The sequence below is a fragment of the Pseudomonas simiae genome, from assembly GCF_000934565.1.
Taxonomy (GTDB): Bacteria; Pseudomonadota; Gammaproteobacteria; order Pseudomonadales; family Pseudomonadaceae; genus Aquipseudomonas; species Aquipseudomonas simiae.
Genome location: NZ_CP010896.1, coordinates 2,702,327 through 2,815,207, shown reverse-complemented (window position 1 = coordinate 2,815,207; position 112,881 = coordinate 2,702,327). Strand labels below are relative to the sequence as shown.

General features: G+C 59.1%; 107 protein-coding genes and 4 pseudogenes (2 of these 111 only partly in view). 62 read left to right on the top strand and 49 right to left on the bottom strand.

Annotation, left to right across the window (positions count from 1 at the left end):
• Positions 1-37: the 5' end (the start) of a hypothetical protein gene (locus PF1751_RS28385; RefSeq protein ID WP_080923203.1), read on the bottom strand. It extends 797 nt beyond the left edge of the window; 37 of the gene's 834 nt are visible here — the first part of the coding sequence; it begins with the start codon at positions 35-37; its stop codon lies beyond the left edge, outside the window.
• A gap of 325 nt (positions 38-362) precedes the next feature.
• Here PF1751_RS28385 and PF1751_RS12660 point away from each other — a divergent pair, with 325 nt between their 5' ends.
• Both PF1751_RS12660 and PF1751_RS29460 read left to right on the top strand, forming a co-directional pair.
• A complete protein-coding gene (locus PF1751_RS12660; protein ID WP_044287108.1) occupies positions 363-671 on the top strand; it encodes a hypothetical protein in 309 nt (102 codons plus the stop codon).
• Between the two features lie 133 nt (positions 672-804).
• Positions 805-1,140, top strand: a complete 336-nt coding sequence (locus PF1751_RS29460) for a 3'-5' exonuclease (protein ID WP_226994547.1) — start codon at positions 805-807, stop codon at positions 1,138-1,140.
• Between the two features lie 637 nt (positions 1,141-1,777).
• On the opposite strand, the gene PF1751_RS28380 is transcribed toward PF1751_RS29460, so the two are convergent.
• A complete protein-coding gene (locus PF1751_RS28380; protein WP_080923239.1) occupies positions 1,778-1,900 on the bottom strand; it encodes an antitoxin Xre/MbcA/ParS toxin-binding domain-containing protein in 123 nt (40 codons plus the stop codon).
• A gap of 410 nt (positions 1,901-2,310) precedes the next feature.
• Between PF1751_RS28380 and PF1751_RS12650 the strand changes: the two genes are divergently transcribed.
• Positions 2,311-3,129, top strand: a complete 819-nt coding sequence (locus PF1751_RS12650; protein WP_052806509.1) for a phosphodiester glycosidase family protein — start codon at positions 2,311-2,313, stop codon at positions 3,127-3,129.
• On the top strand, positions 3,126-4,040 hold the full coding sequence (locus PF1751_RS12645) for a hypothetical protein (protein ID WP_044287106.1): 915 nt from the start codon (positions 3,126-3,128) through the stop codon (positions 4,038-4,040). Before PF1751_RS12650 ends, PF1751_RS12645 begins: the two co-directional genes overlap by 4 nt.
• 211 nt (positions 4,041-4,251) lie before the next feature.
• On the opposite strand, the gene PF1751_RS12640 is transcribed toward PF1751_RS12645, so the two are convergent.
• On the bottom strand, positions 4,252-5,088 hold the full coding sequence (locus PF1751_RS12640; protein ID WP_044287105.1) for a hypothetical protein: 837 nt from the start codon (positions 5,086-5,088) through the stop codon (positions 4,252-4,254).
• A gap of 213 nt (positions 5,089-5,301) precedes the next feature.
• Between PF1751_RS12640 and PF1751_RS12635 the strand changes: the two are divergent.
• A pseudogene (locus PF1751_RS12635) lies at positions 5,302-5,872 on the top strand (IS66 family transposase); the annotation flags it as partial.
• Positions 5,873-5,881: 9 nt separating this feature from the next.
• Positions 5,882-6,097: an ASCH domain-containing protein gene (locus PF1751_RS29455; RefSeq protein ID WP_226994556.1), complete on the top strand. Its 216-nt coding sequence runs from the start codon at positions 5,882-5,884 to the stop codon at positions 6,095-6,097.
• 245 nt (positions 6,098-6,342) lie between these two features.
• Here PF1751_RS29455 and PF1751_RS29725 read toward each other — a convergent pair.
• A pseudogene (locus PF1751_RS29725) lies at positions 6,343-6,438 on the bottom strand (helix-turn-helix domain-containing protein); the annotation flags it as partial.
• Positions 6,439-6,507: 69 nt separating this feature from the next.
• A complete protein-coding gene (locus PF1751_RS28365; RefSeq protein WP_080923202.1) occupies positions 6,508-7,107 on the bottom strand; it encodes a histidine phosphatase family protein in 600 nt (199 codons plus the stop codon).
• Between the two features lie 139 nt (positions 7,108-7,246).
• Between PF1751_RS28365 and PF1751_RS12625 the strand changes: the two genes are divergently transcribed.
• Positions 7,247-7,789, top strand: a complete 543-nt coding sequence (locus tag PF1751_RS12625; protein ID WP_080923201.1) for a 3'-5' exonuclease — start codon at positions 7,247-7,249, stop codon at positions 7,787-7,789.
• 28 nt (positions 7,790-7,817) lie between these two features.
• Here the strand turns inward: PF1751_RS12625 and PF1751_RS12620 are convergent, their stop codons facing one another.
• The gene (locus tag PF1751_RS12620) at positions 7,818-8,006 is read right to left on the bottom strand and encodes a hypothetical protein (protein WP_044287103.1); all 189 of its coding nucleotides are present in this window, start codon (positions 8,004-8,006) and stop codon (positions 7,818-7,820) included.
• 662 nt (positions 8,007-8,668) lie between these two features.
• On the opposite strand from PF1751_RS12620, the gene PF1751_RS12615 reads away from it, so the two are divergent.
• The 4 genes from PF1751_RS12615 to PF1751_RS12600 all read left to right on the top strand — a co-directional run bounded on the left by PF1751_RS12615 (position 8,669) and on the right by PF1751_RS12600 (position 12,391).
• Entirely contained in the window at positions 8,669-8,878 is a 210-nt protein-coding gene (locus tag PF1751_RS12615; RefSeq protein WP_044287102.1) for a hypothetical protein, read from the top strand.
• A 533-nt stretch (positions 8,879-9,411) separates the two neighbouring features.
• Positions 9,412-9,939: an SH3 domain-containing protein gene (locus PF1751_RS28360; protein WP_080923200.1), complete on the top strand. Its 528-nt coding sequence runs from the start codon at positions 9,412-9,414 to the stop codon at positions 9,937-9,939.
• 873 nt (positions 9,940-10,812) lie between these two features.
• Positions 10,813-11,322: a ferritin-like domain-containing protein gene (locus PF1751_RS12605; protein ID WP_044287101.1), complete on the top strand. Its 510-nt coding sequence runs from the start codon at positions 10,813-10,815 to the stop codon at positions 11,320-11,322.
• Between the two features lie 187 nt (positions 11,323-11,509).
• Complete coding sequence (locus PF1751_RS12600) at positions 11,510-12,391, top strand: manganese catalase family protein (RefSeq protein WP_044287099.1); 882 nt, start codon at positions 11,510-11,512, stop codon at positions 12,389-12,391.
• A 574-nt stretch (positions 12,392-12,965) separates the two neighbouring features.
• Here the strand turns inward: PF1751_RS12600 and PF1751_RS12595 are convergent.
• The 4 genes from PF1751_RS12595 to PF1751_RS12580 all read right to left on the bottom strand — a co-directional run bounded on the left by PF1751_RS12595 (position 12,966) and on the right by PF1751_RS12580 (position 16,674).
• The gene (locus tag PF1751_RS12595; RefSeq protein ID WP_044287098.1) at positions 12,966-14,477 is read right to left on the bottom strand and encodes a sensor domain-containing diguanylate cyclase; all 1,512 of its coding nucleotides are present in this window, start codon (positions 14,475-14,477) and stop codon (positions 12,966-12,968) included.
• 296 nt (positions 14,478-14,773) lie between these two features.
• Entirely contained in the window at positions 14,774-15,304 is a 531-nt protein-coding gene (locus PF1751_RS12590; protein WP_044287097.1) for a hypothetical protein, read from the bottom strand.
• A gap of 116 nt (positions 15,305-15,420) precedes the next feature.
• Positions 15,421-15,645: a DUF2188 domain-containing protein gene (locus PF1751_RS12585; protein WP_041478933.1), complete on the bottom strand. Its 225-nt coding sequence runs from the start codon at positions 15,643-15,645 to the stop codon at positions 15,421-15,423.
• A gap of 189 nt (positions 15,646-15,834) precedes the next feature.
• On the bottom strand, positions 15,835-16,674 hold the full coding sequence (locus PF1751_RS12580) for an alpha/beta fold hydrolase (RefSeq protein WP_044287095.1): 840 nt from the start codon (positions 16,672-16,674) through the stop codon (positions 15,835-15,837).
• A 496-nt stretch (positions 16,675-17,170) separates the two neighbouring features.
• Here PF1751_RS12580 and PF1751_RS29445 point away from each other — a divergent pair.
• Positions 17,171-17,391, top strand: a pseudogene (locus PF1751_RS29445) (hypothetical protein).
• Here PF1751_RS29445 and PF1751_RS29440 read toward each other — a convergent pair.
• Positions 17,385-17,629, bottom strand: a pseudogene (locus tag PF1751_RS29440) (hypothetical protein). The pseudogenes PF1751_RS29445 and PF1751_RS29440 overlap by 7 nt on opposite strands.
• Before the next feature lie 597 nt (positions 17,630-18,226).
• Between PF1751_RS29440 and PF1751_RS12575 the strand changes: the two are divergent.
• The 3 genes from PF1751_RS12575 to PF1751_RS12570 all read left to right on the top strand — a co-directional run bounded on the left by PF1751_RS12575 (position 18,227) and on the right by PF1751_RS12570 (position 19,872).
• Positions 18,227-18,637, top strand: a complete 411-nt coding sequence (locus PF1751_RS12575; protein ID WP_044287094.1) for a response regulator — start codon at positions 18,227-18,229, stop codon at positions 18,635-18,637.
• 162 nt (positions 18,638-18,799) lie between these two features.
• Entirely contained in the window at positions 18,800-19,027 is a 228-nt protein-coding gene (locus PF1751_RS28345) for a DUF6555 family protein (RefSeq protein ID WP_080923199.1), read from the top strand.
• A 152-nt stretch (positions 19,028-19,179) separates the two neighbouring features.
• Positions 19,180-19,872 (top strand): DUF421 domain-containing protein, encoded by a 693-nt coding sequence (locus PF1751_RS12570; protein WP_044287093.1) that lies wholly within the window; start codon positions 19,180-19,182, stop codon positions 19,870-19,872.
• 102 nt (positions 19,873-19,974) lie between these two features.
• Here the strand turns inward: PF1751_RS12570 and PF1751_RS28340 are convergent, their stop codons facing one another.
• Positions 19,975-20,340, bottom strand: coding sequence for a histone-like nucleoid-structuring protein, MvaT/MvaU family (locus PF1751_RS28340; protein WP_080923198.1), 366 nt, complete (start codon positions 20,338-20,340; stop codon positions 19,975-19,977).
• A gap of 68 nt (positions 20,341-20,408) precedes the next feature.
• Positions 20,409-20,798 (bottom strand): low affinity iron permease family protein, encoded by a 390-nt coding sequence (locus tag PF1751_RS12560; RefSeq protein ID WP_044287091.1) that lies wholly within the window; start codon positions 20,796-20,798, stop codon positions 20,409-20,411.
• Between the two features lie 230 nt (positions 20,799-21,028).
• On the opposite strand from PF1751_RS12560, the gene PF1751_RS12555 reads away from it, so the two are divergent.
• Positions 21,029-21,529 (top strand): YciE/YciF ferroxidase family protein, encoded by a 501-nt coding sequence (locus PF1751_RS12555; protein ID WP_039768421.1) that lies wholly within the window; start codon positions 21,029-21,031, stop codon positions 21,527-21,529.
• Between the two features lie 242 nt (positions 21,530-21,771).
• Positions 21,772-22,032 carry a hypothetical protein gene (locus PF1751_RS28335; protein WP_144407257.1) on the top strand — a complete coding sequence of 87 codons (261 nt, stop codon included), beginning with the start codon at positions 21,772-21,774 and terminating at the stop codon, positions 22,030-22,032.
• Between the two features lie 1,324 nt (positions 22,033-23,356).
• Here the strand turns inward: PF1751_RS28335 and PF1751_RS28325 are convergent.
• The 4 genes from PF1751_RS28325 to PF1751_RS12535 form a co-directional block, all read right to left on the bottom strand.
• Positions 23,357-23,815 carry a hypothetical protein gene (locus PF1751_RS28325; RefSeq protein ID WP_080923237.1) on the bottom strand — a complete coding sequence of 153 codons (459 nt, stop codon included), beginning with the start codon at positions 23,813-23,815 and terminating at the stop codon, positions 23,357-23,359.
• A gap of 94 nt (positions 23,816-23,909) precedes the next feature.
• On the bottom strand, positions 23,910-24,296 hold the full coding sequence (locus PF1751_RS29115) for a hypothetical protein (protein ID WP_158497709.1): 387 nt from the start codon (positions 24,294-24,296) through the stop codon (positions 23,910-23,912).
• 202 nt (positions 24,297-24,498) lie between these two features.
• Positions 24,499-24,996 carry a hypothetical protein gene (locus PF1751_RS12540; RefSeq protein ID WP_044287088.1) on the bottom strand — a complete coding sequence of 166 codons (498 nt, stop codon included), beginning with the start codon at positions 24,994-24,996 and terminating at the stop codon, positions 24,499-24,501.
• Positions 24,997-25,163: 167 nt separating this feature from the next.
• Positions 25,164-25,445, bottom strand: a complete 282-nt coding sequence (locus tag PF1751_RS12535; RefSeq protein WP_052806522.1) for a hypothetical protein — start codon at positions 25,443-25,445, stop codon at positions 25,164-25,166.
• 353 nt (positions 25,446-25,798) lie between these two features.
• Here PF1751_RS12535 and PF1751_RS12530 point away from each other — a divergent pair, with 353 nt between their 5' ends.
• The 4 genes from PF1751_RS12530 to PF1751_RS12515 all read left to right on the top strand — a co-directional run bounded on the left by PF1751_RS12530 (position 25,799) and on the right by PF1751_RS12515 (position 29,177).
• Positions 25,799-26,281, top strand: coding sequence for a helix-turn-helix domain-containing protein (locus tag PF1751_RS12530; RefSeq protein ID WP_226994546.1), 483 nt, complete (start codon positions 25,799-25,801; stop codon positions 26,279-26,281).
• A gap of 519 nt (positions 26,282-26,800) precedes the next feature.
• Positions 26,801-27,724, top strand: a complete 924-nt coding sequence (locus PF1751_RS12525) for a LysR substrate-binding domain-containing protein (protein ID WP_080923196.1) — start codon at positions 26,801-26,803, stop codon at positions 27,722-27,724.
• A 179-nt stretch (positions 27,725-27,903) separates the two neighbouring features.
• Positions 27,904-28,824 (top strand): LysR substrate-binding domain-containing protein, encoded by a 921-nt coding sequence (locus PF1751_RS12520; RefSeq protein ID WP_044288120.1) that lies wholly within the window; start codon positions 27,904-27,906, stop codon positions 28,822-28,824.
• Positions 28,821-29,177: an MmcQ/YjbR family DNA-binding protein gene (locus PF1751_RS12515; RefSeq protein ID WP_044287086.1), complete on the top strand. Its 357-nt coding sequence runs from the start codon at positions 28,821-28,823 to the stop codon at positions 29,175-29,177. Before PF1751_RS12520 ends, PF1751_RS12515 begins: the two co-directional genes overlap by 4 nt.
• A gap of 385 nt (positions 29,178-29,562) precedes the next feature.
• On the opposite strand, the gene PF1751_RS12510 is transcribed toward PF1751_RS12515, so the two are convergent.
• Positions 29,563-29,946, bottom strand: coding sequence for a DUF1294 domain-containing protein (locus tag PF1751_RS12510; RefSeq protein WP_010210632.1), 384 nt, complete (start codon positions 29,944-29,946; stop codon positions 29,563-29,565).
• Positions 29,943-30,773 (bottom strand): undecaprenyl-diphosphate phosphatase, encoded by an 831-nt coding sequence (locus PF1751_RS12505; RefSeq protein WP_010210636.1) that lies wholly within the window; start codon positions 30,771-30,773, stop codon positions 29,943-29,945. The genes PF1751_RS12510 and PF1751_RS12505 overlap by 4 nt, the downstream gene beginning before the upstream one ends.
• A 218-nt stretch (positions 30,774-30,991) precedes the next feature.
• On the opposite strand from PF1751_RS12505, the gene PF1751_RS12500 reads away from it, so the two are divergent.
• The 3 genes from PF1751_RS12500 to PF1751_RS12490 all read left to right on the top strand — a co-directional run bounded on the left by PF1751_RS12500 (position 30,992) and on the right by PF1751_RS12490 (position 33,809).
• Positions 30,992-32,626 (top strand): methyl-accepting chemotaxis protein, encoded by a 1,635-nt coding sequence (locus tag PF1751_RS12500; RefSeq protein ID WP_044287084.1) that lies wholly within the window; start codon positions 30,992-30,994, stop codon positions 32,624-32,626.
• A gap of 104 nt (positions 32,627-32,730) precedes the next feature.
• The gene (gene pnuC / locus PF1751_RS12495) at positions 32,731-33,294 is read left to right on the top strand and encodes a nicotinamide riboside transporter PnuC (RefSeq protein WP_010210641.1); all 564 of its coding nucleotides are present in this window, start codon (positions 32,731-32,733) and stop codon (positions 33,292-33,294) included.
• Positions 33,291-33,809, top strand: coding sequence for an AAA family ATPase (locus tag PF1751_RS12490; protein ID WP_021491977.1), 519 nt, complete (start codon positions 33,291-33,293; stop codon positions 33,807-33,809). The genes pnuC and PF1751_RS12490 overlap by 4 nt, the downstream gene beginning before the upstream one ends.
• Before the next feature lie 51 nt (positions 33,810-33,860).
• Here the strand turns inward: PF1751_RS12490 and ggt are convergent, their stop codons facing one another.
• Positions 33,861-35,585, bottom strand: a complete 1,725-nt coding sequence (gene ggt, locus PF1751_RS12485) for a gamma-glutamyltransferase (RefSeq protein WP_010210643.1) — start codon at positions 35,583-35,585, stop codon at positions 33,861-33,863.
• A gap of 160 nt (positions 35,586-35,745) precedes the next feature.
• Between ggt and PF1751_RS12480 the strand changes: the two genes are divergently transcribed.
• Entirely contained in the window at positions 35,746-36,393 is a 648-nt protein-coding gene (locus PF1751_RS12480) for a TetR/AcrR family transcriptional regulator (protein WP_021491976.1), read from the top strand.
• Positions 36,394-36,434: 41 nt separating this feature from the next.
• Here PF1751_RS12480 and PF1751_RS12475 read toward each other — a convergent pair whose 3' ends face one another.
• The 4 genes from PF1751_RS12475 to PF1751_RS12460 all read right to left on the bottom strand — a co-directional run bounded on the left by PF1751_RS12475 (position 36,435) and on the right by PF1751_RS12460 (position 42,262).
• Positions 36,435-39,962, bottom strand: coding sequence for a molybdopterin cofactor-binding domain-containing protein (locus tag PF1751_RS12475; RefSeq protein WP_044288119.1), 3,528 nt, complete (start codon positions 39,960-39,962; stop codon positions 36,435-36,437).
• A gap of 5 nt (positions 39,963-39,967) precedes the next feature.
• Positions 39,968-40,450 carry a (2Fe-2S)-binding protein gene (locus PF1751_RS12470; RefSeq protein WP_010210646.1) on the bottom strand — a complete coding sequence of 161 codons (483 nt, stop codon included), beginning with the start codon at positions 40,448-40,450 and terminating at the stop codon, positions 39,968-39,970.
• A gap of 173 nt (positions 40,451-40,623) precedes the next feature.
• Positions 40,624-41,058 (bottom strand): MarR family winged helix-turn-helix transcriptional regulator, encoded by a 435-nt coding sequence (locus PF1751_RS12465; RefSeq protein ID WP_010210647.1) that lies wholly within the window; start codon positions 41,056-41,058, stop codon positions 40,624-40,626.
• Positions 41,059-41,209: 151 nt separating this feature from the next.
• Positions 41,210-42,262, bottom strand: a complete 1,053-nt coding sequence (locus PF1751_RS12460; RefSeq protein ID WP_042571190.1) for a 2,5-dihydroxypyridine 5,6-dioxygenase — start codon at positions 42,260-42,262, stop codon at positions 41,210-41,212.
• A 308-nt stretch (positions 42,263-42,570) separates the two neighbouring features.
• Between PF1751_RS12460 and PF1751_RS12455 the strand changes: the two genes are divergently transcribed.
• The 6 genes from PF1751_RS12455 to PF1751_RS12430 all read left to right on the top strand — a co-directional run bounded on the left by PF1751_RS12455 (position 42,571) and on the right by PF1751_RS12430 (position 48,649).
• On the top strand, positions 42,571-43,704 hold the full coding sequence (locus PF1751_RS12455) for an FAD-dependent monooxygenase (RefSeq protein ID WP_010210651.1): 1,134 nt from the start codon (positions 42,571-42,573) through the stop codon (positions 43,702-43,704).
• Positions 43,701-44,498, top strand: a complete 798-nt coding sequence (locus tag PF1751_RS12450; RefSeq protein WP_010210654.1) for an alpha/beta fold hydrolase — start codon at positions 43,701-43,703, stop codon at positions 44,496-44,498. The genes PF1751_RS12455 and PF1751_RS12450 overlap by 4 nt, the downstream gene beginning before the upstream one ends.
• 14 nt (positions 44,499-44,512) lie before the next feature.
• Positions 44,513-45,265 (top strand): maleate cis-trans isomerase family protein, encoded by a 753-nt coding sequence (locus PF1751_RS12445; RefSeq protein WP_010210656.1) that lies wholly within the window; start codon positions 44,513-44,515, stop codon positions 45,263-45,265.
• Positions 45,266-45,278: 13 nt separating this feature from the next.
• Positions 45,279-45,911 (top strand): N-carbamoylsarcosine amidohydrolase, encoded by a 633-nt coding sequence (locus PF1751_RS12440; protein WP_044287083.1) that lies wholly within the window; start codon positions 45,279-45,281, stop codon positions 45,909-45,911.
• Between the two features lie 322 nt (positions 45,912-46,233).
• A complete protein-coding gene (locus tag PF1751_RS12435; RefSeq protein ID WP_010210658.1) occupies positions 46,234-47,544 on the top strand; it encodes an MFS transporter in 1,311 nt (436 codons plus the stop codon).
• A 28-nt stretch (positions 47,545-47,572) separates the two neighbouring features.
• Positions 47,573-48,649, top strand: a complete 1,077-nt coding sequence (locus PF1751_RS12430) for a nucleoside hydrolase (protein WP_044287082.1) — start codon at positions 47,573-47,575, stop codon at positions 48,647-48,649.
• A 64-nt stretch (positions 48,650-48,713) separates the two neighbouring features.
• On the opposite strand, the gene pdxR is transcribed toward PF1751_RS12430, so the two are convergent.
• The gene (gene pdxR, locus PF1751_RS12425) at positions 48,714-50,141 is read right to left on the bottom strand and encodes a MocR-like pyridoxine biosynthesis transcription factor PdxR (protein ID WP_044287081.1); all 1,428 of its coding nucleotides are present in this window, start codon (positions 50,139-50,141) and stop codon (positions 48,714-48,716) included.
• Between the two features lie 131 nt (positions 50,142-50,272).
• Between pdxR and PF1751_RS12420 the strand changes: the two genes are divergently transcribed.
• From PF1751_RS12420 to PF1751_RS12405, 4 genes are read left to right on the top strand one after another with little or no spacing between them, the layout of a single operon-like run.
• A complete protein-coding gene (locus tag PF1751_RS12420; protein WP_044287080.1) occupies positions 50,273-50,746 on the top strand; it encodes a carboxymuconolactone decarboxylase family protein in 474 nt (157 codons plus the stop codon).
• A complete protein-coding gene (locus tag PF1751_RS12415; RefSeq protein WP_042571192.1) occupies positions 50,743-51,183 on the top strand; it encodes a GNAT family N-acetyltransferase in 441 nt (146 codons plus the stop codon). The genes PF1751_RS12420 and PF1751_RS12415 overlap by 4 nt, the downstream gene beginning before the upstream one ends.
• A complete protein-coding gene (locus PF1751_RS12410; protein ID WP_044287079.1) occupies positions 51,180-51,773 on the top strand; it encodes an FMN-dependent NADH-azoreductase in 594 nt (197 codons plus the stop codon). The genes PF1751_RS12415 and PF1751_RS12410 overlap by 4 nt, the downstream gene beginning before the upstream one ends.
• Positions 51,774-51,832: 59 nt before the next feature.
• Entirely contained in the window at positions 51,833-52,984 is a 1,152-nt protein-coding gene (locus tag PF1751_RS12405) for a MalY/PatB family protein (RefSeq protein ID WP_044287078.1), read from the top strand.
• A 189-nt stretch (positions 52,985-53,173) separates the two neighbouring features.
• On the opposite strand, the gene PF1751_RS12400 is transcribed toward PF1751_RS12405, so the two are convergent.
• Positions 53,174-53,389, bottom strand: a complete 216-nt coding sequence (locus tag PF1751_RS12400) for a TOBE domain-containing protein (RefSeq protein WP_003173733.1) — start codon at positions 53,387-53,389, stop codon at positions 53,174-53,176.
• A 317-nt stretch (positions 53,390-53,706) separates the two neighbouring features.
• On the opposite strand from PF1751_RS12400, the gene PF1751_RS12395 reads away from it, so the two are divergent.
• Genes PF1751_RS12395 through PF1751_RS12385 form a run of 3 tightly spaced genes read left to right on the top strand, consistent with a single transcriptional unit; the run spans position 53,707 to position 56,208 of the window.
• Entirely contained in the window at positions 53,707-54,663 is a 957-nt protein-coding gene (locus tag PF1751_RS12395) for an aliphatic sulfonate ABC transporter substrate-binding protein (RefSeq protein ID WP_044287077.1), read from the top strand.
• A gap of 10 nt (positions 54,664-54,673) precedes the next feature.
• Complete coding sequence (locus PF1751_RS12390) at positions 54,674-55,495, top strand: ABC transporter permease (protein WP_010210680.1); 822 nt, start codon at positions 54,674-54,676, stop codon at positions 55,493-55,495.
• Positions 55,492-56,208, top strand: a complete 717-nt coding sequence (locus PF1751_RS12385; protein WP_021491970.1) for an ABC transporter ATP-binding protein — start codon at positions 55,492-55,494, stop codon at positions 56,206-56,208. The genes PF1751_RS12390 and PF1751_RS12385 overlap by 4 nt, the downstream gene beginning before the upstream one ends.
• Before the next feature lie 37 nt (positions 56,209-56,245).
• Here PF1751_RS12385 and PF1751_RS12380 read toward each other — a convergent pair whose 3' ends face one another.
• From PF1751_RS12380 to PF1751_RS12365, 4 genes are all read right to left on the bottom strand, one after another.
• Entirely contained in the window at positions 56,246-57,172 is a 927-nt protein-coding gene (locus PF1751_RS12380; protein ID WP_021491969.1) for a FecR domain-containing protein, read from the bottom strand.
• Complete coding sequence (locus PF1751_RS12375) at positions 57,169-57,687, bottom strand: sigma-70 family RNA polymerase sigma factor (RefSeq protein ID WP_010210683.1); 519 nt, start codon at positions 57,685-57,687, stop codon at positions 57,169-57,171. Before PF1751_RS12375 ends, PF1751_RS12380 begins: the two co-directional genes overlap by 4 nt.
• 113 nt (positions 57,688-57,800) lie before the next feature.
• Positions 57,801-58,532: a DUF4365 domain-containing protein gene (locus tag PF1751_RS28040; protein ID WP_052806508.1), complete on the bottom strand. Its 732-nt coding sequence runs from the start codon at positions 58,530-58,532 to the stop codon at positions 57,801-57,803.
• 151 nt (positions 58,533-58,683) lie between these two features.
• Positions 58,684-59,313, bottom strand: a complete 630-nt coding sequence (locus tag PF1751_RS12365; protein WP_044287076.1) for an LbetaH domain-containing protein — start codon at positions 59,311-59,313, stop codon at positions 58,684-58,686.
• Between the two features lie 113 nt (positions 59,314-59,426).
• On the opposite strand from PF1751_RS12365, the gene PF1751_RS12360 reads away from it, so the two are divergent.
• Together PF1751_RS12360 and PF1751_RS12355 are read left to right on the top strand one after the other, a co-directional pair.
• Complete coding sequence (locus tag PF1751_RS12360) at positions 59,427-60,392, top strand: threo-3-hydroxy-L-aspartate ammonia-lyase (protein WP_044287075.1); 966 nt, start codon at positions 59,427-59,429, stop codon at positions 60,390-60,392.
• A complete protein-coding gene (locus tag PF1751_RS12355) occupies positions 60,389-60,769 on the top strand; it encodes a RidA family protein (protein WP_021491966.1) in 381 nt (126 codons plus the stop codon). The genes PF1751_RS12360 and PF1751_RS12355 overlap by 4 nt, the downstream gene beginning before the upstream one ends.
• Here the strand turns inward: PF1751_RS12355 and PF1751_RS12350 are convergent.
• Positions 60,757-61,383 (bottom strand): helix-turn-helix transcriptional regulator, encoded by a 627-nt coding sequence (locus PF1751_RS12350; protein ID WP_010210687.1) that lies wholly within the window; start codon positions 61,381-61,383, stop codon positions 60,757-60,759. The genes PF1751_RS12355 and PF1751_RS12350 overlap by 13 nt on opposite strands.
• A 70-nt stretch (positions 61,384-61,453) precedes the next feature.
• Between PF1751_RS12350 and PF1751_RS12345 the strand changes: the two genes are divergently transcribed.
• The 3 genes from PF1751_RS12345 to PF1751_RS12335 all read left to right on the top strand — a co-directional run bounded on the left by PF1751_RS12345 (position 61,454) and on the right by PF1751_RS12335 (position 64,677).
• Positions 61,454-62,551 carry a DSD1 family PLP-dependent enzyme gene (locus PF1751_RS12345; protein ID WP_021491965.1) on the top strand — a complete coding sequence of 366 codons (1,098 nt, stop codon included), beginning with the start codon at positions 61,454-61,456 and terminating at the stop codon, positions 62,549-62,551.
• A gap of 286 nt (positions 62,552-62,837) precedes the next feature.
• Positions 62,838-64,088 (top strand): ribonucleotide-diphosphate reductase subunit beta, encoded by a 1,251-nt coding sequence (locus tag PF1751_RS12340; protein ID WP_005788524.1) that lies wholly within the window; start codon positions 62,838-62,840, stop codon positions 64,086-64,088.
• Positions 64,089-64,188: 100 nt separating this feature from the next.
• The gene (locus tag PF1751_RS12335) at positions 64,189-64,677 is read left to right on the top strand and encodes a DUF1289 domain-containing protein (protein WP_044287074.1); all 489 of its coding nucleotides are present in this window, start codon (positions 64,189-64,191) and stop codon (positions 64,675-64,677) included.
• Between the two features lie 77 nt (positions 64,678-64,754).
• Here PF1751_RS12335 and mdeB read toward each other — a convergent pair whose 3' ends face one another.
• Positions 64,755-67,421, bottom strand: a complete 2,667-nt coding sequence (mdeB, locus tag PF1751_RS12330) for an alpha-ketoglutarate dehydrogenase (RefSeq protein WP_044287073.1) — start codon at positions 67,419-67,421, stop codon at positions 64,755-64,757.
• A gap of 191 nt (positions 67,422-67,612) precedes the next feature.
• Here mdeB and PF1751_RS12325 point away from each other — a divergent pair, with 191 nt between their 5' ends.
• From PF1751_RS12325 to PF1751_RS12315, 3 genes are all read left to right on the top strand, one after another.
• Positions 67,613-68,527 carry a class I SAM-dependent methyltransferase gene (locus PF1751_RS12325; protein WP_044287072.1) on the top strand — a complete coding sequence of 305 codons (915 nt, stop codon included), beginning with the start codon at positions 67,613-67,615 and terminating at the stop codon, positions 68,525-68,527.
• A 149-nt stretch (positions 68,528-68,676) separates the two neighbouring features.
• The gene (gene pcsA, locus PF1751_RS12320; RefSeq protein ID WP_010210698.1) at positions 68,677-69,396 is read left to right on the top strand and encodes a phosphatidylcholine synthase; all 720 of its coding nucleotides are present in this window, start codon (positions 68,677-68,679) and stop codon (positions 69,394-69,396) included.
• 176 nt (positions 69,397-69,572) lie between these two features.
• Positions 69,573-70,352 carry a TSUP family transporter gene (locus PF1751_RS12315; RefSeq protein WP_044287071.1) on the top strand — a complete coding sequence of 260 codons (780 nt, stop codon included), beginning with the start codon at positions 69,573-69,575 and terminating at the stop codon, positions 70,350-70,352.
• Here the strand turns inward: PF1751_RS12315 and nudC are convergent.
• The gene (gene nudC / locus PF1751_RS12310) at positions 70,320-71,153 is read right to left on the bottom strand and encodes an NAD(+) diphosphatase (RefSeq protein ID WP_010210702.1); all 834 of its coding nucleotides are present in this window, start codon (positions 71,151-71,153) and stop codon (positions 70,320-70,322) included. The two genes, PF1751_RS12315 and nudC, sit on opposite strands and share 33 nt — an antisense overlap.
• A 5-nt stretch (positions 71,154-71,158) precedes the next feature.
• Positions 71,159-71,971 carry a crotonase/enoyl-CoA hydratase family protein gene (locus PF1751_RS12305; RefSeq protein WP_010210704.1) on the bottom strand — a complete coding sequence of 271 codons (813 nt, stop codon included), beginning with the start codon at positions 71,969-71,971 and terminating at the stop codon, positions 71,159-71,161.
• Between the two features lie 192 nt (positions 71,972-72,163).
• Between PF1751_RS12305 and PF1751_RS12300 the strand changes: the two genes are divergently transcribed.
• The 4 genes from PF1751_RS12300 (at position 72,164) to PF1751_RS12285 (ending at position 75,928) form a co-directional block, all read left to right on the top strand.
• Positions 72,164-73,411: a chloride channel protein gene (locus PF1751_RS12300; RefSeq protein ID WP_044287070.1), complete on the top strand. Its 1,248-nt coding sequence runs from the start codon at positions 72,164-72,166 to the stop codon at positions 73,409-73,411.
• A 97-nt stretch (positions 73,412-73,508) separates the two neighbouring features.
• A complete protein-coding gene (locus tag PF1751_RS12295) occupies positions 73,509-74,063 on the top strand; it encodes a UPF0149 family protein (protein WP_044287069.1) in 555 nt (184 codons plus the stop codon).
• A gap of 186 nt (positions 74,064-74,249) precedes the next feature.
• Positions 74,250-75,506 (top strand): 3-phosphoshikimate 1-carboxyvinyltransferase, encoded by a 1,257-nt coding sequence (locus tag PF1751_RS12290; protein ID WP_010210707.1) that lies wholly within the window; start codon positions 74,250-74,252, stop codon positions 75,504-75,506.
• 32 nt (positions 75,507-75,538) lie between these two features.
• Positions 75,539-75,928: a hypothetical protein gene (locus PF1751_RS12285; RefSeq protein ID WP_044287068.1), complete on the top strand. Its 390-nt coding sequence runs from the start codon at positions 75,539-75,541 to the stop codon at positions 75,926-75,928.
• A 1-nt stretch (position 75,929) separates the two neighbouring features.
• On the opposite strand, the gene PF1751_RS12280 is transcribed toward PF1751_RS12285, so the two are convergent.
• Positions 75,930-76,529, bottom strand: coding sequence for an NAD(P)H-dependent oxidoreductase (locus PF1751_RS12280; protein WP_010210709.1), 600 nt, complete (start codon positions 76,527-76,529; stop codon positions 75,930-75,932).
• Positions 76,530-76,598: 69 nt separating this feature from the next.
• On the opposite strand from PF1751_RS12280, the gene PF1751_RS12275 reads away from it, so the two are divergent.
• Entirely contained in the window at positions 76,599-77,192 is a 594-nt protein-coding gene (locus PF1751_RS12275; protein ID WP_044287067.1) for a TetR/AcrR family transcriptional regulator, read from the top strand.
• 113 nt (positions 77,193-77,305) lie between these two features.
• Here PF1751_RS12275 and PF1751_RS12270 read toward each other — a convergent pair whose 3' ends face one another.
• Positions 77,306-77,974, bottom strand: a complete 669-nt coding sequence (locus tag PF1751_RS12270; protein WP_010210715.1) for a GNAT family N-acetyltransferase — start codon at positions 77,972-77,974, stop codon at positions 77,306-77,308.
• Positions 77,975-77,994: 20 nt separating this feature from the next.
• Complete coding sequence (locus PF1751_RS12265) at positions 77,995-78,903, bottom strand: LysR family transcriptional regulator (protein WP_044287066.1); 909 nt, start codon at positions 78,901-78,903, stop codon at positions 77,995-77,997.
• Positions 78,904-79,016: 113 nt separating this feature from the next.
• On the opposite strand from PF1751_RS12265, the gene PF1751_RS12260 reads away from it, so the two are divergent.
• The 3 genes from PF1751_RS12260 to PF1751_RS12250 all read left to right on the top strand — a co-directional run bounded on the left by PF1751_RS12260 (position 79,017) and on the right by PF1751_RS12250 (position 83,491).
• Complete coding sequence (locus PF1751_RS12260) at positions 79,017-80,231, top strand: MFS transporter (RefSeq protein WP_044287065.1); 1,215 nt, start codon at positions 79,017-79,019, stop codon at positions 80,229-80,231.
• Positions 80,232-80,312: 81 nt separating this feature from the next.
• The gene (locus tag PF1751_RS12255; RefSeq protein ID WP_010210719.1) at positions 80,313-81,164 is read left to right on the top strand and encodes a CAP domain-containing protein; all 852 of its coding nucleotides are present in this window, start codon (positions 80,313-80,315) and stop codon (positions 81,162-81,164) included.
• A gap of 149 nt (positions 81,165-81,313) precedes the next feature.
• A complete protein-coding gene (locus tag PF1751_RS12250; protein ID WP_044287064.1) occupies positions 81,314-83,491 on the top strand; it encodes a hybrid sensor histidine kinase/response regulator in 2,178 nt (725 codons plus the stop codon).
• Positions 83,492-83,494: 3 nt separating this feature from the next.
• Here PF1751_RS12250 and PF1751_RS12245 read toward each other — a convergent pair whose 3' ends face one another.
• The 4 genes from PF1751_RS12245 to PF1751_RS12230 form a co-directional block, all read right to left on the bottom strand.
• A complete protein-coding gene (locus tag PF1751_RS12245) occupies positions 83,495-84,661 on the bottom strand; it encodes a GGDEF domain-containing protein (protein WP_021491755.1) in 1,167 nt (388 codons plus the stop codon).
• A 51-nt stretch (positions 84,662-84,712) separates the two neighbouring features.
• Positions 84,713-86,950 carry a 1,4-alpha-glucan branching protein GlgB gene (gene glgB / locus PF1751_RS12240; RefSeq protein WP_021491756.1) on the bottom strand — a complete coding sequence of 746 codons (2,238 nt, stop codon included), beginning with the start codon at positions 86,948-86,950 and terminating at the stop codon, positions 84,713-84,715.
• On the bottom strand, positions 86,947-90,294 hold the full coding sequence (gene treS / locus PF1751_RS12235; protein ID WP_044287063.1) for a maltose alpha-D-glucosyltransferase: 3,348 nt from the start codon (positions 90,292-90,294) through the stop codon (positions 86,947-86,949). The genes glgB and treS overlap by 4 nt, the downstream gene beginning before the upstream one ends.
• 141 nt (positions 90,295-90,435) lie before the next feature.
• Positions 90,436-92,418 (bottom strand): alpha-1,4-glucan--maltose-1-phosphate maltosyltransferase, encoded by a 1,983-nt coding sequence (locus PF1751_RS12230; RefSeq protein ID WP_010210725.1) that lies wholly within the window; start codon positions 92,416-92,418, stop codon positions 90,436-90,438.
• 204 nt (positions 92,419-92,622) lie between these two features.
• Between PF1751_RS12230 and PF1751_RS29240 the strand changes: the two genes are divergently transcribed.
• Positions 92,623-92,799 carry a hypothetical protein gene (locus tag PF1751_RS29240; RefSeq protein ID WP_010210726.1) on the top strand — a complete coding sequence of 59 codons (177 nt, stop codon included), beginning with the start codon at positions 92,623-92,625 and terminating at the stop codon, positions 92,797-92,799.
• On the opposite strand, the gene PF1751_RS12225 is transcribed toward PF1751_RS29240, so the two are convergent.
• Positions 92,777-93,268, bottom strand: a complete 492-nt coding sequence (locus PF1751_RS12225) for an MgtC/SapB family protein (RefSeq protein WP_010210730.1) — start codon at positions 93,266-93,268, stop codon at positions 92,777-92,779. The two genes, PF1751_RS29240 and PF1751_RS12225, sit on opposite strands and share 23 nt — an antisense overlap.
• Before the next feature lie 120 nt (positions 93,269-93,388).
• On the opposite strand from PF1751_RS12225, the gene PF1751_RS12220 reads away from it, so the two are divergent.
• The 4 genes from PF1751_RS12220 to PF1751_RS12205 all read left to right on the top strand — a co-directional run bounded on the left by PF1751_RS12220 (position 93,389) and on the right by PF1751_RS12205 (position 96,964).
• On the top strand, positions 93,389-93,628 hold the full coding sequence (locus PF1751_RS12220; protein WP_010210735.1) for a DUF3203 family protein: 240 nt from the start codon (positions 93,389-93,391) through the stop codon (positions 93,626-93,628).
• A 184-nt stretch (positions 93,629-93,812) separates the two neighbouring features.
• Complete coding sequence (ccoG, locus tag PF1751_RS12215) at positions 93,813-95,222, top strand: cytochrome c oxidase accessory protein CcoG (protein WP_010210738.1); 1,410 nt, start codon at positions 93,813-93,815, stop codon at positions 95,220-95,222.
• Between the two features lie 51 nt (positions 95,223-95,273).
• Entirely contained in the window at positions 95,274-96,683 is a 1,410-nt protein-coding gene (gene mapR, locus PF1751_RS12210; RefSeq protein ID WP_010210739.1) for a GntR family transcriptional regulator MpaR, read from the top strand.
• An 83-nt stretch (positions 96,684-96,766) separates the two neighbouring features.
• Positions 96,767-96,964: a hypothetical protein gene (locus PF1751_RS12205; RefSeq protein WP_010210740.1), complete on the top strand. Its 198-nt coding sequence runs from the start codon at positions 96,767-96,769 to the stop codon at positions 96,962-96,964.
• 11 nt (positions 96,965-96,975) lie between these two features.
• Here PF1751_RS12205 and PF1751_RS12200 read toward each other — a convergent pair whose 3' ends face one another.
• From PF1751_RS12200 to tpx, 7 genes are all read right to left on the bottom strand, one after another.
• Entirely contained in the window at positions 96,976-97,722 is a 747-nt protein-coding gene (locus PF1751_RS12200) for an SDR family oxidoreductase (RefSeq protein WP_044287062.1), read from the bottom strand.
• A gap of 54 nt (positions 97,723-97,776) precedes the next feature.
• Positions 97,777-99,873 (bottom strand): putative bifunctional diguanylate cyclase/phosphodiesterase, encoded by a 2,097-nt coding sequence (locus PF1751_RS12195; protein ID WP_021491761.1) that lies wholly within the window; start codon positions 99,871-99,873, stop codon positions 97,777-97,779.
• Positions 99,874-100,152: 279 nt separating this feature from the next.
• Positions 100,153-101,562: an efflux transporter outer membrane subunit gene (locus PF1751_RS12190; protein WP_226994555.1), complete on the bottom strand. Its 1,410-nt coding sequence runs from the start codon at positions 101,560-101,562 to the stop codon at positions 100,153-100,155.
• 134 nt (positions 101,563-101,696) lie between these two features.
• Positions 101,697-104,804 (bottom strand): efflux RND transporter permease subunit, encoded by a 3,108-nt coding sequence (locus PF1751_RS12185; RefSeq protein ID WP_021491763.1) that lies wholly within the window; start codon positions 104,802-104,804, stop codon positions 101,697-101,699.
• Entirely contained in the window at positions 104,801-107,902 is a 3,102-nt protein-coding gene (locus PF1751_RS12180) for an MdtB/MuxB family multidrug efflux RND transporter permease subunit (RefSeq protein WP_021491764.1), read from the bottom strand. Before PF1751_RS12180 ends, PF1751_RS12185 begins: the two co-directional genes overlap by 4 nt.
• Positions 107,899-109,200 carry an MdtA/MuxA family multidrug efflux RND transporter periplasmic adaptor subunit gene (locus tag PF1751_RS12175; RefSeq protein ID WP_010210748.1) on the bottom strand — a complete coding sequence of 434 codons (1,302 nt, stop codon included), beginning with the start codon at positions 109,198-109,200 and terminating at the stop codon, positions 107,899-107,901. Before PF1751_RS12175 ends, PF1751_RS12180 begins: the two co-directional genes overlap by 4 nt.
• A 232-nt stretch (positions 109,201-109,432) precedes the next feature.
• Positions 109,433-109,933: a thiol peroxidase gene (gene tpx / locus PF1751_RS12170; protein WP_010210749.1), complete on the bottom strand. Its 501-nt coding sequence runs from the start codon at positions 109,931-109,933 to the stop codon at positions 109,433-109,435.
• 158 nt (positions 109,934-110,091) lie between these two features.
• On the opposite strand from tpx, the gene PF1751_RS12165 reads away from it, so the two are divergent.
• The 3 genes from PF1751_RS12165 to PF1751_RS12155 all read left to right on the top strand — a co-directional run.
• A complete protein-coding gene (locus PF1751_RS12165) occupies positions 110,092-111,381 on the top strand; it encodes a glycosyltransferase (protein WP_042571564.1) in 1,290 nt (429 codons plus the stop codon).
• A gap of 72 nt (positions 111,382-111,453) precedes the next feature.
• Positions 111,454-112,401, top strand: coding sequence for an AraC family transcriptional regulator (locus PF1751_RS12160; RefSeq protein WP_021491766.1), 948 nt, complete (start codon positions 111,454-111,456; stop codon positions 112,399-112,401).
• Between the two features lie 123 nt (positions 112,402-112,524).
• Positions 112,525-112,881 carry the 5' end (the start) of a hypothetical protein gene (locus PF1751_RS12155; RefSeq protein WP_226994545.1) on the top strand. It continues 6,045 nt past the right edge of the window, so the window shows 357 of its 6,402 coding nt (coding positions 1-357); its start codon is at positions 112,525-112,527; its stop codon lies beyond the right edge, outside the window.

Here is a 112,881-nt window from a genome sequence, read left to right as displayed (position 1 = left end):
CTTCCCATAACAATCGACACTGCCAACGAATAGACATAAATCTGCTCAAGATAAAGATGGTGAAGCTTTATCGTCTCCGGCGAAGAAGTCTTAAGCCTCTGCGTAAGGACGCTTAAATTCGCTAGATCAGATGAGAACGATCGAAATTGGCTCGGTGGTGATCGATTTGGAAACGCTTGAGATCGTCGATGAATTACAGCGTTCGTCCGCCCTCTAATCAATCCCGAACTCAGCGACTTTTGTAAGCAGCTGACACCCATTCAGCAAGCAGACGTGAATGCACCAGGCCCTTATGATGATGCGGCAAATGCTCAGTTAGGCTACCGTCCTAGGGCATGAATTAAACAAGGGAGATCCGCACAATGCGTTATGCAAATTCAGTGATGACGACTTACTACGATGGCCTCGCAGGGTGTGAAGAAGAGCCTTGCGTGGTGATCATTCGGGATAAAGAAATCGTGGTCGAATACCTGCGAAAGGGCCGTCCCTCAACGTATCGGGGGGAGCTAGAGGGCGAGCAATACCATCTGCATTACTTTCCCCAGATCGAAGGTTTTGTCGGAGAAGCCTACCTCAGTCGACCCGAAGGGAATTTGCTGGATGGCACATGGAACGAGTTTGAAAACGGCTCAAGAGGTGGAGGCACTTGGGACATCGAATTGAACGAGTGAGCTGTAAGAGATCGATAATCACCTCCCTGATGATTGTGGCTATGCAGTGTTCCGGGCTATAGGCGATTCGTTGTGGTCATCGACCAAGGTGGTGCGATTAATCTCAACAACCTACGAACAAGGTTTCCTATCCATGAGCATCGAAGCAAAGCTCCTTCACCTTCAAGCCATCCAAAACATCCTCGCGCCATACCGCTATCTATATTGCGTAGACCTCGAGGCAACCTGTGATGACGTTGGCGATTCGGAATCCCCGAGGCCGCTCCCGGTCGTCCCTGATCAGATGGAAACGATCGAAATCGGCCTGGTGGTAATTGATCTGGAAACGCTTAAGGTCGTCGACGAGTTTCAGCGGTTCGTCCGCCCTCGGATCAATCCCTTCCTCACCGACTTCTGCAAGCAGCTGACATCCATTCAACAAGCGGACGTGGGAGTGCAGGAACCTATGAGGATGTTAGCCAGGAGCTAGGAACCTTTATTGCGCGATATCCAAACGCTGCTTGGGCATCTTGGGGTGACTATGATGCAAGGCAGCTTGAGCGAGACGCAGGGATTGCTGCCTGCCCTTCCCTACTCGAAGGCCTGCCCCATTTCAATGCCAGGAAATGGCATGCAGGCTTGTATGACAATCGACCGAAATCACTAAAGCAAACGTTAGAGTCGCTGGGCTTGGTTTGGTAGAGTACCTATCATCGAGGGATAGACGATGCTCGAAGTGTCGCTGTGATCGTAATGGAGATGCTCGCCTGAAGCAGTGAGCCGGGCTTTGCCCGAAGGAGCGATGTTTTTAAACATCTCAGCTGCGAAGAGCCGGAGGCAACGGTAGGTCTGATAGCCACGCAAGTTTTAAGAAAGTCCCAGCATTGCAATCCATGTCTCGACCACTACGAAAACAAATCCCAGAGGTTCGCGGCAGCGGGGCTTTTAGTTTCGCCTCTACCCCTGCATAGCGGCGAACGTGGCGCGCAAATACCAGTGGTCTTCAGGTTTTTACTAACACTATAGATAAGGGATTTGGGCAGCGAAGCATGGGATAAATTTCACTTAGGACGGCAACAGTTCGCCTGATGACCTCAAACCAGAACGCCTTCCTCCAGTTGCCCGATTCAATCCAATACAGCTTGCGTTGCCACCCGCATCCGCAGCATCTTGAGTGGACGCTTCGAGCCGAGCCCTCTCGCCGGCGAGCTCATCCATTCAACTGCTGCTAAACAATCGTCTTCAAACATGACAACGGCGCGCTCGAAGACTGCTAACAACGCCACCAGACGGTCGCTTTTTACGGCGTTGAACCTTCCTGTTCCGACCTACGGATCAACGTATGCTCGGCTGATTACGTGAGCCAGGGCAATTGGCCCGAAGGAGCGGTCTCTCCATTTGCGTCGTCTCACAGCTTAGCTATGGGCAAATGATGAGTAGAACGCGGAATGATCCCCTATCTCACCACCCGCGAAGTCTACTTGGTGCTCCTCGGCGAATGCAGGATCTACCCACTCCAAAACAATTTAATGGCAAGACGCCATGATTATTTTGATTTACAATCCCCCGCCCTTTGAACTCTGCTTCGACCTTGGTGGCTACACTCCTGGCAGGATACATTGATCAGAAAACTTAACAACATTTAGTATAAGAACAGTTTATGAAACGGACTTTATTAGCAGCATTCGCCCTTTCGCTTACCACTCTCTCACTCGAATCATTAAGTGCCGAAGAGCTCAATTCAAATGAATGCATCGATACGACTTACGAAATTGTAGCAGGTAGCGAAGCTATCACTCGCACTTGCGGTGAGTATCAGACGATATCAGTCTACATCCCTGCGAAAACTGCGATTCTATCGGTTCATGAAATTCAAAAAAAAGGGACTGCAAAACAGACTTATAGCCCGCTCGCAGTGAAGAATACGATCTTGATCGCAAGCGGTGGTTTCTTTGGCTATCGATCAGATGGGCATGAAAAGCCTATCGGTTTAATCAGAGCTAACAATAAACGCCTTGTACGCATGCTTGACTGGGATCACGGCGGTGTCCTCGTATCTGATAAGAAGGGCAACATAAAAATAATCCCAGCACAGAATCGCTCCCAAGCAGGTGCGTGGTCGGAAGCAATACAGTCGAAACCAATTATAATTAACAGCGGAATGGTCGATGTAAACAAGAACCTTAGAGACTCAGAGTTTAATCGAGTAGCTATCGGCTACACCCTAGATGGAGACATCTTGGTTGTAGGTACATTCCATTCATTCGGCCAAGCGGCAACATTAGTAGACTTCGCTAAAATCTTCAAAAATGAAGCGGAACGGCGAGAACTCAAGATACACCGTGCACTAGCGATGGATGGAGGTGCGGGTGCTCAGATCTACATTCCGTCAAAAAACCTTTCATTCGGGGATTCAGGACGCTCCTATTTTCCGAACGCCGTGCGCCTAGATGCTACGAACGGTGTAAAGCGGCAATGAAAGAATTTCTCGATTTGATCCCTAAAAAATACAAAGCGATGGCTTTGTGTGTATTCGGAATAGCTTTATTCAGCGGCTGGTGCATTACAAATGGCAATGAGTTAAAAAATGTTTGGGCATCTTTTCAGAATCCAGATGCCAAAGTAATGCTAGATTCTACCGAACACGCGCTAAATCTCGGTGGCGCTACCGATCTAACAATACAGATATACCCAGTCGGCATCCAAAAACTACCTCAGGGCACAATTTCCATATCATCATCTTCCGACGCCATGAAAGTAATTCCGGTGCAACATTCAGATGTAGAGAGCATTGAAGGCTCTAAGACGATAAGTAATTTAAAGATTCGGGCGATCAAAGCATCAGATGATCCAATTACTATCTACGCAACTTACCGTACAGGTGAATTAACAAAAAAATCGAATGTTTTATCGATCAAAATACTGCCTAAACCCGTTGAGCTTAAGCCGCACTTTGATATTACAGACACAAAAAGAGTAGTATTATCCGGCACTTGGGAAACGGTACTTGGCGCAGACTCAGGAGAGCTGCGGCTTAGGCAGAGTGAGGGGAAGATTTCCGGATCCTACAGTTTTCCTTCTTATAAATGGCCCTCTGGAAAAATCGAAGGCATAACTGACGGTAATACCTATCGGATAAAACTGTTTGTTCCATATAAAAAAGTCGAGGAAAGACTCTGGCTGGCAGGGGACTACGTGCTGCATAAAGAGAGTGGAAGTATTCAAATGCACGGATGCGCCTATCACTTGCGGAGAATGTCCGACCAGCGCGCACAGGTCGGTAGCCAAGGAATAGACTGCTCTATTTCCGTGAAAATTCCTGGCTGGAAGACGTTACAGGCGGATAGCTTTATGGCGACAGCTAGCTTTGATTTCGAAACCGCAGAGTAGAAAAAGTCAAGCAAATACTGGTCGGAAAAAGTAGGCGACTTACGCGGGGTAACAATCACGACTGTAGCCCCGCGAGAAGTCCCTTATGCGCCAATAGATTCAGGCTCATTAGCTAGAACCGGTTGTTGATCAAGAATCCAACGTAAGGGAAAGCAACCAACCTGACCTGATAGCTAGAACAGCAAGGTACTGCTTTGCCGCGTCCAAGAAGCTAAGAACGTTCTTTTGGGGGTTGTTGAGCTTCACGGATCGCTAGGTGTATCTGGGCTTCCCGTCTCATCTCTTCGCTAAATGCTTGGGCCCTGTCATATTCGTCTTTTGACTCCTTTTCCAGCCGGCGATGCAGAACGGGACAGTAAATCCATTCACTGTCAGACGGGTTACGATGAAGTGGCGCCACCATCAACACGAAGAACACGCTCAAAGCCAGCCATACTGGAGTGCTTGACCACTGCTCTTCAATCCAGCCGACAATCGAAATCGCATCCCCGATTCCCGACCAGTAAAAATTTAGACTAGCGAGAGCTAAGGTACTGAAAGCGTAAAGCTGAATCCTATACAGCTCGGCATTCTGCGAAGCTCTTTCCTGTTGATAGCGGTCGTAGATCCCGATAAGAAATTCGCTTTGAGTTTCATGGGCCTCCTCACGGATTTCCCGGGGCCGCACGCAGTCAGTACGCCGAGTCCATCTTACTTGGGACTGCTCAGGCCTTGTAGAGACTAGAGCGCGTACAAGTGTCGCTTCGAGATTTTTTAGAATATCGACCGCTGCTTCGTATACCGACACTGTTAGGGGATACAGCAACGTGAATACCAGCGATAGCAGACCGGAAAAGCAAACGAACGCAACCAAAAGCTTGATGCCTAGAGCGAAATCCGTTTTGAGCTCCACCTTCTGTATCCCAACAATACCTGCGCCAGAGAAGTGCACCATGATTGAGTCGAAAAGAAGCAGAAAGCTGGTGATCAGAAGAAAAAACTTAACCTTGCTAGCGCTCTCCAACATTGAGAAAAACTTATCTTTAGCGAGGTCTTCCGAAGCTGACATCCTGATTCTCCTAAGAATTTGAAAATGCGATGTTATTTTTTTCGGGACAGAGGGGTGGCGAGGGTCGTGCCTCTCTTCTTCCGTATGGCAAGATTCGAACACGACTCAGTCTTCACCTTTGGCACTGGAGAGACAGAGTAGGCCGACTCCATGCGAACCACACTGCCTGTGACGAAAGCGATATGATTGTCCCATTAATCAGTTGTCGACGCTGCGGCTGCACGCCGCAAGTTCTTCGACTTGCACGCGACCAACAAAAGCCAGATCGCCGAAAAAGCGCTGCACTACATTGCCGCTTTGTACGAAGTGGAGCGAGAAGTTCGCGAACTGGAACCAGGTGACCGGCAGCGAATACGGCGAGAAAAAGCATCCCCAATCATTGACGTACTTCATGCTTGGATGATCGCCCAGAGGCAGCTTGTGCCTGAGGGGTCGGCCATTGCCAAAGGCCCTTGATTACAGCCTCAAACGCTGGATAGCGCTAACGCGCTATCTCGATGACGTTGCTGTGCCCATCGATAACAATTGGTGCGAGAATCAGATTCGGCCGTGGGCTCTTGGCCGCTCGAATTGGTTGTTCGCAGGCTCGCTACGCAGTGGTAAACGTGCCGCAGCGATCATGAGTTTGATCCAGTCTGCGCGGCTCAATGGGCATGCTCCGTATGCATACCTGAAGGATGTCCTTACACGCCTGCCGACGCAACGGGCGAGTGAGATCGCCGAGCTTCTGCCGCATAAGTGGAATCCTATCGAAGCGACTATTTTCCAAGCGTCTAATTTTTAGGAGAGAACCATAAAGGCGTTATCAATTGTACGGCCCAGTGGAGGCCGAATCGCTTCTGGCAAGAAAATCCTCGAAGTCCGTCGTTGGCATCCAGACTTAGATCCTTCCGAGGATCTCCTAATTGTGGAAAATGGGCGTTTTCTCCATAACGATGGGGACGAAGACGATAACGGTACTGCCGTCGCAATTGTGCGCGTGAAAACCGTGCGCCCTCATCCTCGCTGACATGCAAGCGGCCTGTGCAAGCTATTTTGAGGATGGCTGGCTCGCATGGGAGTTGAGTGACGTAAGGCCAGTCACACACCCTGTGACCCTCCGTGCGGCACGGGGTATCTACGAGGTAGATTTCCTACTCCCAGACAGACGCTGAACATTGAGCAAGATGTGTTGGGCAGACGCTTACTCACATACGTCACCTCCTTTGCGTTAGAGCTGCAGACACAACTAGCCCCTCTATGATGCTCATCAAATCAAAGCGCAGGCGATTGATTGTTCTGTTTCCAAGCCCTAGGAGTCACACCTTCGGTTCGCACGAATGTTCGACAGAAGTGAGACTGGTCAGAGAAGCCACACTACCGACGCAGCGGGCAAGTGAGATTACGGAGTTGCTGCCGCAAAACTGGCAGCAGCCCACATCACGCTATGGGTAGAGAGCGCCTCAGAGTTTCAAGATCTTGTGTGGGTATAATGAAGCTTTGCAAAAACAGCATGTTACCGTTTGAAAGCTGCCATTCGTAGAAATCTGAAAAGTCTCCTATGGCCAGTGCTCTGACTACTTTTGCAACGAAGCCGTGTGCTACAAGCAAAACAGTTTTGGAGGGATATTTCGATTCCAGCTCAGCTAAACCGTCTCGTACTCGTTTCACAACGTCAGAGATCGACTCACCATCGGTCGGCCCAGCATCCCAAAGTCGAGTGATGTTCTGCGACCAGAGTTGCGGATAGCGCTTCTTGGCATCGCCTTGGGTCAACCCCTCGAAAACGCCGACATCCCGCTCTTTGAAGCAGTCCATTATTTCAGGCGAGAGCTTGAGGCGTTCGTTCAGAATACTCGCGGTTTGTACCGCCCTGAGGCGTGGAGAAACGACAAGTACATCAAGGCTTGCGGGCAATTGCTCGCAAAGCGTTTGAGCTTGCTGGCGGCCCAGCGCGGTAAGTTCTGGATCAAGAGATCCAAGGTATCGATGTTCGGCATTAGCCCAGGTTTCACCATGCCGCACGATGTATAAATGCATGAAATCCGTCTCAGCGAAATATAAGAGATAGATTGTACCTTTTCATCGCCGGTGAACACACCAAGACCGGATTTTGGGACAGGTGTATTCCCCAGACGTTTACGAATCACCAAGGCCGCTCGCAGTCGTTCCGGATCAAATGGAAACGATCGAAATCGGCTTGGTGGTGATCGATCTGGAAACGCTTGAGATCGTCGATGAGTTCCAGCGTTTCGTTCGCCCTCAGATCAATCCCATCCTCACCGACTTCTGCAAAACGCTTACATCCATTCAACAAGCGGACGTGGACAGTGCACGCACCTATGCGGAGGTTGGCCAGGAACTGAAAGTTTTCATTGCCCGATATCCAAATGCTGCTTGGGCATCTTGGGGTGACTACGATGCAAGGCAGCTAGAGCGTGATGCTGGATTAGCTGAGTGCCCTTCCCTGCTCTCCGGTCTGCAGCACTTCAACGTCAGAAAATGGCATAAAGGCCTATACGATGATCAGCCGAAAAGTTTGAAGCTAACGGTCGAGTCGTTAGGCCTAGTTTGGCAAGGAACTTATCATTGGGGTATCGACGATGCGAGAAATGTGGCCTCGATCGTGAAGGAAATGCTCGACTATAAACGAGCCGGGCCTTGGGCCCGAAGATGCGACTGCCCTTCACAGGCGCCGCAGACAGAACGAATCATTCACTGATGATCTGCGCAGTTGAGCAGTTGCCATTTCACCGAATAATCGGCGCCTCAATGAAGCGATCAGCAGACCCCATGTAGGTGGCTAGGTCGACGATCTGTCGAAGGGCAATGACTACCTCAAGTTTCTGGGCATCGTCGGGCAGCCCTATCCGTTTTAGCATCGCCTTTGCGTCTTCCTCAATCGCCGCTAGCGCATCGATATCGCTTTGCAACCTCATGTCGGCCTCCTGCCAGTGTGAGTCAGAAATAGATAGCCGACTTCTTCGTGTCACGCCAGCTGACACATGCTCCGCTTCCGAGATGTACATGGCAACCGCCCTCGCCGTCTATGCCTCGATTTGCAAACAAACCAATCGCCGTTTTGTGTTTCCCGGATCAAAGGTGTAGTGGAACAGCCTCACCGACATGACGCGTACCCGGCAGTTGGCAAAACAAAATCTGTAAACGGCCACCCGCCGGCTGCGGCCAAACCAGGCATTCAATGTTACCAATGACGATGTATTTCGCTGGAAATGGATGTGGGGCCGAATCGCCGAATGCTTCGAGTTGTCTGCTACCAATTATCCTGCGTCACGGCTCGCCTCTCCCGAAAAAATGGCAGGTGACCAGGACGTATGGACGCAGATAGTTCGCGGAGAGCGGCTCGATAGAAGCCGACATCAGTCGCCTGATATCCCCTAAGGCATACCGAAGCCGACCTTGATCGCCCCATCGAAGTTGTCGGGGATATGTCGAAAAGCCCCATTATGGGCTTCAATACATACTTGGCGACCGATCAGGCTTATGCGATGTGTTTGACAAACTACGTGAGAAGCGGTTGAAACCCTAGGTCGTGCCAGTGCAGATAATCCCGGATGATTCCAAGGAAAGGAAAAGAAAAATGGCAGGCGAATATTCGTTATCAGACGTGCTGGAAAGGATGTACCAAAATCAGCTCGCCCTAGAGGCGGCTCTGTTGGAGTTAACGCTCCATGTCGAAGCCCAAGGGAACGCTGAGGTTGGGGAGAATGTTCGCGGCGCTTTATGGGCGATTGGTGAGAACGCCGGGCACATCAAACAGGGTTTAGCCCGGCTTAAACAGCTCCCATGAGTCAGACGCTCTTCGATCTTGATCTCAAATGCGTTTCGTTTGAGCATTACATAACTGGATAAGCAGCCATCAACTTCCCTTACCCTGAAAGCACTACTGGTGGGTGGCATTTTCTATCCCACTTCGACCCAGAGGCAGGAGTGCCAAAGGTGTCTCTAGCCGGTATTCACTACCCAGATACCGCCGACTTTTTTGATGGCGCCGGAATCATCGGCGTAACCGAAGAGCTCGCAAAGCGTGGCTGGTCTGTAGACGGTAGAAAATTGTTCATGACGATCACTACCGAGCCACAGCGGACATGATCATCAGATGGGCTCTCAGCGAGACTGAGTATTGCAACATTGAAGTCTCCCATTGGTTCCCTACCCACGCAGACCGACAGCAACTCCTCGCGCTTTTGAGCTCAGGAAAACAGAGACTATACGAGCTAGGTCGCCTGCAAAGGCTGGAAGTGTGGCTAAGCTCTCAGTAGCCAGCAAGCTGAGTTGGCTAAGCAGGCACTAGAGCGTAGGTTCCGAATGTGAGCAAAGGATATGCGCAAGAAATCCCAGTCATGGTTTTTCCCGCTTCTTATTTTGTTCGTCGTGCTTTGGGCGATAGGCAAAAAGGAAAACCCTTCAACCCAAGCCCAGCCAAGTGCCGTCACCACGCCGACCTCACTCGCCTCACCTACAGCTATTGCATCCCCTACACCGCCCTCGCCAATCGAACTATACGTGAGCGCGGACAAACTCAACATCAGGGATCAACCTAGTGGAAAGGTGATATCCAAGCTGCAGCGTGGAGCGAAGGTTCAGGTCTACGAAAAAGCGAATGATTGGGTTCGGATAAGCATCGACGGCCAGCCTGCTCGATGGTTATCGTCCAAAAACCTTTGCAGCGGATCGAACTGCTTCGCCAAAGCCCAGCCAAGACCCGTACCGACCGCACCACAACCTGCGTACAAACCTAGCCGTGAATTCAGTTCATCCTGCCCCTGCTCGTCTGGCAACGTCTGCATAGGCCCACGAGGTGGCAGATACTGCATCACATCAGGAGGGAAAAAGCGTTACGGCGTTTGAATGCCGAAATCTTTGCTCCATCCAACGTGTGGTGTGATGTCGAAATTGGCCAGTGCTGTCTTGCTGAGCGTCACTTCAACTATTTTGGAGACAATCCACGAGGCGGTCTGGAGCGGAGCTCAAAGTCATCCCATTGCTCTGCTGGTCGCTGTTCTCCGCACATAACACAGACATAAACATCGCTTAACAACCCTAGGTAATACCCCTTCCTAATATAGGGATGGGTGCACCTTTTCTTCTTTTGTTTCGGATCAGTTGCAGGCCTCATCTGCGCACCACCTTCTTTCCAACAAGTCCGTAAGGATGAGCGACTCGTGCGGAGGGATTAAAAAAGCCCGTACAGTGTACGGGCAACAGGAGGAGTTACATGAGCAGCCTGCAATGCCGTGGCAGGCCTATTTGTAGGAAGGCGTCGTGATGAAGGACGTTTCATTTATTTCGACATGATGGGTGTGCGTCAGACAGACGGTTTCTGAAGCACTCAGGCGTGGGTGGGCTTGGGGTGGGACGTGATGCACTGGTTTGGTCTACTGGTCGGTACCACCACGTGACAACATCACGGAAGCCTTCGCCCCGCTCTCTTCACAGCGACCGATGAGCTCAGAGCGGAAGCAGACGCGCGATAAATTGCGTGGCGTTCATTTGACCCGCCCATCGAGAAAATCGACTTAAGCTTTTTTTTACCACGCTTTTGGACAGATCGGCGAACACCTTTGCAAGCCATACGAGCCAAAGCACTACCTCACTTGCCGTATGCAATCGCTGGCCAATGGGAACTGAGGCGTCGCTCCGTCCGGATAATCTAAAATTCCTGAACTGTTCTCCCACCAAAGCCATCCACTGCATTACACACCCATGATGGAGCGAATGAAAATGGCTACGCGACAAGAAAATCTACTCGACTGGCTGCGCGACGCGCACGCAATGGAGCAACAGGCGGAAAACATGCTCAAGGCTCAGTCTAAGCGGTTGGAGCACTACCCTGAACTAAAAGCTCGGATCGATCAGCACATCGAAGAAACCCTTGGCCAACAGAAATTGATCGACGAGTGCCTCTCACGTCTTGGTGGTAGCTCTTCAACTATTAAAGACATGACGGGCAAGATCATGGCCTTCGGACAAGCAGCCGGCGGCTCGTTGATGAGCGACGAAGTGGTTAAGGGGGCAATGGCTGGCTACGTCTTTGAAAACGTAGAAATAGCGACTTACACGGTTCTGATCGCAGCCGCACAAGCGGCGGGTGACGTTGAAACCCAAGCTGCGTGCGAGCAGATCCTTCCCCAAGAGATTGCTATGGCCGAATGGTTACTTGAACATTTACCACAAATCACGGAAGCATTTCTGGTTCGCTCAGAGGATCCTAACCTGGAAGCAAAAAAATAAACTGACTGCGCAGTCATCAGAACTGCGCACTCGGTTCAAATTCTTATTGAACTCTTGAGCCCATACCGTTGGTCTTGAATAGCAGCACCAAAAAGTAATTTCTACGTTCGCTACACCTCACAACTTATGCACGCGCTATCGCCCGCAGTGGCAAGCGCGCCTAAAGCCGAGTCTGAGGAAAATCAAAATGTTCTTACACAACAAGCGACTTCAGTACACCGTTCGTGTGGCAGAGCCTAATCCGGGCCTGGCCAACCTGCTCCTTGAGCAATTCGGTGGCGCTAACGGCGAACTTGCTGCGGCGGCGCGGTATTTCACCCAAGCGTTGGCGGAAGAAGATCCAGGTCGTAAAGACCTTTTGATGGACATTGCGACAGAAGAATTAAGCCACCTGGAAATTGTGGGCTCGATCATTGTCATGCTCAACCGAGGCGCCAAAGGTCAGCTTGCAGAGGGCGTCCAAGAAGAAGGTGAGCTCTACCGTGCCATCAACGGCAACGGCAACGACTCGCACATCACCAGTCTGCTGTACGGCGCTGGTGCTCCCCTTGTGAACTCTGCCGGTGTGCCTTGGACGGCGGCATACGTCGATTCAATCACAGAGCCTACCGCCGATTTCCGTTCAAACATTGCGGCGGAAGCGCGCGCAAAAATCCTATACGAGCGCCTGATTAACGTCACCGACGATCCGGGCGTTAAAGAAGCACTAGGCTTTCTTATGACGCGAGAAATCGCCCATCAACAATCGTTCGAGAAAGCTCTGCACTCGATCCAGCCGAACTTTCCGCAAGGCAAACTTCCGGTCATGCCCGAGTTCACCAACAAGTATTTCAACATGTCGGGCGAGCCGAACGTACGCGGCCCATGGAACCAGGGCGGTGCTTGGGAATACGTGGAAAATCCTGAGCCGGCGGTCGACGGAGGCGATGGGCTGGCGACGGTCAGTCTGCCTGCCGAGGATGTAGAAGTCTTGGAAGCGATGAAGGCCCGCACGGCCTCTGATCCGCTCAGTGAACCCGTCACGGGCGCCGACCTTGGGTCGGGGTATGTTCAAGGCAAAGACGCCTAACTCTGTACAGCGGCCCCACACCGGGGCCGCCACAACCTCAGATGGCCAAAATGAAAAACATTAAAGTAACTTCGCTTACAACTGACCTTTTCAAAAACTTTGATGGAAGCAGCCTCCGCTGGCTTTGAACACGATTGCCGACAGGCCTGTCGAGGTTTAAGGGTGAGCATGGCAGTTAATGCGTTCGGGATGGGAAAGCTGATTCCTAATTACCTAGCGAGCGAGAGCGGCCCTGACACCAGTTCACGATTATAATTAACGACACCGTACTTGCAATGACAGCAACTGTTACCCGTCTAACGCCGGTGAGGACATCCTATTGGGTGGGACTGATTATCCACGGCGAGGAGAGGTGAAAAATGAGGTTTACAAGGAATGCGGGATTTCACGTCGGAATCATAAATGCTCACAGACTTACATTCCTGTTCGGTAGCGCAATTTTCTGTGCCGGCACGCTCATCATCTTTTCCAAGTTCGTAAGCAAATTGTTTTAAACCATCGACGCGGCGTGCCTCCCGAGTACGCCAAGAAGTCTAGCTGTACAGGGGTGGAACTGGATCTCACAGTAAACATTCTAACTTTGTACTCGATTGCGTCCTTTTGACTTCGCGGCGTAAAGTAAACGGTCAGCCTTGAGCAGAAAATCCTTGTAATCCTCCTCCCCTGTTTTGCAAGTCGAGACCACACCTGAGCTTATTGTGACAACGCCTAATGGGCTCACCGAATGTTGAAATTTTGCGTTAAAAAGCGAAATTCTAATATTTTCTGCAACCATGACCGCACCTGCAAGTTCAGTGTCCGGAAGTAGAATTACAAATTCTTCCCCACCGTAGCGAGCCACGATATCACTTGGCCTATTGACGCTGGCTGCAAGAACGTTCGATACGCGTACAAGGCAATTATCGCCGCCTTGATGGCCATAATGGTCATTATATTGTTTAAACAGATCTATATCCAGAAGGATCAAGGATATGCATGTCTGATTCCTCGTGGCACGCTTCCATTCTTTATCCAATGCCAAATCAAAACTTCTTCTATTGGCTAGGGAAGTGAGACCATCTGTATGGGCTATCATCTCTAGCTCATTTCGGATTACTTTGAGCTCGCGCTCTGCGATAAGCAGCTGTTGGATCTGCCGATATAGCAAGCCACCTAAAAACGCTAATGCCAATATGATGGAGCCTACCAGTGCAACCGATTGGTAAACATATGACCACCATGGCGCAAATACATGCTCATACGAAACTCCGGCTGCTGCGACGATAGGCAGCCCAGTCAAGCGACGATAGGCGTAGATGCGTTCAATACCATCTACAATAGACTTGATTATTGCAGTACCGCTATCGCTCTGAGGTAGGTACCGGCTAAAAATTTCACCTTTTGAAAGATTGGTTGTCATCAATGCTGCGACGGTCGGGCGTCGCGCGAGGAGCTCGCCGTTATCGAGTGCTAGGAAAATTACTCCTTCGTCGTCAACGGCCATACGTTTGAAAAAGCTTTGGAAATATGAAACCGGAACCGTGGCTAACGCAACCCCTGCAAAGGCTCCATCGGCTGTTTCGATACGCCGGCTTATAGGAATCACCATATCCCCTGTCGTTCGACTTTCCACTATCGAGCCAACGTGGATGGACTGGTCATCGTGCTCACGGTGATATCGAAAGTAAGCTCTGTCGCCATTGTTTTTGTTTTGCACACCTTCGGAAAACGAATTGGCCATCCAATTGCCTTGCGCATCGAAGATGAATAGCCCCTGAACGCCTTCAATGTTGTTCACCTGACGGGCCATCAGCTTTGCCAACCGCTCCTGTTGATCAGGGCCGCTTCCATCGTGCGCTACACGCTCTGCCAGATCTCGCAAGGTATTATCAGCCTGCAGCATCGTGTCACGGGCCTGCTGTTCAGCGGCAAGTACAATGTTCGAAACAGTTATTTTGGCCGCGTCTACTCGCTCACCGGACGACTGCACAATCTGCCAAGCAGTAGCAAGGATTAACGATAAACAAACAAGAAGAATGAAACCTATCAGCGAAAGGGACAGGGCTTTAGGTGTCAGCCTTGCATAGATCGGTAAGGAGAGCGTCATATATACCCCTTCAAATTGGCGGTGGGCTTAAGCGAGCAATTTTTATACCGGCATCGAAATAATAGCGCTTCACCCGCAGCTCCGGAATCCCTGAAAATCTGCGCAAAAAGGCGTTGCTCTTCGCATATCCCACCGCAGTTTGACACCTACACGACTGGATGCTGCACAAACTCATGGATTGAAGACCGCGAACGCAACGACTCCCACTTTCTTCATCGTAGAAGGATCCCCGTCCTGGGTACCGCAGACCCACGAATGGGCATGATGGCGGGAATCGTTCCGGGCTTCAGCGCGGTTCACTGCCATCCTATCCTAGAAATGATATCGCGCCGGTAAGGCGTATCGATCTGCGACGGCACTTGTTTGATGTAGTCGCGCGCGCTCTCAAGTATTTCTCCGCTTAAGCCGGCGAGATAGGCAACAGCGTCCTCGGCAGCGGGGACGAGCCCCTCGACGCCTCCGAACCTTGGAGGCAGTCCTGTCCAAACTACCGCGTCCAATCGGCGGGCGATCGCCCATTCAGCGATGACTCCCGCTGGGTTCGTCCCGACCACGAAAGTACCGATGCCATCCTCCCGGTCTTGAGGAACCCCTTCCCGAATTCTAAGAGCCTCGCGTGCCGCATCAAGCTTGTCCAGATCCAATACCGCCCAAAGCACTTTACACCCAGGTGCGTTTGCACAGATGGCTGTCGTCAGATCTCCGTTATCACTGACCCGCGCGAACTCGATGGGCAACGCAGGGCCGTCCATAAACCACTCGCTCGCAAGCGGTAAGGTGTCCGGTTTCCAGATCAGCGATCCCCATCCTAGACATGCAATTACCATGATCAGCACCTGTGTTTGAGACGAAGTTCACTCGCAATGCGTCCAGCCCTCTAGTCAACCGCGTGCAAGGCACTCCGGTGCAATGGGCACTGCCCCTCCTTGGGTAACTAGGCCGTTCAGCCTTTGGTTTTTCTAGGATCTGCTGATCGGGGAAATGTACGCTCCTCTTGAATCGTGCCGTCCTCTTTGTGGATTTTGAGAGAGGCTGTCTTGCCCTGAAGAAATTCGCTCGCTATCTCGGTAATTTCTGCTTTGGTAGATGCGGTCTTGGAGGCGCGTTGCGCGCCCTCTTTGACGAGTTCCCAAAGTTTTTCCGTTTTTTTGATGTGATAGTTATCCATTGGCTCACCTCTGATATGACAATCAATACCTGTCAGGTTGACCATAGGAGAACCGAAGAGTTTGAACGGATTGGCGGCATTCTGGATGCTTACGGAGATCCCCTTAATTTTTCTCGGGACGTGGGGCAAATGCCAGAAGCATGGGGCTGTAGCCGCTATACAGCAGTAAGAGTTTTAGCATGGCAAAGATTAAACAGTCTTAGCTGGCTGCAAGCGTTGCTTACCAGCGCGGTTAGCGATCTCCGGCGCTGGGCCTTCACCGTTCTGCTGCCGGCAAAGAAATTCCCGTATCAAAACAGCAGTTCGCCTGGCACTGGTCACTACGAAAAAATGCCCCTCACCCTTGAGCGCGCGCAGTTCGGCTTGTGGAATTGAGCGTCGCAGGATATGCGCGTTGTATGGCTGCACGAGGGTGTCACGATCGCCGATGAGGATGAGCGTGCGTATGCGCAAACGGGATAACCGCAGCAGACTTGTCCAGCCTACTAAAGCGGTTAGCTGGCGGTGATAGGTTCGCAGGCGTACGGTTAGCATTCGCTTTACAACACCGAAACGCAGCAGCGCCTGTGTCGAATTGGCTGAACCATCTCGTTCGGGCTGTTTGCCGCCTGCGTTCCCTCTAAAAAATTCCAGGATGTCGGCGGGCTTTACCAGTAGTACCGGGCCCGCAGAGGTCGCCGCCAGGATAAGCCTGCGTACCATCGTGGGATGACGAAGAGCCAACTCTTGCGCCAAAGCACCGCCCCAACTCACGCCGAATACATCAACATGGTCAAAACCCAGTTGCTTGAGCATTTCGGCGATCAGATCGGCATGACTCGGCAAACGCATAGGCCAGCGGGGCATCTGCGACTTGCCGACACCAGGTAAGTCCAACGTGATCGTTGTGTAGTCGCCTAGTTCGTCGCGCAGAGCATCGAAGGTTTTGATCAAACCTCCCAGACCGTTGAGTAGGAGTAGCGGAGGGCCTTGGCCGGTGATTGAGACATTCACCTGCAAGTCTTTAACGGTCATCATTCGGCTCGGCATGGACACCTCCTCCGTCATTGGTGAAGCAGTGTAGACGAGCAGTTATGTGGCGTTCGACCACCGCCTGTCCTCCTAACATCTCGGTATTTTTGTCTATGCCCAACCCATTCTGATAAAGGCTTTCAGAGGCTTGGTGATCACGCAATTCAGGGCCACGATCTTAGGTAGAGGAACCCTCATCCGGGACGGGCGCCTAACAGTTGAACCCCTCAGCTTGAGAAAGACAAAATGGATATGTCCGAGGCAACGCAAATCATGGAAGCGCTTTCGACCAATGCAGTAAACGTTAAGCTCGTTGAGGGTTGGTCACTAACATCTATTGTTGTGACAACACATCCTAATGGTCAGCTCCATCCCCTGCTACGTTCTCGGCAAATCGAAACCCCTATCCGACGAAGAGCAGCCTGACTGATCAGCCTGGCATCCAAACAGCACTCCGGCTCACGAATGTATTGAGGATAATTTGTCTTATTGGGATTGGATTCAGTGGCCAGCGATGGTCGTCACCGTTCTGGCCGCATCGCTCATCGGATTGCAGCGACCAAAACGGCGAATGACAGGGTTTGTGTGCTTCAGCGTGAGCAACGTGTTGTGGTCATATGGGGCGCCTACGCAGGAGCATATGCGTTGATCGTATTGCAGGTTTGCCTTTTTCTGATGAACCTTCGTGGATTAAGGAAAAATTCGAAGGGCAAAGAAGATCAGAAGATTCAATAATGACGGTGCCCGTCGAAGTTTTTTTTAAAACCTCGGGCATTCATTCCCAACAGTACGCACTCAAGAAATCAGAGCATACGCCTCAGCATGAAGTCCCCAGGCCACCCAAAGCGTATTGCTTAGGATGCCCCCCCCAAAAAGCGATCATCCGGCGGTACGCTCGTTGCGAGCCGATGAACCAGGCTGAGATGACTGTTACAGCCATCGCTGGCCACTGAATCAGATCGATGTAATCCATGTGCGCTCCGCATTTTGAGGTGCATCCTTGCTTCTAGCATGTTCTGAATTCATCTATCCGAAACGATCCCAAGGCTGATGTTCTCGAAGGGTTGCTACACAAGGTTGTTCAGGCTCGCGCATACCAATGCCCAACGCTGAAATCGACGTGTTCAAGGCTTCATTGACGATCAACCCGAAGCGTTACTCATGTCCGGCGCACCCTGCCTCCGAGATCTACCTGAACCCGATTTGTCGCAATCGCTTTCGAATCGGAATGATTCTAAATGCGCCTACTCGGCACAGGTTGTTTTGATAGATACCTCGGGGTGAAGGTTCGAAAAATTGCGTAATGTTTGATCTAGATCAAGGGATTGCTAAGCAGCACCCATAGCCCGAAGCGCACAATTGGTTCTGAACCCGATGCTCTTGCGGGGCGACTAGAAAAGCGAGGCGCCACGCTCCTCAAATACGCTGCGAGGATATCTGCAAGGGACATATCGTGAGTCGAGAATCCCGCGTGCTCCAAGCGCTTTCAAGGCACACGCGATATTTTCGCTTACACTCATGCAAACCGTTCCGCCCGTTCGGTCGGTTTCTCGGATTAGAGGAGGATTGTTTGAACGTAAACTGGGAAGGATTGCTGCCGATTCGCGGTGAGGTCATCGTCATTGAGGACGACCCAACTTTACAGTTGCTCATGACCGATATCATGGATGAGATTGGCGCGAAGACTGTCCCGTTCGCGACGGCGGATGATGCGTTGACCTATCTGCTCGAAGCACATGGTGAATGCGCCTTGGTGATCGCCGATCACGGCGTTCCCGGACAAGTCCAAGGCATTGAATTCATAGAGATGGTTAAAGGCAGGTGGCCTCACATCGCTGCGATACTTACCTCGGGATATCTGATCGAGAGCACCGCAGTGCCAGCTCGTACCATTTACCTGCACAAACCCTGGTCACTCGATGAATTGGTGACAGCAGTTGCGGAGCTTTTGCAGCCCGGTAAACCGATTAGCAAACGCTAAGCTTGGCTTCGAAATGGTAAGACCAGGCAGGCCATGGTTGGTGCTGAGCCTGTAGGCCTGCAACACTACTGCTCATGAAACCAGTCCGGTGCTGAAGGCCCTGATTTTTTGAATTTTTCCGCGCCCGATGACTCCGTTAGATCAGAGCAGACGGAGTGAGTCATGGAAAACAATCTATTCGTCATCAACTACAAGCTTCATGATGCGCCAAAATCCTTCATCATCCGTAGCAAAGCAATGCAAAACGCCGATGCATGGCATTGGGCTAGCTGCGATGCGGGTGTAGCGCCCATTCCCAGGCCTGGTCGCCCGCCACTGAAGATGGTGTCCAAACCTCAAGCCGAAAAATACGGCATTACCGATGTCACCTGGCGACCCAGCTCAACGTAGCAGGGCGTGCTATGACGCGGGCTTTTGATAAATGCGCTTCATTCGTAGCCGCCCGCAAAGTCCGATTACCCGCTGGATACTCCGACATCAGCTTTTGAAACCAAAGGCTGTTTCGATCTGTCGTTTACTTTGAGAATAAAATCGAGGACAAGATGTCGCCTTTTGATATCCAGCGGATGCTGATAGACGAATTTCCCTTAGCGTTTTTAGTGGAGGTAGGTTTCAGGGCCACATTCGCTTTTCTCGCAGTTTTTCTTTTTTTGAAATCCAGCGGTCGACGAGGGATCAGACAGCTTTCACTTTTTGAGCTAGTCGTGATTTTAACATTGGGCTCCGCCGCAGGAGACGTGTCCTTTTACCATGACGTTCCGCTACTCCCGGTCGCCGTAGTATTTCTTACGCTCCTGCTTCTCTACCGCCTCACCGTCCTGATAATGACGAAGAGTAAAAAATTTGAAGCTTGGATGGATGGGCTTCCGGTAACCGTGATCCGTGACGGTCTCTATGAGCTCAAGTCTTTAGAAACGCTGAACATCTCATCTAACGAATTGTTGATGGAGTTACGACAGCAAGGGGTTGAACATCTCGGACAAGTAAGGCTCGGGCTGGTTGAGACCGACGGCGACGTCAGCCTTTATTTTTTCGAACAGAAGGATCTGCGCCCTGGGCTGTCCGTCCTGCCATTAGAGCATCGTGCCGAGTTTGAAACTGCGCCTGCGTCGGGTTTGTATTGCTGTGTAAATTGCGGGTTCTCCCAGCATATCGTGGAAGCCCAAAGAGCAGACTGCCCTCGGTGCAACCACGATATTTGGTCAACTGCACTCAGTAGATCACGCTGTCGGTGACGCCCTGCCGCAATATCGTTCGCCCTAACAGCGCGCGCAACGCTGCAACTCCGCGCCCGACGAAAAAAGAGCCCCGTAGAGCTCTTTTATCTCAACGTACAATCATTTGGTCAGCCATGACTCAACGGTTTCAGAACCGTGCTCAGCTTTCCAGTCTTTAAGTCCGCGATGGTTGCCGCCCTTGGTTTCGATCACTTCACCAGTGTGCGGATTTTTATAGGTCTTGACCTGCCGTGCCTTACGGCGTCCAAGATTCGATTGGACAGCGGGTTCGCGGCGACCAGCTCGTGGGTCAAGCACGTTGATTACGTCTTTCAGGCTGTAACCGTATTTCGCAAGGAGATCACGCAGCTTAGTCTCGAACTCAATTTCTTTTTTAAGATCAGCGTCGCCTTTAAGCGCTTCCAGCGCCTTGAGTTGTTCTGCGAGATGTCTTTCTAATTGGCGGTATTCTGCGAGCTTGGACATGGACATTCTCTATGGACGGTTGGTGAAGGTCTGTATGAAATAATATCTCAGATTTACAGATGGATAATCTAGCGATGATCATCACTGCGTGCAGAATCAACCTTAATCTGACCCGATTCACCTAACGTGCGGTATTGCTCACGAAGTTTTCTGAGTTCACTCGACCCCATTTGCTCCAAACCCAGCGTGGCATTCTGCGCATCGTGGGTAGCTCGTATAAGCTCATCGAGCTTCAAATGCAGGATGTCGTTGTCACGGTTCTGGGTGTTTTGAATCAGAAACACCATCAGAAAGGTAATGATCGTGGTCGACGTATTGATGATAAGCTGCCATGTATCGTTGTAGTGGAAGTATGGGCCGGTCGCGGCCCAGGCGATGATCAACAGAATTGCGCTCAAAAATGTCTTCGGGCTGCCAGCCCAATTGGATAGCGCTTGGCAGAAAAGGGAAAATCTCATAACACACACTCTGAATGAACACAGTCTGTTGACCGCATAGAAGCCAGAAATACTTTATTACATTTTAACCGTCTGTCGGGTTCGAGTTGCCCGCACGTTTTCATTGAGCACCAACAAAATTTGAACGCCTGATTCCAACGACTGGTCATTTCTTCATGCAGCCCACATGCGTGGACATGCAAATGACGCGTCTCGACACCGAGACTTATACAGTGGAGAGGAGAAATAAGATGGCTAGAAAAACTGTTGAAGACCTGTTTATCCACGAACTTTCCGATATTTACAGCGCGGAGAAACAGATCACTCGCGCCCTCCCCCGCATGGCACGTGCGGCGACCAATCCTCTCTTGGCTGAAGCCTTCAATGCGCACTTGGAGGAAACCCAAGGACAGATTGAACGGATTGATCAGCTCGTCGAATTGACTGGCTTAAAACTCAAGCGCATGAAGTGCGTAGCGATGGAAGGACTGGTCGAAGAATCGAAAGAGCTTTTGGAGGAAATCGAGAAAGGTGCCGTTCTGGATGCGGGACTTATCGGCGCCGCGCAAAAGGTGGAGCACTACGAGATTGCCAGTTATGGCACCCTGATCGCCATGGCCAAACATTTGAATCTGACGGATGCTGCCAAGCTCCTCAGCGCAACGCTTGCGGAGGAGAAGGCTACGGACGACAAATTGTCGAAGATTGCCGAGCAAGGCGGCAATCAAGCGGCCACGATGGAGTCTAAGTAAGGTCTAAGCTACGACTGGGCGACGTTGATCGGACGACGTCGCCCTTCTTACGATCCGTTTCGAATTCAGGATTTAGCGCCGCTTCATTTCAGGCGCGTATTCTCCTAGACTCATTTGGGGTGCTTGCGTGCCACGGTGAAACGAGCCGTTCCTTCGCTGACGGCTGGAATTACGCCAGCGCGTATCGCGTCAACTATGAGCTGTCGGGTAGCCTCTACGTCTAGCGTCTTCCCCACATTCTCTTGCATGAATTGCCTGCTAATGAAATAGCGCCCGCAAGCGGAGCAATCGATGACCTGCCACTCCCCTACTTCGTATTGAAGCTTTGCATCTTCCCAACAAATCCAGCACATACATTTCATAAATCCAGCGGTCTGGTGCTGCAAGGGCCGATTGTCGACGGCAGCAACGAGCCGGCCGGCGGATGGTTGCTAATCGATGTTGAGCAGTACGAACTGCCGCTTGAGCCACCGGCCAACCTCAACGGCTGGACATGGGAGTGAGCATGAATGGTGCATTTACGCGCATCGACCTGCCGCCAGCGATTCGGGTAACGCTTACTCCGATAAGCAGCTCCGCGTTTCGAGTTAGCTCCAACGAGCGCATTGGCTCGATTGCTGTCGCCGCGAACAAACCCGCTGATGTCCTATCTGCAGGTAGTCATAGGATGGTCTCGCGCACCCTAAAGTTTTGAGACTTCCCGCACCTGTCGATTGAGTTATTTTCCCAGCGTACGGTATCGGCAGTAATCACCGGCCTATGGTGGTGCCCCAGCCTCTGACTAACGAGCCACAGCCTTGTCGCCTGGACGGTCACTATCTTTCCCCAGAACTCCTTCTTTTTGAGACCGTCGGCGCTTACAACCTAGCTACCGCACTCAACGCTCAACTATCACACCATGGAAGTTGGGTTCCAGCACCCCAGCCGACGCCCCACAAATTGAACAGCTCATACGTCACTCCCTGCAGTCCTTGCACTGTAGCCGAACGCTGGTCACTCTCCACCTATCACGGAAGGCTCATGACGATTCTTGCCAACAAAAGCTGTTTCGCCCCGGTTAAAGGGAGGCTTCTGAAGATCTTCGAGCGTTGGATGCTACTTAGCCGTAGAGCTGTTCCCTTCTACCGGACGACCATCAAGGACAGGCAGCGGATCGGTTTGAATGCCAGTGAGTATGGAGGCCCAGGCTGCGTAAGCTTGCGCGTGACGGGACACAGCTTCATCCCAGCAGCTGCCTGTCATCTCGTGCGAGACGACAAGCATCATGAGTTGGTTTGTGGCTGCGTCGAGATCTAGCAAGCGATGATGGGCGTTGAATCGGAAATCGTCGGTCGAAGGCATGATGGCACGCATTTTTTGATTAAGTGGGTAAGAGCATCGACGCTCCCCACATGACATCATTATGACACCGTCAGCTATCGTTGGTTCGGAAGCGTAGACGACCGGTATCTAAAGCGCTTGGCATCCAAACGAGGCTGTTGAAAATCGACCTGTTGCGATGGCGCGTCGAACTGCGGAGATACTCAGAACCAGCTAGTGAGCTGTCTGAGAGCGTCCGCTTTTGTTGGACACTTGCCAATCGACTTACAGCCATCATCGGTGCAAATTACCCCATGTGGACTAGCCAAACGCTCATTTTGCCAGCGCCCTGTACTCTGGGCACGACCAGAAGCTATCCCAAGAAGGTGCTGCGGAGGCGTTCTGGGAATCGTCATCACGCCTTTGCAACGCGAGAGATAACCTTTCCTGGCCAACCACAGAGACTTGGTGATGGAGTGGAGGCGAGACGCGTATCGGGTGCTTATCGCCTGGAGTCAATGTCTCCCATCACTTGGGGCGCTTCGAAGCAATAAGAGCATCGAAGGCTCCCTTGCTCGAATGCCCCTCCCGTATTCTTGCGACCAAAAAATCCGCATCCAACCCTGCTGGGTCAAAATGTTCTCGGGCATGCCGAACGATGCTCAACCAGAGTCCAAAAGGAACTGCTGTGTTATCACCATTTCTGTATCGATAACTTGGGCGCTGAAGCAACGACGGAGCTCGCAATACAAGGTCGTCACACAGCCGTTGGAAAATTTGGAAGGGTGTCTCGCTCATCCCGATTAGGGAGGGATGGGTGAGGCGGCTGATCGATTGGATAGCTGACTCGGTATCAACGGTATGCAGGCTCGATAAAAATCGTACATCGGCTTCGAACGCCGCTGGCCCGATTGACGCTACTAGTCGTTCAACAGATTCGAGTTCTGATAGGTTGTCACGGCCCAGCGTTCTTACGTGCTTCTCCATCATTCTCCTCCCGCTGACTAATTCCCTGCTTTCCATACTCAAGAGACCACTCTGATCCACTGGAGTAACATCGTGGGCATTCGGGAAATTGCCGTTACTCGTCATCAAGCGCCAATCGATGTTGTTCCACGTGCGCGACTTCGCGCTCCCAAGCCTCTAGAAAATCAGTCCAATCATGCCAATAGAATCCTGCCTCCACGCGACCTGCTGACCCCAGAGCCACCGCGAAGCGGGATCTCCAAGGTTCTGGGATATCTGCATCGCGAATAATCCAGCACCCTACGGGATGAGCCTCCCTAGGCAGCCGAACCAGTTCAGCGTGGTCGAGATGGCAGGCGCTCAATGGAACTTCATGATCAAGTCGTTCAAGCTCATCCAATCGTTCCAGGATCGCTCGTGCGCTTTGATCGCCCGGTACCAGTTCAGCGAGCAGCCATAGCGCCTTCCTTCGTTCTCGTTCTCGTAGCCAGATATCACTCATCACGACGCCCTGGGAGCACGTATGTACTCATGGTTAGTTGAGTGGGTGCTGCGCAGTTGTCCGTCAGCCTTATCCATAGATTGCAAGTCCAGGCTACGCCTCCCAAGCAAAGGTCGGACGGGAGGTAGAGAGGTCAGTTTCATAAGTTAGCGATCTCTCGACTACGCAACCACAACGCACGTCGAACTAACGTTCGCGGTGATTAGCGAACAATGATTCCGTGCTTCGCAAAATCGCTAAGGAGTGTTTTGCGACCAAGCATCGCTGGAAGCTTGAAAATGTTCCTGTATCCATACCAGAGCCCCATCGGCATGATGACCAACCCGAGTCCAAATGTTGCCGTGGCAGCAATAATGGCCGCAGGAATTGAGCCGAGCGAGAACACCACGCCTTTCAATATTGTCGATCTTGCGATCAACCGGATGTCATCCAGATCGTATTCAACTTTTCCGGCTTTGTTTTCAAAAGCCAGCACCACAATGGTCTTTTTCGAGATTCTCTTGAAATACCAGGTTTGTGGAGTCTCGGTCGCCATCGCACCATGAATTTTCAGGTATTTCGGAACAACCACCTGTTTGAAATAGAATGTTTCTCCGTTTGCATCTTCAAGTCGCACTCGACTGTAAAGAGCATCAAGATCGCCTTGCGCTTGGACGTCATAATTTTTGATCGTCACGGTTATTTTTTCGAGGTCAGCCATTTTTCATCCTTAAGCGCTTCGGTTTTCGGAAGGCGCGGCTATCTGAATACCCATCAAACCCCTCCTGATGGCGTCGTTCATGCGGTAAACGTTGGAAATGAAGTTGAGGTTAATTGTCCTTTTCTTCATCCGGCTCGGTGCTACAGATAATCTGGGCCTCTAGACTTTCAACAGTCGTGCTCGCTTGTGATCACGTAGTGATCTCCTCCGATACTGCGAACCAGCTTGAAGCCGTCCTTCTCGGCGATGCACCGCACGGGAGGTGTCGCGATTGTCATACCGTTTTTCGACACTCCCGATTGATCACTGTAGACAAGCGCTACATAGCGCTCCCCCACTCTCGCTGCGCTGAAAAGAAATGCGTCGACACCGACCGCCCAGTCGACGTGCTGAGCCCGGACGACTTCTGGAGGCAAGCCTTGCAAGGCGCCCTGGTGTTCCTCAGCCATCTGGCGGACTCGCGCGTAATCACAATTAAACATGTGCTTGATTCTCGACAATTGATGAAACTATTACGAACAACGAGCGATACGCCCCCGTCCTCTAGTAGGCTCGTAGTACGCGGTGCGATTTAGTAAATAATTGAAAGAATTGAGTGAGCCTCCAACCGCGGTCACGCTGCGTACGCAAACCATACTCATTGCTGTGCATGCTGAGCCCGCTGTGTCCTGCCACGCCGCTGATTAGTGCCCCGGCCAGTGCAAGCAAGATCACCGACAGCAGGACGTACAGTTTTATACACCATATGACGTGTAACTGTACACGACAACATGGCTACATCCTCTCTTTTGAGGACATCATCTTGTTGAAGCCAGCACTGGCAGCGGTCGTTCGAGCAATTCGAGGGAATCTAGGCTTCACTCAGGAAAACCTTGCCCACGCAGCATCGCGCACATACCTGAGCAAAATCGAGAACGCCGAAAGCAGCCCCACTATTGATAAATTCGTAGAACTCGCCGAGGCTCTCGGCATGAGCCCTTTGGCTTTCATGGCACTAATTCTTTCGACTTGTAACAAGACGCCCTCCTCTACTTTGCTCGCAAAAGCCGCAGCGGAATTGGAGGCACTCCAAGAACGCGTCAGTGACGCAGATATCGCTACCCATCTTGCTGGATTTGACCTAGTGAAGCGGCCTGCCGCTCGACCAGTGAACCTGACCAAGCTGAAAAGTGTGCTGGAGTGCAAAGAGATTGGCTTGAGCAAGGCAGAGACCGCCAGGCGGCTTGGGATGAGTCGATCAACAGTGGGCTTTCTTTGGGAACGATCGGTACCGACTGAAGACTGACTGACTCAGAGAGAAGCTTGCAGCATGCTAGGACATGCCAAGCCTAAGGAGTAAGCCACCGTTAACTCCTCGCCTCCCTTACAGAATCCACACCGTCTGCTGCCCCCCGAAAACTATGGCAAAATGACATCTTCGCCGGTACATTTCTGTTTCCATTACGCCATGGATCAAGGATTGGGGGGCATGGGCCCGCCGTTATAAGGGTGGACTGAGAGATGGAAGGATGAAAGATCCAGACGCTAGCCCCAGTGCAGCGGGATACGGATACCAGTACGAACGCGCGTTGTACCGTATTTTCACAGCACCCAACACGCAGGCTAGGAGGCTGGGGGTTTCACGGCAAACCGTCAGCAATCGCCTGAAGAAGTCGTGAAGCTCAGCGTACAAGCGTCATGACTCACATCTCAGCGGCGTAGCTGACCTTCATACCCCAAATGTGAATGGGTACAGGCCTCGGACGACTCAGGCATAATGCATGCCCTGCATGCCTCGCTCCCTATGTCTTAAGGTCGTCCAAAAGTGGCTATTGGTGAACCCCGAAATTTGAATGACCTCTTCTATTTCGCGAAGGTCGTGGAGGCTGGTGGTTTCGCTGCGGCAGGCCGCCTACTGGGGATTCCAAAATCAAGGTTATCCCGCCGTATTGCGGAACTGGAGGAGCGGCTAAACGCTCGCCTCCTTCAACGCACAACACGTAAATTGCAGCTCACTGCTTTAGGTGAACGGTACCTGCGCCACTGCCAGGCAATGCTCTTGGAAGCAGAGCAAGCCGATGAAGTGGTTGCCAGCGCAACCAGTGAGCCACGGGGCCCTCTGCGGGTGAGCAGCCCGGTCGGTTTGGCAAATCAATTCTTAAATCCACTGGTTCGTGATTTCCTCACCCGTTACCCACAAGTCCAGCTCGATCTGCTGTTGGTCAATCGCCGAGTCGATTTGATCAATGAAGGTATTGATGTCGCCCTGCGCGTTCGCGAAGCCGAAGATGAGGAGCCAAACCTCGTCACCAAGCGTTTGCGTGAGGCTCGTACGGAGGTTGTGGCTTCTCCAGACTTCCTGGCCGCCCACCCTGTTTCTCACCCCAAAGAACTGATGGCTCTGCCCTTCCTGGGGGCTCTAGACTCTGATCGCCTTGCCAGAATGCGGATGTTCAATCAGGCCGGCGAGCGTTTCGAGATAGCCATGCCTGCCCGTTTGGGTGTCGAAGACTTCATCATGCGCAAGGAAGCGGCGCTGGGAGGCCTGGGCTTCACGGTTTTGCCGTTAATGCACTGTGAGAGCGAGCTAGCCAGCGGAGAGCTTGTTCGCATGCTCCCCGATTGGCACTGCGCCCCTGCGTGGCTCCAAGCGGTCTACCCGCACAGGCGTGGAGTGTTGCCAGCTGTCAGGGCTTGGCTGGATCACCTGGCACATGCGTTCGATCGCTGTGGTGACCGGCTCCTGTAAAAGGTGATGTTGCGTCCGTAGCCAATACATTGCTTTCAGCATTTGGAGAGCTCCACCAGCCTCTCCTCGTCGGCTATCCTAGTCTCAATCAATGAGCTTGATCAAAGCCCGGATTTTGATCATTCGTCAAAAGCAAAACCTTTCTAGCCCGTTGATCGATAAAGGAAATATCAGTTTTGATCAATGGTTTCTCTAGGAAAACAGGCCACCTCTACTATTTCGCCAAAGTCGTGGAAGCCGGTGGCTTCGCTGCCGCCGGCCGGCTGCTGGGAATTCCCAAGTCGCGACTGTCGCGGCGGATCGCCGAGTTGGAAGAACGCCTCGGCGCGCGCCTGCTGCAACGCACTACCCGCCAACTCACCCTCACGGCTGTCGGCGAGCGCTACCTGCGCCATTGCCAGGCGATGCTGCTGGAGGCGGAAATGGCCGATGAGGCGGTGGCCAGCATGTCCAGCGAACCCCGTGGGAGGCTGCGCGTCAGTTGCCCGGTGGGCATGGCCCAGCACATCTTGCCGGAACTGGTGGCTGGATTTCTTGCGGCTCATCCCCAGGTGCAGCTGGAGATGACCCTGGTCAACCGCCGTGTCGACCTGGTCGCCGAGGGCATCGATGTCGCCCTGCGCGTACGCGAACTGGGCGATGAAGACCCGCTGCTGGTCACCAAGCGCCTGCGCCAGGCCCAGACCGTGCTGGTGGCCAGCCCCGCGCTCATGCTCGGTCGCCACGTGGCGACCCTTGAGGATCTCAAACAGTTACCGATCCTCGGCGCGCTGGAGGCGGATCGCCTGGTGCATCAACGCATTCTCGACCCTCAGGGCAACGCCCACGACCTGGCGATGGAGGCTCGCCTGGGTATCGACGATTTTATCGTGCGCAAAACCAGCGCCATCATGGGCCTGGGCTTCACCGTACTGCCGATGATGTACTGTGAAGAGGAATTGGCTAACGGCCGGCTGGTGCAACTGCTGCCGGAGTGGTCCTTGCCTGGCGGCTGGCTGCAAGCGGTTTACCCGCATCGGCGCGGTGTGCTGCCGGCGATCCGGGCCTGGATCGACTACCTGGAAGAAGGCTTCAAAGGCTGTGGAGACCGCTTGCTATGAAAATGACCGAAGAACAAGTCGCCAGCTTCTGCCTGAGTCTGCCCGGCGCGCGGGAAGACTATAAATGGGGCGGTGTGCGCGTATTTTCGATTGCCGGCAACAAGATGTTTGCCCTGCAGAACCTGCGCGGTGAATCGCTGGCGTTCAAGGTCGATAAGGAACTGTTCCTCGGCCACGTGGACCGCCCAGGCATCCACCCGGCGCCCTACCTGGCGCGCGCGCAGTGGATCATCATGAACACGCCCTACCCGCTGGACGCTGATGAACTGCGTGGCTTGCTCCAGCGCTCCCACCAGTTGGTGGTCAGCAAGTTACCCAAGCGCACGCAGATCGGGCTGTTGCTGGGTGATTGACGTGCTGTTGCACCCCAGGTATCTACATCAATTTTCGGTGTTGCGCCGGGCCTGTGGCGAGAGAGCTTGCTCCCGTGACGGCCTGAAAGTCGCCCGAGACCTATCCGATGTAAATCGATCAATAGGTGGGAGCTGGCTTGCCTGCGATTGCGGATTCCAAGCCGACCATGCGCTTGAGTTGGAATGAGTACATATCCATTCCTGCGGTAACGGCTACTTAGGGTTCCGCCCTTACGGCGGCTCACTTTCGGAAAGCCCCAAAAGCAAGCAAAAGGTCTTCGCCCCACCACTCGGCACCTCGCCTAGGCTCGGTGAGCCCTCACTCCGGCTTGAATCCGTGGGCCGACGCAATGGGCCATCCTTGGCCCAGTGCGGATATCCGGGCCTAAAGCACTGAAACCAGTGTCCCCCCCAGAAACATCTGGTCCAGCCAGAACACTTGATGCAGCAGCACGATCACCCAGAACAGCACCTGGTAAGACACCTTGCGCGTCTTGTGGCGGAACACTTGCTGGGCAATCAACGCCCCCGGCCAGCCGCCCGCCAGTTCCACGGCGTGCAGGATGTTTTCCGGGGTGCGCCAACTGTCGGTACGGGCCTTACGCTTGTCACTCCAGTAGAGGAAGAACGCGATCACGCTGACAACGCCATAGGCCGCCAGCGGGATCACGGTCTCGCCGCGCTGCCATACCAAGATTGAACCCAGTAACGGCGCTGCGCACAGCAGCAGGAAGATCGCCGCCTTCAGGCGTGGATGCTGGATCATCATGCCTTCGCGGCCGCCCAGTCGATCCAGCCGAACTGCCAGGTCGCCAGGATCAGTAGGCCGAATGCAATGCGGTACCAGGCAAACACGGCATAGCTGTGGCTGGCGATGAACTTGAGCAGGCCCTTCACCGCAATCATCGCGAAGATGAACGAGGTCACAAAGCCGATGGCAAACACCGGCAAGTCCGCAGGCTGGAACAGGTCGCGGTACTTGTAGCCCGAATACACAGCGGCACCCACCATGGTCGGCATCGCCAGGAAGAACGAAAACTCGGTAGCGGTCTTGCGCGACAGGCCAAACAGCAAGCCGCCAATGATGGTCGAGCCGGAGCGGGAAGTCCCTGGGATCATCGCCAGGCACTGGGCCAGACCGACCTTGAGTGCGTCTTTCCAGGTGATGTCATCGACGGTTTCGGCATGCACTTCATGCTCGCGGCGCTCGGCCCACAGCATGATGATGCCGCCCACCACCAGCGCCGTCGCCACGGTGATCGGGTTGAACAGGTAGTGGTGAATCAGGTCGGCGAAAATCACCCCCAGCACCACTGCCGGCAGGAAGGCGATCAGCAGGTTGACGGTAAACCGCTGGGCCTTGCGCTGGGTCGGCAGGCCACTGACCACTTCGAAAATCTTGCCACGGAACTCCCACACCACTGCCAGGATCGCGCCCAGTTGGATGATGATATTGAACGCATTGAAACGGTCGCCGGTAAAGTCGAGCACGTCGGCGACGATGATCTGGTGGCCGGTGCTGGAAATCGGCAGGAACTCGGTAAGCCCCTCCACAACGCCAAGAATCAATGCCTGTATGGCGGTCCAAAAATCCATGCTTCCCCCAAAGGTCTTGCTCTATGGCAAGCCTTGTTGATCTTTTTAATGGTTCACTGACGACAAGATACGGTGTTGAGTTTCAACCCCGAGCTGCAAAAATCTTGTGAAATATCAGACAGTACTCAGGTTTTCCGAATGCAGGCCGAAAGCCTATCAGACAAGGCGGAAAAGTCGATGCAGCCCCACAATTATAAAAAGCACGGAGTGACAGGACCATGAACAGTTTGCGCAATATGTCGATCAGCCGACGCCTGTGGCTGATCCTGATAGTCGCCGTGCTGATGCTGTTGGCCCTGGGTATGCTGATGCTCAAGCAGATCCGAGACGACCTGTACCAGGCCAAGCGCCAGCAGACTCAACACGTGGTCCAGACCGCCAGCGGGATCCTGACGTTTTATCACGGTCTCGAAACCACCGGCGTGATGACCCGTGAAGCCGCCCAGAAGCAAGCGTTGAGCGCGGTGCGTGGCTTGCGCTACGACCATGATGACTATTTCTGGATCAATGACCTCACTCCCGTGATGATCATGCACCCCGCCAACCCCAAGCTCGACGGCCAGAACCTCTCGGCCATCCGCGACCCCGATGGGTTTGCCGTGTTCAACGAGTTCGTGATCCTGGCCAAGGCCAAGGGCGCCGGCATCGTCAACTATCGCTGGCCGAAACCGGGCGCCGAAGCGCCGGTGGCCAAGACCTCGTATATCCAACTGTTCGAACCGTGGGGCTGGATCATCGGCTCCGGCGTGTACGTAGACGATGTGCAGGCCGAGTTCAGCAGCCAAGTCTGGAAAGCCTCGTTCATCGGCCTGGCTATCGCGCTGGTGATGGCGCTGCTGGTCTCACTGATCGCCCGCAGTATTGTGCGGCCGTTGCAAGCTGCAGTGAACGCCATGGGCAACATCGCCAGCGGCGAAAGCGACCTGACCCGCAGCCTCGACACCCATGGGCAGGACGAAGTCACCCAACTGTCCCGGCACTTCAACAGTTTCACCGCCAAGCTGCGCCAGGTAGTCGGCCAGTTGCAGGTGTGCGCCAACGCCTTGGGCCAATCCTCGCAGGAGCTGGGCAGCAACGCGACCCAGGCCCATGACCGTAGCCAGCAACAGTCCCAGCAGATGGAACTGGTGGCCACCGCCATCAACGAAGTCACCTACGGCGTGCAGGATGTGGCCAAGAATGCCGAACACGCCGCCAGCGAAATGCGCGACGCACAGGCCCAGGCCCAACAAGGGCAGGTGAATATCGACAGCAGCCTGCAGCAGATCGATCAGCTCTCCGGCACCATCAGTCAGGCGGTGGAAGTGATTCGCACCCTATCGGCAGAAAGCACCCAGATCGGCAGCGTGCTCGAAGTAATCCGCTCGATTGCCGACCAGACCAACCTGCTGGCCCTTAACGCGGCCATTGAAGCAGCACGCGCTGGCGAGCAAGGGCGTGGCTTCGCCGTGGTGGCCGATGAAGTGCGACTGCTGGCCCAGCGCACGCAAAAATCCACCGCCGAGATCCAGGGCATGATCGAGCGCTTGCAAGGCCACTCGGAAGCGGCGGTCAAGGTGATCAGCGACAGCCACAGCGCCTCACAGCTGACCATCGAACAAGCCGGCCAGGCCGGCGCCAGCCTGACCGCCATCGGCGAGTCACTGCGCAACCTCAACGGCCTCAACGCCTCGATTGCCAGCGCCACCCTGCAACAAGCGCATGTGGTGGAGGACATCAACCAGAACGTCACCGAGGCGGCCGGTTTGTCCCACAGCACGGCATTGGCGGCGGAGCAGTCGAGTGTGGCGAGTGCGCATTTGCGTGGTCTGAGCGAACAACTCGACGGCCTGCTGCGTCAATTCAAGGTCTGATCCGGGGGGGAGCGGGCTAGCCCCGCTCACCCCATCAGTTAATTCCTACGCCAATCTTCTTTCGTTACAATCACTGCCCTCTCCCATTCTCCCAAGGAACCACCATGTCCGGGCTTGAACTGTTCGCCGCCGCCCTCGGGGTGATCGCTGTGTGGCTGACCGTCAAGCAAAACCCCTGGTGCTGGCCCATCGGCCTGGTGATGGTGTTGCTGTACACCTGGGTGTTCTTCGACGTGAAACTCTATTCCGACATGCTGCTGCAAGTGGTTTACGCCGCGTTGCAAGTCTACGGCTGGTGGCAGTGGACCCGTGCCGGCGAGGTCAAGCAAGGACGTCAGGTCACCAGCCTCGGTGTCCCGGCGATCATGGCCAGCCTGGCGGTGGGCGCAGTCGGTAGCCTGTTGCTCGGTGCCGCCATGGCCCACTGGACGGATGCTGCCCAACCCTGGCTCGACGCCGCCCTTACCGGCTTCAGCCTGGTAGCGCAGATGTGGATGGCGCAGAAACGCGTGCAGTGCTGGCCACTGTGGATCGCCGTGGATGTCATCTTCGTCGGGCTATTCCTCTACAAAGGCCTGTACCTCACCGCCGCGCTCTACGCGCTGTTCACCGTGATCGCAGTGCAAGGCTGGCGCGAATGGCGCGCCGACCCGGCGTTGCACGCATGAAAGTGGTGGTACTGGCGGGCCCCGAATCCAGCGGTAAAAGCTGGCTGGCGGCGGAGTTGCAGGCACATTTCGGCGGGTTGATGGTGGGTGAATACGTGCGTTATTTCATCGATCACCATCAACGCGACACTACCCTGGCGGACATCCCGGCCATCGCCCGTGGCCAGATGGCCTGGGAAGACGACGCCCGCGCCAAGCAGCCTGAACTGTTGATCCTCGATACACATCTGCTGACCAACAAGCTCTGGAGCCAGACCCTGTTCGGCGCCTACCCGGCCTGGCTCGACAGCGAACTGCTGGCCCGCCACTACGACCTGCACCTGTTGTTGTCACCGGAAGATGTGGAATGGACCGCCGACGGCCAACGCTGCCAGCCGGCACTGGCGGACCGCCAGGCATTTTTCCAGGAAAGCCTGGCGTGGATGCAGCAGCATCAGGAGACGGTTGTGGTGATCCGAGGGGACTGGGAAGCGCGTCGGAAAGCGGCATTCGCCGCAGTCGATAAAGTGCTGTAGGGGCGAGCTTGTGAGGTTTCGCGAGCACGCCCCTACAGCGATGAGCAGCGTTTAGTAGCCCAGCGACAGGCCCGTGTTACGACGCGGGTCATTTGCGCCGTAGAAACGGTTGTTACCCACCGGCTTGCCTCCCAGGGACGGCGCACCGACCAAAATCGCCGCCAAGTGGTTGGCATCCTGCGGACCGGCAAACGTGTGGCCCCAGCTTTCGAGGATCTTCTGGGTGTCCGGGCTCACCGCGAAGGTTTCAAGGTTGGTGGTTTCCGGCATCCATTGCTGGTGGAAACGCGGCGCGTCCACGGCCTCCTGGATGTTCATCTTGTAGTCGATGACATTCAGGATCGTCAGCAAAGTCGCGGTAATGATGCGGCTACCGCCAGGCGTACCGACCACCATCACCGCCTTGCCGTCCTTGGTCACGATGGTCGGGCTCATCGACGACAGCGGTGCCTTGCCTGGAGCGATGGCGTTGGCTTCACCCTGGACCAGGCCGTACATGTTCGGCACGCCGACCTTGACGGTGAAGTCGTCCATTTCATCGTTGAGGATCACCCCGGTCTTGCTCGCCATCACGCCCGCACCGAACCAGTCGTTGAGGGTATAGGTGACCGACACCGCGTTGCCCCACTTGTCGACGATGGAATAGTGGGTGGTGTTGTTGCCTTCATGGGGCGACACGCCCGGCTTGATCGCCTGGGAGTCACCGGCTTTTTGCGGTTCGATGGCGTCGCGCAGTTTCGCCGCGTAGTTTTTGTCCAGCAGGTGCTCGATCGGGTTCTTCACGAAATCCGGGTCGCCAAGGTAGCTGTTGCGATCCACGTAGGCATGGCGCATGGCTTCGATCTGGTAGTGCAGGCCCTGGGCCGAGTGATAGCCAAGGTCAGCCATCGGGTAGCCTTCGAGAATGTTCATGATCTGGCAGATCACCACGCCGCCAGAGCTTGGAGGCGGCGCCGAGACCACATGGTAGCCACGGTAGTCGCACTCGATAGGCGCCAGTTCGCGGGTCTTGTACTTGTCGAGGTCCGCCTGGGTGATGATGCCCTTGCCGGCCTGGCTGGAATCCACCAATGCCTTGGCGACCCACCCTTTATAGAAACCGTCGCTGCCCTTGGCCGAGATTTCCTTGAGGGTCTTGGCCAGGTCTTTCTGCACCAGTTTCTGGCCGACCTGCATCGGCTGGCCGTTGTGCAGGAAGATCCCGCGCATGTCCTGGTCTTTCTCGAACTCGCCGGTTGCGGTGTGCAGCAGGTCGATATCACCCTGCTCCAGCTCGAAGCCGTTTTCCGCCAGTTTGATCGCCGGGGCGATGACTTGGGCGCGCTTGAGAGTGCCGTATTTGCTCAGGGCCAGCTCCATGCCCGAGACGGTGCCGGGCACGCCCACGGCCAAATGGCCCTTGGCGCTGAGGCCTTCGATGACATTGCCATCTTTGTCCAGGTACATATTGGCGGTGGCTGCCAGCGGGGCTTTTTCGCGGAAGTCAAGGAAGGTCTTGCGCCCGTCCGCCAGTTGCACGGTCATGAAGCCGCCGCCGCCCAGGTTACCCGCCGCCGGGTACACCACGGCCAGCGCGTAGCCCACGGCCACCGCCGCATCGACCGCGTTGCCGCCGGCCTTGAGCACATCCACGCCCACATGAGTTGCCAAATGCTGGGCCGTCACCACCATGCCATTTTCACCGCCCACCGGGGCCTGGGACGCGGCTTGCACACCACTGACCGTCAACACCAGAGCGGTGGCAATCAAGGTACGGCTGAAGGGTTGGTATTTCATCCATGGCTACTCTAGTTATTGAGACGCACCAAAATAGCCCGCCGCGGATTTAATCCCCAGCGCAATGGCGTTTTTATTACAGAACTTGTCGGTCATAGAACGGACGCGAAAAACCCCATGCTATATTTCGCGCCCTGACTGTCGTGCAAGGCGCTTTGATATGGCGATCAAGAAAACCGGTATCCGCGCCCAACAGGCTGACCAGACCCGCGCGCGTATTCTCCAGGCGGCGGTCAAGGTGTTCACCCGCGACGGTTATTCCGGCGGGCGGGTCGACAGCATCTCCAAGGAAGCCGACTCCAACGACCGCATGCTCTATTACTATTTCGGCAGCAAGGAACACCTGTTCGTCTGTGTGCTGGAGCACACCTACGAGCAGTTCAACCACGCTGAAAGCAAGCTCAAGCTGAACCTCGACGCACCGGAGCAGGCGTTGCGTGACCTGGTGGCGTTTATCTGGAATTACTACGTCAAGCACCCGGAGTTCGTGGCGATCCTCAGTATCGAGAACCTGCACCAGGGCAAGCATGCCCGGCAGTCCGGCGAGATGCGGCGGCTGTCGGGTGAAGCGGTAGGCGTGCTGCGGCCGATCATCGAGGCGGGTCAGGCCCAAGGCGTGTTTCGCCTGGATGTGGACCTCAAGCACGTGTATTTGATGATCGCCTCGCTGTGCTACTTCTATAACTCCAACCGCCACACGCTAAGTTCGTTCCTGGGCGAAGACCTGGCGGAAAAGGCGCAGCAGCAGGATTGGCTGGGGTTTATCAGTGATTTGGTGGTGCGGGGTGTAACACCGATTCCGCTGTAACAAGCCAGCGCCCCCATCTGCTCCTCATAGGCGTTGAACGATCAGTGCGTACCGGGGTTGGCGCGCAGGTGGGCAACCTTCTGTTCCAGCCCCTTCCACTGCGGCGCATTCGGCGCAAATTGCGCGCGCAGATACGCCGCCAGATCCGCCACCTGGCTATTGGACAAACTGTCCTTGAACCCCGGCATGTAACCCAGATCCTGGGTCGCCGGTTTGCTGATGCCTTGCAGAATCACCTTGATCAAATTATCCGGCTGGTCGCTGTGCACGTTGGTGTTGGTGGCCAACGACGGGCTCACCCCAAACAGTTTCGGTCCCAGGCCATCCGCATGGCAGGCCTTGCATGCACCTTCGAACACCCGACGGCCATCGGGATTCGGCACATTGGCCGCCGTAACCGCCGGGGCCTCGGCCGCCGCATCCCCCTTGAGCGACGCCAGGTACACCGCCATCGCACGGATATCCGCCTTGGGCAGTTTCGACAACTCACTCACCACCGGCCCCATCGGGCCCGCTGCCACGCCATGGGCATCGGAATACCCGGTGCTCAGATAGGTAAACAGTTGGTCCTCGGTCCACGGCGTCGACGCCTTGGACAAGCCGTTGAGGGCCGGAGCCTCCCAGCCATCAACCGTACCACCGGCGAGGAACGACTTGCCGCCCTTCTCCGCTCCCGTCAGGTTACGCGGCGAATGGCAGGCGGCGCAGTGGCCCAGGCCGTTGATCAGATAGTTGCCGCGGTTCCATTGTTCGCTGCGCTCAGGCTGCGGCGAGATCTCGCCACGCCGCAGGTTCAGGGCATTCCAACCTGCCATCAACGGCCGGATATTGAACGGAAAGCGCATGGCATTCGGCGTCGGCGCCTGGCTCACTGGCACCTGGGACATCAGGTAGGCATACAGCGCCTGCATGTCCGCCTCATTGATATTGCGAAACGCCGTATAGGGAAACGCCGGGTACAGGTTGCGCCCGTCTCGACCAATGCCGTCACGCATCGCTCGCTCGAACGCCGGGTATGACCAGGCGCCGATCCCGGTCTTCACATCCGGGGTGATATTGCTGCTGTACAGCGTGCCGAACGGCGTCTGCATCGCCAGCCCACCGGCATTGGTCGCGCCACCGGGCGCCGTATGGCACACCGCGCAATCGCCCACCGCCGCCAGCAACCGCCCGCGCTCCAGGGTCGCCTTGGACCAGGTGCCGGCGCTGGGTGGCGCTATCGGTGGAATTTCAGCGTGGAACGGCCAGGCCGTCGCCAGCACCGCGCCCAAGGTGGCAAACAATGCGCCGAACCACCACTTCCGGCGTTTCTCAGGCGACTTGGCTGGCTCGCCCAGGGTGCCCGCATTCAATGCTGCCAGCACGCGTTCCGGGGTGATCGGCAGCTCGCGAAAACGGATGCCGGTGGCGTCATAGATCGCGTTGGCAATCGCCGCCGCGCTGGGTACCGAGGCCGACTCACCGGCGCCCATGGGCGGCTGGTCCTGGCGCGGCATCATCATCACGTCGATCTTTGGCACTTCGGGGAACGTCAGGATCGGATAACCGCCCCACTCCTTACTCGCCACCGTCGACTCTTCAAACGTCACCCGCTCCTTCAACACACGGCTGGTGGACTGGATCACATTGCCGTGGATCTGATGCTGCACCCCGTCTGGGTTGATCATCATTCCCGAGTCATGCCCGATCACGACGCGGGTCACCGACACATCGCCGGTCTGCTTGTCGATCGCCACATCCGCCACCCACGCCGCCCAGGCCGCGCCGAAACCGGGGAACTTGCTGTGAATGTAACGCGCGTAGGCAAAGCCACGGCCACGCAGCAGATGGTCGTCGCTGGCGGTTTGCATCGGTGCGGTGCGCGGCGTCCAGTTGGCACGTTCGGCGGTGGATTTCACCAGGTCTATGGCGCGCTCGTCCTTGAGGTAGCGCAGGCGGTATTCCACCGGATCGACGCCAGCGGCGAAGGCCAGTTCATCGATATAGGACTCGTGGGCAAAGGTGTTGGGCAAGGCCGATACGCCACGCATCCATGAGGCGCGCACGATGGGCGCCATGTCGTTGATGGTCACGCGCATAGTGTCGATGTCATAGGGCGGAATCGAGGTGCGGTCGCCCATTTCGAACATCGCCGCCACCGGTTCCACACGTCCCGTCAGCAGCAATGCCAAAGTCGGTGCGCCATTGGACGGATAGCTGGTCTCAAAGTCGTAGGCGGCGATGCTGCCGTCGGCGTTGAGGCCACCGTCGACATCCATCAATTGTGCAGTGCCCTTGGGCTCCCACAGGTGTTCCTGTTCGCGGGTCAATTGCACGCGCACTGGTTTGCCGACGGCACGGGAGAGCAGCAAGGCATCGGCACACACATCGTCGGCGCAATTGCGCCCGTAACAACCGGCGGCCTCCATGCGAATCACATCGATCAGCGCTTCATCACACGCCAACAACCACGCCAAGTCGGCCCGTAACAGGTGCGGGTTCTGGCTGCCCGACCACACCCGGCTGCCGGCTGGCGAGTAATCCGCCACACCGCAGGAGGGGCCGATCGACCCGTGCATCTGGTACGGCCAGAGATAACTGCGCGGCATGCGTTGGCTCGCGCCCGCCAGGGCTTCGTCGACATTGCCCTGATCCAGCACGGTGCGGCGTACGCGGGGATTGTCGCGGATAGCCTGTTCGACATCCGTCATGTCCGGTAACCCGTGGTTCCAGGGTTTCCAGTGCACCTGCAATTCACTGGCGGCCTTGACGGCCTGCTCTTCACGCAGTGCAACCACGCCGACAAAATCCCGGATCACCACCACCGCAACGATGCCGGGGACATGAGCGATAGACGATTCGTCCACACTCAGCAGGCTGTTGCCGACAAAGTCGCCGCAATCGAGCCCTGCGTACGGCGGACGAATGACCCGGCCATGGAGCATGCCCGGCACGCGCATATCGTGCACGTAAGTCAGCTCGCCAGTGGCTTTGCCGGGGATATCCACCCGAGCAGCGCCCTTGCCCACCAGGCGATAGTCCTCGATGGGTTTCAGCGGCGCATCACCGCTGATGCGCAATTGGTCATGCTGGCCGCTGACCAGTTCAGCATACGTCGTGGTACGCCCGTCTGCAGCGTGGATGACGCCGGCGTCGACCTTGAGGCTGGCAGTGCTGACACCCAGGCGCCCCGCCGCCCGCGCCAACAGGAAACGCCGCGCTTCGGCTGCCGCATTACGCAAGGGCACCGCTGATATCTGCAGGGTCGCACTGGCAATGGTTGCCCCCTGGTTGGGCACGCGCTCGGTATCGCCGAGCACCATCTTTACCTGCTCCATCGTCAGGTCCAGCTCTTCGGCGACGATCTGTGCCAGCGAAGTGCGGATACCGGTGCCCAGGTCCACATGACCATTGAACGCGTACACCAAACCATCATCGTTCACCGCAATAAACAGCCCCAGCTCCTTGGGCTTCACCGTAGGCGTGCCGCCCTTGGCCACCGGCCCCGAAGGCGGCAGGACATCGTCGATGATCAACAAAACGCCGGTCTTGGCCAGCCACTGGTCACGGGAAAGGGAAGTGTCGGTCATGGTCATCAATCCACAGTCATCAGGCGGGCCGCACGCAACACCGCGCGCAGGATTTCGATATGGGTGCCGCAACGGCAGAGGTTGCCCGACAGCTCGTTGCGCACCTGCGCTTCGCTGGGGTTGGGGTTGCGGTCGAGCAAGGCCTTGGTGGTCATGATCATGCCGTTGAGGCAGTAGCCACATTGCGCGGCCTGCTCATCGATAAAGGCTTGTTGTACCGGGTGCGGCGCGTCGCGCGTGCCCAGGCCTTCAAGGGTGACAATCTCGCGGCCTACGGCCCCCGACAGCGGAAACACGCAGGAACGGGCCGCCACCCCATCGATGATCACGGTGCAGGCACCGCACTCCCCCAGGCCGCAGCCGTATTTGGGGCCATTGAGTTCCAGGTCATTGCGCAGCACCAGCAACAGCGGTGTGTCCGCCATGGCGCTGACGTCGCTTTTTCGCCCGTTGACTTCAAGCGTTACCGTGATGTGCTGGCTGATCATTCGCTTCGCCCGTAACAGTTGGTGAAGTAGGCACTACATGAAATAGTCAAAAAAAAGCGTCGCGGACCTGAGGTCTCACGACACACTTGACTGATGAAGTGGCTACTACATCAACTCAGAGCAAATTCGGTGCCATATTCCTGTTTCACCCCCTTCTGCGGGGGTGTGGCATGTCAGTCCTGCGGGTCGTCGATCATCTTGCGCAACAGGAACAGCACCGCGACCCTTTCGGCCGGGTTGAGATTGCTCATGGTCAATTCGCTGATCTGCGCGGCGCGCGGCGCGGTCTGGGCGACCAGTTCGGCGCCTGCCGGGGACAGGTCGACCACCACTTTGCGTTTATCCTGCGGGTCGGGTTCCAGGCTAATCAATTCCTTGGCCTTGAGGCGCTCGACGATACCGCGAATGGTCGCCTGATCCACGGCAGTGGCCTTGACCAGTTCCGTCAGGGAGCTTGCACCGTGATCGCGCAGTGCACACAAGGTGACGAACTGCACGGCGGTGAGCTGCGAGTCGCCGACATTCTGCTGAAAGATCGCCAGGTGGCGCTGGTAGGCCTTGCGCAGCAGGTGGCCAACTTGTTCAGAAAAGACGTAGGAATCAGGCACGGCGGGGCTCGGTGAGTGGCTGGCGATGGGGAAGCATGATGGCGGGCTTGCTGAACGGACTCAAGGCAATCGCTGAAGAAACCCTATCAAAATGTGGGAGCTGGCTTGCCTGCGAGCGCCCTCGCAGGCAAGCCAGCTCCCACATGGATGTTCAGCGAGCCAGGGATTCCACGGGGGCAACCACATCCCCTGCAATCACCACCGCTTCATCATCCAGGTACACATCGCAATGACGCAGCGGAATATCCATATGGCACGGCGTCTTGCGCGTCCCGCCCACCTCGGTGTTCGGCCCGGTAGAGAACAGGAAATTGCCATAGAACGCCCGCGCATCCATGCACATGCCGTCGTTCTTGTCATGCAAGCCCATGGCCGTCCACTGTGCCCGTGGTTGCAGGCCCCAGCCGATATGGGAAATGCCGTACACCTCGGGATCGTTGAAGTACTTCATGTAATCACGCAGGTATTCGGCCTCGAAACCACCGTGGATCTTGGTAATGAAGCCCTTCTCGATCTCCAGGGTGATCTTCTCGCGGGTGTAGGTCTTGAACGGCAGCAAAATGTCGCCGATGTCCAGCACCAGCACGCCCTCGGCGGTTTCTTCGTTGGGCCAGGAGAACAGGAAGCCACTCGGCCAATGATCCCAGCGTCCAGGCTCGTCGGCAAAACCGTATTCCGTCACTGACGGGTATTGCCCCAAGGCGGCGCGGAAGTCGCTGCCAGCGCGGGACTTTACGTGAATCGAACGCGCCTTTTTCAGCAACTGCTCGGCCGCCAGCACGCGCACTTTGTCCGCTTCGGTGGGCAGCATGCGCGCCAGTACTTCCGGCGGTTCCACCGCCAGCAGAATGCGCGTGCCGGTCTTGAGAATCTGTTCCTGCTCCGGCGAGTGCAGCAGCATCATGGTGTCGACGATCAAGTCGGCGGCCTCCAGGGCACGCTGGGCGGCGATATTGCCGGTGAGCGCGGTGTCGCCGCAGTAGGCGGTCATGTCGTTGCCCATTGCCCTGGGGTGGTTGAACGACGGCAACTCCACCGCATATACCTTGGCTCCCAAGCGCTGCGCGGCGTCCATCGCGGCTCGCACGGTGCGGGGGTCCGAGTAATGGCTCTTGAGCACGGCGACGCTCTGGGTCGGGTCGACCTTGGACAACTTCAACACGTGCTCAAACATCTGGGTCAGTTCGCAATCGCTTACCGGCATTTTCCTGTCTCCTGTGGGCCTGCACCAAGTTCAGGCAGCACGCCTCACTCTAGTGCATTTTTTATAGCGTATACGCCATTTAATAACGATAAGACCCGAATTACAGTCAGACTGCAAGCGGCGCGCAAAAACGTTACCTATCGAAACATACCCAGTATTTACAGACACAATAACGTTACACAGGACAATTATGGCCAAAAAATAAATTTGCGAAGGCGGGCTTCCCATTTTAAAAAATGAGCGTATACACTTTAAAAACCTTGCGGACAGACGCCGCCGAAAATCAAAAAGAGAGAGGAACACGCCCCATGGGAAGCACTCAGAAAATCGCCATCGTCGGCGCGGGCCTGGGCGGCGCCGCCGCTGCCACCCTGCTACAGCAAGCCGGCTTCGACGTTGATGTCTATGAGCAAGCGCCGGAGTTTTCCCGGTTGGGCGCGGGGATCCACATGGGCCCCAACATCATGAAAATCTTCCGCCGCATGGGCATCGAAAAGCAGCTTGACCTGATGGGCTCGCACCCCGAGCACTGGTTCAGCCGCTGCGGAGAAAGCGGCGACTACCTGTCACGCATCCCCCTCACCGGCTACGGGGCGTCCTACATCACCGTGCACCGTGGCGACCTGCATGCGCTGCAGATGTCCACCCTCAAGCCCGGCACCCTGCACTTCAACAAACGCTTGGAAAGCCTTGAGGAAACCGACACCCAGGTACGCCTGACCTTCGCCGACGGTCAGGTGACTTACGCGGACATCGTGATCGGCGCCGACGGCATCAACTCCAAGATCCGCGAAGTACTGCTGGGCGTGGAAAAGCCGCTGTACAGCGGCTGGGTCGCGCACCGTGCGCTGATCCGTGGCGACCAGCTCGCCAAATACGACCTCAAGTTCGAAGACTGCATCAAGTGGTGGACCGAAGACCGCCACATGATGGTCTACTACACCACCGGCAAGCGCGACGAGTACTACTACGTGACCGGTGTGCCCCATGCCGAATGGGACTTTCAGGGCGCGTTCGTCGACAGCAGCCGCGAAGAGATGTTCGACGCCTTCCAGGGCTACCACCCCACCGTCCAAGCCCTGATCGAATCCACCGAAAGCGTGACCAAGTGGCCGTTGCGCAATCGCAATCCGTTACCACTGTGGAGCCGTGGCCGCCTGGTGTTGCTCGGCGATGCCTGCCACCCGATGAAGCCGCACATGGCCCAGGGCGCCGGCATGGCCATTGAAGACGCCGCCATGCTCACCCGCTGCCTGCAGGAAACCGGCATCAGCGACTACCGCACAGCCTTTGAACTCTACGAGGCCAACCGCAAGGAGCGCGCGTCGCGCGTGCAGGCCGTGTCCAACGCCAATACCTGGCTGCGCACCCAGGAAGATCCGGCCTGGGTCTATGGCTATGACCTGTACGCCCAGGAACTGAAATCGGGGGTGGCCGCGTGAGTACCTTTCTCTACGGCGCCAACGTGCAGGCCAACGGTATTCGCCAGCACTACCTGCGTTATGGCGGCAAGGGCCCGGCGCTGATCCTGATCCCCGGCATTACCAGCCCGGCAATCACCTGGGGTTTTGTCGCCGAGCGCCTGGGGGCGCAGTTCGACACCTACGTGCTGGATGTGCGCGGTCGCGGCCTGTCCTCGACCGGTCCCGAGTTGGATTACAGCGCGGACACCTGCGCCGAGGACATTGGTGCCTTCGCCGATGCGCTGAACCTGGACAGCTACCACCTGATGGGCCACTCCATGGGGGCACGCTTTGCCGTGCGCAGTGCAGTGAAACACCCTGAAGGGGTGAAGCGTGTGGTGTTGATTGACCCTCCGGTCTCCGGTCCGGGCCGACGCGAATACCCGAGCAAGCTGCCGTGGTACGTCGACTCCATCCGCCAATCCCTGGTCGGCATGGACGCGGAGGCGATGCGCGCCTTCTGCGCCACGTGGACACCGGCACAACTGCAACTGCGCGCCGAATGGCTGCACACCTGCTACGAACCCGCCATCGTGCGAGCCTTCAATGACTTCCACGCGGTGGACTTCCACCACGACCTGCCCCACCTCAAGGCCCCTGCCCTGTTGATGGTGGCCGGACGCGGCGGCGTGATCCTCGATGAAGACATTGCCGAGATCCAGGACCTGCAACCCGGCATCCAGGTCGCCCGCGTGCCGAACGCAGGACACATGATTCCGTGGGATGACCTCGACGGTTTCTTTCTCGCCCTCGGCGATTTCCTCGAACAATAACAATGGAGAGCACCATGCAGAAGCCTTACCGCATCGGCCAGATCGTGCCGAGTTCCAACACCACCATGGAAACCGAGATCCCGGCGATGCTCACCGCGCGCCAGGCGATCCGTCCCGAGCGCTTCACCTTTCACTCCAGCCGCATGCGCATGAAGCAAGTACGCAAGGAAGAACTGGCGGCCATGGACGGCGAGTCCGACCGCTGTGCCGTCGAGCTGTCCGACGCCAAGGTCGATGTGCTGGGCTACGCCTGCCTGGTAGCGATCATGGCCATGGGCCTGGGCTATCACCGCAACTCCGAACAACGCCTGCGCAAAGCCACGGCCGACAACGACGCCAACGCCCCGGTCATCACCAGCGCCGGCGCCTTGATCGAAGGCCTGAAAGTGATGGGCGCCAAGCGTATCGCGATTGTCGCGCCGTACATGAAACCGCTGACCGAGTTGGTGGTGAACTACATCCGCGAAGAAGGCTTCGAGGTGGTGGATTGGCGCGCCCTGGAGATTCCCGACAACCTCGAAGTGGCCCGCCACGACCCGGCCAACCTGCCGGCCATCGTCGCCGGGATGAACCTGGAAGGCGTCGATGTGATCGTGCTGTCCGCCTGCGTGCAGATGCAGTCGCTGCCGGTGGTGGCCAAGGTCGAAGCGCAAACCGGCAAACCGGTACTCACCGCCGCCATTGCCACCACCTACGCGATGCTCAAGGCCCTGGACCTGGAACCCATCGTTCCCGGTGCCGGCGCCCTGCTCTCCGGCGCCTACTGAGGGGAGTGAAACGATGAGCGAACAATCCGCCGACGCCAACTACCAGGGCGTGTGGGGCAACCGCATCGGCTTTGGCAAGAAAGCCGCGCTGCTGATGATCGACTTCATGCAGGGCTACACCACCGAAGGCGCGCCGCTGTTCGCGCCGGGTGTAGTCACGGCCGTGGCCGAAAGCGTGGAACTGCTGGCCACCGCGCGCCTGCACGGGATTGCAGTGGTGCACACCAATATCCGCTACCATCCCGGCCATTTCGTCGATGGCGGGATCTGGGTGAAAAAAGCCCCGGTGATGAAAGACATGGTCGAAGGCAACCCACTCGCCGCGTTCTGTGCCGAGGTGTTGCCACTGGACGAGGAAGTCGTCATCACCAAACAGTACGCCAGTGCGTTTTTCGGCAGCAGCCTGGCGCCGATGCTGCATGCACAGAGCATCGACACCGTGGTGCTGGCAGGCTGTTCCACCAGCGGCTGCATCCGCGCCACGGCGGTGGATGCGGTGCAACACGGGTTTCGCACCATCGTCGTGCGCGAATGCGTCGGCGATCGACACCCCGCGCCCCATGAAGCCAACCTGTTCGATATCGACAGCAAATATGGCGACGTGGTGAGCAAGCAGGAGGCGATGCGCAAGTTCAGGGAGCAATAAGACGTTATTAAGAACTGCGCCATAGAGCGCGGTCTTGCACAAAACTGAGGCCCGGCCTTGGAACGCATTCAAATGTGGCAACCGATCCCTGTGGGAGCCGGTCTGGCCCGCGATGCAGACGCTGCGGTGTATCAGTGACACCGCGCCGATGCCATCGCTGGCCAGCCAGTACCTACCTAAGCCCGGTTTCCCTATGGATCGCCTCCAACAGGCCCTCCTCAGTCTTCTGACACTGCCTTTGGAAGTCGCTTCTACAGCACTCCGAAGTGCTGGAACAAAAGCGGCTGTATAAAAACCATAAGTCACCGCCAGGAGACACCCAATGCCCATTGCGAATGCAGCGCCCGCGACCACCGTCGCCGACCCGGTCAACACGCTTTACCACAAGATCACCTGGAAGCTGATTCCCTTCCTGTGCTTCTGCTACCTGGCCGCCTACCTGGACCGCATCAACATCGGCTTCGCCAAACTGCAGATGCTCGACCAATTACAGTTCAGCGAAACCGCGTTCGGTCTCGGTGCCGGGCTGTTCTTTGTCGGTTATATCCTGTTCGAAGTACCGAGCAACCTGGTGCTGGAACGGGTCGGCGCAAAGATCTGGATCGCGCGCATCATGATCACCTGGGGCCTGCTCTCGGCCTGCACCATGCTGGTCACCTCCACCACCCAGTTCTACATCCTGCGTTTTCTGCTCGGCGCTGCCGAAGCGGGCTTTTTGCCGGGTGTCCTGTACTACCTGACCACTTGGTTTCCCACCCACCGACGCGGGCGCATCATTGCGCTGTTCATGATCGGCCTGCCGCTCTCCAGCGTGATCGGTGGCCCACTGTCCGGCTGGATCATGGGCCACTTCGACCACATGGGCGGCCTGCGTGGCTGGCAGTGGCTGTTCCTGATCGAAGCGGTGCCCAGCGTCTTGCTTGGCGTGCTGACCTTCTGGGCCCTGCCCAACACCTACCAGCAAGCCAAATGGCTGTCGGATGAGGAAAAGGCCCTGCTGGACACCGAACTGCGCAAGGACGATGCCGAAGGCTCCGCCAGCAAGCACAGCTTCCGCGACGGCTTCTTCAACCTCAAGGTATGGATGCTCGGCGGTATCGACTTCTCGATCCTGCTCAGCGCCTACGCCATGGGCTTCTGGATGCCGACCTTCATCCGCAACGCCGGGGTCACCGACACGTTCCATATCGGCGTGCTCACCGCCTTGCCAAGCGTCGCCGCCCTGCTCGGCATGCTGCTGATCGGCGCCAGCTCGGACAAACACCGCGAACGCCGCTGGCACATCATCGTGCCGTTTTTCATCGGCGCGGCGGCCATGGCCACGAGCACCTTCTTCACCCATAACGTGGTGGCCACGGTGGTGCTGTTCGCGATTGCTTCGGCGGCGATCATCGGCGCCGTGCCGGTGTTCTTCAGCCTGCCGGCGACCTTTCTCAAAGGCACCGCGGCGGCCACCGGCTTTGCCCTGGCCTGTTCGGTGGCGAATATCGCCGGCCTGGTCAGCAACTCATTGATGGGCGTTGCGATCGACGTCACAGGCAGCAGCGCCGGTGCCTTGTGGTTTTTCGCGGGCTGCCTGATCCTCAGCAGCTTCCTGGTCATCGCCTTGCCGGCGAAACTGGTGAACCGTTGATAACAACAATTTTTTCGGAAGACTCACCATGCAAGGCTTCTTGAAACGCTGTGCGCTGCTTGTTGCGGTCGGTCTGTGTGCCGGCACCGCGCAGGCGGCGGAAAAGGTCATCTTCGATACCGATTTCAACGTGCTCAACGATGACGGTCAGGCCTTCATCATGCTTGCCCAGTTGCATGCGCAAAAACGCATCGAGCTGCTGGGCATGACCCTGGTCAGCGGCAACGCCTGGGTCGATCAGGAGCAGGTCGACGCCCTGAAGGCCGTGGAACGCATGGGCGTGGATAAAGAGGTCGGCGTCTACTCCGGCGCCGCCTACCCGCTGCTGCACGACTACGCCACCTACGAGGCAGAAAAAGCGCTGTTCGGCTCCGGCTGGCCGGGGGCGTTCAAAAACCCGCGCCCCACATCACCCTCACAATTGGTCGCACCACCGGACGGCCTGGCCACCCACACGAAACTGCGCAAGGAGGCCGCCGCGCAGTTCATTGTCGACAGCGTGCGCGCCAACCCGCACCAGGTGACGATCCTCGCCGTCGGCCCGCTGACCAACGTCGCCCTGGCGATTCGTTCGGCGCCGGATATCGTGCCGCTGATCAAACGCATCGTGTACATGGGCGGCGCCCTGGAAATTCCGGGCAATACCACGCCGGCGGCGGAGTTCAACTGGTGGTTCGACCCGGAGGCGGCGAAGATCGTGTTGCGCTCGCCGATCGAACACGTGATTTTCCCCAATGATGTGTGCGAGAAAGTCACCTTCGACAAAACGGTGTACCAGCGCGTGACTGCACAGAAAGGCGCGATTGCCGACCTGTACACGCATGAGTTCGGGCCGTTGTTCGACAAGGACCCGAGCTACCACAGCTTCACTTGGGACAGCTTGCCGGCGCTGTACCTGGTCAACCCTGGGATCGTCACCGAATCCCGCGAGCTGTGGGTGGATGTGGACGCCACGTTTGGCGCGGACTACGGTCGCGCACTGGGCTACCCGAAAGGCGCGCCCGTCGGCACGCAGAAGGCCAAGGTAGTGTTCGGCGTGGACCAGAAGAAATTCTGGGATGGCTACGTCAACCTTGTGACCCTGCCGACACCGGTCAAGCACTGACCGGTTGCGCGCTCCCACCGTGCGTGGGAGCGCTGTTCTCGCAACCTGCCAGCGCGGGGCCGCCTTAGAGCCGACCGATTCTTTCTGACGAACCCGCCCCTACAGTAGCCGTTGTTACCAGAGGAACGGATAGATACTCAGCAATCACCGCACGCAAAACCTGAGCAACCACCACAGCGTCCGAAGCAGAAGCCACATTCGTGAACCCCATCAACACCCCCTGCCCCTGCCCACCTTCCAACGTCCAGGCAGACAACGCCTTAACCCCCAACCCCGCCCGCTCAGCCGCCTCAGCCACCGCCCAATCCGGCACATCCACCACCAACCGCGCCAGCAAATTAATCCCTCCCGCTTGCTCATCCACCCGCAAGAACGCTCCGCAATGCAGCCGCAACGCCTCTACCAGATACCCCCGACGCTGCGCATACAACTGCCGCATCTTCTTCAAATGCCGAGTGAAATGCCCTTGTTCCAAAAAGTCCGCTGCGGTCAATTGCAACAACTGCGCACTCCGCTGTTGCAACACCCGAGCCCCCTGCTCAAACCTAGCCAGCAGCGCCGCGGGCACCACCAGATACCCCAACCGCAACCCCGGAAACAGCATCTTGCTGAAACTCCCGGCATAGATCACCCGATCATCCCCATCCTGACGCTTGAGTGCCGCCAATGGCTGCCCGCGATAGCGAAACTCACTGTCGTAGTCATCTTCCACCACCCAACTGCCCTGCTCCCGCGCCCACGCCAGCAACGCCCGTCGCCGCGCCGGGCTCAGCGCAACACCCAGCGGGCTCTGGTGCGCCGGTGTGACAACCGCCAACCGTGCCTCACGTCCGCGCGAAATACCCTGCTCAACATCCAGCCCATCACGGTCCACCGGTACCGGCACCAGCTCCACACCCTGATGAATCAACAACTGGCGCGCATGCAGATACCCAGGGTCTTCAAACCAGCACCGCTGCCCTGCCATCGCCAATGCTTCACACACCAGCGTCAGGCCCCCCGCGTATCCGGCACACACAAACACGTGTTGCGGCGTGCACTCCACGCCCCGGTACAACGCCAGGTAGCTGGCTATCGCCACACGCAGCGCCTGGGTGCCGCGCTCATCGCCCATCGCCAGGCTGTTCGCGTCGGTGCGGCGCACTTGCTGGGTCACCAGCCGCGCCCACAGCTTGCGAGGGAAAGCATCCAAGGCCGGCAGGCCCATTTGCAGCGGCAAAGGGCCCGAAGTCACTGGCAGCGCAGCCGGCATGGGTTTCATCGGTACCTGCGGCAGCGCCTCGGCAATCACCGTCCCCGCTTGCCCGCGCGCCTCGAAAAAGCCCTCGCTGACCAGCAACTGATACGCCGCCTCCACCGTGCCTCGCGCCACTTTGAGTTCCTGCGCCATCGCCCGCACCGAGGGCACGCGCTCGCCGGGGCGCAACTGCCCCTGATCGATAGCCTGGCGAAAGCGTCGGTAGATTTCCTGGTATTTGGGCAGTGACGACATCGCGATTGGCTCGACGGGAAGACAGCACGAAGTCTGATCATGTCCCAACCCACTTGTCCAATCATGCCCCTGTCCGCCCAGCCGACCCACCATGAAAATGGCGCATCCCTTCACCGTCACAAGGATCGCCCATGAACCACCGACTCGATTACGCCCAGGCCGCGCCCGCCGGCTACAAAGCCCTGGGTTCGGTGCACAGTTACATCCACGGCTGCGGCCTGGAAAAAGAACTGATCGACCTGGTGTACCTGCGCGTCTCGCAACTCAATGGCTGCGCTTATTGCCTGGACAGTCACTCCCGCGACTTGCTCAAGCTCGGCGTGAGCCTGGAAAAAATCATGCTGTTGGCCGCCTGGCGCGAAGGTCTGCCGCTGTTCACCCCACGTGAACGTGCCGCCCTGGCTTGGGCCGAGGTGGTCACCCCGGTGGCGCAAACCCAGGTGCCGGATGCTGACTATGCAAACGTCGCGGCGGCATTCAGTGAGAAGGAAATCGCCGACCTGACCCTGGCCATTGCCTTGATGAATGCCCTGAATCGCGTCGCCATCAGCTTTCGCAAAGTACCGGCGGCGGTCAAGGCACACCTGGAGAACCAAAAACCATGAATGAACATGTCGAATTTGCCCAGATGGAAACCCAGGCCGATCTGATTGCCAGCTTCGCGGTGATGCAACAGCTGCGCCCTCACCTCACCGACGCCACGGCGTTTGCCGAGCAAATCCAGCGCCAACGGCAAAACGGCTACCGCCTGCTGGCCGCACGCGAAAATGGCAACGTGATGGGTCTGGCCGGCTACCGGTTGACCGAAAACACCCTGTACGGCCGGTTTATCTACGTGGATGACCTAGTGGTAGACGCCACATTGCAACGGCGGCGCCTGGGTGAACAACTGCTGGACCGGGTGCGCGAGGAATCCCGCGCCCGTGGCTATCGCTGGCTGGTACTGGACACCGGCATGCATATGGCCCTGGCCCAGCGCTTCTATTTCCGCCAGGGCCTACTGCCCCTGGGCATGCACTTTTCCCAGGACCTGAGCCAATGACCCGGGCCCTGCTCCTCAGTTTCAGCCCCCACGGCAAGGCCGCGCAGACCTTCAAACTGGCCCGTGCACTGTTGCGCGACCTGGTCCCCGACGCCGAGTTGACCGAGCGCGACTATGGCAGCCAAGCACTGCCACCCTTGACCCGTGAATATGCCAACGCGCTGACCACACCCGGCGGACTCGGCAGCAGCGCCACGGCACTCTCGGAACAATTAATCGTTGAACTGGAGGCCTGCGACCTGCTGATCCTGTGCACTCCCGTGCATAATTTCACCGTGCCGGCGGCGCTCAAGACCTGGATCGACCATGTGGTGCGCATCCAGCGCAGTTTTACGGTGAATGAACAGTTCGCCAAAGTCGGCTTGCTGCAAGACCGGCGCACCTTTGTGCTGGTCAGTTCGGGTAACGCCCGCAAGGGTCATGAGCCGGATTTTCTGACGCCGTACATGAGCACCATCCTGTCTACAGTGGGCATTCACGCGGTGGATTTCGTCTACTTGCCGGCCATGGTGCGCGGTGAAGAAGCCGTCAATCGCGCCCTGGAACAGGCACACCGGCAACTTGCGGTGGCAATCAGCTCTGGCCTATAAAAATAATGGCGCTAGAATCAGCGCCATTCCTGCACCTGACGCCTTGATACGAGCCCCCCATGAGCTTTGATTTCGACACGATCCACCCCCGCTTCGGCACCGGCAGCACCAAGTGGAGCCGCTACCCGCAAGACGTGCTGCCAATGTGGATCGCCGACATGGACATCGCCGCCCCACCCGCCGTGCTGCAAGCCCTGCACGCGCGCATCGACCAGCAGGTGCTCGGCTACAGCGTCGCCGGGCCGGATGTACGCGAAGCGATCATTGCCGACCTGTGGGCCAAGTACGCCTGGCGCGTGCAGCCGGATGAACTGCTGTTCCTGCCTTGCGTCGAGCCGGGTTTCAACATGGCGCTGCACGCGTTTGTCCAGCCGGGCCAGCCGGTGGTGCTGCAAACCCCCAACTACCGGCCGATCCGCCTGGCACCAGGCCACTGGAACCTGCCGCGCATCGAAGTGCCCTTCGAGCAGGTCAACGGCGAATACCTCACGCCGATGCCCGCGATGCGCCAGGCATTGACCGGCGCCGGCGCGCTGTTGCTGAGCAACCCGCACAACCCCATGGGCAAAGTCTTCCCCCGTGAAGAACTGCTGGCCGTGGCCAACGCCTGCCTGGAAAACGGCGCGCTGATCATCTCCGACGAAATCCACGCCGAACTGTGCTTCGACGGCCGTCGCCACATTCCCACCGCCAGCCTCAGTCCCGAGATCGCCCAGCGCACCATCACCCTGATGTCGGCCAGCAAGGCCTACAACGTCGCCGGCCTCAAGACGTGCTTCGCGGTGATCCAGAACGCCGAGATCCGCGAACGCTTCAACAATGCCCGTTGCGGCATGGTCGACAGCGTCAGCCCTCTGGGCCTGGAAGCTACCCGCGCGGCCTACAGCCAGTGCAGTGATTGGCTCGACGCGCTGGTGCAGTACTTGCAGTCCAACCGCGACTACCTGCTCGACGCCGTGCAAACCCGCCTGCCTGGCGTGGTGATGCACGCACCGCAAGGTACTTACCTGGCCTGGCTGGATTGCAGCGCCCTGGGCCTGGACGATCCGCAGCAGTTTTTCCTGGAACAGGCCAAGGTCGGGTTGAGCGCCGGTATCGAGTTCGGTGATGACAGCCAGCAGTTCGTGCGCCTGAACTTCGGCTGCCCACGGTCGATGCTGGAAGAAGGCCTGCAACGCATGGAACGCGCCCTGCGCAACCGTCAGGCCTGACTCACAACTGTTCGCAACGAGTGCCGAACCCCTGCTGTTACTGTTTTTGCCGGCCGCCGCAACCGGCTACAGCAGGGGTTCCAAGGCACGCCGATGTTCAACCTGGAGGTGGCGGCCACACACCCGAGCCTCATCCACCAGGGGACTCAGGCCTGAAAAAGTCCAAGGCTTGCACCTATCAAGGTGTACTCACAACTTGGCGATGGACACTTCTGTCGATTTTACGAAGGCAATCACTTCACTGCCTACTTTCAACTCCAGATCACGCACTGAGCGGGTGGTGATTACCGAAGTAACAATGCCGGACGCGGTCTGTACGTCGATTTCCGACACCACTTCCCCCAGCAGAATTTCCTTGATCACACCCTTGAATTGGTTGCGCACGTTGATCGCTTTAATAGTCATGTCGGCTTTCCTTTTGGTTGTTGGGTCAATCCGCACGAATGCCCAGGCCCTCAAAATGCGCCATCGACCAGAACATTAAAAGGAATATATAACTCTTTATTTATTCTTTATGGATATATTCGAACTGTTGCACCACCGACAGTGGATCAACAGTTTGCCTACTCCCGCTACAACCACATTTCCCTAAAGCCCCGGAAACACACGTACAGGCCAGATGGCACAGAGACTGCATATTCCTGAAAAGCATGATGGAACATGCCATTTAATTTTTCTGAATATAAGAAAGCCTTCTCTCAATGCCTTGCCGGAGCTGTTCCATGAAACCCTTCACCCAACGCTTACTCGGCGCATGCGCCCTCGCCCTGTGCCTGCAACCACTGGCCCATGCCGCTGAAACCGACCCCGCTGAAGTCAATCTCGACTACGCCTATTACTCGCCCGTCAGTCTGGTGCTCAAGCACTTCGGCTGGCTGGAACAGGCCTTGCCGCACTCCAACGTGGGCTGGGTATTGAGCCAGGGCAGCAACCGTTCCCTGGAATACCTCAACAGTGGCGGCGTGGATTTCGCCTCTTCCGCCAGCCTGTCTGCCGTACTCAGTCGCGCCAATGGCAGCCCGATCAAGTCGGTGTACGTCTATAGCCGCGCCGAATGGACCGCTCTGGTGGTGCGCAAGGATTCGCCGCTCAAGAGCGTCACCGACCTGAAAGGCAAGAAAATCGCCGCCACCAAAGGCACCGACCCGTACCTGTTCACCCTGCGCAGCCTGCAAAAAGCCGGGCTGAAAAAGGACGACGTGGAACTGGTGCACCTGCAACATCCGGACGGTCGTACCGCCCTGGAAAAAGGTGACGTGGACGCCTGGGCCGGCCTCGACCCGCACATGGCCGCCAGTGAAATCCAGGCCGGTTCGCGCCTGCTGTACCGCAACAAGGACTTCAACAGCTACGGCGTGGTCAGCGTCACCGAGCAGTTCGCCAAGGCGCATCCGCAGACCATCACCAAAGTACTCGGCGCGTATGAAAAGGCCCGCGATTGGGCGGTGAAGCACCCGGATGAATTCGCCAAGTTGCTCGCCGACGAATCCGGCCTGCCGTTGGAAGTGGCCAAGCTGCAACTGTCGCGTACCGACCTGAGCACACCGTTCCTGAACAGCAAGGACGTGGTGTCGTCAAAGGCGGCCGCACCGATCCTGGTGTCCGAAGAACTGGTGCGCAAAGGCGTGAACGTGGACCAGGTGATCGACCAGTTGATCGACACCTCGTTCGGCCACTAAGGAGCGCGTGATGACCAGCAAAACCCAAGCATTGCCCCTGGTCGAGCCGGTGGCGATCAATCGCAGTGCCTGGCCGAGGCGGCTCAAGGGCCTGGTGTTGCCGGTGCTGATCCTGCTGGTGCTGGAGGTGGTGGTTCGAGTGGGTTGGTTGCCGTCGTACCAGATGCCGGCGCCCAGTGAGATCGCCGTGACCCTCACGGACCTCGCCGAAGGCTCACTGTGGAAACACATCAGTGCCAGCCTGGGCCGGGTGCTGCTGGGCTTTGCCATCGGTGCCAGCCTGGCGCTGGTGTTTGCCGCCTGGGTGGGCTTGAGTCGTGAGGCCGAAGCCTACCTGGAACCGACTTTCGCCGGGCTGCGCTCGATTCCGAGCCTGGCCTGGGTGCCGCTGTTGCTGCTGTGGCTGGGCATCGACGAGACCTCGAAGATCGTGCTAATCGCCATCGGCGCGTTCTTCCCGGTGTACCTCAATGGTGTCGCCGCCATCCGCGACATCGATCGCAAGCTGGTGGAAGTCGGGCAAATGTACGGCTTCAGTCGGTGGCGCCTGGTGCGTCGCATCCTGTTGCCGGCCGCCCTGCCTGGCCTGTTCACCGGGTTGCGCAGTGGCTTGAGCCTGGCGTGGATGTTTCTGGTGGCGGCCGAGCTGATCGCGGCCACCAAAGGCCTGGGTTACTTGCTCAGCGACGGGCGCGAGACCTCGCGGCCGGATATCGTGTTGGCGGCAATCATCGTGTTGGCGTCGCTGGGCAAAGTCAGCGATGGCCTGCTCGCCACGCTGGAAAAGCGCTGCCTGGCCTGGCGCGATACGTTCCAGGGAGCAGGACAATGAGCGTGCAGCCACTGTTGGACATTCATGTAGCGCGTAAAAGCTTCGCCCACACCACCGTGCTGAAAGACGTGCGCCTGGCCCTGCAACCTCGGGAGGCCGTGAGCCTGCTGGGCCCCAGCGGCTGTGGCAAAAGCACCCTGCTGCGAATCGTTGCCGGCCTGGAAAAAGACTTTCAGGGCGAACTGCGCAGCCCCGATGGCGAGGTCGCCTTTGTGTTCCAGGAGCCTCGGCTGATGCCCTGGCTCACGGTGGAGCAGAACATCGGTTTCAGCGATGACAAGCACTACGACAAGGCCTGGGTCATGCAACTGATTGAGGAAGTCGGCCTCAAGGGATTTGCCCAGGCGCTGCCCAAGGCATTGTCCGGCGGCATGGCGCAACGGGTGGCGATTGCACGCGGACTGTATTCACGCCCGCAGGTGTTGCTGCTGGACGAACCCTTCAGTGCGGTGGATGCCTTCACCCGCATGAAGCTGCAGGACCTGCTGTTGCAACTGGCCAAACACCACGCGATCGCCTTGCTGCTGGTGACCCATGATGTGGACGAGGCGCTGTACCTGAGTGACCGCGTGCTGGTGATGGATAACCGTCCGAGCAGCATTCGCCAGGAACTCGCCGTGGACTTGCAGCACCCCAGGGACCGGCGTGACCCGGTGCTGGCGCAATTCAAGGCACTGTCCTTGACCGAGCTGCAACGCGCCCACGTTATCTGATATCGCCTTCTTGGCCGCACCCCATTGAAAGGGGGTGTCAGGCCAGGGATTTGCGCGGTGTGAGGGTGACCCAATACCGCGTGCGTGCGTGCAACTCCAGCCCCAACGTCGAGGCCAGCAGGTTGAGGATGCGGTCGGTGTCGTCCAGGCGAAAACTGCCGGTCACCCGCAACGTTTCCAGGCTCGGTTCCCAACGTAACACGCCTGGCCGATAACGCTCGAGCTCCCGCAGGAAGTCACCCAGCGCCTGGTTCTGCGCAGTCAGCACACCGTCGCGCCAACCCAGCTGCACTACATCAAACGGCACCCAGGCCCCCAAGCCGCTGGCTTTCAGCGGCGCTTGCTGCCCGCCCTGCAGTGTCGTCATTTGACCGTTCAGGTCCCGCACCTGGACTGAGCCCTTGAGCACCGACACCAGACAACCGCTGGCCTGCTGCCTTACACACACATCGGCCTGGCTGACGCTCAAGTCGCCGTAGCGCGTCCGCACGGTCACCGCCGCCGCGCCGGGTACGTTCAACGCCAACTCTCCGTCCACCAACGTGATGCGTCGCTGCGCCAGGTCCACGTCTACCGCCGTCGCGGTATTGAGCTGCAAGCTGCCGCCGTCGGCCAACGGCATGCGCTTGCGCTCGCCGGTCGCGGTGTGCAGGTCGGCACGCCAAGCCTCGATGGGCAGTTGACGGCTGATCAGCCAGGCGGTCGGCACCAATGCTGCAATTCCCAGGGCGCGCTTGAGCACGGCGCGGCGCCCAGGGTGCGGGCGATCGAGGCTGGCCATCGCCAGGGCCTGGGGCAAGTCGCTGAAACGCTGGCGCAAGGTCTGGGCTTTTTGCCAGGTCTGTTCGTGCTGGGGATGGCTGTCACGCCAATGCTGCAAGGCGGCGTGATCACGCTCGGTGGCGGCGCCGGATTCCAGCAGCGCTAACCACTGCGCCGCGGCGCGGGCAACGTCACGGCTCACAGGTCCACCAGCAGGCAATGTTCGTAAGCCTGGGCCATATAGCGTTTTACCGTGCGCTCCGACACGTCCAGGCGCTCGGCGATGTCCCGATAGCCCAGGCCTTCCAGTTGGCTCCACAGGAACGCACGGCGGACCAGCACCGGCAAGCCATCGAGCAATTCATCCAGGGCTTGCAAGGTTTCCAGCAGCAGCCAGCGTTGTTCGGGCGACGGCACGCAGGCTTCCGGCAGGCTGGCCAAGGCATTCAGATAAGCCTGTTCAAGACTGCGCCGCTGATGGAAATTCACCAGCAGGCGCTTGCCGACCGTCACCAGATAGGCCCGCGGCTCCTGCATCTGCGCGATCGGCTGAGCGCTGGCCAGCACACGCAAGAAGGTATCCTGGCTCAGGTCAGCCGCATCCCAGGCATTGCCCAGACGCCGGCGCAGCCAGCTTTCCAGCCAGCTGCGGTGGTCGCGGTACAGGCTCGACAAGGTCAGTTCGGGGGCGTGGGTCGGAACTACAACATCATTCATGGCGAGCGACCTGCGCGGCGCGAGTGAGTCTCAAATGAGATTCATTCTATTTAATATCGCGTCGACACACCATGGTCTTTTCAACATTGCCGCTTTAAACGATCTCTCGCCCGTTAACCATCGCGAGCGTCATTCTCACTGTCCGCCTGGCGATCTAGCTTTCGCGTAAGGACGTAGCAGAAACCCCAGAGGCGATCTAGTCGATTTCTTTCCAAAGGATCCTGCTGAGCATCCACGTCTTTTTCATAAGCCGTTTCCGCATGCCTGAGTTGGCTTGCCAGTGCTTCAACCAGGGCGCAATGCCCAGGATTTTGATGATAGACGCGTTCAACGCCCACCCCTCGGATTTCTTCGACTGTGCGCCTGGCTGCCTTTAATGCTTGAAAAAATGCGTTGTTGGACCGATTTGCAATCCTCTGCAATCGGCCTTTGCTCGTAGTGCCCAATAGATGCTGAGAAGCATGCAGCGTAAGTCGGTGCTTTCCTTTTCCACCCACTTCAAGATATTCCTGCTCAGAATCAATATACGTCCAAAGAATTGCGTGGCTCTGCAGGCTGACATAACAGAAAATCACAGGAACGCTGGAATTCTTCCAGTACGCCAAGTGTTTCTTTTCAACAAGAAAATTATTAACACCGGGCTTGAAGCTTTTACTCGTGGCCTTAATCTGAATTTTCAACAACTCTCCCGTGGCGTTGTGAGCAGCATTCGTGAACTCATACTCAGCATCAACGCCAAGATCCACGTTTTGCAGCCGGCACGGCCCACCAAACAATTCAATAAATTTCCCGGCAACCAAATACTCGCCTCGATCACCTATTTGCTTTCTGAGCGGATACTTCACTTATTGAAACCTCCTTGTTACAACATGGGAAAATCTGTAATCGTCGGTACAGATTCAAGAAAACCGCAGCTATTCAGCCTCCGACTTAGATTCATGTAGCCACCACCAGCGCCGTCAATCGTCTGGCCCTCGTGGAGGATAATTCCAGCCCTCAAGTGTATGTGTCTGCATTGCTCTCGCAATCAAACACCCGCCCCCGGCCCACGACACTTCCAGCCTTTAGCAGCGCCCCCGGCGCCAACACTGCATTGGCGCCGATCCGACACTGGTCGCCGAGCAACGCGCCAAACTTGTCGCACCCCGTGCGCTGCAAGGTCCCGTCAACCCGTACCCGCACTTCCTTGTCATCGCGCTCGTTGCGGTAGTTGGCAACGATGCTCCCCGCCTCCAGGTTGATCCTATGCCCCAACACCGAATCGCCGACAAAATTGAAGTGCGCCAGCTTGCTGCCGCTGAACATGAACGAGGTCTTCAACTCGGCACCGGGACCGATGATGCAATGCTCATCCAGCCAGCATCCGCCCCGTAGCAGTGAACCACTGGCGATAAAGCAGTGGGCGCCGATGATCAGGGGTGGCTTGAGCAACGCGCCAGCCTCGACGGTGGCGGTACGGTGGATGGCGATTTCATCCTGGATGATGTACTCGTCGGCCGAGAGTCTGGCCAACAACTGGCGAACGACCGCAGGCGCCTGGGTTGCCAGTGCCCAGGGTGTAAGGTCAGCCCATGGCGCAAGGGCGGATCGGGAGAACTGGGCGATGTAGTCGGTGAGTCGAATCAACGTCGAATCCTCTAACGGTCAGAGAAGTTCGAAACGCTAGCATGGACATACGACTCTTTACTATTTGTCTTTTTGTGGATATTTTATCCAGCATCAGACAACGAGGTCCGCCCATGCCATCGCCCACTTACCAAGACGTCATCGACGCCGCGCAACGCCTGGAAGGCGTTGCGCACGCGACGCCGGTGTTCACCTCGCGCACCCTCGACGCGCTGACCGGTGCGCAGGTGTTCATCAAGTGTGAACACCTGCAACGTGCAGGCTCGTTCAAGTTTCGCGGCGCGTTCAACGCCCTGTCGAAATTTGACCCGCAGCAGCGCAAAGCCGGGGTGGTGGCATTTTCATCCGGCAACCACGCCCAGGGCATTGCGCTGGCGGCGCAGTTGCTGGGCATCCCGGCGACCATCGTGATGCCTACCGATGCACCGGCGGCCAAGGTTGCCGCCACCCGTGAATATGGCGCCAGCGTGGTGCTGTACGACCGCTTCACTGAAGACCGCGAGCAGATCGGCCGCAACCTGGCCACTGAACAGGGCCTGACCCTGATCCCGCCCTACGACCATCCGCACATCCTCGCCGGGCAAGGCACGGCTGCCAAGGAACTGCTGGAGTCCACCGGACCGCTGGATGCCTTGTTCGTTGGTCTCGGCGGCGGTGGCATGCTCTCGGGTACAGCGTTGTCGACTCGTGCCTTGTCGCCGGATTGCCTGCTGTATGGCGTGGAACCGGAAGCCGGCAATGACGGCCAGCGCTCGTTTCGCAGCGGCAGCATCGTGCATATCGACACGCCGAAGACCATTGCCGACGGCGCTCAGACCCAGCACCTGGGCAATTACACCTTCCCCATCATCCGTGACAACGTCAACGACATCCTCACCGTGTCGGATGCCGAGTTGGTGGCGGCGATGAAGTTCTTCATGCAGCGCATGAAAATGGTGGTCGAGCCTACTGGCTGCCTGGGCCTGGCGGCCTTGCTCAACGAAGCAGGCCGGTTCAAGGGCCAGCGGGTAGGCATTATCGTCACCGGCGGCAATGTCGATATTGAAAAGTACGCGGCCCTGCTCAGTGAGGCCTCATGAACAGCATCCACACTTCGACGGCTTCCCCGCCCGCCGGGCATTACGCCCAGGCCATCGCCCACGGCGACACGTTGTATATCTCCGGGCAATTGCCAGTCAGCTCGGACGGTCGGCATAACCTGTCGGCGACATTTGCCGAGCAGGCGCGGATCGCCTTGACCAATCTATTGCAAATCCTGAACGCCGCCGGTGGAACGCCGGCGGATCTGGTGAAGGTCACCGTGTATGTGGCCGGCGTTGAGCACTGGCCCGCATTCGACAGGGTCTACGCCGCCGCACTGGGTGAGCACCGCCCTGCCCGCGCCGTAGTGCCGGTGCCCGAACTGCATCACGGCTATCTCGTCGAGATTGAAGCGATAGCGCGTTACTTGGCGTAGGTGTAGACCGCCGCGCGCGAGACGCCCAGGTGCGAGGCCACGGTTTCCATGGCCCGGCGAATATCCAGGCAGCCGGAGTCTTTCAACTCCTGCATGAGTACACGCCGGTCCGCCGCCTTCAGCGCACGCGGGGTGGTGGCCAGGCGCGCTGCGAACTGGTCGATACGCGCACGGATGACATCGGCGCCGGACGGGTCCAGGGATTCGATGAGTTTGTCGCCGCTGACCGAGCCAAACTGCTCCAGCATGCCCTGCAAGCCACGGAACAACGAGAGATCGACGTTCATGCATAAGGCCGCCACGTACTCGCCGCCAGCGCCCTTGATGCCGATCGACGTGCTTTTGACCTGGCGGCCGTCGCTGAACTGGTTCTGGTAATTGGCGATGACTTGCGGGTACTCGGGGTCGGCAATGCGCGCAAGGCCCAACTCGGTGGTCGGGTCGCCCGCCGCGCGTCCGGACAGGTTGTTATGGATCGCCAGAATCGAGTGCTGCGGGTCGCGCAAGTCGTGCAGCACCACTTCGCAGAACGGGCTGAAGGTCTTGCTCAAGCCTTCGGCGATCTGTTCGAGCTGGCTGATCAGGTGAGTATCGTTGGGAGAGGTATTTTTCATGCAAGACAACATATCCAGTCCTGGACAGGGCGTCAATTTACACCCTGCCCCTCATTGTGGAGCCCGCACCATGGAGACCCCTGCCGCCTTGATCGACAGCGTGAAAATGCAGCGCAATATCCAGCGCATGCAGCAGCGCGCCGACGCCCTGGGCGTGCAGTTGCGCCCCCATGTCAAAACCCACAAGTGCGCCGAAGTGGTGGCCGCACAAATCGCAGCGGGCGCCAGCGGCATCACGGTGTCGACGTTGAAAGAAGCCGAGTATTTTTTCGCGCTGGGTATCCATGACATCCTCTACGCGGTGGCCATGGCCCCGCACAAACTGCCCCAGGCCCTGACGCTGCGTCGCCGGGGCTGCGGCTTGACGTTGATCACCGACAGCTTGGCCGGTGCCCAGGCGATTATCGATTTTGGCCGCCAGCACGACGAAACCTTTGCAGTGATGATCGAGATCGATTGCGACGGCCACCGCTCCGGGGTCAAGCCGCACGACCCTTTGCTGCTGGACATCGCCCGACTGCTCGGCGACACCCTCACCGGTGTGCTGACCCACGCGGGCGAAAGTTACGGCCTGGATACGCCTGAAGCCCTGCAAGCCATCGCCGAGCAGGAACGCGCCCGTTGCGTCGAGGCGGCCGAGCGGATTCGTGCCGCCGGCCTGCCCTGCGCCGAGGTCAGCGTCGGCTCTACCCCGACCGCACTCTCGGCCGTCAGCCTGGAGGGTGTGACCGAACTGCGCGCCGGGGTCTACGCGTTCTTTGACCTAGTGATGCACAACATTGGCGTATGCAGCACCGATGAACTGGCCTTGAGCGTACTGACCACAGTGATCGGCCATCAGGCAGAAAAAGGCTGGATCATCACGGATGCCGGCTGGATGGCCATGAGCCGGGATCGCGGCACGCAATCGCAGAAAAAGGATTTTGGCTACGGCCAGGTCTGTGATGAGCGTGGTACGCCGATCGAGGGGTTGCTGTTGAGCAGCGCTAATCAGGAGCATGGCGTGGCGCATTTCCAGGGTGTGGATGTGGTCGCCCAATTCCCCTTGGGTACTCGGCTGCGCATCCTGCCAAACCACGCCTGCGCCACCGGAACCCAATTCGGCAGTTATACCGCGGTGTTAGCGAATGGCGACCTACAGGTCTGGGAACGCCTGCGCGGCTGGTGATACACCGGTCACAGCCCGGCTTGGCGGCGATGGTGCCCGCAATGTCCATGCATGGTCCAAGGACCCAGGCGATGATCAGTGAAGATCGATGCCCGCTTGTGTCGTTGACCATCGTCACCACACACCATATAGTGTGCCCACAAACAGAACAGACCACTACATAGTGTGCAGTATCGGTATTTACCGACCACATTATGCGCAGTATTTCAATGCCTAGTAGCCTGCAAATTGCATATTTTTGGACGGGTTCACACGCCGTCAGAACAGATCAGGAAGGAGTATTTCAATGCTGAGTTGGGATGAAGTCGACAACGAAGACACCGGTGCAGCGGTGATCAAGGGCGCCAATGCCGGCCACGCCAGCGAAGCCAACATGGACCGTCTCGACGGTGCCGGCGCCGCCGCCGCGCTGGAAGCCCGTAACGTGACCGCCAACGACTCCGCCGCGATCATCCGCGCCAAGGCCGCCCTGGACAAACTCGACGTCGCCGAAGGCCTCGCCGAGCTGGAAGGCTCCGCCGCCCGCGTCGCCGTTGACGAAAAGCGCATGATCAACTGCCGCGCCGACCTCAACCAACTCGTGCCGTTCAAGTACGACTGGGCCTGGCAGAAATACCTCGACGGCTGCGCCAACCACTGGATGCCGCAAGAGGTCAACATGACCGCCGACATCGCTCTGTGGAAAAACCCCGAAGGCCTGACCGACGACGAACGCCGCATCGTCATGCGCAACCTGGGGTTCTTCTCCACCGCCGACTCCCTGGTCGCCAACAACCTGGTCCTGGCCGTGTACCGCCTGATCACCAACCCGGAGTGCCGCCAGTACATCCTGCGCCAGGCCTTCGAAGAAGCGATCCACACCCACGCCTACCAGTACTGCATCGAATCGCTGGCCATGGATGAAGGCGAGATCTTCAACATGTACCACGAGATTCCATCGGTGGCTAAAAAAGCCGCCTGGGGCCTCAAGTACACCCGCTCGATCTCCGATCCGAAGTTCGAAACCGGCACCGTCGAGACCGACAAGGAACTGCTGCGCAACCTGGTCGCCTACTACTGCGTCCTGGAAGGCATCTTCTTCTACTGCGGCTTCACCCAGATCCTGTCCATGGGCCGCCGCAACAAAATGACCGGCGTGGCCGAGCAGTTCCAGTACATCCTGCGCGACGAGTCGATGCACTTGAACTTCGGTATCGACGTGATCAACCAGATCAAAATCGAAAACCCACACCTGTGGGATGCCGAGATGAAAGAGGAAGCGACCCAGATGATCCTGCAAGGGACTCAGCTGGAGATCGAATACGCGCGCGATACCATGCCACGCGGTGTACTGGGCATGAACGCGGCGATGATGGAGGATTACCTCAAGTTCATCGCGAACCGTCGCTTGTCGCAGATCGGTCTTAAAGAAGAGTATCCAGGGACCACTAACCCGTTCCCATGGATGAGCGAGATCATGGACTTGAAGAAAGAGAAAAACTTCTTCGAAACCCGTGTGATCGAGTACCAGACCGGCGGCGCGCTGAGCTGGGACTAACGTGTAGGAGCTGGCTTGCCGGCGATGGCGATCATGCGGGCGCCATCGCCGGCAAGCCGGCTCCTACAGGTTTGGTGTTGATACCCGTTAAATAGTTTTTATGCCCAATCAAACCATCAAGACGCCCTGCGTCGGCTTGTGTTCCACCGTTTACGGGGACTTGGTCTGCCGGGGCTGCAAGCGTTATCACCATGAAGTGATCCAGTGGAACGGCTACAACGCCGACGAGAAACAGGCGGTGTGGCTGCGCCTGGAGCAATTGCTGGTGCAGGTGATGGCCAGCAAGTTGGAGGTGTTTGATGCGCACCTGCTGCGTCAGCAACTGGAGAACCGCAAGATCCGTTTCGTCCCGCACCAGTCACCGTATTGCTGGGCGTACCAGCTGATTGCACGGGGTGCGCGGGTGATTTCCAAGCTGGATGCGTATGGGCTGGCATTGCTGCCAGAGTTTCGCGAACGCAGCCTGGCGGATCTTCGGGATGCGATTGACCGGGAGTTTTTCCTGCTGTCAGAGGCGCATTACGAGCGGTACATCGCCCCAGGTTTCCTGAAGGAAGCGTTTGGCCCCGCCCTGATCGCCACGCTCTGAAAAACACGGTGGGAGCCGGCTTGCCGGCGATGGCGACCTTACGGACGCCATCGCCAGCAAGCCGGGCTTTCACGGGTTCAGGCGTTCCAGGAAGCGTCGCGTTCCGCCTGCAGGCCGTAGCGCTCAATCGCCTGCTGACACACTTGCGGCGCCAGGCTGCCCTGCTCCGCCAACGCCGTCAGCGCTGCCAGCACCAGGTGATGGCGATCCACCTCAAAAAAATCCCGCAGCGCCGCCCGCGTATCGCTGCGTCCAAAGCCGTCCGTACCCAGTACGGTGTAGCGGGAACCCAAGTAAGAGCCAATCATCTGCGGCACTGCCCGCACATAGTCGGACACCGCAATCACCGGCGCGCCGTGGGGCAAGCATTCATTCACATGGCTGACCCGCGCCACTGCCTGCGGATGCAAGCGGTTCCACCGTTCCACCTCCCGCGCATCCCGCGCCAGCTCGCTGAAACTGGTGACGCTGAACACCTCGCTCGCCACCTGCCAATCGTCCGCCAGCAACTGTGCCGCTGCCTGGGCTTCGCGCACCAGCGTGCCCGACCCGAGCAGGCGCACCTGGGCACCGGCCGCGCCTTGCAGGCGATACATGCCCTTGATGATCGCCGCTTCAACCCCTTCCGGCAGGCTCGGCTGCGGATAGTTTTCGTTCATCAGGGTCACGTAGTAGAACTCGTCCACATCCTGCTCCAGCATCTGGCGCATGCCGTGATCGAGGATCACCGCGAATTCCCCGGCGAACGCCGGGTCGTAGGCACGGCAATTGGGCACGGTGGCAGCCGTGAGGTGGCTGCTGCCGTCCTGGTGCTGCAAGCCTTCGCCCCCCAGGGTGGTGCGTCCGGCGGTGGCACCCAGCAGGAAGCCACGGGCGCGTTGGTCGGCGGCCGCCCAGATCAGGTCGCCAACGCGCTGGAAGCCGAACATCGAGTAATAGATGTAGAACGGCAACATGCGCAGGCCATGCACCGAATAGCTGGTCGCCGCCGCGACCCAGGAACTGATGGCGCTGGCCTCACTGATACCTTCCTCCAGGATCTGCCCGTCGGTGGCTTCGCGGTAGCTGAGGATCGAGCCAATGTCCTCAGGCTCGTAGCGTTGACCGACGCTTGAATAAATACCGATCTGCTTGAACAGGTTGGCCATGCCGAATGTCCGCGCTTCATCGGCCACGATAGGCACGATACGTGGGCCCAGGGCCTTATCCTTGAGCAGGTTGGTCAACATGCGCACGAAGGCCATGGTGGTGGACATTTCCTTGCCGTCGGCGGCCGTCGCGAAGCCGGCGTATGCCGAAACCGCCGGCACGCCGACCGGGCTGGCGCCCTGACTGCGACGGGGCACGTAGCCGCCCAACGCAGTGCGGCGCTGGTGCAGATAGCGCAACTCCAGGCTGTCCTCGGCCGGTTTGAAGAAGCTCAGTGATTCGGTCTGTTCATCGGTCAGCGGCAACTGGAAGCGATTGCGGAAGGCGATCAACGCATCACGGTCCAACTTCTTCTGCTGGTGAGTGGTCATCTTGCCCTGCCCGGCCTCGCCCATGCCGAAGCCTTTCTTGGTCTGGGCCAGAATCACCGTGGGTTTGCCTTTGACCCGACGTGCGGCGTGATAGGCCGCGTGGATCTTGACCATGTCGTGGCCGCCACGCTTGAGACGGTCGATCTGCTCATCGCTCATGCCCTCGACCAGCCGGGCCAGGGATTCGCTCTGGCCGAAGAAGTGTTCACGGTTGTAGGCACCGTCCTTGGCGGCGAAGGTCTGGAATTGACCGTCGACGGTGTTGGACAAGGTGTTGACCAGCGAACCGTCAGCGTCATTGGCCAGCAACGCATCCCAGTCCGAGCCCCACACCAGCTTGATCACGTTCCAGCCCGCGCCGGCGAACAAGGCTTCCAGCTCATCGATGATTCGCCCATTGCCGCGCACTGGGCCGTCGAGGCGTTGCAGGTTGCAGTTGACCACCCAGGTCAAGTTGTCCAGGCCTTCGCGGGCGGCCAGGGTCAGGGCCGACATGCTTTCCGGCTCGTCCATCTCGCCATCGCCGAAGACGCCCCAGACGTGGCGGTCGCGGGTGTCCTGCAAGTTGCGATGCTGCAAGTAGCGCATGAAACGCGCCTGGAAGATCGAACTGATGGGGCCGATGCCCATGGATCCGGTGGGAAACTGCCAGAAGTCCGGCATCAACCACGGGTGCGGGTAGCTGGACAGGCCGCGTGCGCCATGCGCGGACCCGCCTATTTCCTGCCGATAGTGGGCCAGGTCGTGCTCGCTCAAGCGCCCTTCAAGGAACGCCCGCGCGTAGATGCCCGGCGCGGAATGCGGCTGATAGAACACCAGGTCGCCGCCAAACCCTTCGTTGCGCGCGCGGAAAAAGTGGTTGAAACCCACTTCGAACAAGTCCGCCGCACTGGCGTAGCTGGCGATATGGCCACCCAGCTCGCCATAGGCCTGGTTGGCGCGCACCACCATGGCCAAGGCGTTCCAGCGTACCAGCGAGGCCAAACGTTCTTCGGTAGCAAGGTCGCCGGGGAATGCCGGTTGCTGCGCCACGCTGATGCTATTGATATAGGGCGTGCCGTGGCGGGGTTTCCAGTCGATGTGCGCAGCACTGGCGTCTTGAGCCAGCACGTCGAGGATCTGGCGCGCCCGCACGGGGCCGGCGTGGGTGACCAGGGAAGCCAGGGCGTCGCGCCACTCATCCAACTCTTGCTGGTCAATCACCGCATTTGTGAAACCGTTCATGGGCACCTCCGGCGTTTTTTTCCAGTTTATGTCGATGCTGGAGGATTTTTTGCCTGTTATCAGGCGTTCACCGTTGAATTTTGAGCATGAATCACTGCCAGGCTTCGTTTTACCAGCACGTTATGCTCAAGCAGGACGAAAGCCCGCAATTGTGTTTAAAATGCCGCCCGCTCAACGACCGACGCTAAACGATGACCCCAGACGTACTCGCCACCCTGCACACTCACCTGCTCACCGCCCTGGCGCACCCACCGGCTGAAACCCGTCGCCTGTTCCACGGCCGTGGCCGCTGCTGGCCGGGCCTGGAGCAACTGACGGTGGACTGGTTGCAAGGCGTGCTGTTGGTGGCGTTGTTCAAGGAGCCGGACGCTGCACAACTGGACGCCCTGAAACAGCTGCTGCAAACCGAGTTCGGTACGTACACCGTCGCCCTGCAACACCGCTACCTGCCGCAAAGCACCACCGAATGGCTGGCGGGCAACCCTGTCGACGAGCTGACCATTACTGAAGGCGGTCTGCGCTACCTGATCGACCTGGGTAAAAAACAGAACAGCGGGCTGTTCCTCGACATGCGCTACGGCCGCAACTGGGTGCGCGAGCAGGCCAGGGGCCAGCGCGTGCTCAACCTGTTTGCCTATACCTGCGGGTTTTCCGTGGCGGCCATCGAAGGTGGCGCGGACCACGTAGTGAACCTGGACATGGCGCGTGGTGCCTTGAGCCGTGGCCGTGACAACCATCGCCTGAATGGTCATGACCTGAGCAGAGTCAGTTTCCTGGGCCACGACCTGTTCAAGTCCTGGGCCAAAGTCACCCATAGCGGCCCCTATGACCTGGTGATCATCGACCCACCCTCGTTCCAGAAAGGCAGTTTCCTGCTGACCAAGGACTACCAGCGCGTGCTGCGCCGCCTGCCGGACCTGCTTACACCACAAGGCACTGTATTGGCTTGCATGAACGATCCGGCCTTTGGTGAAGACTTCCTGATCGACGGTGTCACCCGCGAGGCTCCGGGCCTGCGTTTTGTTGAACGGCTACAAAACCCGCCGGAATTTCCTGACATTGATGTGCAAAGTGGCTTAAAGGCGCTGGTGTTCCGCCAGGGCTGATGCCGAAACGTCCTACGCTTGCTACGCTAAGTGATACGCCGGGGTGGTGAACCTTCTTACCCCCTTCCCGGTCGATACCTGCATTCCCCGGCCAGACTCGACGGCGTCACGTTGTCGGCTGCCCCGTTTCACCTTTTGGAGAACCGCCCGTGATATCGACCCTGCATGTAGCCAGACTCAAAGCCTGGGGCGCCCACGGCTTTACCGCCACCGGTGTGGTATTGGCCTTTCTGGCTACCCTGGCGCTGCTGGAAAACTCACCCAAGGCCTGCCTGTTGTGGCTGGGCCTGGCATTGGTGGTGGACGGTGTCGACGGTTCACTGGCGCGACGCGTGAATGTCAGCACGGTTTTGCCGAGCTTCGACGGTTCGGTGCTCGACCTGGTGATTGATTACCTCACCTACGTATTCATTCCAGCGTTGTTCATCTACCGCTACATCGACCTGCCGGACTTCACCCACCTGTTTGCGGTGTCGGTGATCCTGGTGTCGTCGCTGTTCTGCTTCTGCAACGTCAACATGAAAAGCAAGGACAACTACTTCGTGGGCTTCCCCGCCGCGTGGAATGTGGTGGCCTTGTGCGTCTATATCATCCAGCCGGAAGCCTGGGTCACCTTGCTGACGGTGATCGGCCTGGCCCTGCTGACCGTGACGCCGATGAAATTCCTGCACCCGTTCCGGGTGAAGCGTTTCATGCCGATCAATATCGCGGTGACCACGATCTGGCTGCTGTGCAGCTTTTTGATGGTGGTGGATTACCCGAATACCAACCCGTGGACGTTCGGGCTGTGGTCGTTAATGTCGGCTTACTTCCTGGGGATTTGTATCTGGCGCACGGCGCTGGAGTGGATCGAAAAACGTCACGGTTGATCGCAGTTGAAGATGTGGGAGCGGGCTTGCTCGCGAATGCTGAGTGTCAGTCGGTACATCGGGTACTGATACACCGCATTCGCGTGCAAGCCCGCTCCCACATTTGGATTTGCGTCTAGCTGGCGAGTAAGATGGCGGCCTTTCGCTTAGCGCCCTGCCAATCATAAGCCCAGCCCATGCCCTTCGAACTCAGCGTAGACCTCACCACCCTCGCCATCCTGGCCGTTGTCGCCTTTATCGCCGGCTTCATCGACGCCATCGCTGGCGGTGGCGGTTTGCTCACCACCCCTGCGCTGCTCACCGCCGGTATGCCACCGCACTTGGTGCTGGGCACCAACAAGCTCAGTTCCACCTTCGGCTCGGCCACCGCCAGCTTCACCTTTTATCGCCGCAAGCTGTTCCATCCGCGCCAGTGGGTGCATGCCATCGTCGGCACGCTGGTCGGCGCCCTCACCGGCGCCGTAGTCGCCCACTACCTGCCCGCCGAAACCCTGAACAAGATGCTGCCGGTGATCGTGTTCGCCTGTGGCGTGTACCTGCTGTTTGGCGGCACGCCCAAGGCGCCGCTGGACGCCGATGCGCCGATCAAGAAGAAATGGCAATCCACCCAGGGCTTCAGCCTGGGCTTCTACGACGGCGTGGCCGGCCCCGGAACCGGGGCGTTCTGGACCGTCAGCACGATGCTGCTGCACCCCATCGACCTGGTGAAAGCCAGCGGCGTGGCGCGCAGCATGAACTTCGTCAGCAACGCGGCGGCGCTGACGGTGTTTATCATCAACGGCTCGGTGGACTGGATCGTCGGCCTGGCCATGGGCATCTCGGTAATGTGCGGCGCGTTCTTTGGGGCACGCAGCGCGATCAGCGGCGGCGCCAAATTCATTCGCCCGGTGTTTATCACCGTGGTCCTTGGCCTGACAGTGCGCCTAGCCTGGCAGCACTGGTTCAGCGTGGCCTAGTCGACGGGCCAGGTAGAGGTCGATCAAGTAACGCGCAATCGAGCGAGAGGCCGGCAACGGCGGCAGGTCGTGGATGTTGAACCACTGCGCGTCCTCGATTTCGTCCGCCTGGGGCACGATGTCACCACCGGCGTACTCGGCATGGAAGCCCAGCATCATCGAATGAGGGAACGGCCAGCATTGGCTGCCCATGTACTGGATATTCTTGACCTCTACCTGCACTTCTTCGCGTACCTCGCGGATCAGGCAGTCTTCGGCCGACTCGCCCGGCTCGGCAAAACCCGCCAGCGTGCTGTACACCCCCGTGACAAAACGTGGCGAACGCGCCAGCAGGATCTCGTCGCCACGGGTCACCAACACGATCATGCTTGGCGAGATCCGTGGGTAGCTGCGCAAGTCGCAGGCCTCGCAATACATCGCCCGCTCGCGTGGCACCTGGACCATGGCCTGGCCGCAACGCCCACAAAACCTGTGTTCACGCGCCCAGGTACCGATCTGCGCCGCATACCCCAGCACTTTGTAAAGCGTGTGGTCGCCTTGCAGCATGAAGCCGCGCAGACCCTGCCAGCTGCAGCCCGGTACTTCAGCAGGGGCATCGAGTTCCAGCAGGTACACCGGTTCGCCATCAAGGTGGCCAATGCCGTGTTCGGCGAACACCGAGAGGTCCTGGCGCTTGAGCCACTCCCGGGGAAACAAGGGGCCATTGGTGTCGTGTAAAAAGCCCTCGCGGCTGCGGGCGACGGCCCAGCCACCGGGGGTGTCGTTGTCCAGCAACGTTGTGGTAATCCAGCCTGGGGTCATGTCAGTCAATCCACGAATTCGGGTTTCTGCTTACTCATGTGGGCCGCGATGGCCACGCGCAGGTCGTTGGATTGCAACATAGCCGCGTTCCAGGTGGCAACGTATTCCAGACCATCATTGACTGTATGGTCACGCATGTAGCTGATCATGGCCTTGGTGCCGGTGACGGCTATCGGCGACTTGGCGGCGATTTCATGGGCGATTTCCATGACGCCGGCCAACAGGCTGTCCTGATCGGGATAGACGCGATTGACCAGGCCGATGCTGCGCGCCTCTTCAGCGCCAAACTGGCGGCCCGTGTAGGCAAGTTCGCGCAGCATGCCGTCGCCGATGATGCGCGGCAGGCGCTGCAAGGTGCCGACGTCGGCGGCCATGCCAATGTCGATTTCCTTGATGGAAAATTGCGCGCCCTCGGCGGCGTAGCGCATGTCGCAGGCGCTGATCAGGTCGATGGCGCCGCCGATGCAGTAACCCTGGACCGCCGCCAGCACCGGCTTGCGGCAGTTATCGACGGCATTGAACGAGGCTTGCAGTTCAAGGATCTTGCGGCGCAGCAGGCGCGCATTGCGGCCCACGTCCTTGCCGAACTCGTTGGCCACCGAGGCCAGCATCATCAGGTCGATGCCGGAGGAAAAATGCTTGCCTGCACCGCTAAGCACCACGGCGCGCACGGCGTCGGTGTCCTCGATCCATTGGAAGATGTCGATGATCTCGGTCCAGAACGCGGCGTTCATCGCGTTGATCTTTTCCGGGCGGTTGATCTGCACATGGGCAACGTTGCCGATGAGTTCGACGACAAAAGCGTGGTATTCGGACATGGCAGTGATCCCTGACTGGCGAGTGATAAGGCCCGAACTATAACAAGGGAACGTCACGGCACATCGGCCAAAAACGGGACAGGCCAATGTGATGGAATGTTGTGAGTGATCACTTCATGCAGCACCGATACATTTCACCCAAGGCGGCCGATTTATCGGCTATACAATCAGGGCCATTGCCTGGAGCCGCCTATGCCGACTACGTTTCGCTCAACCTTGATCCTGGCCCTGGTGGTCGTATTGACCGGTATCGGTGCCGGGTTGGGCGGGATGCTGCTGGCATTGCTCCTGCACGGTATTCAGCACCTGGCCTACGGCTATAGTCTCGACAGCCTGGTCAGCCATGAAACGTTCTTGCTGGGCGTCACGGCGGCTGCGCCCGAGCGGCGTCTGCTGGTGCTGGTGGTGTGCGGCCTGGTGGCGGGATTGGGCTGGTGGGCAATTTATCGCTATGGCCGGCCGCTGGTGAGCATCAAGCAAGCTGTCGCGGAAAAGATGCCGATCATGCCGCCCAAGACCACCCTCGCCCACGCCGTGCTGCAGATCATCACCGTGGCGCTGGGTTCGCCGCTGGGCCGTGAAGTGGCACCGCGGGAAATCGGGGCATTGGCCGCCACCTGGTTGTCCCTGCGGGCGCGACTCGACCCACAGATGCATCGCCTGCTCGTCGCCTGCGGCGCCGGGGCGGGTCTGGCGGCGGTCTACAACGTGCCGCTGGGTGGCGCGGTGTTTGTGCTGGAAGTACTGGTGGGCGCGTTCAGTTGGCCAGCGGCGGTGATTGCGCTGGCGACCTCGGCGATTGCGGCCTCGGTGGCGTGGATCGGGCTGGGTGCGCAATTACAATATGAGGTCCCGAACTTCGTATTGAGCCCTGAATTGATCGCTTGGGCGGTGGTTTGCGGCCCGCTATTCGGCGTGGCTGCGTACGCTTTCACCCGGCTCACCGGCAAGGCGCGGGCACAGGCTGCAAGAGGCTGGCGCTTGCCGGTGCTGGCATTGATCAACTTCACCATCATCGGCGGCTTGGCGATGGTATTGCCGCAAATCCTCGGCAATGGCAAAGGCCCTGCGCAGTTGGGTTTCGACAACGAGTTAAGCATCGGCCTGGCGGCTTTATTGCTGGTGGTCAAAGTGCTGATCACCACCAGCAGCCTGCGCGCCGGGGCCGAAGGCGGCTTGCTTACCCCCGGCCTCGCCAATGGCGCGTTACTGGCAATCATCCTCGGCGGCGCCTGGAGCCTGGCGTGGCCCGGCGTTCCCTTGGGCGCGTTTGCGATCATCGGCGCGGCGGCATTCCTGGCCGCCAGCATGAGCATGCCGTTGACCGCGATTGTGCTGGTGGCGGAGTTCACCCGAATCGACCATGACTTCCTGGTACCGATCATCCTGGCCGTGGTGGGTTCGATGTGTGTGAGCAAGCTGTGCCAACGGCGCTGGTAAAAACCCTGCAAAATGCTGGATAAAACCCGGCACACACGCCATCCTTCGCGCTTTAGGCCGCCCCATTCGCGGCGCTCGACGTTTAAAGGATATGCCCATGCACGCCCACCCCCTCACCCCTGCCGAATTCGAGTTCATCGAAAACACCCTGCTCAAGTACGGCGACGACCATTCGGTGCTGAACCTGGCCGAACTCGACGGCTACTTCACCGCCTTGGTGTCCAGCCCGGCGCAGGTGGATGTGGCTGAGTGGTTCCCGGCGATCTGGGGCGGCCAGAACCCGGAGTGGAACAACATGGATGAAGCGCAAAGCTTCCTCGAACTGTGCGTGCGCCACATCAACACCCTGGCAAGCCAGCTGGCCACCGATGCCCAGGGCTTCAAGGCTCGCTTCGACGAAACCGAACACCAGGGCCAGAACGTGACCCTGGCCGAAGAATGGTGTTTTGGCTACATCCGCGGCGCGGCCATCGGCAACTGGCCGGCGCTGCCGGCAGAACAGGCAGCACTGCTGGAAAAAATCTCCTGGTGCGCCGAACAGGACAACTTCGAACTGCCCGCCGACCTGGACGTGCAAGCACACCAGCAACGCGTCAGCGAACTCGAACCGGCAGCACGAGCACTGCACGCGTATTGGTTGGCGAAGCGGTAAAGGACTGCTGGGCGTATCAGAGGGAGCGAGGCGCCTGCATCGCAGGCACGCCAGTTCCCACATACACCGAGTAAATATCAGCGGCCACGACCCCAAGCTCGACAAGCACGGCGTCTATGCCCGATTATTCCAGTCCGCCCGTCGGCCACTCCGTTCCACCTTGCCTTGAATCAGGAGCCTTGTACCTTGAGTTCGCAGAAAACCGTGACCGTTACACCGCCCAACTTCCCCCTCAATGGCAAGGTCGCGCCCCCCGGCTCCAAATCCATTACCAACCGTGCCCTGCTGCTTGCCGCGCTGGCCAACGGCACCAGCCGCCTCAGCGGCGCGCTCAAGAGCGACGACACCCGCCACATGTCCGTAGCCCTGCGCCAGATGGGTGTAACCATCGACGAGCCGGACGACACCACCTTCGTCGTCACCGGCCAAGGCAAACTGCAACTGCCGTCGCAACCACTGTTCCTCGGCAACGCCGGCACCGCCATGCGCTTCCTCACCGCTGCCGTCGCCACCGTGGAAGGCACCGTGGTGCTGGACGGCGATGACTACATGCAAAAACGCCCGATCGGCCCGCTGCTGGCAACCCTCGGCCAGAACGGCATCCTGGTCGACAGCCCCACCGGCTGCCCACCGGTCACCGTACACGGCGTCGGCAAGATCAAGGCCAAGCGTTTCGAGATCGACGGCGGCCTGTCCAGCCAATACGTATCGGCCCTGCTGATGCTCGCGGCCTGTGGCGAAGCGCCGATTGAAGTGGCGTTGACCGGCAAGGACATTGGTGCCCGTGGCTACGTGGACCTGACCCTGGACTGCATGCGCGCCTTCGGTGCCCAGGTTGAAGCGGTCGACGACACCACCTGGCGCGTGGCCCCCACCGGCTACACCGCCCACGACTACCTGATCGAACCCGACGCCTCCGCCGCGACCTACCTGTGGGCCGCTGAAGTGTTGACCGGTGGCCGCATCGACATCGGCGTGGCCGCCCAGGATTTCACCCAGCCGGATGCCAAGGCCCAGGCCGTGATCGCGCAGTTTCCAAACATGCAAGCCACAGTCGTCGGCTCGCAGATGCAGGACGCCATCCCGACCCTGGCAGTACTCGCCGCGTTCAACAACACCCCGGTGCGCTTTACCGAGCTGGCCAACCTACGGGTCAAAGAGTGCGACCGCGTCCAGGCCCTGCATGACGGCCTGAACGAGATCCGCCCGGGCCTGGCGACCATCGAAGGCGACGACCTGCTGGTGGCCAGCGATCCGGCCCTGGCCGGCACCTCGTGCAACGCGCTGATCGACACCCACGCCGACCACCGCATCGCCATGTGCTTTGCGCTGGCGGGGTTGAAAGTCGCGGGGATCCGCATCCAGGACCCGGACTGCGTCGCGAAGACCTATCCTGAATACTGGAAGGCCTTGGGCAGTCTTGGGGTTCAGTTGAGCTATTAAAGGGGCGGCGTCGGAATGGGGAGGCACTGCACATGACAATTCGCCAACCCTGCCCACCCGGCGCCTGCGTCTGCGACCGCGAGCAACTGCTGCAAGCGCCTGGTGCCGACCTGCGCATTCTCAACCTGACGCGCCAGGAAGAGAAAAAACTGCTCGACCGGCTGGAAGACCTCAAGAGCCTGCAAGACCTGAAGCACATGCAGCAGCGGATGTACGAACTTTTGGGCATCCGCGTGCACGTGGCCCCCGGCCATACCGAGGTCAAGAGCATGCGCGGTATCCAGATCGTGATCGACGAGCTGCCGGGCATGTGCCGCAAGACCCGCCAATCCATCCCGGCAGCCATCCGCCGGGGCATGGAGAAACGTCCGGAAATCGCCTACCGCCTGCTTGACGCCCACGACCTGTTTCGCGAAGGTTGAATCAACCCGCCACGGTTTCGGTTTCGAACAGCCCTTTGCCCAAGGCCCTGGCCTTGTCCAGATGCGCCTGCGCCGCGCCGCTTTCCGACTCCAGCAACAACGCCGACGTCACCACCTGCGCGCCACAGTAATCAAAGATCCCGTAGTCAATTTGCGTGCGCATCGCGTTGGCGTAGCCGTGTCGATCAAACGCATCGGCGTCCGCTGCACCCAGCGCCAGCAGATGCACCCGCAAGTGCCGCAGCTTTTTCACCACCGGGGTGTCGGGGCCGTAATCGATGGCCCAGCCGTTGACGAAGACGCGGTCGATCCAGCCCTTGAGCAGGCCCGGCAGCGACCACCAATAAATCGGGAATGCCAGCACCAGCGCATCGGCGCGGTCGATGCGGGCCTGTTCGGCCAACACGTCGGCCGGAGGCGTGGCGCGGGTACGGTGCACTAAGTGATCGGCGGCGGCGTAGCGCGGGTCGAAACCTTCCGCGGCAATGTCGGCGATTTCGAAGGTGTGGCCCGATGCAGTAAGGCCGGCTGACACCTGCGCAGCCACGCTATGGGTGAGGGATTGCGGGTCGTGATGAGCAACAACGATGAGTGCGTGCATGACATTGACTCCCTTTGGGGTTAGCCTAGGCTTAAGTTACGATTAGTAAGTTACTTTTGGTATATAAGCATGTCAAGCAGCGAATCCACCTCCCCCCGCCGTCGCCTGTCCCGTGAAGATCGCCTGCGCCAACTCTTGGAGGTGGCCTGGCAACTGGTGCGCGATGAAGGCACCGAAGCCCTGACCCTTGGTCGCCTGGCGGAGTTGGCGGGCGTGACCAAGCCGGTGGTTTACGACCATTTCGTCACCCGTGCCGGGTTGCTGGCGGCGCTGTATGAGGACTTCGATGCGCGCCAGGATCAGGTCTTCGCCAACGCCATCGCGGCCAGTGGCGACACGCTGGACGAGCGTGCCTGGGTGATCGCCGAATCCTATGTGGATTGCGTGTTATTGCAGGGTCGGGAAATCCCGGGGGTGATTGCGGCCCTTAGCAGCTCGCCGGAGCTGGAAGCACTCAAGCGCCAGTACGAGGCGATCTTCCTCGAAAAATGCCGCGACGCGCTGTCGCCCTTCGGCCGCGTGTCCCAGGCGGGACTGCGCGGCATGCTGGGCGCTGCGGAGGCGCTGTCCCAGGCGGCAGCCAGCGGCGAGATCAGCCGTGAAGAGGCGAAGCAGGAGTTGCTGGCGACCATCCTCGCGATAGTCAATCGCAGTCGCATGTGAATAACGTCTGACAGGCGAGGAATAAACCGGCACGGCGGGCGTGTCATTACCGATGACGGTGTTGGCGGCAACGGCAACCTGGCCAAGCCGTAAGGCCAATGCGGGATTGTCTTTCAGCCCCGATCCTGTAGAAACAGCTGCACCCGGCGCGCCAGTTGATCAAGGTGCCGATCGCGTTGTTTCTCGGCATCCACCATGGCGCGCTTGCCGTGCTTTTGCAGCAGGTAGGTATGAATCTGCCGCACTTCCAATGAGCGGTAGATCGACGCCACATCCAGCACGCCCATCAAGCCCTCCGTGCCGTAGTCCCGCGTGTTCATCAGCACCTGGGTACCCCGCGCACCGCGCACTTGGAAACCCATGCCCTCGAACGCCGGCACCTTCTCCACTGAGCACGCCAGTTCCGCATGGGGATAGCGGCTCAACACGTCACCCATCATTGCGCGCGCCACACCTTGACGCCGGTAACCGACCTGGACCGCCATGAACGCAATGCCGCAGGCCTCCGGATCGTCCTTCACCGGCAGGTACAGGCAAAAGCCGATGAGTTTTTCCGCTTCCATCGCCACCACCAACTCGACGGCGATGCCTTTGGCGCCGTTCAGCGCCTCCAGGTAAAGGTGCACCTCAAAGCCAATGGCGTACTGGTAGATGTTGTACAACAGGTTGCTCGGCGGCAGCGCCACGCTGCTGATATCGGTGAGGTTATCCACCACCATCTGCAGGATCTGAGCATTGATGGGCTCGGGGCACGGCGTGGTGTAGCGGGTAAGGCTGAACATGCAAATTCCTGGGTTTAACGTCAAGGCAGCGCCGATTGTACCTGTTGCAGCCCACACACCTCACGCAAACATCCGCGCAACCAGCGATGGGCCAGGTCGGCATCCAACCTGGGATGCCAGAGCATCGCCACGGTGAAGGTGGGCAACGTCAGCGGCAATGCAAAGCGGTGCAGGCCCTCGGATTGATGGGCGGTGTAGCGTTCCGGCACGCTGGCGATCAAGTCAGTGTCTCGGGCCAAGGCGATGGCAGTGGCGAAACCGGCGACAATGGTAGTGATCTGTCGCGTGAGGCCCTGGGCTTCAAGTAAGTCGTCGATCTGGCCTCGATCCTGGCCCCGTCGGGATACGTAGACGTGCTGACCTGCGGCATAACGCTCGACGCTGACGTCACCCCGGCTGAGGGGGTGACCACTGCGCACAACGCCGACTAGGCGATCGCGAAACAGCGCCTGGGTCAGCACTTCCGGGCCGGCAGTGGGGTCGACCACCCCGGTCTCCAGGTCGACGCTGCCTTCGCGTAGCAAAGTGCTGTCCTTGTCGGCCTTGTGGATGAACCGCAAGCGCACGCCGGGCGCGTCCCTCGCGGCGCGGGCCAGCAATGCCGGACCGAAATTTTCGACAAACTCTTCGCTGGTACGCAGGGTGAAGGTGCGCGTCACCTGGTTCATATTCAGGGATTGCGCGGGGCGCAGCACGGCATTGGCCTCTTGCACCAGACGACTGACCTGGTCACGCAACTCCAGCGCCCTGGGCGTGGCCACCAGGCCGCGACCCGCGCGTACCAGCAAGGGGTCGCCGGTGGTTTCGCGCAAACGGGCCAACGCTCGGCTCATGGCCGAAGGACTCAGACGCAGGCGTTTGGCCGCAGCCGCAACACTGCCTTCGGCGAGCAGCACATCCAGGGTGATCAGCAGATTGAGATCGGGCATCAGCACTCCTCATATGGCGTTGGGTGCACGTATTAACTGCACATCATGCGTCTTCCGCCATGTTAAGCCACACCGTAGATTTGTGACAGTTGCCTTCATTCAAGGAATTGTCCATGCAAAGCACCTCACGTGGCAGCCTCGTCAGCCTGTGCCTGTCCATGTTGCTGGCCTCCCTGGGCACCAGCATCGCCAATGTCGCGCTGCCCAGCCTGACGCGAGCGTTTGATGCCTCTTTCCACGCCGTGCAATGGGTGGTGCTGGCCTATCTGCTGGCAATCACGGCGGTGATTGTCAGCGCCGGACGTCTGGGCGACCGGTTCGGACGGCGGCGGTTGTTGCTCGCCGGGTTGCTGCTGTTTGCCGTGGCGTGCGGGTTGTGCGGCATGGCGTCGTCCCTGGCGTGGCTGATTGCAGCGCGCGTCGTGCAAGGCCTCGGCGCAGCAGTGATGATGGCCATGGCCCTGGGCATAGTCGGTGACACCGTCACCAAGGCGCGTACCGGCCGGGTGATGGGTTTGCTGGGCACGATGTCGGCCGTTGGCACCGCGATGGGGCCCAGTGTCGGCGGCGTGTTGCTGAGTGTGTGGGGCTGGCAGGCGATCTTCCTGGTTGGCGTGCCATTGGGATTGGTGGCGGTCGCCCTTGCCTTCTGCTATTTGCCGGTTGATCGGCCCCACGCGCTCTCCTCGGCCGGCTCAGGTTTCTGGCCATCATTAAAAGATGCGTCGTTGCGCACCGGGTTGGTCATGAGTGCCCTGGTGGCCGCTGTGATCATGGCCACGTTTGTGGTCGGCCCGTTCTACTTGTCCCGAGGACTGGGACTCGATCCCGAATGGATGGGCTTGGTCATGGCGGTCGGCCCCTGCGTCGCGGCCATCACCGGCGTACCGGCCGGCAGGCTCACCGACCGCCTCGGCAGCCCGCGCATGACGCTGGCCGGCCTGGGCATGATGGCCTGTGGCGCCCTGCTGCTGGCCTGCGCTTGGGGTCTATTCGTCTATTTGGGCGCCTTGGTGATCCTGACCACCGGCTACAGCCTGTTCCAGGCCGCCAACAACACTGCCGTGATGGGCGACGTGGAGGGCGCGCGTCGTGGCACGGTGTCGGGCCTGTTAAACCTGTCACGCAACCTGGGGCTGATTGTCGGCGCCTGGGCATTGGGGGCGGTGTTCGCCTGGGCCAGCCCGGATGTCACCCGCGCCCTTCCCCAATCCGTGGCCTATGGCCTGCATACAACGTTCAGCGTGGCATTGGGCTTGATCCTGCTGGCCAGCGTGATGGCATGGCGCCGCTTTGCTGCTTTCAACGGCCTCCAGAACATCCATTGAGGCAAAAAAACAAAAAAGGCGTTGCGCCAGACCGGGTTACATCGCGCATCATGGGCACTTTCAAGCTCAAGGGTAACGTCCATGCGCGTTCTGTCATTGATGATGGGTCTTACGACGCTGGCCGCCAGTACGGTGTTCTGCGCCAGCGCGATGGCGAATGAAGAAAGTCAGTTGGTACAAGAGATCAACCAATACCGCAGCCAAGTGCAGCGCTGCGGCGACCAGGGTTCCCAGGAACTGCCACCGCTGACCAGCGATACGCGGCTGGTGCTGCCGGCCACCAATGTCGGTGACCTGCAGCAGGCGCTGGCGCGGGCCGCGTACCCGATGGTCAACGTGCAGGCCATCAGCCTGTCCGGCCCCAAGGATGCCCAGGCAGCCATGAAGGCCGTGCGCGAAAGCTTCTGCCGCGTGGTGCTGGATCCACAATTTGTCGATATCGGCGTGAGCAACAGCGGCCAGGACTGGCGCATCGTGCTCGCCCGTCCACTGCTCACCAGCGGCCTGGGCGACTGGCAGACCGAAGGCCGGCAGGTGCTGAACCTGATCAACACCGCGCGTTCGCAGCCGCGCCAGTGCGGCACCCAGGCCTTTACCGCGACCACACCTTTGTCCTGGAACGAAGACCTGGCCAGCGCTGCCAACAGCCACACGCGCAACATGGCCAATGGCAATTTCTTTGACCACCTCGACCATGACGGCCGTACCCCTGGCGACCGTGCCGAACTGGCGGGATACATCGCGAAGAACATCGGCGAGAACATCGCCGCCGGCCTGGATACCCCACGCAAAGTCGTGGATGGCTGGCTGGCCAGCCCGGCCCATTGCGCCAACCTGATGAACCCGCAATTCCGTGAACTGGGCGCGGCGTATGCCATGGACCCGAAGAGTGATGCAGGGATTTACTGGACGGGGGTTTTCGGCGCGCAATAAGTCAATGTGCAGGTCGATCAAACGGTTGCAGCATCAAATCGCCATCTCATGGATAATGGCGCTGAACTTGGCAGCGGTCATTCCGGTCTGTTGATAGTTAACCTGACTTCAGGCGTTCGACAGGCGGTGGCAAACAAGGTGTTCTCGCGATGAATTGGCTGCAAAGCAGCAGCGACATGGCTGAGCGGGTTCGCCTGCATGATTGGGCAAGCTCGCCCCTGGGGCCGCTGGAGCAGTGGCCGGATGTGCTCAAGACCACCGTGGCGCTTTGCCTCGCCTCAAGCTTCCCCCAATCCATTGTGTGGGGGCCGCAGTTGACCATGCTGTACAACGACGCCTTCATCCCGATTCTGGGGGACAAGCCCTATGCGCTGGGCCGCCCGTTCAGCGAGGTGTGGCATGAGGCGTGGGCAGACATCGGCCCCATCGCCAATGCGGCGTTCGAGGGGCATGCCACCTACATCGAGAACTTCCCCCTGCTGATCGAGCGCGGCAACGGTTCCGAGCAGGCGTACTTCACCTTTTGCTACAGCCCGATCCGCGACCCTCAAGGCAGGGTCGTGGGCATGCTCGACACCGTTACGGAAACCACCGCCACCGTGTTCCTCGCCCGCCGCCTGGCCGTGCTGGATGCCGTGGGCAGTGCGGTGGCCAATGCCACCGACGCCGAAACCATCATGTCCACCACCACACGCCTGCTGGCTGAGCACTTGCAGGTGTCCAATTGCGCTTACGCGGACATGGACGCCGACGAAGACGGCTTCACCATTCGCGGCAATTGGGCGGCACCGGGCTCGCCCAGCATTGTAGGGCGCTACAGCCTCGCCTCGTTCGGCGCACGGGCAGTGCGGCAGTTGCGCGCGGGTGAGCCGCTGGTGGTTGAGGACAACCGGGTGGAGTTCCCACCCGAGGAAGCCGCCAGCTATCAGGCCCTGGACGTCCTGGCGACGGTGTGTTTCCCACTGATCAAGGACGGCCGCCTGACCGCCTTGATGGCGGTGCATCACAAGAAGGCGCGCGTCTGGTCACCCTACGACCTGGCGCTGGTAGGCGAAGTCACCGAACGCTCCTGGGCCCATATCGAACGGGTACGCGCCGACGCCGCCGTACGCGAAGGCCTGGCGGCGTTCACCGAGCTGAATGCCACCCTCGAACAGCGTGTAATGGAGCGTACTGCCGCCCTCACCCAGGCCGAAGCCGCGTTGCACCAGTCGCAGAAACTCGAAGCCATCGGCCAATTGACCGGTGGCGTTGCCCATGACTTCAACAACCTGCTGACCATCATTCGCTCGTCGGTCGACTTTCTGCGCCAGCCCGGGCTTTCCGAAGAGCGGCGCCAGCGCTACATGAGCGCTGTTTCCGACACCGTCGAGCGCGCCAGCAAGCTCACCAGCCAACTCCTCGCGTTCGCCCGGCGCCAACCGCTCAACCCGGAAGTCTTCGATGCGGGCCAGCGGGTCAAGAACATTGGCGAAATGCTTGAAAGCGTCACCGGCGCACGCATCCACGTGCAGGTGCAACTGCCCGAGCACCCTTGCCATGTGCGGGTGGACGCCAGCCAGTTCGAAACCGCGCTGATCAATATCGCCCTTAATGCCCGGGATGCGATGGAGGGTCAAGGCACCCTGACCCTGCGCGTGGTCACTGTCGAAGCAATGCCACGGATCCGGGGCGATGCGGAAGCCCGACAACCGTTTGTGAGCATTTCCCTGGCCGATACCGGCAGCGGTATTCCTGGCGACGCCGTCGAACGCATTTTCGAGCCGTTCTTTACCACCAAGGCCGTAGGCAAAGGCACCGGGCTGGGACTGTCCCAGGTATTCGGCTTTGCCAAGCAGTCCGGGGGCAACGTGGAAGTCGTCAGCACCCCAGGGCAAGGCTCGGTCTTTACGCTATACCTGCCAGAGGCGACGCCACAGGCGCTACCTGACGAGCAACCGCAGCAAGGCCCTGCGCCCACGCACGATGCCGCGCAACGCCACATCCTGATCGTGGAAGACAACCTCGAAGTGGGCCGCTTCGCCACCCAGATCCTCCAGGATCTGGGCTACCAGACCACTTGGGCCACCAACGCGGAGCAGGCCCTCGCCTTGGCCGGCACGGACGCCCTGGCGTTCGATGGCATTTTTTCGGATGTGGTGATGCCCGGTATGACCGGCGTAGCCATGGCGAAAGTACTGCGGCAACGGCGCGCGGACTTGCCGGTGGTGCTCACGTCCGGCTACAGCGAGGAACTGGCCGACAGCGGTTACGAAGGGTTTGAGTTCCTGCCCAAGCCCTACTCCGCCGACCAGGTTGCCCGGGCGCTCGCCAAGGCGATGCCCTGAGCCCTACTCCGCCACTGCCACCTGATTGCGGCCCTGGGCCTTGGCGCGATACAGGGCCTTGTCAGCGGTGTTCATCAGGCCGTGCAAGTCCTGATCCTGCGCATGGGTGGACGCCACACCCAGACTGGCGGTCAACCCATGCACCGGCTCGGAGGCCAATCCCGAAATGGCCTTGATCAACTGCTCGGCAATATCCCGCGCGGTTTCCAGCGACGTATTGGGCAGCAACACCGCAAATTCTTCGCCGCCCAGGCGCCCGTACACATCGGCTTGGCGGAACGACGTGCTGATCACCCCGCCAATCTGACGCAACACCTGGTCACCAGCCTGGTGGCCGTAGGTGTCGTTGATTTCCTTGAAGTGATCCATGTCCATCATCAGCGCACACAGCGGTTGCCGGTTGTGACGGCATTGGGCGTACAACACCTGGGCATGTTCAAAGAAGGCACGGCGGTTCATCAGGCCGGTGAGTTCGTCGGTCTGTGCGGCGCGGGTGGAAATGTTGTGGGCACGCTCCATCTGCCGGGTCAGGCGAAAGGCCTTCTCCAAAGCATCCGAGAGCTTGCGCGTGGCGCTGACGACAAAGGTGGAGAACACCAGCACCGCAACGGCTACGCCCACTTGCATCGACGACGGCTGGAACAGCAGCCATAGCGTGCACGGCAACAGCACCACGGCCATGGAAGCCAGCGTCATGTAGCGATAAGCCGAGTAACAGGACACGGCGCTGACCGACATGCCCACGGTAAACAGCATCACCAGCACCTGGGACAACCGATCATCGGTGGGCATCACCGCCAAGGCGCCGAGGCCCCAGGTTGCGGCAGACAGCAGCAACGTAACCCAGTAGCGGCGTTCCCAGCGGTCTGGAGTGCGTTCGGCATTGGGGCAGCGAAACCACTTCATGAACATCATGATGCGAATCAGCGACGTCGCCGCCAATACCACCAGCCAGACCAAGATAACCTGATGGTCAAACCGCTCCCAGCACAGCCAGCACAGCATCACCGCAGCCAGGTAACTGCCGAATATCGCAGCGAATGACTGCCGGAACAGCTGGTGCAAACGATCGGTTCGCACCTGCTCCTCTATGAAGCAATCATGGTCCTGCCCACGCTCAAGGCCATTCATGAAATTCGCCCGATCCGACTGCCACGACAAAGGCGCCATTGTGGCACCCTGCCAGTAGTGCGGACAACAGAATCCAGCACGGTAGAGCCTTTAAAGCGGTTCCGGACGCAGAATCAATACGCCAAGCGGCGGGAGATTCAACGACAGCGATACCGCCTGTCCATGGTGCGGCTCATCCTGGGTAAATATCTCCCCTCCATTTCCGTAATTGGAGCCGGCGTACATGTCCGCGTCGCTGTTGATCACTTCGCTCCAGCGCCCGCTGAACGGCACGCCGACTTTATAACCCTCACGCGGCACCGGGGTGAAGTTGGCCACCACCAGCACTGGCCTGCCGTCCTTGCTCCAGCGCAGCCAGGCGTAGACGCTGTTGATCGCATCGTCACCGATCAACCACTGGAAGCCTTGGGGCGCGTCGTCCTGCTCATGCAGGGCGGGTTCCTCGCGGTACAGGCGGTTAAGGTCGCCGACCAGCCTTTGCACGCCTTTGTGCTCAGCATACTGCAGCAAGTACCAATCCAGCTGCTGGTCGTGGTTCCACTCGCGCCATTGGCCGAATTCGCAGCCCATGAACAACAGTTTTTTGCCGGGGTGCATCCACATGAACGCCAGATAGGCACGCAGGTTGGCAAACTTCTGCCAGCGGTCGCCAGGCATCTTGTCGATCAGCGAATGCTTGCCGTGCACCACCTCATCGTGGGAGATCGGTAGGATGAAACGCTCGGACCAGGCGTATACCAGGCCGAAACTCAGCTCGTTGTGGTGATGGGCGCGATACACCGGGTCCTGCTGGATGTAATGCAGGGAATCGTGCATCCAGCCCATGTTCCATTTGTAGTTGAAGCCCAGGCCGCCCTGCTGGGTCGGCTGGCTGACGCCGGGCCAGGCGGTGGATTCCTCGGCGATCACCAGGGCGCCAGGCGCCTCAATGGCGACCACATCGTTCAGGTGACGCAGGAAGTCGATCGCTTCCAGGTTTTCGCGGCCGCCATGACGGTTCGGTACCCACTCGCCGGCCTTGCGCGAGTAGTCGCGGTAGAGCATCGAGGCCACCGCATCCACGCGCAGCCCGTCAATGTGGAAATGTTTGAGCCAGTGCAGCGCCGAAGCCAGCATGAAACCATGCACTTCGGTGCGGCCCAGGTTGTAGATCAGCGTGTCCCAATCCTGGTGGAAACCTTCCAGCGGGTTGGCATATTCGTACAGCGCGGTGCCGTCAAATTGCGCCAGGCCGTGGGTATCCGTGGGAAAGTGCGCCGGCACCCAATCGAGGATCACGCCGATATCGGCCTGATGCAGTGCATCGACGAAATAGGCGAAATCCTGCGGCGAGCCAAAGCGTGCCGTCGGTGCGAATTGTGACAAGGCCTGATAGCCCCACGAGCCGCCGAACGGATGCTCCATGATCGGCATCAACTCGATATGGGTGAAGCCCAGTTGCTGCACATAGGGAATCAGACGTTCAGCCAGCTCGCGCCAATTGTACTGGCGTGCCACTTCGCCCGCCTCGTCCAGCTCGGCCTGCCAGGAACCCACGTGCAGTTCATAGATCGACAGCGGCGCGGTGGTCTTCTGCTTTTCCACCCGCGACTGCATCCATGCGTGGTCCTGCCAGTCGACCTGCAAGGGCTCGGCGACCTTTGACGCAGTGTCCGGCGGCAATTGGGTGGCCAGCGCCACAGGGTCGGCCTTGAGCGGCAGGATCCCGTTGGCGCCGAGCACTTCGTACTTGTAGGCGGCGCCCGGCTGCAGGCGTGGGATAAAGATCTCCCACACGCCGGAAGGATGGCGCAGGCGCATCGGGTGTCGGCGACCGTCCCAGATATTGAAGTCGCCCACCACCGACACCCGCCGAGCATTCGGTGCCCACACCGCAAAACGCACACCTTGCACGCCGTCGACGCTGGTCACCTGGGCACCGAGGCAACTGCCAAGGTCGCGGTGATTGCCTTCGGCGAACAGGTACAGGTCCATTTCACCGAGCAACAGTTGCTGGAAGCTATAAGGGTCTTCCGTGATCTGCTCGCCACCCGCCCACTGGATTTTCAACAGGTACGCCTGGCGCGTGTGAAAGTGCCCGACAAACAGACCGGGCACCTGGCTCGCGTCCAGGCTACCGATCTGCTCACCACTGTCGCGGGCCAGTACCTGGACACTCAACGCTTCAGGCAGGAACGCACGGATAAACTGGCCGCCGTGATCATCATCGTGTGGCCCGAGAATCGAGAACGGGTCATGGTGTTCGGCGCGTACCAGCGCTTCGACGTCCTTGGACGCCGGCAATGCCGTCAACTTCGGTTGCAGCGGTTCTTTATTTGTAAAGCTCATGACGTCTCCCCACCGCGTGCAGTTTTCGATATAGGCGCAAGCCCGCTCAACAGTCCGTGCAACCCTTGCAGGGGCACTGGCAACCAGGTCGGGCGGTTTTCCGCTTCGTAGGCCACTTCATACGCGGCCTTCTCCAGGCTGAACAACGTCAGCGCTGCGTCCTGGCCTTTGGCATCCTGCCAGTCATGCGCCAGTGTAGACGTAGCGGACTGATAGGCCTGGATAAAGGCCTGGCGTGCTTCTTTCAGGTAACGGTCAGTCACGCGTTTGCGCGCCTGGTCCGCCTCGGGCGAGTGATCCACCCCTTGTACATTCAAGGCCATGGCCGCTGCATAGTCGAAGGAACGCAACACGCCGCTCACATCTTTATACGGGCTGTGCTTGCCGCGTCGCTCATGCAGTGGGCGCGCCGGCTCACCTTCAAAGTCGATCAGGTAGGCATCGCCCTTGACCACCAGCACCTGGCCCAGGTGCAAGTCACCATGGACCCGAATACGCAATCCGCCGGCCGTGGCTTTCGCCAGGGCCTGCACATGGCTGGCGATGGCTTTTTTCTGCGCCAGCAATTCACTGACCAGCGCTTGATCCGCCAGGTTCAACTGGCTTTGATGAAGTTTGAGCAGTTGCAACGCGCGGTCCAATTGCGCGCCGACATCCTTGGCCCAGGCCTGGGTGTCCTTGACAGTGGTGACTTCCGGCTTGAAGTCCTTGTTGGTGGTTTTCGCGCCGAGCACCCGGTGCATCTCGCCCAGGCGTTGGCCAAGCAACCCGGCAAAGTCAGCCAACTCGCCGAGGGCGTTGTAGTGCTGTTCCTGTTCGGACATGGCTTCGGCCAGTTCGTCGCGGATCGCGCGCTCCAGGTTATTCTGGGTCCAGCCCCAGGCGTCGCCCTGGTTGCTCAAGTAGCCTTGGGCAATCATCAGCAGGTTGTCCTGGCCCTCGGCGTCGTGGCGAATCATCGAGCCCAGCAACGGCGAGATATTCGGGTAGCCGGCTTCGGTCAGGTAGGCGCTCATTTCCAGTTCCGGGTGCACGCCGGAGGCGACTTTGCGGATCAGCTTGAGCACCAGGCACTCGCCCACCACCACCGAGCTGTTGGACTGCTCGGCCGACAGGTAGCGCACCTCGGACTCATCCGTCAGTTGCAGCTTGGCCAGGTGCGGGGTGGCCGCAAAGCGCAGCTCGCCTTCATGGGTGTTGAGCAGGGTACCCGCCTGCAACCCCTGGATCACGGCGCGGACAAAGTGTTCGAGGCTGAAGGCATCGGTCACCAACCCCACCTGACGCACGCGCCGCACACGGGCCAACGCCAATTGCTGCGGCAAGGCGCTGGTGAACTGATCTTCGCCGAGGAAACCGAACGGCAACTGATAACGACTGACCTGTCCACCGGCCGTCACTTCCAGTTCGCTGAGCAACACCGGGTGTTGCGGGTCGCCAAAGCGCACGCCGTAAGCAATGCGCACGCTGTCGATGGCCGTGTCCTTGCCGGCGAACCAGCGGCGCTTGGGCAGCCAGGCTGGCAGCACTGTCTGTTCCAGGGAGGCGCGACACGGTTCGTCCAGCAGTTCTTCCATACGCTTTTTCAACACCAGCGTGGTGAAGTCCGGCATGCTCTGGGCCGGCTCCACGTGCCAGCTGGGCATCTGGTTTTCCGGCGCCAGCACGAACCAATAAAAGCCATAGGGCGCCAGGGTCAGCAGGAAATTCAACTGGCCGATGGGCGGGAAGGCATTACCGCCCAGCATCTCCACCGGCACCATGCCGGCGAATGCCGACAGGTCCAGCTCGGCCGCCTGGGCACTGCGCGACACGTTGGCCACGCAGAGAATGATCTCGTTGCGCCCATCTTCGCCGGTGAATTCACGGGTATAGGCCAGGATGCGGCGGTTGCTCGGCGAGAGCATTTTCAAGCTGCCACGACCAAACGCCTTGGACTGCTTGCGCACCGCCAGCATGCGCCGGGTCCAGTTCAGCAGCGAATGGGGGTCCTGGGCCTGGGTCTCGACATTCACCGACGGGTAGCCGTATTGCGGGTCCATGATCGGCGGCAGTACCAGGCTGGCCGGGTCGGCGCGAGAGAACCCGCCATTGCGGTCGATGGACCATTGCATCGGCGTGCGCACGCCATCGCGGTCGCCGAGGTAGATGTTATCGCCCATGCCGATCTCATCGCCGTAGTACAGGGTGGGCGTACCGGGCATCGACAGCAACAGGCTGTTGAGCAGCTCGACTCGACGACGGTCACGCTCCATCAACGGTGCAAGACGGCGACGAATACCCAGGTTGATCCGCGCGCGACGGTCAGCGGCGTAGTAGTTCCACAGGTAATCGCGCTCCTTGTCGGTGACCATTTCCAATGTCAACTCATCGTGGTTGCGCAGGAAGATCGCCCACTGGCAGTTGGCCGGAATTTCCGGAGTCTGGCGCAGGATGTCGGTGATCGGGAAGCGATCTTCCTGGGCCAGCGCCATATACATGCGTGGCATCAGCGGGAAGTGAAACGCCATGTGGCATTCATCGCCGTCGTCGCCCTTCTTGTCACCGAAGTACAGCTGCGTGTCTTCCGGCCACTGATTGGCTTCGGCCAGCAGCATACGGTCAGGATAATGGGCGTCGATTTCGGCGCGGATCTGCTTGAGCACATCGTGGGTTTCAGGAAGGTTTTCGTTGTTAGTGCCGTCGCGCTCGATCAGGTACGGGATGGCGTCGAGGCGCAGGCCGTCGATGCCCATGTCCAACCAGTAGCGCATCACCGACAACACGGCTTTCATCACCTGGGGGTTGTCAAAGTTGAGGTCGGGCTGGTGAGAGTAGAAACGGTGCCAGAAGTATTGGCCCGCGACTGGGTCCCAAGTCCAGTTGGACTTCTCGGTGTCGAGGAAGATGATGCGCGTGCCGTCGTATTTCTGGTCGTCATCCGACCACACGTAGAAGTCCCGTGCCGCCGAGCCGGGCTTGGCCTTGCGTGCGCGCTGGAACCAGGGGTGCTGGTCGGAGGTGTGGTTGATCACCAGCTCGGTGATCACCCGCAGCCCGCGCTTGTGCGCCTCGGCGATGAAGCGCTTGGCGTCGGCCATGGTGCCGTAGTCGCTGTGCACGCCACGGTATTCGGCAATGTCATAGCCATCGTCACGGCGTGGCGAGGGATAGAACGGCAGCAACCAAATGGTGTTCACGCCCAGATCGGCGATGTAGTCGAGCTTGGCGATCAGGCCGGGAAAATCACCGATACCGTCGTTATTGGAGTCGAAATAGGATTTGACGTGAACCTGATAAATCACCGCGTCTTTGTACCAGAGCGGGTCTTTGATAAAGGTGGCAGCGTTGGGTTTCTTCGCCATTGGAAACTCCTGAAAACACTAAAATTCTGTGGCCGGAATACGATCCAGCGAGGGCGCTGGCTTGCTTGCGATAACGGTCTGTCAGTACCTGAACTGACACATCGCAATCGCAGGCAAGCCCGCTCCCACCGGGGATCTCCATCAGGCTGGGGAATGGCTGATACGCCAGATTCCAAAGGGCATCTGTGGGTCCAGTCGCGTCCACTGGTTCTTGCCATACCAGGTCCAGCGATGGCCGTTCATCAAGTCTTCGCCCTGGGTCTGGGCGTCGTCCGGCAGGCCCAACTCCCATAGCGGCAACTCGAAATGGGCTTCCTGGGCGTTGAATGGGTCAAGGTTCACGGCCACCAGGATGAAGTTGCTGCCATCCTCGCTGCGCTTGCCGAAATACAGGATGTTGTCGTTCCAGGCGTTGTAGAGCTTGAGCCCCAGGTGCGTCTGCAGCGCCGGGTTCTGCCGGCGGATGCGGTTGAGCTGGGCGATCTCGGCGATGATATTGCCGGGCGCCGTGTAGTCCCGTGGGCGGATTTCGTATTTCTCCGAGTCCAGGTATTCCTCTTTACCCGGCACCGGGGCCGATTCGCACAATTCGAAACCTGAATACATGCCCCAGAGCCCTGAGCCCATGGTGGCCAGTGCCGCACGGATCAAGAAGCCGGCACGGCCGGATTCGTGCAGGAAGGCAGGGTTGATGTCCGGCGTATTGACGAAGAAATTCGGCCGGTAGCACTCGCGCCACGGTGATTCGTTCAGCTGCGTCAGGTATTCGCTCAACTCGGCCTTGGTGTTACGCCAGGTGAAATAGGTGTAGCTCTGGGAATAGCCGACCTTACCCAGGCGCGCCATCATCGCCGGGGTGGTGAAGGCTTCGGCGAGAAAAATCACCTCGGGGTACTTGGACCGGACATCGCTGATCAGCCATTGCCAGAACGGCAGCGGCTTGGTGTGGGGGTTGTCGACGCGAAAGGTCTTCACGCCCTCTTCCACCCAGCCCACCACGATGTCGCGCAGTTCCGTCCACAGGCTCGGGATGGCATCTGCGGCATAAAAGTCGACGTTGACGATGTCCTGATACTTCTTCGGTGGGTTCTCCGCGTATTTGATCGTGCCGTCCGGGCGCCAGTTGAACCAGCCGGGATGGGCCTTGAGCCATGGATGGTCCTGGGAACACTGGATCGCGAAGTCCAGGGCGATCTCCAACCCATGCTCGGCGGCCGCCTGGACCAGGCGACGGAAGTCATCGCGACTGCCCAGTTGCGGATGGATGGCTTCATGGCCACCCTCCTCGCTGCCAATCGCATAAGGGCTGCCCGGATCGTCCGGGCCGGCGGTCAGCGAGTTGTTCTTGCCCTTGCGGTGGCTACGCCCGATCGGGTGGATCGGCGGGAAGTACAGCACGTCGAAGCCCATGTCATGGATCATCGACAGCCGCGAGTGCACGTCATTAAAGGTGCCGTGACGCGCAGGATCGTCAGTGATCGAGCGTGGAAACAGCTCATACCAGCTGGCAAACAGCGCCGCCTCACGCTCCACATCAATCGGGTAAACCGTGCTGATGCTCAAATAGGCGCGATGATCGGCCTGGGTCATCAGGTGTGCACTGTCTTCGTGCAGGAACTGCGCGACCTGCTCGGTTTCCAGCAGCCCGGAGAGTTCATGGTGCAGCAACATCAGGCGATCGCGCAGCTCATTGTCACTGCGCTCGGCAGCTTGCAGCACCAGGCTGCGGCCTTCCTGCAACTCCAGGCTGACCGGCACGCCGGCCTCATGTTTCTTGCGTAGCTCATAGCAAAAGCTGGCGAAGGTATCGATCCAGGCTTCGATGCAGTATTCGTGAGGGCCTTGCTGGGTCACGGTAAACGTGCCCTCCCAGCCGTTGTTGCCCACGTCGGTCATGACCACGCTGTGCCAGCTTTCATCCTGCAGCGGGCGCCAGCGGATCAGCACGGCGAGCTTGTCATGGCCGTCGGCGAACACTTTGCTGGTGACATTGACCTGTTGGCCGACCACGGCCTTCACGGCAAATTCGCCGCCATCAATCACGGGGGTGGTGCTTTCGATCGCAATCCTGGGCAGCAACAGTGCCTGGGACAGTGGTAACAAAGATTCTATTTCAGCAGTCATCGAGCATCTTCCCCTTACGCCCTGTGGACGCTCTTTGCTTGATCCGAATTCTGAGGCGGCCGCGCTCTTCCTGAGCATGACCGTAATAGGTCCGAGCCTGGGCTCCGGTTAAAAGTTCAGCTGGATATGCCGCCATCGGGCGGGGAATCAATTCGCCCCGGCGGCTGTCCACCGATAGAGCAAAGCACAAAGGAGGCCACACCGATGAATATCCCGATCCCGGCAGAAACGCCGGACCCGAATATCGACAAACCGACCCTGCCGCCCACCGAACCGCAGCCCATTCCGGAAAAAGAACCGCCCGAAAATGAGCCACCGCCGGTGGAGGAACCCCCTACGACCATGCCGCCAGTGATCGTCAGTCCTTCTCGAAACGCTTGACGATCTTCGGCATCACGCTGAACACCACCAAGGCCAGTAACGTACTGAGTACCGCTGTCGATTCCCGGCCCAATCCGGCCGAGACCCCGATCGCAGCGGTCATCCACAAACCGGCTGCGGTGGTCAGGCCTTTGACATGGCCCTCTTCATCATCCTTGCCCTTGATGATCGTGCCCGCGCCCAGGAAGCCGATCCCCGCAATCACACCCTGCACCACCCGGCTCATGGCATCCGCCTGGTTGCCGGACATTTGCGGCACCATCACAAACAAAGCCGCGCCCAACGCCACCAGCATGTGGGTGCGCACCCCGGCGGCCTTGCCCTTGCTCTCTCGCTCAAAGCCAAGAATGCCGCCCAGGGTCGCCGCGATCAGCAGGCGCACGGTGATCTGGGTGAGCTGCTTGGCGTCGCCAATGTCGGCGAATTCAGCCTGCAGGGTTTGCCACACTTCAAGCCACCAAGCGTCCATCGAAGCTGTCCTTTGTCATGGTTGGTAAAGGATGGACAGCGGTGACCGCCAGTCAGTTGCCTGGAACCCCCACACATTGCTGCCCCCTAATCCTCATAGCCCATGAATAAGGAGAACGGCATGCCCATTCGTATCGAAAACCACCTGTGCTACTTCATGCTCGATGACAACGGCCAGGAACAGAGCGTGCCGGCGACTCGGGTCAATATTGTTACCGACCTCGACAAATCCATGTCCTACGTGGAATTGGCCGCCGAACGGATCTACATCACTGAAGCGGAGGCCGATGCCCTGACCGTGGCCGGCGCCCATGACGGACGTCAGCACGTGAAGGCAGAAGAACCTGGTTCGCTGATTTAATTGATCTGTGTCAGCGCATTCAAAATAACGCTGCACCCCTGACGCCACGGGGTGCAGCACATTGTCGCAGCGATCTTCCCGCGCACCCTCTGATCCGCTTTTTATCGCCATACCTGAGTCTGTTATGCAAACAGCGTCACGCGCATAGTTCATCCGCCTGATGGAGGCTGATGAGCGAATGACCATGAGCGAACACATCCCAACCGTGGAAATCTTTGAGCCCACACACCCAAAGAAGGTGAAGGCCAAATCCAGTGACAACCTGATTCATACCCGCAGTTTCACCGGGCTGTTCCGTACCTTGCGCGTGAGCGGTGCGGGCTTCCTGTTCCTGGCCTTTTTCGGCACCGTGTGGCTGAACTGGGACGATCGGCAGGCGGTGCTGTGGGACCTGGCTGAAAGCAAATTTCACATCTTTGGAGCGACGTTCTGGCCGCAGGACTTCATCCTGCTGTCGGCGCTGCTGATCATCTGCGCCTTCGGCCTGTTTGCGATCACGGTGTTCGCCGGTCGCGTCTGGTGCGGCTACACCTGCCCGCAAAGCTCGTTCACCTGGCTGTTCATGTGGTGCGAAAAAGTCACCGAAGGCGAGCGCAACCAGCGCATCAAGCTGCAAGCCGCACCCTGGAGCCTGAACAAATTGGCGCGACGCTCGGCCAAGCACACGTTATGGCTGGGCATCAGCGTGCTGACCGGTCTGACGTTTGTCGGCTATTTCACGCCGATCCGCCCCTTGGCGGCCGAACTACTGACCTGGCAGATGGGCGGCGTCAGCCTGTTCTGGGTGCTGTTCTTTACCGGCGCCACCTACATCAATGCCGGCTGGCTGCGTGAAGCGGTGTGCATGCACATGTGCCCGTATGCGCGGTTCCAGAGCGTAATGTTCGACAAAGACACACTGACCATTTCCTATGACGTGGCACGCGGCGAACAGCGTGGCCCGCGCAAACGTGAGGTCAAACCCGCCGACGTCGGCCTGGGCGACTGCATCGACTGCCAGCTGTGCGTGCAGGTCTGCCCCACTGGCATCGACATCCGCGACGGCCTGCAAATGGAGTGCATCGGCTGCGCGGCGTGCATCGACGCCTGCGATTCGATCATGGACAAAATGGGCTACCCGCGCGGCCTGGTGAGCTACACCAGCGAACATCAACTGCAAGGCGGCAAGACGCACCTGCTAAGGCCGCGTCTGATCGGCTACAGTGCCGTGCTGCTGGTGATGATTGCGGCGCTGGTGGTGGCGTTGGTGGAGCGGCCAATGGTGTCGCTGGACGTGACCAAGGACCGGGGCATGTTCCGCGAGAACGCCCAGGGTTTGATCGAAAACATCTACAGCCTCAAGGTGATCAACAAGACGCAGCAGCGCCAGGACTATCGCTTGGAGCTGGTGGACGCCGAGGGCTTCCAGTTGCAAGGCAAGACCGAGATCAGCCTGGCGCCGGGGGAAATCAGCGATGTACCCGTGTCGGTGGCGTTGCTGGCAGACAAACCTGCGAGCAGTTCGCAGACCTTGCGCTTCAAGGTGACGGATGTGGATGAACCATGGATCTACAGCGCTGCCGACAGCCGTTTTGTCGCACCGCTGAACCGCTGAACCCTCGCAACCTGTAGAAGCCGGCTCCTACCGTAAATCTTTTGGATATTCATGAAACGCTACGAAAAATTCGCCGACGACATTGCAGAACTGATCCGCTCCGGCGTGCTGGGCCCCGGCCAGCGAGTGCCCTCGGTGCGCTATGCCAGTCAGACCTACGGCATCAGCCCGTCCACGGTGTTCCAGGCTTACTACCTGCTGGAGCGCCGTGGCCTGATCCGCGCGCGGCCACGCTCCGGGTATTTCGTCAATACCCATGCCCCCAGCCCGTTTTCCGAGCCGGTGGTGAGTGAGCAGGTGCATGAGTCCACCGAAGTGGATGTGAGCGAACTGGTGTTCTCGGTACTCGATTCGATCAAGGACCCGAACACCGTACCGTTCGGCTCGGCGTTCCCCAGCCCTATGCTGTTTCCACTGCCGCGCCTGGCGCGCTCCCTGGCCAGCGCCAGCCGTGAGATGGACCCGCGCCTGGTGGTCACCGACATGTCGCCGGGCAACCCGCAACTGCGCCGGCAGATTGCCCTGCGCTACATGGTCGGCGGGTTGATGCTACCGATGGAAGAGCTGCTGATCACCAACGGCGCGTTGGAGGCTTTGAACCTGTGCCTGCAAGCCGTCACGGAACCCGGTGACCTGGTGGCCATCGAAGCCCCGGCGTTCTACGCCTGCCTGCAAGTGTTGGAGCGTTTGAAACTCAAGGCAGTGGAAATCCCCGTGCACCCGCGCGATGGCATTGACCTCAACGCGCTCGCGCAAACCCTGGAGCGCTACCCGATCAAGGCCTGCTGGACCATGACCAGCTTCCAGAACCCCATGGGCGCAACCCTGCCGGAAGCCAAGAAGCAGGCACTGGTGGAGCTGTTACGCGGCCATCAAGTGCCCTTGATCGAAGACGATGTGTACGCCGAACTGTATTACGGCCAACAGGCGCCGAAACCCGCCAAGGCGTTCGACACCGAAGGCCTGGTGATGCATTGCGGCTCTTTCGCCAAGAGCCTGGCCCCCGGCTATCGCGTGGGTTGGGTGGCCGCCGGGCGCTTCGCGCAAAAGGTTGAGCGCTTGAAGTTGATGACCTCGCTTTGCCCTTCGATGCCCGCCCAGGCGGCGATTGCCGATTACTTGCAGCACGGCGGTTATGACCGGCACCTGCGCAAATTGCGCTATGCCCTGGAGGAACAGCAAAGCGCCATGCTGACGGCCATCGCCCGCTACTTCCCGGCGCAGACGCGCGTCAGCCAACCCGCCGGCGGGTATTTCCTGTGGCTGGAGCTGCCGGAGCAGACGGATTCGTTAAAGTTGTTCCAGATGGCCTTGGCGCAAGGCATCAGCATTGCGCCGGGGCCGATCTTCTCGGCGACCCAGCGCTTCAGGAACTGCATTCGCCTGAATTACGGCAGTCCGTGGACCGAGGCATCGGAGGAAGCCATGGAAACATTGGGGCGTATTATCCGATCGTTTTGAGCAGGAACCCCACTCCACAAGAGGCCACACAAGAACGCGCACGCAACAGCTACGCGAAATGCACGCGCCAATGGGGCGCCCTGTTGGCGATCGACCTGGACAAGGTATTGCGATTTCTCGATAACGCAGACGATCGTTACTTGAACGCCAGCCATCGCCGTAATGGACAGATAGACGGCTCGGCCAGCAACGGTTCCAGCATCCTGGACAATTCCGAAGCCAGCCTGCTCCAGGCTTTTTCCCGCAAGGGTTACGACGTGCTGCACCATCTACAGACGTAAGCAGCAGGTGCTTAACGACCACCGCCCAAATCGAGGAACGTCCCGGTGGCATAAGACGCCTTATCCGAGAGCAACCAGATAATCGCTTCCGCCACTTCATCCGGGCGCCCGCCCCGGGCCATGGGAATACCGGATTCCAACTTGCTGACCCGGTCGGGGTCGCCGCTCAGGGCATGGAAGTCGGTGAAGATGTAGCCAGGCCGCACGGCGTTGACACGAATACCCTCACCCGCCACCTCTTTGGACAAGCCCAGGGTGAAGGTGTCGAGTGCGCCTTTGGAGGCCGCGTAGTCGACGTATTCACCCGGCGAACCCAAGCGAGCCGCCACTGACGACACGTTGACGATGCTACCACCCTGCCCGCCATGCTTGGGCGACATGCGCAGCACCGCATGCTTGGCACAGAGGATCGGGCCGAGCACGTTGGTCTTCATGACTTTCAGGATGCGGAATTCGGACATCTCATCCACGCGGGATTTATGCCCCACCGTGCCGGCATTGTTGACCAATGCGGTCACGCGGCCCAACTCGGCGTCCACCCGATGGAACAGCGCGATCACTTCATCCTCGATGCTCACATCCGCGCGCACGGCAATGGCCTGGGCACCCAGCGCACGCACCTGTTCGAGCACACGATGGGCTGCGTCTTCGTCGGACTGGTAGTTGATGCAGATGCGATAGCCCTGGCGGGCGGCCAGCAAGGCCGTCTCGGCGCCAATCCCACGGCTGCCTCCGGTGATGATGACGACTTTGTCCATGGGTGCGGTCTCCTGATTCAACCTGATGCTAAGGGTTGGATCCAAGAATAACCGTCACGCACGGCTTTTGTCAGGCGCTACCGCCTCTTCGGCGCGCTGGATGTCCGTCATGAACCCCTCCGCCGGCAACGGATGGCCCAGCAGATACCCCTGCAGGGAGTTGCACCCCAGCCGGGTGAGGAAACTCTGCTGCACATCGGTTTCCACGCCTTCGGCGACAATGCGCAGCCCCAGGGCCTGGCCGAGGGCGACAATGGCGGAAACGATGGCGGCGTCGTCGCTGTCGTGTTCCAGATCGCGTACAAACCCCCGGTCGATCTTCAGCTCGTTGGCCGGCAGGCGCTTGAGGTACATCAGGCTGGAATAACCGGTGCCGAAGTCGTCGATGGACAAATCGACGCCCATGTCCGACAGCTGCTGCAACACGGTCATGCTCGCATCGGCGTCGCTCATGGCAGTGGTTTCGGTGATTTCCAGGGTCAGGTTATTGGCCGGCAACTGGTGCCGCTCCAGGGCGTCGGCCACGCTCTTGACCAACCCGGCGTGGCAGAACTGCAACGCCGACAGGTTCACGGCAATACGCCAGTCTTCGTAGCCCTGGGCGTACCACAGGCTCATCTGGCGACAGGCCTCGTTGAGCACCCATTCACCGATCGGAATGATCAGGCCGGTCTTTTCCGCCAGCTCGATAAACATCGCCGGCAGCAGTAGCCCTTGTTGCGGATGCTCCCAGCGCAGCAGGGCCTCGGCCCCCACCGGGATACCGCTGACCGCGTCGCACTTGGGCTGGTAGTACAAGCGGAATTGCTCCTGCTCCACCGCATTGCGCAGGTCCTGCAGCAGTTGCAATTGCTTGCGTGCATTGGTGTTCATCGAGGCATCAAAGAAGCTGTAGCCGTTCTTGCCCATGCCTTTGGCGTGGTACATCGCGGCGTCGGCGTTCATCAGCAATTCCTGGGGGTTGTGGCCGTTGCCCGGGAACATGGCGATGCCCACGCTGGCAGAGATCTTAAGCTCATGCTCGGCCACCTGGAACGCTCGGTTGATCAGGATCACTTGGCGCTCGGCAAGGCCAAGGGCATCGTCCGGCTGAGTCAGTTGCACCAGCAACACGAACTCATCGCCGCCAATGCGCGCCAAGGTGTCCTGACTGCGCAAGTCTTCGCGCAGGCGCAGGCCGACCTCACGCAACAATTGGTCACCCATGTGATGGCCAAACGCATCGTTGACCGGTTTGAAGCCGTCGAGGTCGATAAACATCAGCGCGAAGCAACCGCCCTGCTCTTTCACGACCTGCATGGCCTGTTGAATGCGATCGGCCAACAAGGTGCGATTGGGCAAACCCGTGAGCATGTCGTGCAGGGCCAGGTGGGTCAGTTCCTGGTTGGCCAGGGTCAGGGAATCGGCCAGCACTGCAGTACGCGCTTCCAGGCGTGCATCGAGCAACGAGGTGAGCAAGGCGATGGCCAGCACGGCCAGGGTGGTCACCAGCACCAGGTTGTCCAGCCCCTTGCCGCTCAAGCCGTTCAGTGCAGCACCGCAAACGCTGTCATCGGCGAAACGTGCCGCGGCCATCCCCGTGTAATGCATGCCGACGATGGCAAAGCCCATCACCACCGCGGCGCCCCCACGCGCAAGGCGCACATACGGCGCGTTACGACGCAAGTTATGGGCGATCCACAGCGCAGCGCCAGACGCCGCGACGGCGATCAACAACGAAGCGCCAAACAGAGTGGGGTCATAGTCAATGCCCGGCGTCATGCGCATCGCGGCCATGCCGGTGTAATGCATACACGCAATGCCGGTGCCCATGACCAGCGCGCCAAACGCCAGTTGCCAGGCAGGTAAACGCGGCTGACTGATCAGCCACAAGGCAAAGCCGCTCGACAACACCGCGATCAACAACGACAGCGCCGTGATCCCCAGGTCGAAGCCCAAGGCAAACGGCAAGCGCAACGCCAGCATGCCGATAAAGTGCATCGACCAGACCCCTACGCCCATCGCGATGGCGCCGCCGGTTATCCATAAATAGACAGCGCGGCCATTGGCGGTGGCGATGCGTCCGGACAGGTCCAGCGCGGTGTAGGAAGCCAGGATCGCCACGAACAGCGAGATCACGACCAGGGAGGGTGAATAACTACCGATGAGCATGGGACTTCTCGTGCACAACGGGACTAAGACGCCCGTACCAGGTGGCAAAGCGGGCGATTGTAGCGAGAATAATTATTGAACAGTTGATTAATTATCAGAGCGCCATTAGTGGCATTTTGACGTCAATCATATGGCTCAACAGCTACTCGAACCCGAGGGTCAGTTGCGGCCGAATGTGGGAGCGGGCTTGCTCGCGAAGGCAGTGAATCAGTCAAATGTTCAGTGACTGACACTCCGCATTCGCGAGCAAGCCCGCTCCCACAATGGCTCGGTTTATGTTTATTTTTTGTCCGCGATCGGTGTCTGCCCGTCCCAACCGCCGCCCAATGCGGCGATCAATTGCACGCTGGCAACCAGGCGCGTCTGCAGCAAGGTCAGCACCGTGCGTTCGTTGCTCAAGGCCGTGGCTTGCACGGTGACTACGTCCAGGTAGGCAATCAGGCCGGCCTTGTACTGATTCTGGGTCAGGCGCAGCGATTCACGTGCGGCCTCCAGCGCTTCGTTGCTGACCACCGCCTCGTCTTCCAGCACCTTGAGCTGCACCATGTAGTTTTCCACTTCGCGGAAACCATCCAGCACGGTCTGGCGGTACTTGGCCACCGTCTCATCATAGGAGGCCACGGTACGGTCGACTTCCGCCGAACGCTGGCCACCGTCAAACAGGGTCATGGCGAGTTTCGGCCCCACCGACCAGAAGCGATTCGGCAGGCTGATCCAGTCGGCGTAGGTACTGCTGGAGTAGCCGCCGGCCAAGCTCAGGCTCAGGTCCGGGTAGTAGGCCGCCTTGGCGACACCGATATTGGCGTTGGCGGCGATCACCGAGCGTTCGGCCGAGGCGATGTCCGGACGGCGCTCCAGCAGTTGAGACGGCAGGCTCACCGGAATCTGCGGCAGTGCCGGGATGTCCTTGCTCACCGCCAGGTTGAAGTTGGCCGGAGCCTCGCCGATCAACACGGCAATCGCGTTTTCCAATTGGGCACGCTGCCAGATCAGGTCGATCAGGCTGGCCTGGGTGGTCTTGAGCTGGGTTTGTGCCTGGGCCACCGCGTCCTTGCCGGAGACCCCGGCACGGTACTGGTTTTCAGTCATTTGCAGGGAGCGTTGATAGGTCTCCAGCGTGGCTTGCAGCAAGCGCGTCTGTTCATCCATGACGCGCAGTTGCAGGTAACTTTGCACCAGTTCCGATTGCTGGCTCAGGCGCATCGCCGCCAGGTCCGCCGAGCTGGCTTCGGCGCTGGCTTCGTTGGCTTCCAGGCCGCGACGCAATTTGCCCCAGATATCCGCTTCCCAGCTCACGCCCAACTGGGCATTGAGGGTGTCGCGAATGCCGCTGCTGGAACTGCTCAGGCTCGCGTTGCTGCTGCCGGTGCCCTGACTGGCGCGGGTTTTCCCCACGCTAAGGTCAACGGTGGGGTAAAAAGCGCCACGGGAACTGCGCGCCAGCGCCTGGGCCTGGCGGAAGCGCGCCTCGGCCTGGGCCACGGTCTGGTTGGCCGTGTTCAGGCGCATCACCAAGTCGTTGAGCTGGCGGTCGCCGTACAGTTCCCACCAGGCGCCACGGGCCAGGGAGTCACTAGGGGTAGCCTGACGCCAGCCCTGGGCTTCCTTGAACTGCGCCGGTTCCACGACTTCCGGGCGCTGGTAGTCGGGGCCAATAGCGCAAGCACTGAGCAACAACGCCAATCCCATTGTAGGAGCGAGCTTGCTCGCGAAGGTCGTCAACGAAAACGCGCACAGCCTGAAAGTACGCGGTAACGGTGAGTTTTTCGCCAGCAAGCCGGCGCCTACAGGGGACTGCGGTGCATTGGCGTTGATTGAATCGGTCATAGCGCAGTGTCCAGGGCAGCATCGGTACGCACGCCGCGCCAGGCGTTGAAGCGATGGCGCGCGCGGTCGAGATAGAGGTAAACCACCGGGGTGGTGTAGAGGGTCAGGATCTGGCTGAACACCAGGCCGCCGATAATGGTCAGGCCCAAGGGGCGACGCATTTCCGCGCCATCGCCCGCGCCCAGCAGCAACGGCAACGCACCGAGGATGGCTGCCAGAGTGGTCATCAGGATCGGCCGCAAACGCAGCAGGCAGGCACTGCGAATCGACTCCAGCGGGCTCATGCCGTCGTGGCGCTCCAACTGCAAGGCCAGGTCGATCATCAGGATCGCGTTTTTCTTCACCACGCCGATCAGCAGGAACAGCCCCAGCAGGGAGATCAGACTGAACTCGCCACCGGTCAGGTAAATCGCGAGCATCGCGCCGACGCCGGCTGACGGCAAGGTCGAAAGAATCGTCAGCGGGTGAATGTAGCTCTCATACAGAATACCCAGCACCAGGTACACCGCCACCAACGCCCCCAGGATCATGAACGGCTGGCCCTTCTGCGTGGCCGCGAAGGCATCGGCGGTGCCGGCCATCTTGGCGATCACGTCTTCCGGCAACCCGACCTTGGCAATCGCCCGCTCGATGGCGGCCGTACCCTGCTCCACCGTCACCCCGGGGGCCATGTCAAAGGCGATGTTTTCCGAGGCGAACTGGCCTTCGTGGCTGACGCGATCGTCGGCCAGGCTGTTCTCATAGTGGGCAATGGTCGATAACGGCACCCGCGCGCCATCGGCAGTGATCACCTGCATCTGATTAAGTGTGATCGGGTCCTGGGCGTATCTAGGATTGACCTCCATCACCACCTGGTACTGGTTGAGGCTGTCGTAGATGGTGGAAATCTGCCGCTGGCTGTAGGCGTTGTTGAGCACCGCCGTGACCATGTCCATGTCGATACCCAGGCGCTTGGCCTGGTCACGGTCGACAATCAGCGTGACCTGCGCCGCACCCCGGCCTTCGCGGGCGTCGATGGCGGTGAGTTCCGGCAGCTCGCGCAAGGCGGCCACCACTTTCGGGTACCACAGCCGCAGTGCCGCCAAGTCGCCGCTTTGCAGGATGTAGGAATACTGGGCGCTGGTCTGGTCGCGGCTACCGCCGAATTGCAGGTCCTGGTCGGCCATCAGGAACAGCCGCCCGCCCGGCACCAGCGGCACGTCCTTGCGCAGGCGCTCGATCACCGCCTGGGCGGAAATCTTGCGCTCGCTGATGGGCTTCAGACGCACCAGCATCACCGCATTGTTGGTGCCGTTGTTGCCGCCGATGAAGCCGGCCACGCTGAGCACCGCCGGGTCCTTGAGCACCGCCTTGCGGAAGGTTTCCATTTTCGGCTGCATCACGCTGAACGACAGCCCATCGTCGCCGCGCACAAAACCGATCAACTGGCCGGTGTCCTGCTGCGGCATGAAGGTTTTCGGCACCACCACGTACAGCGCCACATTCAGGCCGATGGTCAGCAACAGGCTGAGCAGGGTCAGGCGACGATGGCGCAGCACCCAGTCCAGGCTGGTGGCGTAGCCTGCGACCATGCGGTCGTTGATCTTCTGGCTCCAGCGCTGCAAACCGGTCATCTGGCCTTTGACATGGGGCTTGAGCCAGCGTGCGCAGAGCATGGGGGTCAGGGTCAGCGAGACGATCAGCGACACAATGATCGCCGCCGACAAGGTGATGGAAAACTCGCGAAACAGGTTGGTGACGATCCCGCCCATAAACAGGATGGACAGGAACACCGCCACCAGCGACACGTTCATCGACAGCAAGGTAAAGCCGACTTCCTGGGCCCCCAGGTACGCGGCCTTCATCGGCGGCACACCCTCGTCGATATGCCGGGAAATGTTCTCCAGCACCACGATGGCATCGTCCACCACCAGGCCGGTGGCCAGGATCAACGCCATCAACGAAAAGTTGTTCAACGAAAAACCGTACAGGTACATCACCGCAAAGGTACCCACCAGCGACACCGGCACCGCCAAGGTAGGAATCAGCGAGGCGCGGAAGTTACCCAGGAACAGGTACACCACCAGGATCACCAGCCCGACGGCAATCAGCAAGGTCATTTCGGCTTCGTGCAACGTGGCGGTGATCACCGGCGAACGGTCCATCGCCAGGCTCAGCTTGACGCTGGACGGCAACACCGCCTGCAACGCCGGCAATTGCGCCTTGATCTGCCTGACCGTCTCGATGATGTTGGCCCCAGACTGGCGATTGATCACCAGCAGCACCGCCGGTTCGTTGTTGAAGAAGCCGCTGTTGTAGCGGTCTTCAACGCCGTCGCTGATCTTGGCCACATCGCCAAGGCGCAACGCCGCGCCATTCTGGTAGCGAATCAGCAGCGGCTCGTAGTCCTTGGCCTTTTCCAACTGGTCGTTGGCCTGGATCTGCCAGTTGCGCTGGCTGTCCTCCAAGGAGCCTTTGGGCCGGCGCTGATTGGCGTTGGCGATGGTGTTGCGCACGTCGTCGAGGGCCACGCCGTACTGGTCGAGGGCCTTGGGCTCCAGCTCGATGCGCACTGCCGGCAACGAACTGCCGCCGATCTGCACTTCGCCCACACCGGGCACCTGGGACAGGCTTTGCGAAAGGATGGTCGAGGCCAGGTCGTACAGCTGGCCCTTCTGCAGCACGTCCGAGGTCAGCGACAGCACCATGATCGGCGCCTGGGACGGGTTGATCTTTTTGTAGGTCGGCATGCTGCGCATACCGCTGGGCAGCAGGTTGCGCGAGGCGTTGATTGCCGCCTGCACTTCCCGCGCTGCACCGTTGATATCACGGTCGGAGTCAAATGCGAGGATTACCCGAGTAGAGCCCTGGCTCGACGAGCTGCTCATGGTGGTAATGCCGGCAATCGAGCCAAACGAGCGCTCCAGCGGCGTGGCCACGGTAGACGCCATCACCTCAGGGCTCGCGCCGGGCAAACTCGCCGATACAACGATTACCGGAAAGTCGATCTGCGGCAGCGGCGACACCGGCAGCAGGTTGAAGCTGACACCGCCCAGCAACATGATCGCCAGGCTCAGCAGCATGGTCGCTACCGGCCGACGAATGAAAGGTCCGGACAGGTTCATGACTCAACCGGCTCCAGGCTTTGCGGCTCTTTACGCCAGCGACGGCCAAGGCGATCGAAGTACAGGTAGATCACCGGCGTGGTGAACAGAGTCAGCACCTGGCTGACCAGCAGACCACCGACCATCACCAAGCCCAAGGGTTGACGCAATTCGGCACCGGATCCCGTGGCGAGCATCAACGGCACCGCGCCAAACAGCGCAGCCAGTGTGGTCATCAGGATCGGCCGAAAGCGCAGCAGTGCCGCCTGGTAGATCGCGGTCTGCGGGTCGAGGCCCTGGTTGCGTTCGGCGTCGAGGGCAAAGTCGATCATCATGATCGCGTTCTTCTTGACGATACCGATCAGCAAGATAATGCCGATGATCGCGATCATGCCCAGGTCATTGCCACTGAGCAGCAACGCCAGCAAGGCGCCCACGGCCGCCGACGGCAAGGTCGAGAGAATGGTGATCGGATGGATATAGCTCTCGTAGAGCACGCCCAACACGATGTACATGGTGACCACCGCCGCCAGGATCAACAACAAGGTACTCGACAACGAGGCTTCGAAGGCCTGGGCCGCGCCCTGGAACTGGGTCTGCACGCCCACCGGCATGCCAATGTCTTTCTGGGTCTGGTTGATCAGTTCCACCCCTTTGCCCAGCGCAACGCCGGGGGCCAGGTTGAACGACATCATCACTGCCGGGAACTGGCCGATATGCGCTATCGCCAATTGGGCCTGACGCTGTTCCACATGGGCCAGGCTGGACAGGCGCACCTGGCCACCATCGGTGGTTTTCACATGGATCTGGTTCAGCGCCTCCGGCCCCAGGGTTTCGCCGGACTGGGCCTGCAATACCACACGGTACTGGCTGGCCTGGGTGTAGATGGTGGAAATCTGCCGCTGGCCGAACGCGTCATACAATGCGTCGGTGATGGTCGACACGCTGACGCCCAGGCGCGAAGCCGCATCGCGGTCGATCACCAGGTACACCTGCAAACCCTTGTCCTGCAGGTCGCTGGCAACGTCGGTGAGTTCGGGCAACTGGCTCAACGCGTGCACCAGCTTGTCGCTCCACAACGCCAGCAACTCGGCATCGGGTGAGGACATGCTGAACTGGTACTGGGTGCGGCTGACGCGGTCTTCAATGGTCAGGTCCTGCACCGGCTGCATGAACAGGCGGATACCCACCAGCTTATCGATTTCCGGCTGCAAACGCGTGATCACCTGGGCAGCGCTCAAATCGCGCTGGCCGTGGGCCTTGAGGTTGATCAGCAGGCGCCCGCTGTTGAGGGTCGCGTTATCGCCGTCCACGCCAATGTAGGAAGACAGGCTTTCCACTGCCGGATCGGCCAGGATGATCTTGGCCAATTCCTGCTGGCGCTGGCTCATAGCGGCGAAGGAAATTGACTGCGGCGCTTCGGAAATACCCTGGATCACCCCGGTGTCCTGCACCGGAAAGAAGCCCTTGGGCACCACCAGGTACAGCACCACGGTCAGGCCCAGGGTGGCGATGGCGACCAGCAGGGTCAGCGGCTGGTGCTTGAGCACCCACTGCAACATGCTGCCGTAACGCGCGATCAACCAATCGATCCAGGCGCCGCTGGCCTTGTAGAAACGGCTTTGTTCTTCTTCCTTGGGTTCGCGCTTGAGCAAGCGTGCGCACATCATTGGCGTGAGGGTCAGCGACACCACCAGGGAAATCAGGATCGCCACCGCGAGGGTGATGGCGAACTCACGGAACAAGCGCCCCACCACGTCAGCCATGAACAGCAGGGGAATCAGCACCGCGATCAGCGACAGGGTCAGGGAAATCAGGGTGAAGCCGATCTGCTTGGCGCCCTTGAGTGCGGCGGCCAGCGGGGTCTCGCCTTCTTCGATGTAACGGGAAATGTTCTCCAGCATCACGATGGCATCGTCCACCACAAACCCGGTGGCGATGGTCAATGCCATCAGCGTCAGGTTGTTGATGGAGAACCCCGCCAGGTACATCACGCCAAAGGTGCCCACCAGGGACAGCGGTACGGCAATGGACGGAATGAGCGTGGCGCTGACCCGGCGCAGGAACAGGAAGGTCACCATCACCACCAGGGCAATGGCGATGAGCAATTCATGCTGTACGTCTTTTACCGAGGCGCGGATGGTCTGGGTGCGGTCGGTGAGCACCGTCACATCGAGGCCGGCCGGCAGGTTGTCGGTGATGCTCGGCAGCAGCGCCTTGATGCGGTCCACCACCTCGATCACGTTGGCCCCTGGCTGGCGCTGGATATTCAGCAGCACGGCCTGGTTTTGGTTGGCCCAGGCGGCGAGGCGTTCGTTTTCGGCGCCGTCGACGATCTGCGCCACGTCCTTGAGGCGCAGCGGCGCGCCATTGTTGTAGGCGAGGATCAGTTCGGCGTATTGCTGGGGCGAGACCAACTGGTCGTTGGCGTCGAGCATCGACACCCGCGTTGGGCCGTCGAAGTTACCCTTGGGCTGATTGACGTTGGACGCCGCGATCAGCGTGCGCACGTCCGACAGGTTCAAGCCATTGGCTGCCAGGGCTTCGGGGTTGACCTTGATGCGCACGGCCTGGCGCTGGCCGCCGGCGATGCTGACCATGCCGACGCCGCTGATCTGCGCAATTTTCTGCGCCATGCGCGTGTCGACCAGGTCATTGAGCTTGGGCAGCAGCATGGTCTTGGAAGTGATCGCAAGGGTCAGCACCGGGGTATCCGCCGGGTTGACCTTGTTGTACACCGGCGGCGCCGGCAAGTCCTTGGGCAGCAGGTTGGTGGCAGCGTTGATCGCGGCCTGCACTTGTTGCTCGGCGACATCCATATTGATGTCGAGGTTGAAACGCAGGGTCAGCACCGACGCACCGCCGGAGCTGGTGGAGGCCATCTGCGTGAGGCCCGGCATTTGCCCGAACTGGCGTTCCAGCGGCGCGGTGACCGCACTCGTCATCACGTCCGGGCTCGCGCCGGGGTACAGGGTCATCACCCGGATGGTCGGGTAATCCACCTGGGGCAAGGCCGACACCGGCAGCAAGCGGTACGCGATGATGCCGGCCAGAACAATGGCCAGCATGCTCAGCGTGGTGGCGACCGGGCGAAGGATAAACAGCCGCGACAGGTTCATGAACCGACCTTTTGCGCCTTGCCGGCGGTGGTGCCGGTCTCCCCTTTCGCCGCTGGCTTGCCTTGCAGGTGTTCGGTCGGGGTGGTCGGCACTTCGCTGCTGTCGTTCACCACTTCGATCTCGCTGCCGTCCTTGAGGCGGTCGGTACCTTCCAGGACCACGCGGTCGCCGGCTTTGAGGCCTTCTTTGATCACGGTGTTGTCGCCGTCGGTATCACCCACCACCAGGGGCTGCACCTTGACCTTCTTGTCACCGTCGAGCACGTAGACGAAGGTACCGGTGTTGCCGAACTGGATCGCCGCCGACGGCGCCAGCACTACGTTGTGCAAGGTATCGGCCAGCAGGTGCACATTGACGAACTGATTGGGGAACAGCGCCTGGTCCTTGTTATCGAAGCGTGCCTTGAATTTCAGGGTACCGGTGGTCACGTCGATCTGGTTGTCCAGGCTTTGCAGCACACCCACGGCCTGTTGCTTCACATCACCACGGTCCCAGGCTTCCACCGGCAGCTTGTTGCCGGCGTGGTAGCGGGTGAGCACGGTTTCCAGGGTGTTTTCCGGCAGCGTGAAGGCCACGCTGATCGGCTGGGTCTGGGTGATCACGGCCAGGAACGTGGTGTCGTTGGCCGCCACCAGGTTGCCGACGTCCACTTGACGCAGGCCGACACGGCCGCTTATGGGCGCGCGGATCTTGGTGAATTCGAGGTTGAGCTTGGCGTCATCCACCGCACCCTGGTTGGTCTTGACCGTACCCTGGTATTGCAAAACCAGCGCTTCAGCGGTGTCCAGGGTCTGCTTGGCAATACTGTCCTGGGCATACAGGTCGCGGTAACGTTGCACGTCGACCTGGGCGTTTTTCAACTGGGCCTGATTCTGCATCAGCGTGCCCTGGGCCTGGAGCAAGGCGTTCTGGTAGCTGCGCGGGTCGATCTCGGCGAGCAGATCCCCAGCCTTGACCATTTGCCCTTCTTCAAAGGCGATCTTCACCAGCTCGCCGCCCACCCGGCTGCGCACATTGATGGTGTTGAGTGCGGTGACCGTGCCCAACGCCTTGTAGTACACCGGAAACTCGCCCAGCACCGCAGGCGCCACACGCACTGGCACCGGGCCGGTGGATCCACCGAAGCCTGGGCGCATCATCCCCGTTTTGCCGGCATGCCCCGCGGGCTTCTCGGCGCCGTCTTTATGGCTGCCGGGCCAGAATTTCCAGCACAGGCCGGCGATAACCAGCAACACAAGCAGGCCGAACAGCCAGCGGCGGGACTTACGGGGGGAGGATTGCATGGAGTGATCAACCATTGGGCGCGAGAGCTTCTTCTTGGGGAGGCTGAAAGATAAGCACTGGGGCGCATTTAGAAAAGCGCCTTTACCGGCTATTTACCTTGGGCTTACAACTTTTAACTTATGCGACTTAGTCCTACGGCGGTTTCGCTAAGCATCTGAGCTACAAATAAAAACGGCCTGGACTAGGCCAGGCCGCAATCTTGCATCACGCGTGTTACTGCAAAACGACAGTAACGTACCGAAACAGTTACTTCAAAACAGCCAGGGCTGCTTCGTAGTTAGGCTCTTGGCCGATTTCAGGCACCAGTTCGCTGTGCAGCACGTTGTTGTTTTCGTCCAGCACCACCACGGCGCGGGCGGTTAGGCCTTGCAGCGGGCCGTCAGCCAGCGAAACGCCGTAGTCCACTGCGAAGTCGGCGTTGCGGAAGTCCGACAGGCTCAGCACATTGTCCAGGCCTTCAGTGCCGCAGAAACGCTTCTGGGCAAACGGCAGGTCAGAGGAAATGCACAGCACGACCGTGTTGCTCAGGTCGTTGGCCTGGGCGTTGAACTTGCGCACCGAAGTGGCGCAGGTCGGGGTGTCAACGCTTGGGAAGATGTTCAGGACCTTACGCTTGCCGGCGAAGGTTTCCAGGGACGCTTGCGACAGGTCGACAGCAACAAGGCTGAACTCAGGAGCGGTGGAACCGGTTTTCGGCAATTCGCCTTCAACCTGGACAGGGTTACCACGAAGGGTGACTTGAGCCATGAACGGAATCCTTATGCTGATGTGGGTTTAACGAATTCGAGAGGTCGAAGTTAACCACAAACTACGGCGTCTACCTACCGCCAGCGATAAATTGTCATGCCTTCGGTTATGGTTTAATTGCGCGCTTTGCGCCCAGCCCTTCAAGGAAAACGATGTCGATGAATGCCCCTGCCACCAAAGTCCTGGTCATTGGATACGTCTGGCCGGAACCCCGCTCCTCGGCCGCAGGCGGGCATATGATGCAGATCCTTGAAAGCTTTCTTGCACAAGGTTGGGACATCACCTTCAGCAGCCCAGCGACGATTGGCGAACACAAGGCCGATTTGCCTGCCCTGGGTATCGCCGAGTGCGCCATCGAGCTCAATAACAGCAGTTTCGATGATTTTATCCGCGATCTGGCCCCGGATATCGTGTTGTTCGACCGTTTCATGATGGAAGAACAGTTCGGCTGGCGCGTCGAGAAATGCTGCCCAAGCGCCCTGCGCGTGCTGGAAACCTCCGACTTGCAGAGCCTGCGCGACGCACGTCACCAGCGGTTCAAGGATCACTTGAAGGCGCACCCCGACAGCGACGACTTCAGTGCCTTGTTCTCCCCGGCACTGCAGGCAGAGTTCACACTGATGGCCGATACCGACCTGGCCAAGCGCGAGATCGCGGCCATCTACCGTTGCGACATCAGCCTGATGATTTCCGACGTGGAAATCCGCCTGCTCACCGAGCACTTCAAGGTGCCACCCGCCCTGCTCCACTGGTGCCCGCTGATGGTGGAGCCGCCGACCGAAGCCTTCGCGCCGTTTGAAGACCGCGCGCACTTTCTCAGCATCGGCAACTTCCGCCACGCGCCCAACTGGGATGCGGTGCTCTGGATGAAAAACAGCCTGTGGCCGCTGATCCGCCAGCAGTTGCCGGGGGCGCAGTTGCACATCTATGGCGCCTACACCCCGCCCAAAGCCACCGCCTTGCATAACCCGACGCAGGGTTTTCATGTCATGAACTGGGCCGAAGATGCCTTGCAGGTGATGACCGCCGCGCGTATCTGCCTGGCGCCCCTGCGCTTCGGCGCCGGCATCAAGGGCAAACTGGCGGACGCGATGCTCTGCGGCACGCCGAACGTCACCACGCCTATCGGCGCCGAGGCCATGGGTGATGAACAGCCGTGGCCGGGCATGATCGAACACAGCGCACCTGCCTTGGCGGCGGCTGCCGTGGCGCTCTACCAGAACCGCGAACGCTGGACCCTGGCCCAAGAAAATGGCCGCCAACTGCTCGCCCGCCGCTATGACCAGGCCATGCATGGCCCGGCGCTGGTGGCCTGCCTGGAACAGTGCCGCAGCCATCTGAATGCCCATCGCCGGGACAACTTCACCGGCAGCATGCTGCGCCATCACGCCCATAAAAGTACGCAATACATGTCCCAGTGGATCGAGGCGAAAAACCGCATCGTATAAACACGAGTGCTGGCGAGGTCGCGTGCGAGGGGGCATTATCCAAGGCAGCAACCACAATAAAGCGACGGCAGCATGACCCGAGCAACGCGAATCACCGACCCTTCCTACGAGCTGATGGACGACCACAACGGCCTGTCCATCATCTATCGCCAGCACGGCTTCCCCTGCCCGCTGGTGCGCTGGCACTTCCACAAGGAATACGAGCTGCACCTGATCGTCGCCAGCTCCGGCAAGGTGTTCATCGGCGACTACATCGGTAACTTCTACCCGGAAAGCCTGTTTCTCACCGGTCCCAACCTGCCCCACAACTGGATCAGCCAAGTGGAGGAAGACGAGGTGGTGCCCAAACGCGACATGCTGGTGAATTTCACCGATGAGCTGTTTGAAGGTGGCAGCCAGATCTTCGCCGAACTCAAGACCCTGGCGCCGCTGCTGGAGCGTGCGCAGTACGGTATCGAGTTTCGCTGCAAACGCACGATTAACCAGGCAATGACCTTGATGCAACGCATCGAGGACGCCCAGGGCATGGCGCGCCTGGGGCACTTCTTTATCCTGCTGGAAGCCTTGAGTGCGTGTGAGGACTACCAGTTGCTGTCGGGTGCCACCACGCCGCAGCTGGCCGACGAGCACAGCATCGACCGCACCAACCGCGCGGTGGACTACATTTTCGCCCATTACGCCCGTGAGTTGCCGCTGGAGGAAGTGGCGGAATATCTAGGAATGAAACCCACCTATTTCTCCCGGGTATTCAAACAGGCCACCGGGCGCACGTTTATCGAATTTGTGAACCGGTTGCGCATCAGCAAATCATGCGAATTGCTGGCAGACGGCGACAAGGCCGTGACCGATGTGTGCTTCGAGTCGGGCTTCAATAACATCTCCAACTTCAACCGGCGCTTTCAGCAACTCAAGGGCATGACACCCTCCCACTACCGACGCCTGGCAGTGCAACGGCTCACCGAAGAAAACCGCGGCCAGCACCTTACGACACCAGCAAACGGCTACAGATCAGGGCCTTAAACCGTGGCCTTCACGCAATGGAACCTTACGAAGTGCCAAGCCACTTAGTGAACACACGCCCAACGCTTCTTTTTCATTCGTTGGATGGCGTATGTTCACACACAGATATAAGGCCCTCCACTTATGACTGGCGTTCACCGCGTTCGCTTGGCCACCTCTATTACGCCCACGGCCCCCACACTACAAAGCCTGCACGCAGCCGATGAACATTCGGTGGCCTCCAACGTCATCAGACTTTTTCAGGCTCGTCAAAACAGGCATAGAGACCGCCCGCAGCCCGAATACGCAGTCGATATGCCGAAACACGCCCCGCAGCGAATACTTGACCTGCTCAGATACACGGTGACCGACGAGCAGCCAAGTCTGGCCGAACAGATCAGTCAATTGATACAAGGCGCCGGTGAGACACTCACAGACGAAAGAGCACTGCACAACGAAGTCGAACGGCTCCTGAACCAGCCGAGCGCGCTCAATCCGCAA

Excerpts from the sequence above, each read along its gene's own strand:
- PF1751_RS12390 (WP_010210680.1), top strand. The coding sequence starts at position 54,674 with ATGACCAGCAAAACCCAAGCATTGCCCCTGGTCGAGCCGGTGGCGATC.
- PF1751_RS12500 (WP_044287084.1), top strand. The coding sequence starts at position 30,992 with ATGAACAGTTTGCGCAATATGTCGATCAGCCGACGCCTGTGGCTGATC.
- PF1751_RS28325 (WP_080923237.1), bottom strand. The coding sequence starts at position 23,815 with ATGGAGAAGCACGTAAGAACGCTGGGCCGTGACAACCTATCAGAACTC.
- PF1751_RS12355 (WP_021491966.1), top strand. The coding sequence starts at position 60,389 with ATGAACAGCATCCACACTTCGACGGCTTCCCCGCCCGCCGGGCATTAC.
- PF1751_RS12220 (WP_010210735.1), top strand. The coding sequence starts at position 93,389 with ATGCCCATTCGTATCGAAAACCACCTGTGCTACTTCATGCTCGATGAC.
- PF1751_RS12325 (WP_044287072.1), top strand. The coding sequence starts at position 67,613 with ATGACCCCAGACGTACTCGCCACCCTGCACACTCACCTGCTCACCGCC.
- PF1751_RS12160 (WP_021491766.1), top strand. The coding sequence starts at position 111,454 with ATGACCCGAGCAACGCGAATCACCGACCCTTCCTACGAGCTGATGGAC.
- PF1751_RS12385 (WP_021491970.1), top strand. The coding sequence starts at position 55,492 with ATGAGCGTGCAGCCACTGTTGGACATTCATGTAGCGCGTAAAAGCTTC.
- PF1751_RS12345 (WP_021491965.1), top strand. The coding sequence starts at position 61,454 with ATGGAGACCCCTGCCGCCTTGATCGACAGCGTGAAAATGCAGCGCAAT.
- PF1751_RS12625 (WP_080923201.1), top strand. The coding sequence starts at position 7,247 with ATGGAAACGATCGAAATCGGCTTGGTGGTGATCGATCTGGAAACGCTT.
- PF1751_RS12580 (WP_044287095.1), bottom strand. The coding sequence starts at position 16,674 with ATGCCGAGCCGAATGATGACCGTTAAAGACTTGCAGGTGAATGTCTCA.
- PF1751_RS12455 (WP_010210651.1), top strand. The coding sequence starts at position 42,571 with ATGGGAAGCACTCAGAAAATCGCCATCGTCGGCGCGGGCCTGGGCGGC.
- nudC (WP_010210702.1), bottom strand. The coding sequence starts at position 71,153 with ATGACCCCAGGCTGGATTACCACAACGTTGCTGGACAACGACACCCCC.
- PF1751_RS12285 (WP_044287068.1), top strand. The coding sequence starts at position 75,539 with ATGACAATTCGCCAACCCTGCCCACCCGGCGCCTGCGTCTGCGACCGC.
- PF1751_RS12460 (WP_042571190.1), bottom strand. The coding sequence starts at position 42,262 with ATGCCGGTAAGCGATTGCGAACTGACCCAGATGTTTGAGCACGTGTTG.
- PF1751_RS12305 (WP_010210704.1), bottom strand. The coding sequence starts at position 71,971 with ATGTCCGAATACCACGCTTTTGTCGTCGAACTCATCGGCAACGTTGCC.
- PF1751_RS12165 (WP_042571564.1), top strand. The coding sequence starts at position 110,092 with ATGAATGCCCCTGCCACCAAAGTCCTGGTCATTGGATACGTCTGGCCG.
- PF1751_RS12640 (WP_044287105.1), bottom strand. The coding sequence starts at position 5,088 with ATGTCAGCTTCGGAAGACCTCGCTAAAGATAAGTTTTTCTCAATGTTG.
- PF1751_RS12645 (WP_044287106.1), top strand. The coding sequence starts at position 3,126 with ATGAAAGAATTTCTCGATTTGATCCCTAAAAAATACAAAGCGATGGCT.
- PF1751_RS29460 (WP_226994547.1), top strand. The coding sequence starts at position 805 with ATGAGCATCGAAGCAAAGCTCCTTCACCTTCAAGCCATCCAAAACATC.
- PF1751_RS12175 (WP_010210748.1), bottom strand. The coding sequence starts at position 109,200 with ATGGTTGATCACTCCATGCAATCCTCCCCCCGTAAGTCCCGCCGCTGG.
- PF1751_RS12180 (WP_021491764.1), bottom strand. The coding sequence starts at position 107,902 with ATGAACCTGTCGCGGCTGTTTATCCTTCGCCCGGTCGCCACCACGCTG.
- PF1751_RS12400 (WP_003173733.1), bottom strand. The coding sequence starts at position 53,389 with ATGACTATTAAAGCGATCAACGTGCGCAACCAATTCAAGGGTGTGATC.
- PF1751_RS12490 (WP_021491977.1), top strand. The coding sequence starts at position 33,291 with ATGAAAGTGGTGGTACTGGCGGGCCCCGAATCCAGCGGTAAAAGCTGG.
- PF1751_RS12280 (WP_010210709.1), bottom strand. The coding sequence starts at position 76,529 with ATGCACGCACTCATCGTTGTTGCTCATCACGACCCGCAATCCCTCACC.
- PF1751_RS12510 (WP_010210632.1), bottom strand. The coding sequence starts at position 29,946 with ATGATGATCCAGCATCCACGCCTGAAGGCGGCGATCTTCCTGCTGCTG.
- PF1751_RS12620 (WP_044287103.1), bottom strand. The coding sequence starts at position 8,006 with ATGAGGTTGCAAAGCGATATCGATGCGCTAGCGGCGATTGAGGAAGAC.
- PF1751_RS12405 (WP_044287078.1), top strand. The coding sequence starts at position 51,833 with ATGAGCTTTGATTTCGACACGATCCACCCCCGCTTCGGCACCGGCAGC.
- PF1751_RS12540 (WP_044287088.1), bottom strand. The coding sequence starts at position 24,996 with ATGGCTGACCTCGAAAAAATAACCGTGACGATCAAAAATTATGACGTC.
- PF1751_RS12650 (WP_052806509.1), top strand. The coding sequence starts at position 2,311 with ATGAAACGGACTTTATTAGCAGCATTCGCCCTTTCGCTTACCACTCTC.
- mapR (WP_010210739.1), top strand. The coding sequence starts at position 95,274 with ATGAAACGCTACGAAAAATTCGCCGACGACATTGCAGAACTGATCCGC.
- PF1751_RS12230 (WP_010210725.1), bottom strand. The coding sequence starts at position 92,418 with ATGACTGCTGAAATAGAATCTTTGTTACCACTGTCCCAGGCACTGTTG.
- PF1751_RS12420 (WP_044287080.1), top strand. The coding sequence starts at position 50,273 with ATGAACCACCGACTCGATTACGCCCAGGCCGCGCCCGCCGGCTACAAA.
- mdeB (WP_044287073.1), bottom strand. The coding sequence starts at position 67,421 with ATGAACGGTTTCACAAATGCGGTGATTGACCAGCAAGAGTTGGATGAG.
- PF1751_RS12295 (WP_044287069.1), top strand. The coding sequence starts at position 73,509 with ATGCACGCCCACCCCCTCACCCCTGCCGAATTCGAGTTCATCGAAAAC.
- PF1751_RS12515 (WP_044287086.1), top strand. The coding sequence starts at position 28,821 with ATGAAAATGACCGAAGAACAAGTCGCCAGCTTCTGCCTGAGTCTGCCC.
- PF1751_RS12560 (WP_044287091.1), bottom strand. The coding sequence starts at position 20,798 with ATGAGATTTTCCCTTTTCTGCCAAGCGCTATCCAATTGGGCTGGCAGC.
- pnuC (WP_010210641.1), top strand. The coding sequence starts at position 32,731 with ATGTCCGGGCTTGAACTGTTCGCCGCCGCCCTCGGGGTGATCGCTGTG.
- glgB (WP_021491756.1), bottom strand. The coding sequence starts at position 86,950 with ATGAGCTTTACAAATAAAGAACCGCTGCAACCGAAGTTGACGGCATTG.
- PF1751_RS12255 (WP_010210719.1), top strand. The coding sequence starts at position 80,313 with ATGCGCGTTCTGTCATTGATGATGGGTCTTACGACGCTGGCCGCCAGT.
- PF1751_RS12245 (WP_021491755.1), bottom strand. The coding sequence starts at position 84,661 with ATGGCGCCTTTGTCGTGGCAGTCGGATCGGGCGAATTTCATGAATGGC.
- PF1751_RS12200 (WP_044287062.1), bottom strand. The coding sequence starts at position 97,722 with ATGGACAAAGTCGTCATCATCACCGGAGGCAGCCGTGGGATTGGCGCC.
- PF1751_RS28365 (WP_080923202.1), bottom strand. The coding sequence starts at position 7,107 with ATGCATTTATACATCGTGCGGCATGGTGAAACCTGGGCTAATGCCGAA.
- PF1751_RS12660 (WP_044287108.1), top strand. The coding sequence starts at position 363 with ATGCGTTATGCAAATTCAGTGATGACGACTTACTACGATGGCCTCGCA.
- PF1751_RS12335 (WP_044287074.1), top strand. The coding sequence starts at position 64,189 with ATGCCCAATCAAACCATCAAGACGCCCTGCGTCGGCTTGTGTTCCACC.
- PF1751_RS12410 (WP_044287079.1), top strand. The coding sequence starts at position 51,180 with ATGACCCGGGCCCTGCTCCTCAGTTTCAGCCCCCACGGCAAGGCCGCG.
- treS (WP_044287063.1), bottom strand. The coding sequence starts at position 90,294 with ATGGCGAAGAAACCCAACGCTGCCACCTTTATCAAAGACCCGCTCTGG.
- PF1751_RS12270 (WP_010210715.1), bottom strand. The coding sequence starts at position 77,974 with ATGTTCAGCCTTACCCGCTACACCACGCCGTGCCCCGAGCCCATCAAT.
- PF1751_RS12505 (WP_010210636.1), bottom strand. The coding sequence starts at position 30,773 with ATGGATTTTTGGACCGCCATACAGGCATTGATTCTTGGCGTTGTGGAG.
- PF1751_RS29115 (WP_158497709.1), bottom strand. The coding sequence starts at position 24,296 with ATGAGTGATATCTGGCTACGAGAACGAGAACGAAGGAAGGCGCTATGG.
- tpx (WP_010210749.1), bottom strand. The coding sequence starts at position 109,933 with ATGGCTCAAGTCACCCTTCGTGGTAACCCTGTCCAGGTTGAAGGCGAA.
- PF1751_RS12570 (WP_044287093.1), top strand. The coding sequence starts at position 19,180 with ATGTCGCCTTTTGATATCCAGCGGATGCTGATAGACGAATTTCCCTTA.
- PF1751_RS12185 (WP_021491763.1), bottom strand. The coding sequence starts at position 104,804 with ATGAACCTGTCCGGACCTTTCATTCGTCGGCCGGTAGCGACCATGCTG.
- PF1751_RS28360 (WP_080923200.1), top strand. The coding sequence starts at position 9,412 with ATGCGCAAGAAATCCCAGTCATGGTTTTTCCCGCTTCTTATTTTGTTC.
- PF1751_RS12470 (WP_010210646.1), bottom strand. The coding sequence starts at position 40,450 with ATGATCAGCCAGCACATCACGGTAACGCTTGAAGTCAACGGGCGAAAA.
- PF1751_RS12225 (WP_010210730.1), bottom strand. The coding sequence starts at position 93,268 with ATGGACGCTTGGTGGCTTGAAGTGTGGCAAACCCTGCAGGCTGAATTC.
- PF1751_RS12430 (WP_044287082.1), top strand. The coding sequence starts at position 47,573 with ATGCAAGGCTTCTTGAAACGCTGTGCGCTGCTTGTTGCGGTCGGTCTG.
- PF1751_RS12435 (WP_010210658.1), top strand. The coding sequence starts at position 46,234 with ATGCCCATTGCGAATGCAGCGCCCGCGACCACCGTCGCCGACCCGGTC.
- PF1751_RS12250 (WP_044287064.1), top strand. The coding sequence starts at position 81,314 with ATGAATTGGCTGCAAAGCAGCAGCGACATGGCTGAGCGGGTTCGCCTG.
- ggt (WP_010210643.1), bottom strand. The coding sequence starts at position 35,585 with ATGAAATACCAACCCTTCAGCCGTACCTTGATTGCCACCGCTCTGGTG.
- PF1751_RS12605 (WP_044287101.1), top strand. The coding sequence starts at position 10,813 with ATGGCTACGCGACAAGAAAATCTACTCGACTGGCTGCGCGACGCGCAC.
- PF1751_RS12395 (WP_044287077.1), top strand. The coding sequence starts at position 53,707 with ATGAAACCCTTCACCCAACGCTTACTCGGCGCATGCGCCCTCGCCCTG.
- PF1751_RS12555 (WP_039768421.1), top strand. The coding sequence starts at position 21,029 with ATGGCTAGAAAAACTGTTGAAGACCTGTTTATCCACGAACTTTCCGAT.
- PF1751_RS12360 (WP_044287075.1), top strand. The coding sequence starts at position 59,427 with ATGCCATCGCCCACTTACCAAGACGTCATCGACGCCGCGCAACGCCTG.
- PF1751_RS12300 (WP_044287070.1), top strand. The coding sequence starts at position 72,164 with ATGCCGACTACGTTTCGCTCAACCTTGATCCTGGCCCTGGTGGTCGTA.
- PF1751_RS12440 (WP_044287083.1), top strand. The coding sequence starts at position 45,279 with ATGAGCGAACAATCCGCCGACGCCAACTACCAGGGCGTGTGGGGCAAC.
- PF1751_RS12275 (WP_044287067.1), top strand. The coding sequence starts at position 76,599 with ATGTCAAGCAGCGAATCCACCTCCCCCCGCCGTCGCCTGTCCCGTGAA.
- PF1751_RS12585 (WP_041478933.1), bottom strand. The coding sequence starts at position 15,645 with ATGGATAACTATCACATCAAAAAAACGGAAAAACTTTGGGAACTCGTC.
- PF1751_RS12315 (WP_044287071.1), top strand. The coding sequence starts at position 69,573 with ATGCCCTTCGAACTCAGCGTAGACCTCACCACCCTCGCCATCCTGGCC.
- PF1751_RS12480 (WP_021491976.1), top strand. The coding sequence starts at position 35,746 with ATGGCGATCAAGAAAACCGGTATCCGCGCCCAACAGGCTGACCAGACC.
- PF1751_RS12590 (WP_044287097.1), bottom strand. The coding sequence starts at position 15,304 with ATGGTAATTGCATGTCTAGGATGGGGATCGCTGATCTGGAAACCGGAC.
- PF1751_RS12415 (WP_042571192.1), top strand. The coding sequence starts at position 50,743 with ATGAATGAACATGTCGAATTTGCCCAGATGGAAACCCAGGCCGATCTG.
- ccoG (WP_010210738.1), top strand. The coding sequence starts at position 93,813 with ATGAGCGAACACATCCCAACCGTGGAAATCTTTGAGCCCACACACCCA.
- PF1751_RS12265 (WP_044287066.1), bottom strand. The coding sequence starts at position 78,903 with ATGCCCGATCTCAATCTGCTGATCACCCTGGATGTGCTGCTCGCCGAA.
- PF1751_RS29240 (WP_010210726.1), top strand. The coding sequence starts at position 92,623 with ATGAATATCCCGATCCCGGCAGAAACGCCGGACCCGAATATCGACAAA.
- PF1751_RS28340 (WP_080923198.1), bottom strand. The coding sequence starts at position 20,340 with ATGTCCAAGCTCGCAGAATACCGCCAATTAGAAAGACATCTCGCAGAA.
- PF1751_RS12600 (WP_044287099.1), top strand. The coding sequence starts at position 11,510 with ATGTTCTTACACAACAAGCGACTTCAGTACACCGTTCGTGTGGCAGAG.
- PF1751_RS12190 (WP_226994555.1), bottom strand. The coding sequence starts at position 101,562 with ATGGGATTGGCGTTGTTGCTCAGTGCTTGCGCTATTGGCCCCGACTAC.
- PF1751_RS12260 (WP_044287065.1), top strand. The coding sequence starts at position 79,017 with ATGCAAAGCACCTCACGTGGCAGCCTCGTCAGCCTGTGCCTGTCCATG.
- PF1751_RS12445 (WP_010210656.1), top strand. The coding sequence starts at position 44,513 with ATGCAGAAGCCTTACCGCATCGGCCAGATCGTGCCGAGTTCCAACACC.
- PF1751_RS12340 (WP_005788524.1), top strand. The coding sequence starts at position 62,838 with ATGCTGAGTTGGGATGAAGTCGACAACGAAGACACCGGTGCAGCGGTG.
- PF1751_RS12195 (WP_021491761.1), bottom strand. The coding sequence starts at position 99,873 with ATGCTCATCGGTAGTTATTCACCCTCCCTGGTCGTGATCTCGCTGTTC.
- PF1751_RS12615 (WP_044287102.1), top strand. The coding sequence starts at position 8,669 with ATGGCAGGCGAATATTCGTTATCAGACGTGCTGGAAAGGATGTACCAA.
- PF1751_RS12350 (WP_010210687.1), bottom strand. The coding sequence starts at position 61,383 with ATGAAAAATACCTCTCCCAACGATACTCACCTGATCAGCCAGCTCGAA.
- PF1751_RS28380 (WP_080923239.1), bottom strand. The coding sequence starts at position 1,900 with ATGTTTGAAGACGATTGTTTAGCAGCAGTTGAATGGATGAGCTCGCCG.
- PF1751_RS28345 (WP_080923199.1), top strand. The coding sequence starts at position 18,800 with ATGGAAAACAATCTATTCGTCATCAACTACAAGCTTCATGATGCGCCA.
- PF1751_RS12595 (WP_044287098.1), bottom strand. The coding sequence starts at position 14,477 with ATGACGCTCTCCTTACCGATCTATGCAAGGCTGACACCTAAAGCCCTG.
- PF1751_RS12375 (WP_010210683.1), bottom strand. The coding sequence starts at position 57,687 with ATGAATGATGTTGTAGTTCCGACCCACGCCCCCGAACTGACCTTGTCG.
- pdxR (WP_044287081.1), bottom strand. The coding sequence starts at position 50,141 with ATGTCGTCACTGCCCAAATACCAGGAAATCTACCGACGCTTTCGCCAG.
- PF1751_RS12475 (WP_044288119.1), bottom strand. The coding sequence starts at position 39,962 with ATGACCGACACTTCCCTTTCCCGTGACCAGTGGCTGGCCAAGACCGGC.
- PF1751_RS12535 (WP_052806522.1), bottom strand. The coding sequence starts at position 25,445 with ATGGCTGAGGAACACCAGGGCGCCTTGCAAGGCTTGCCTCCAGAAGTC.